Raw genomic sequence first — 114,747 nt, forward strand, 5'->3', positions numbered from 1 at the left:
GCACCATATAGCCCGGCTGCCAGACCCAACGCCCCGACGACTGCCTTAGTGGAAGAGGTTTTCGCAGAAGATTTTTTCCCGCGTGCACTTGCATGTTCCGACGCAGCGACCCAAGTGCCTGTCGACTCGTTCCAGACGGAGCGATATGTCTTGTTCATTTTGAAACCCTGATTTAGTCAAAAATGTCGTCCACGCGTCCTTTATGGCGACGTGGTTGTGCGTTAGTGGGTCGACGTTGTCGCTTTTGCTCGGCGGAGACCCGATCAGAGAACTAGAGGTTGATGTGCTCGCCAATCCGAAATCTGTGACTTTTCGTCACTCGTTACCAGGTTCGAATTGGGCTCATCAAATTCATCGAGTTCCAATACCGAAATCTCTTGCAACTTCGCATCTCATTACACGTTCTCGACGCCTGAGAATTTACGAGAATGGTCTGCACCGCAGAATAGGAGCACTCCGAATCAAGACGGGAATACTCCAAAGTTTCGATTCCATGACTTAAGAAAATTCAATCCAGAAAATTCAGCAATCCAAAGCGGACGCATCCGACGAGTAACGGGACCATATTTCGTCTGCGCGAATCATTTTTAAGAACAGTCTCACTGACGGGTAGCCATCAGGGTGTTAGGACGGGCTGGACTGACAACGACTATCGCGGATGGCGTAAGAATTCTGGAAGAAAACCTGCCCACCTGGTCGGATTGTTCAGATGCGCGAAGAGCTTCGAAAGCCGCCGTCTCTTCGATGCCAAAGCACTAGCCGGATCGGTGCGCCGCGCCCGGCGGTGAAGAAACGGGTCTATGCGCGACGTCCCTGCAAAGGAATCAACTAGATACCGACGACGGGCATCCTTATGGCGGCGCAGGACAAACGTCCCTTGATCATTCAGACGCGGCAATTTGAAACCGTCGCGCTGACACCGATGCCAGCTTGAGCTCGTGGTCGTTGACGCTTCATAACAATGCACAGATCACGGCCAACTTGCCTATGCCGCGTCTCGATTGACGACGGGACGCTAGTTCCTCGCCACGTGTGCAATTGTATAAATCAGTGACATTGAGACTTATCTTATTAGTCATTCCAAAATACACATAAAGTATCTAAACGCTCCCAAATTCGCTTCGCTGTAAGCAGTGCAATAATGCGTAGGCCGGTTTTTACACGGCCGGCCCTCCGAACGCATTCGATTGTCCATTCCGCTCGGAACGGTTGCCTCCGCTCCAGAAGTCAGATGGCGGGCGCGCCGCACTATCGCGGCCGCCTCTTCGACGAATCACAAGTGGCTTTTAAATTTCCGTGGCTGTGAACCACGACTGAACGAACCCGGTTTCCCCGTGAGTGGCGATGCTGGTCAGCCTGGCGCGCAGCAGGCGACAACAGGACAGTACCAAGCCAGCTACTGCGTTTTTATCGGCGCAGTGATTGCGTATCACGCACGACTCACGTGATTCGTCAGTTCATCCATTTCATTTGAATCGCCGATAGGCAGGACGGCATCATGAAACACCTTAGCTTCCTGGCCGCGATCGGCCTCTCAACCTGCGGCCTGACCACCGTCCTGACCACTCGACTACAAGTCGAAACCAAACTCGCCTCAATGGAGCACGCATGGGTCGATGCCGCAATCCACGGTGACCGCGCGACGCTCGATCAATTGCTCGCCGACTCGTTCGTCGAGACGATGCCTAACAGTGCGCGTCGCACGAAGGCCGAGGTCCTGGTCGCACCAACGCTGCCGCCTGATTCCGCGCAAACGCTCAGGGAGTTGAAGGTGCGTATCTTTGGAAATATCGCAATGGTTTCTGGTGTCAATCACTACACACCGGCCGCCGGCATAAAAACAACCTCTTATGCTTTCACCGATTTGTACGTGCGACGTGGAGATACATGGCCTGCGGCATCGTCAGCTGCGACGCGCGCAAACAGCGCATAGATGTTCTCTAGCGCTTAGCCAAACCTAAGAGGCGCGGTCGTTTCGCGCCTCTGTTCATTTACCAGAGTGTGTCGACAGCCACTCTCAATGCGCGTTCGCAGCCGTGGCCGTATCCGTTTTACTCTCCGCCGATTTGCGCGTCGCTGTCACGCTCTGTCTAACGTCCGGCTTGTCCTTCTTCGCTTCGCGCCCCGCCTCCGCGAGCAGTTTCGCCGCAACACTCGCCGTAATCCGGCGATGAGCGATACCTCGCGCATCAAGCGCGATCACCTTATACAGCTCGCGGTCGCATTCCACTTCACGCTCGTATTCCTCGCACGTTTCCACGAGCAACTCAAGCAGCACTTGCCGGCTGCGTCGTTCGTGGGTCGTCAGTGCAGGATTCCTATATATCGAGGTCGCAAGCGTTGCCAAACGGTTGAGTTGAGTCAACTGCCGTTCACACGAACCGAATGCCGACAGTGCAAGCTTTTCGTACTGCAAGGCATCGACTGGCGGGCGTGAGGCGGGTTTGGTGTTCTTTCCGATTTTGCTCATGGTGCGATCTCCTGAAAACTTGACTGGATCGCCCGACCCTCGCTTGCAAGGAGGGTGAGCGGGCACGTAGCGGGTTAGCAGACCGGGCCAAAAACATACCGGCGAGCCTTTCGGCTCCCCACCACGGCCCGCCCATTGAAATTAGACGTGCAGAGGCAGACGCACGCCCGCCTGGGCGGGTGTGCGGTTTTTGGCACTGGCTGCTAAACCAGACCACCGGTTGGTGCCGGTGGTTCGGAAATTATAAATCAGCGCCCACGCACATTGGCCGTCCCAATATAGCCTCACAACGGCCCTGGCCGTTCAGCCTAAGACAACACGTCGCACATCAGCACCAACAATAAAAAAAGGCAGTCTGCCGAATCCGGCAAACCGCCCTTCTACGAATCCAAACCTGCAACCCAACCAACGCAGCAACCGCTCGCGCACGCGTGAGTTAAAACGGCTTGATCACCACCAACGCCACCGCCGCCAACATCCCCAGCACCGGCAACTCATTAAACATCCGATACCACTTATCCGACCGACGATTCTCACCGCGCTCAAAAGTCCGCAGCAGCACGCCGCAATACGCGTGATAACCGATCAGCAGCACCACCACGCCGACCTTCGCGTGAATCCACCCCTGCCCGCTGCCGATGCCAATCACGAGCCACAGCCACAGCCCGCACGCCAACGCCGGCACCGCGATAAACGTCATGAAGCGAAACAGCTTGCGCGCCATCGTCAACAGACGCGCCGTGGCCGCGGGTTCCGTTTCCATCGCCAGATTGACGAAGATGCGCGGCAGATAGAACAGGCCGGCGAACCACGAAGCAACGAGGACGATATGAAACGTTTTGACCCAAAGCATCGGCGATCCTTGTGCAGCGTATTGGCGTAAAAAGAAGCGCGCGTATCAGCGCGCCCCTGGGGAAGAACGAGCCCGCGAAGGCGCCCTTATTGACGGCCTTCGCCGTGCCCGAGCACGACGTATTTCAACGACGTCAGCCCTTCGAGTCCCACCGGCCCGCGCGCATGCAGCTTGTCGTTCGAGATGCCGATCTCCGCGCCCAGACCGAATTCGAAACCATCGGCAAAACGCGTCGACGCGTTGACCATCACGCTCGCCGAATCCACTTCGCGCAGGAAGCGCATCGCGCGATCGTGGTCTTCCGTGACGATCGCGTCGGTGTGCTGCGAGCTGTACTCGTTGATGTGCTCGATCGCCGCATCGAGATCGTCCACCACCTTGATCGCCAGCACCGGCGCGAGATATTCGGTGCGCCAGTCTTCCTCGGTCGCATCGCCGAGCGGTCCCACGCCCGCATCCGCCAGCACCGCGCGCGCCGCCGCATCCACCCGCAGTTCAACTTGCTTGTCGCGATACAGCTTGCCCAACGGCGGCAGCACTTCGGCTGCAATGCCGCGCGCAACCAGCAGCGTTTCCATCGTATTGCAGGTGCCGTAGCGGTGCGTCTTGGCGTTGTCGCAGACCGTCAGCGCCTTGGTCAGATCCGCGCGATCGTCCACGTACACGTGGCAGATGCCGTCGAGGTGCTTGATCATCGGCACGCGCGCTTCGTTCATCAGGCGCTCGATCAGGCTCTTGCCGCCGCGCGGCACGATCACGTCGACATATTCAGTCATGGTGATCAGCTTGCCGACCGCCGCGCGGTCCGAGGTGGCCACCACCTGCACGGCGTCCTGCGGCAAACCGGCGGCTTCCAGCCCTTCGCCGATCAGCTTCGCCAGCGCCGTATTGCATTCGAGCGCTTCGGAACCGCCGCGCAGAATGGTGGCGTTGCCCGACTTGAGGCAGAGCGCCGCGGCGTCGATCGTCACGTTCGGACGCGATTCGTAGATGATGCCGATCACGCCGAGCGGCACGCGCATCTGACCGACCTGAATGCCGCTCGGCCGGTACTTCAGATTGCTGATCTCGCCGATCGGATCGGCCAGCGCGGCGACTTGCCGCAGACCTTCCACCATCGTCTTCAGCGCTTTGTCCGACAGCGTCAAACGGTCGATGAACGCGGCGTCGTGGCCTTTCTCGCGAGCCTTGGCCACGTCACGCGCATTCGCTTCTTTCAGCGAGGCGGCGTCGCGCTCGATCGCCTCGGCGACGGCGGCGAGCGCGGCGTTCTTCGCCGCCGTCGACGCCCGCGCCATAGCCCGCGATGCCTGGCGGGCGCGACGGCCGAGGTCGGTCATGTACTGGTCGATATCCATTGAAATTCTCGTGGTGCCGCGCACGTCGAGGTGCGGCGGACGGACAGAATGAGCGAATGATTCAGCGATTGTAAGTCGGGCGAAGGCGCTTTGCTTGTCGGTAGGGCGGGTTGCGATTCGCGCCGGCGCACGGTGCACGTAGCAGGCTTGCCGGCTCGCTTGCGACACAGGAGCGCATCACGATGCAACTCAAGAGCGCCTTAAGACCGACCCACAAACGCCCTCACAAGGTGCCGGCTAGCCTGGCGTTGCCGTTCAGGCCGGCCTTCGTGCCGGTGCAGCAGTCCCGGCCCGAGGTCGCGGCGGTGGCACGGGCGACGTTTTCGGCGCCGCCACCGTCATGGCCAATTCGAACAGGCCATCCCACGGATCAGGCGGCGGATCGTTGCGATGATTGCCCGGCGTGCCGCCCGACAAACCCTTCACCTGCCGATCCAGCCGCGCCGCCAGCGCAAGCGCCTTTTCCAGCGTGCCTTCGCTGACCCGCGACAACGCCGGCCCGATCAACCGTTCGCGCGGACCCCACACGCGGTTCTCGCGCACCAGCATGGCAAGCGGCTTGCCGGCCGCGACGCCGCGTTTGATGCGCAGCAGCGTGCGGACTTCTTCCACCACCGCCCACAGCACCAGCACCGCGGCCTCGCCTTCGCCGCGCAAGCCGTCGAGCATGCGCGACAGGCGGCCGACATCGCCGGCCAGCATCGCTTCATTCAGCTTGAAAACGTCGTAACGGGCGACGTTGAGCACAGCGTCCTGAACCTGCTCGAAGCTCAGCGACCCGGCCGGATACAGCAGCCCGAGCTTCTGGATTTCCTGATGCGCGGCGAGCAGATTGCCCTCCACACGCTCGGCGATGAAGGCCAGCGCGCGCCGCCCTTCTTCACCGGCAGCCACGCGCTGACCCTGCGCGGCGAGCCGCTGGCCCACCCAATTGGGCAACTGCGCACGCTCGACCGGATCGATTTTCAACGCGACGCCGGCATCGGACAACGCCGTGAACCACGCCGACTTTTGCGTGGCCGCATCGAGCCGCGGCAGCGTGATCATGGTGAGCACATCGTCATTCACGGCGGCGGCCAGCGCTTTCAGCGCGTCCGCGCCTTCCTTGCCGGGCTTGCCCGACGGAATGCGCAACTCGACCAGTTGGCGGTCGCCGAACAGCGACATCGACTGGCTCGCGCCCAGCAGCGAACTCCAGTCGAAACCCCGCTCCACGGTGAACACCGAGCGATCGGTGAAGCCGGCCGCGCGCGCGGTGGCGCGAATCCGGTCGCACGCTTCCTGCGCGAGCAGGTGCTCGTCGCCGTACACGACGTACAGTCCGGCGAGTCCCTTGGCGAGATGCGCTTCGAGCGCGTCAAGTCGCAGTTGCATGGCTACCGATCGGCGAAGTTGAACAGGTGCGGCACATTGAACGAAACACGACGCTCACAGAGGCGGCGGCGGCAGCGGCGCACGCGGCACGATCGCCGGCACTTCCTGGCCCGGCGCCGGATGCATGGAGCGCACGACCGACAGACGGCGTGAGAGCTGGTCGATCGCGTCGTTTTCCATATCGGCGAAGAGAATGTCGCTCTCGGCGGCCTTCGCCTGCGAAAACTGATCGCTATAGGTCATCGCGCGGTTCAGCGCGATCACGCTCGACGGAATCAGCAGCGTGCCGTCTTTGGCCGTCAGCGAATAGGTCATCGAGAGATTCAGCCCATACTCTTCGACCGCGCCCAGCGAATTCAGCGTCAGCGTGTTGATGCCGCGGCCTTCGGTAATCTGCAACGTGGCGTCGGCATTCGCAACCGACGTGACCACGACCGTGTCGCTGCCGCCTTGCACGATACGCGTCAGGCGCGCGGCCGCCGCCGGCGAACCGCCGGCGATGAAGAGGCGTTTGAATGCGTAGTCCTGCTGACCGCGCAACTGGAAGCCGCAGGCGGACAACATCAACACGCTGCAAGCCAGCGTCAAAAACGATCTGCGAGTCACATTGGCTCCTGGTTCGCAGTAGATTCCGCAGCGGGACAGGAGCGCCGCCGCACGCGACGGCGCCCTGCCTGCTGTCATTTCTTCGTCGGTCCTCACACCACCACGTTCACGAGGCGCCCCGGCACCACGACGATCTTCTTCGGCGCCTTGCCTTCGCTGAACTTCGCGACCATCTCATGAGCGGCCGCGAGCTGTTCGATCGCTTCACGCGAGGCGTCTTTCGCCACCGTGATCGCGCCGCGCACCTTGCCGTTCACCTGCAGCACGAGTTCGATCTCGGACTGCTCCAGCGCCTTCTCGTCGACCTTCGGCCACGGCGCGTCGAGCAGCGAGCCGAGCTCGTCGGCGTAACCGAGTTCCTGCCACAACTGGAACGTGAGGTGCGGCACGACCGGATACAGCACGCGCAGCATCACGCTGCAGGTTTCGCGCAGCACGGCCGGGCGGGCGCCCTTCGCGCTGTCGAGCGCGTTGAGCATTTTCATCGCGGCCGACACCACCGTGTTGTATTGCAGGCGTTGATAGTCGAAGTCGGCCTGCTTCAGCACGCTGTAGATCTCGCGGCGCAAGACTTTCTCGACGTCGCTCAGTTGCGCGGCGTCGAACGTGCCGCCCTGGCGCAGAGCGGCTTCGTTCGCCTGGCTGAAGCTCCACACGCGGCGCAGGAAGCGGCTCGCGCCTTCCACGCCTGAACCGGACCATTCGAGCGACTGCTCCGGCGGTGCGGCGAACATCACGAACAGACGCGCGGTGTCCGCGCCGTGCTGATCGATCAGCAATTGCGGATCGACGCCGTTGTTCTTCGACTTCGACATCTTCTCGACGCCGCCGAGCACCACCGGCTGGCCGTCCTCGTTGAGGATCGCGCCGACCGGGCGGCCCTTGTCGTCGAACGAAACGGTCACCTCGGCCGGGTTGTACCAGGTCTTCTTGCCCGCTTCGTTTTCACGATAGTAGGTTTCGTTGAGCACCATGCCCTGCGTAAGCAGGTTTTTGGCCGGCTCGCCGAACCTGATCAGCCCGAGGTCGCGCATCACCTTCGCCCAGAAGCGCGAGTACAACAGATGCAGAATCGCGTGCTCGATGCCGCCGATGTACTGGTCCATGGGCGCCCAGTAGTCGGTGCGCTCGTCGACCATGGTCTTCGCACCCGGCGACGCATAGCGGTAGAAGTACCACGACGAATCGACGAAGGTGTCCATCGTGTCGGTTTCGCGTTTGGCCGCGCCGCCGCAGGTCGGGCAGGTGCAGTTCACGAACGCTTCGGACCTGGCGAGCGGATTGCCCGTGCCGTCCGGCACGAGGTCTTCCGGCAGCACCACCGGCAGATCTTTTTCCGGCACCGGCACGTCGCCGCACGTCGGGCAGTGGATGATCGGAATCGGCGTGCCCCAGTAACGCTGGCGCGACACGCCCCAGTCACGCAGACGCCACGTGATCTGCTTGTCGCCGAGGCCGAGTTCCTTCAGGTCGGCGGCGATGCGGTCCACTGCCTGTTCGTAGTTGAGGCCGTCGTACTTGCCGCTGTTGATCAGCGTGCCGGTCTTCTCGCCGTACCATTCCTGCCAGGCTTCGGTCGAGAATTCCTTGCCTTCGACCGCGACCACCTGCCTGACCGGCAGACCGTATTTCTTCACGAACGCGAAGTCGCGCTCGTCGTGCGCCGGCACGCCCATCACCGCGCCTTCGCCGTAGCTCATCAGCACGTAGTTGCCGATCCACACTTCGACCTGCTCCTGCGTCAGCGGATGCGTGACGGTGAAGCCGGTGGCCATGCCCTTCTTTTCCATGGTCGCGACGTCGGCTTCAGCCACGCCGCCGCGCTTGCATTCCTCGATGAAGGCTTGCAGTTCCGGCTTGTCTTTCGCCAGACGCGTAGCAAGCGGATGCTCGGCGGCGATCGCGCAGAAGGTGACGCCCATGATCGTGTCGGCGCGCGTGGTGAACACGCGCAGCAGCTTCTGTTCGCCGTCGATCTCGTACGGGAAGCCGAAGTTCACGCCGAAGCTCTTGCCGATCCAGTTCTGCTGCATGATCTTGACGCGCTCGGGCCAGCCGAGGCCTTCGAGGTCGTTCAGCAGTTCGTCCGCGTACTGCGTGATGCGCATGTAGTACATCGGGATTTCGCGCTTTTCGACCAGCGCACCCGAACGCCAGCCGCGGCCGTCGATCACCTGCTCGTTGGCGAGCACGGTCTGGTCGACCGGATCCCAGTTCACCGTGCCGGTTTTCTTGTACGCGATGCCCTTTTCGAGCATCTTCAGGAACAGCCACTGGTTCCACTTGTAGTAATCCGGGCTGCACGTGGCGACTTCGCGCGACCAGTCGATCGCGAGGCCCATCGACTGCATCTGCTTCTTCATGTAAGCGATGTTGTCGTAGGTCCACTTCGCGGGCGGCACGTTGTTGGCCATCGCGGCGTTTTCCGCCGGCATGCCGAACGCGTCCCAACCCATCGGCATCAGCACGTTGTAGCCGTTCATCCGCAGATAGCGGTACATCACGTCGTTGATCGTGTAATTGCGCACGTGACCCATGTGCAGCTTGCCCGACGGGTACGGCAGCATCGAGACGCAATAGAACTTGGGCTTGTCTGTGACTTCCGTCGTCTTGTACGCGTCGATGGCGCGCCATTGCCCTTGCGCGGCGGATTCGACGTCGGAGGGAACGTATTTTTCGTGCATGGTGTGATGGGATCGCTGGGTTCGGTGCTTTCGCACCGGGCCTGGTGCTCTGCTGGATGAAATGGCGTCGATTCCCCTTCTGCGGGGGAAAGGGCTGATTATACCGTCCGCGGACGGCTACGCCGCGCGGCGCGGCGTGCGACGCGGCGCGGCTACGGCTTCGCAGCCGGCGGCGGCGGGTCGGTCACGAAACCGATCCGCTCCAGACCCGCCTGCTGCGCCGCGCCCATGACCTGCGCGATCACTTCGTAGCGCGTGGAGCGCTCGGCGCTCAGATGGATCTCGGGTTGGTCGCTCTGCTTGCCCGCTTGCGTGAAGCGCGTGCGCATCTGGTCGAGCGTGATGACGGTGCCGTTCCAGTAGAGTTTGCCGGCGGCGTCGATGGAAAGGGAAATGGTTTGCGGCGTCTGGCGCGCGGGCGCGGCGGCGACTTTCGGCAGATCGAGCCGGATTGCGTGCGTGAATAAAGGCGCGGTAATGATAAAAATCACCAGCAGCACCAGCATCACGTCGATCAGCGGCGTCATGTTGATCTCGGCCATCGGCGCGGCCGTCTGCTTTTTCTCGAGTCCGCCGAATGCCATGTCGCCTCCTTCTGCCTGAGCGCGCGCTTAGTGGGTCGAGACCTGCTGGGCGCGCGCGGGCGCCGGAGTCTGTTCCGCCGGCGCGCACACGTAGGCGTGCAGATCGTGCGCGAAGCCGTCGAGTTCTTCCGACAACTGCAGCACCAGCCGGCCGAGCACGTTGTACGCCAGCACCGCCGGAATCGCCACCACGAGGCCGAAAGCGGTCATGATGAGCGCCTCGCCCACCGGTCCGGCGACGTTTTCGATCTGCGCCTGACCGCTCGCCGCAATGCTGCCGAGCGCGTGATAGATACCCCACACGGTACCGAGCAAGCCGACGAACGGCGCCGTGCTTCCCACCGAGGCCAGCAGCACCTGGCCGAATTCGAGCCGCCGCTGCGACGCATTGAGCGCCTGGCGCAACGCGCGCAGCACCCGCTCGCTACGCTCGACGCGGGCGAGCAGCGCGCCGGGAATATCCACCTCAGCCGCGTGGAGCGCCGCTTCTGCAAGCGGCGTGAAGACCCGCTCGCGGTCCGCGCGCCGCAACGCCGCGACGCCTTCGGAGAGCGTGGGCGCCTGCCAGAACTGGGCGATCGCGCGCGTGGCCTGACGTTTGGCGCGGGTGAGGATCCAGCTTTTGACGATCAGAAAGCACCAGCTCGCAATCGACATGGCCAGCAGCACATAAGCGACGCCATGCGTGATCGCGTCGCTGGTTTGCAGGTAATGGATGATGCCGCTGCTGCCTGCCATCTGACCTCGCCGTGGAGTAGTGATTGCACGGACGCGCCGGGAAACGCAATGCGCCCGAGATCCGCTCAGAATACGTTCAACTCAGCGTTCAACGCAGGCCAAGTACGTCCTGCATGTCGAAAAAGCCGGTTGCGTGGCCTTCGAGGAAACGTACAGCACGAAGCGCGCCTTGCGCGTACGACAGACGGCTCGCCGACTTGTGCGTAATCTCGATGCGCTCGCCGATGCCCGCAAACAGCACCGTATGGTCGCCGACGATATCGCCGCCGCGAATCGCCGAAAAACCGATCGTGGACGGGTCGCGTTCGCCGGTCACGCCTTCGCGGCTGTAGACCGCGCAGTCGTCGAGATTGCGGCCGAGCGCGTGGGCGATTACTTCACCCATTGTCAATGCGGTGCCGGACGGCGCGTCGACCTTATGGCGGTGATGCGCCTCGATGATCTCGATGTCGTAGCCGGTCGCGAAATGCTTCGCGGCATATTCGAGCAGCTTCAGCGTGACGTTCACGCCCACGCTCATGTTCGACGCGAACATGATGGCGATCCTGTCCGCCGCTGCGCGCAGTTGCGCCTTCTGCTCGTTGTCGAAGCCGGTTGTGCCGATCACCATTTTGACGTTGTGACGCTGCGCCGCTTCCAGATGCACCAGCGTGCCTTCCGGGCGCGTGAAGTCGATCAGGTAGTCGGATTCGGCGAACACGCGCTCGATGTCGTCGGTCAGCACGACGCCCGTCTGTTTGCCGAGAAATGCGCCGGCGTCCTGACCGAGCTGCGGGGAGCCCACGCGGTCGAGCGCGCCGGACAGCGTAGCGTCGGAATCATTGAGGACGGTTTCGATGAGCATGCGGCCCATACGGCCCGATGCGCCAGCAATGGCAATTTTCATGGCTACGAGGGTTCGAAAAGGCAAAACCCGGCAAAAGCGGGCGAAAGCGGCGGCGGGCAGCACCCGTGCGCCGCGCATGACTGAAACAGGCAGAGAACCGCACGGACGCCGCGCGCCGCGGTTGCCCGTGCGCAGCGTCCGTCTTGAGCATACGTCTTAAGCACGAGCATTAAGACAGGGACAGCGCGATTAGCCGCCCGTTCCCGAAGCCGGCGAAGAGGTCAACGGCGTGTTGTACGTCGGCCCGCCGTTGCTGCTTTGCGGGCCCGTCGGGCCAACCGGATTGCTGTTGTCCGTACCCGGATTCTGCGGCGGCGGCGGACGATGGAACTGGAATTGCGGTTGCCCATTGCCCGTGGGGCTTTGCTGCGGGATGCCGCCGCCGTTGGCGGTCGGCGCGGTGGGCACGGACGGACGCGCGGGCGTCAACTGCACAGCATTGGTCGCCCGATTGGCGGCTTGTGCGGCTTCTGCGTTGGCGTCCGTGGACGGCACCGCCGCGGCGGCTGCGCCGGCGACGGACGGCGAGCGCACCGTGTCAAGCGTGACCGGCGCCGCGGCGGCGGTCGCCTCGCTCGCGCCGCTGGCGCTGGTCGCCACGGCGGCAGCGGCCTTCTTCTTGCCCAGCTTGTCGCCGTCGATTTCAGCCAGCAATTCGAGGTTGGACGGCAGATCTTCGCCACCCGACCAGCTGGCGACGCGGTCGCCCGCGAAGAGAATCACGAAGTCGCGCTGCTGCACGACGTTAGTCGAGCCGCGCTTGAAATAGAACACGTAGTCCCAGCGGTCCGCGTGGAACATATCGGTCAGGAGCGGCGTGCCGAGCAATTGCTTGACCTGCGCGCGGGTCAGGCCGATCTGCATTTGCGCAGCCGCTTCTTTCGAGACGAAATTGCCTTGCACCACCGTAATACGGTACGGCGTGATGCTTTGGGCAATACGCTGTGTCAGGCTGTCGTAAGTGGAACATCCGGCAAGAACCGCGACAGTCGCAACAGCGATCAAGGTACCCCGCATGCGGCTCCCCCGGTAGATCAATTGAGATTTTGAAATCATTTCACTCACCGTGCGGGCCCGCTGACGAGCCGCGCGAGTTTCATTCCATCGAAGATGACCAGAACGCCAAAAACACATTACTATGAGAGCCCAGCATTGTACTCTAGGGATCCCTTGTCATGACCAATCCAACCGATCTCAAGAATATCGGGCTCAAGGCGACCCTTCCGCGCCTCAAAATCCTTGAGATTTTTCAGCACAGCCCGGTGCGCCACCTGACGGCCGAAGACGTGTATCGCAACCTGCTGCACGAAGAACTCGATATCGGACTTGCAACCGTGTATCGCGTGCTGACGCAATTCGAGCAGGCCGGCCTGCTCTCGCGCAGCAATTTCGAGTCGGGTAAGGCGGTGTTCGAACTGAATGAGGGGTCGCACCACGACCACCTCGTCTGTCTCGATTGCGGGCTCGTCGAAGAATTTTTCGATTCCGAAATCGAGGCCCGTCAGCAGTCCATCGCGAAGGAACGCGGCTTCAAGCTGCAGGAACACGCGTTGGCTTTGTACGGCGCCTGCACCAAGGAGAACTGCCCGCATCGCAAGCATTGACGTGAGGCCGGCCGCGCTGGGGTGCGCGGTCCGCGAGCAAAAAAGACCCGGCCGATGCGAATCGGCCGGGTCTTTTTGCATCTGTATGCGAGATCTTTTATGCGGGCGCTTACGCCGCTATTCCACCCTTTCGGCGCTAGCCTCGAACGTCAGCCGCCGCGGCTGCGCCAATGACAATTCGTCGCAATTGGGCTGCTCGCCGCCACGATCCACCACCACGAAATCGCTCACCCGATCGAGCGCGAGCAACGGGTGATGCCAGACGCCTTTCGCATAGTTCACGCCCTGCCACGCGTCGGTCCAGAAGGCGCGCATCTGCGTCGGATCGAACTCGCCAGCCGGCGCGACTACCACCAGATAACGCCCCGCCGTTAAGGGAATGAACGCCTGGCTGCCGAGCGGGTGCCGCTCCATCATCGTGATTTCGACCGGCAGCGCGCGCGGCTGCGCGCGAAACAGGTTGATCAGCGGCCGGCCGCCGTTCTCCGTCACGTCGACGCAGGCGAGGTCGTGATACCGCTCGGTCGTCCCGCCGTTGATGGCGAAATGACGCGCGCCCTCCAGCTCGATGACGTCGCCGAACGGCGCAAAAGCTGCGCGCGTGAGCCGTTCCATCTGCAATGTCTTCATCGACGCCGCCCCGTTATGCGATTTCGCCCCACAGGCGCAGGCGCGACACGCCGCCGTCCGGAAAGATATTGAAACGCACATGCGTGACCGGGCCCAGTGACGCGAGGTTATCCGCGAAGGTGTGGACGTGGTCCATCTGCAGTTTCTGCTCGCCGAGCAGCACCGGCCAGAACATCGCCTGCGTGACGAGCGAGTCGTCCGTCCCGCCCGTCACCGACGCGGCTTGCAGTGAACAGCGGTCCGGGAAGTTGCCCTTGAAGTGCGCCGTATCTACGTCGATCTTGCGGATCACGCCCGGCCGCGCCAGCGCGACGATCGCCCAATCGTTGCCCGGCTCGCGGCGGCGCCGGGTTTCCCACCCGTCGCCCATGTTGATGCCACGGCCGGGCATCAGCATCTGCGAGGCCGGCCCGAAATGCTGGTTGTTCGCCGCGACCAGATAGGCGCCGTTCTCGATGGCGGCCAGATCCAGCAGCGTGCCGCGCTCCACGCGCTCCCAATCGCGCTTCGGCTGGCCGTACGCGCGCAGGCGCGCGAGGCCGCCGTCCGGGTACAGATTCACGCGCAGATGGGTGAACGCGCGCGTGTCGTTCACATCGACATAGTGGTGCTGGTTGCCCTGCAGCGTGGTCGCAGGCACGAGGGTTTGCCAGTCGGCGTTGTCGGGCGGCACATCGCCTTCCACGTAGCAGGCGTCGATCGACGCGGCCGGCGGAAAGTTGCCGGTGAAGTGGCTCGTATCCAGATCCACGCCGTGCACGACGCCCGGGCGCGCGAGACGGATCACGCAGTAGTCGTGGCCGGTGGTGCGCTTGCGGCGGGTTTCCCAGCCGTCCATCCACTTGCCGTGGTCGTCGTATTTGCCGGGGATGAACACCGCCGGCTGCGGCTCGAGCATGCGTTCTTTCGGCGCGAAGAATTCGTCGCTCGCAAAAAGCGCCTGCGCGCCCAGACGCGGGTCGGCGAGGTTCATGTAGCGACGGGTGAAAGCGGGAGCGTTGGGGTCGAGGATCGGATTAGCCATAGTCTCTAGTCTCGGTCAGGCGGCGAAAAAGTGAAGGAGAGCCGGCGTTCCTGGGGATCTGCCGGCGCTGGAGGCGCGCTGCGTTGGCGCGCCGATCTGGATACGGTTTCTCAGGTTCAGACGGCCGGAGCGTGTTCGCCCGCGGCAGGCTCGGCGTCTTCACCGGCCGGCACGTAGCGCAACGCTTCGTCGCGATTCAGCACGCGATGCGCGCGCGCCCGGTCGATATCGTTTTCCCACACGGCGACCACCACCGTCGCCACGCAGTTGCCGATCAGGTTGGTCAGCGCACGCGCAATGCCGACGAACCAGTCGACCGGCAGGATCAGCACGAGACCCAGCACGGGAATCGCCGGAATCGCGGACAACGTCGCGGCCAGAATCACGATGGCCGAGCCGGGAATGCCGTGCGCGCCCTTCGACGTCACCAGCGAAACCAGCACCACCACGATCAGGTCATGCACGGACAGCGGCGTATTGGTGGCCTGCGCGATGAAAATCACCGCCAGCGTGAGATAGATGGAGAAGCCGTCGAGATTGAACGAGTAGCCGGTCGGAATGACGAGCCCGACGGTGGAGTCCTTGACGCCCATCCATTCGAGCTTGCGCATGATCTGCGGCAGCACGGCATCGGACGAGGCGGTGCCGAGCACGATCGACAGTTCTTCGCGCAGGTAGCGGATCAGCTTGAAGATGCTGAAGCCGGCGAGCCGCATCACGACGCCCAGCACCACAGCCACGAACACGAAGCAGCTCACGTAGAACACGAGCACCAGCATGCCGAGCTGCTTGAGCGACTCGACGCCATAGGTGCCGGTGGTGAAGGCAATCGCCCCGAGCACGCCGAGCGGCGCGAGCTTGATGATGAAGCCCATTACGCGGAAAAACACCTGCGACAGTTCGTCGATCAGGCTGCTCACACGCTGCGCCTTGCCGCCGAGCAGCGAGAGTGCCGAGCCGAACAGCACCGAAAACACCAGAATCTGCAGGATGTCGCCGGTAGCGAACGCGTTGATCGCCGTGTCGGGGATGATCTTCAGCAGGAAGCCTGCCGTGTCCTTCAGGCTCTTCGCGTTTTCGGTGTAAGTCGAGAGCGACGAAGGATCCAGCGAGCGCAGATCGATGTTCATGCCGACGCCGGGCTGCGTGACATACGCGAGTATTGCGCCGATCACGAGCGCGATCGTCGTCATCACCTCGAAGTAGATCACGGCCTTCAGGCCGACGCGCCCCACCTTGCGCAGGTCGCCGGCATGCGCCATGCCGCTCACCACGACGCAGAACACGATCGGGCCGATCACCATCTTGATCAGTTTGAGAAAGCCGTCGCCGAGCGGGCGCAGCGATTGGGCGAAATGCGGGTACACGGCGCCGATCACGATACCCGCCACCAGCGCTATGACGACCCGGCCAAACAGCGAATTGAAAAATTTCAACACGGCTTCCTCCTGGTTGCGATTCAGATCTGTTCAGACTGGTCCGACCAGTGCTGTTATGTCGAATAGTAGGAAGCCGATATACTGGCGTCAAGGGTTCATGGAACAGTGTTTACCCGCTGTTTTTACAGCGTTTTCAGACCGGATGCGTGGCGGTGAACGGTAAGCCGCACGAGCGTTCGAGCCGCGTATTACAATGCTGGTCAGACCGCACTTTCAAGTGAGCCCATCATGAAGAACGTCCCGCATACCGTTACCGATGCCGCGATCGCGACCATCCGCGAACGGATCGAAGCGGGCGTTTATCCCGTGGGCAGTCTGCTGCCGGCGCAGCGTCAGCTCTCCGAGGAACTCGCGATCAGCCGCGCTTCGTTGCGCGAAGCGCTGTCCACGCTCGAAGCGCTCGGCCTGCTGGTGATCCGGCCCGGCAAGGGCGTCTATGTGGAAAGTGCGCAGGCATCGGCCGCGCAATCGTGGCGCTTCGCGGAGCAGTCGTCGCTGCCGGATACCTATCAGATGCGCTTCGCGCTGGAAGGCTTTATCGCGCGCATGGCGGCGCTTGCGGTCAGCGATTCTGATCTCGCCTGGTTCGAAGACAACATCACGGCCATGCAATCGGCGCTCGCCTGCGACGAACTCGACGAAGCCGCGCGCCTCGACTACGACTTCCACATGCGGATCGTCGGCATTGCCGGCAACGCGGCGATCGAATCGATTCTGAGCAGCAGCGCGGAGATCATGAAGGAAAGCCAGCGCATGCCGTATTACCGGCGCGAACTGGTGCTGTCCACGTACAACGAACACCGCGTGATTCTGGACGCGCTCAAGGCGCGCGATTCCGCCGCGGCCGGCAAAGCCATCGAAACGCATATTTCGAACGCCGCGCAGCGCGCCGGCGTTTATTTCCCGACTCCGCAGGCCCAGCCGCAGGCGTAAAAAAAGCCACTCCGTAGAGCGGCTTTGCTTGCCCTGTGCCGCCGCCGGCTCAAAGCCGGCTTTGGCGGGCATAGCGCACGAAGCGCCGTGATTTACTTCGCGTGAGCGAGCGCCACAGCCGTGTCCAGCATGCGGTTCGAGAAGCCCCACTCGTTGTCGTACCAGCTCGACACCTTCACCAGACGGCCCGACACCTTGGTCAGCGTGGCGTCGAACGTCGACGAAGCCGGGTTGTGGTTGAAGTCGATCGACACCAGCGGTGCCTGGTTGTAGCCGAGAATGCCCTTCAGCGAGCCTTCCGACGCTTCCTTCATGATCGCGTTGACTTCTTCGACCGTCGTGTCGCGCGCGGCGATGAAGGACAGATCGACGATCGACACGTTGATCGTCGGCACGCGAATCGCGTAGCCGTCCAGCTTGCCGTTCAGTTCCGGCAGCACCAGGCCGACCGCCGAAGCCGCGCCGGTCTTGGTCGGGATCTGGCTGTGCGTGGCCGAGCGCGCGCGGCGCAGGTCTTCGTGGTACACGTCCGTCAGAACCTGGTCGTTCGTGTACGCGTGGATCGTGGTCATCAGACCGTTCACCAGACCGATCTTGTCGTTCAGCGGCTTGACGAGCGGCGCGAGGCAGTTCGTCGTGCACGATGCGTTCGAGATGACCGTGTCCGATGCCTTCAGCACATGGTGGTTCACGCCGTAGACGATCGTGGCGTCGACGTCTTTACCGCCCGGCGCCGAGATGATCACCTTCTTTGCGCCGCCCTTGATGTGCGCGCTGGCCTTTTCCTTGGTCGTGAAAAAGCCCGTGCATTCCATCACGACGTCCACGTTCAGCTCGCCCCACGGCAGTTCAGCCGGGTTGCGGTTGGCCAGCACGCGGATCTTGTCGCCGTTGACGACCAGGTAGTCGCCGTCCACCGACACTTCGCCCGGGAACTTGCCGTGCGCCGTGTCGTATTGCGTCAGGTGAGCGTTGGTCCTGGCATCGCCGAGGTCGTTGATGGCGACGATTTCGATATCGTGCTTCTTGCCGTTTTCATAGAAGGCGCGCAGCGTGTTGCGGCCAATACGGCCGTAGCCGTTGATTGCGACGCGAATCGTCATGGTCTATCTCCTGATGGCTAAAAAAATACGTCCAGGTTCGTCTGACTGACCGCGTTGCCGCGCGTTCGCACGCGAACGGCAACGCTTGTCCAGGATCAGCCGAGTGCGGCTTTTGCCGTCTCTACCACGTGTTCGACGGTGAAGCCGAAATGCTTGAACAGCACGCCAGCCGGGGCCGATTCGCCGAACGTGTCGATGCCGACCACGCCGCCTTCCAGACCCACGTACTTGCGCCAGAAATCCGTCACACCCGCTTCGATCGCGACGCGGCGCACGCCTTGCGGCAGCACGCGTTCACGGTACTCGGCGTCCTGCTTGTCGAACACGGTGGTTGACGGCATGGACACGACGCGCGCCGCGATACCTTCGCGCGCCAGCGGCTCGACCGCGTTCAGCGCCAGTTCGACTTCCGAACCGGTGGCGATCAGGATGATCTTGCGCGCGACGATCTCGTCGTTCCAGTCGCGCAGCACGTAACCGCCCTTCTCGATGTTGGCGATCTGCGCGTCCGTGCGCTCCGAGAACGGCAGGTTCTGACGGCTGAAGATCAGGCACGACGGGCCATGATGTTCGACCGCGTGGGTCCAGGCCACCGCCGTCTCGACGGTATCAGCCGGACGCCACACTTGCAGGTGCGGAATCAGACGCAGGCTCGCAACATGTTCGATCGACTGGTGGGTCGGGCCGTCTTCGCCCAGACCGATCGAGTCGTGCGTGAACACGAAGATCGACGGCGCTTTCATCAGCGCGGCGACGCGCAGCGCGTTGCGGCTGTAGTCCGAGAACGTCAGGAACGTGCCGCCGAACGCCTTGAAGCCACCGTGCAGCGCAACGCCGTTGATCGCGGCGCTCATGCCGAATTCACGCACGCCGTAGTTGACGTAGTTGCCGGCAGCCTTGCCTTCGGCGTTCACGCGTACCGGTTTGGCGGCCTTCCAGTTGGTCAGGTTCGAGCCGGTCAGGTCGGCGGAGCCGCCGAGCAGTTCCGGCAGCACGGCCGACAAAGCCTCGATAGCCTGTTGCGATGCCTTGCGCGTCGCTACGGTTTCCGCGCGCTCGTTCGCGCCGGCAATGATCGCCTTGGCCTTTTCCTTCCAGTCCGCCGGCAACTGCTTCGCGTTGCGGCGCTTGAATTCAGCGGCTTCCTGCGGATATTTGGCAGCGTACGCGGCGAATGCCTTGTCCCACTCGGATTCGTTGCGTGCGCCCGCTTCTGTTGCGTCCCAAGCTGCATAGACCTCTTGCGGGATCACGAACGGCTCCCACTTCCAGCCGATCTTTTCGCGCGTGGCCGCGACTTCCTTGTCGCCGAGCGCCGCGCCGTGCGAATCGTGGCTGCCGGCCTTGTTCGGCGAGCCTTCGCCGATCACCGTCTTGCAGCAGATCAGCGTGGGTTTGTCGGATTGCTTCGCCTGCTTGATGGCCGCGTCCACTGCTTCGACGTCGTGGCCGACCACGTTCGGGATCACGTTCCAGCCGTACGCCTCGAAGCGCTTGGGCGTGTCGTCGTGGAACCAGTGCACCACTTCGCCGTCGATCGAGATGCCGTTGTCGTCGTAGAACGCAATCAGCTTGTTCAGCTTCAGCACGCCCGCGAGCGAACAGGCTTCGTGCGAGATGCCTTCCATCAGGCAGCCGTCGCCGACGAACACGTACGTGTGGTGGTCGACGATCGTTGCGTCAGGCTTGTTGAATTCGGTGGCGAGCAGCGACTCGGCGAGCGCCATGCCGACCGCATTCGCCAGACCCTGGCCGAGCGGGCCGGTGGTCGTCTCGACGCCCGGCGTGATGCCGTATTCCGGGTGGCCCGGCGTCTTCGAATGCATCTGGCGGAAGTTCTTCAGCTCTTCGATCGGCAGATCGTAGCCGGTCAGGTGCAGCAGCGAGTACAGCAGCATCGAGCCGTGACCGTTCGACAGCACGAAACGGTCGCGATCGGCCCATTGCGGGTTCTTCGGGTTGTGGCGCAGATGACGCGACCACAACGCCACGCCGATTTCGGCCATGCCCATTGGCATGCCGGGGTGGCCGGAGTTCGCTTTTTGAACGGCGTCCATGGACAGCGCGCGGATTGCGTTGGCCATCAAGGAAGTGGGTGCGGGAGACGGGGTCGTCATGTCGAGTCCGGAGACAGAGTCAGAAAGCGGTGTGCGCTTGAGGCCCGGATGCTCGAATGCCAGCTCACTCGGGCGCACGGTGCGGCGCCAGGAGACGCGAAACGGGCAGAGCAAACGGACAAGGCTGAAAGCGTGACATTCTAACAGATCGTTGCCGGCCTCCCGCCCCGAAAGCCGCCTCGTCATGCGGCCGATGCATGCGCCGGGCCGCGCCGTGCTTCGCCCTTTACAATTGCACAACCTCAACCCACCGCGCTCCGCACGGAGCCCGCCCGCCGTGAGCGCTCCACTGCTGTTCCGACCGAGTCTCGATGCCGTCTACGGATTTCCGCACGCGAAGCGCGTGACGCAAGTCGTATCGCCTTACCAGCGGATCGAAGTCTGGGACACGCCGCAGCTCGGCCGGCTCTTCACGCTCGACGGCCGTCCCATGACGTCCACCGGCGACGAGTTCATCTATCACGAATGCATGGTGCATCCGGCCGCGCTGGCGCATCCGTCGCCGCAAGCGGCGCTCGTACTGGGCGGCGGCGACGGCGGCGCCGCGCGGCAATTGCTGCGGCATGCGGGCATCGAACGGATCGTGGTGGCGGAACTGGACGCCGAAGTGGTGCGCCTGACGCGCGAGCATTTGCCCGAAGTGCACGGCGGCGCGTTCGACGATCCGCGCGTCGAACTCGTGATCGGCGACGCCGCGCATTATGTCGCGCACGCCGCGCCGGCGCGGTTCGATCTCGTCGTGTTCGACCTGACGCCGCCCGACTCGCCCGCCGCCGGTCTTTACACGCCAACGTTCTATCAGCAGCTCAAGCGGGTCATGCGCCCGATCGCCGCGGTCTCCGTGCATCTCGGCTCGCCGTATTTCCACGCCGCGCGTATCGCGCGCCTGCTCGACGACTTGCGCGCGGCGTTCGCCGTGGTCCGCACCATGAACACGTTTATTCCGCTGTACGGCTCGCTCTGGATAATGGCAACGGCGAGCGACACGCTCGACCCTGCCGCCCTCGCCGCCGATACGCTCATCGAGCGCCTCGCCGCGCGGCGGATCGGCCCCCTGATGCATTACGACGCGGGCACGCACGCCGCACTGTTCTCGGCATCCCGCTCGGTGCGCGATAAACTAAGACGCTGTTGCGAAATTAAGTTTTGGGTCTGTTAACTTTTCCGGCTTGGTGTTAACTTTCTGTCTTGTTTTGCCTGACAGGAAGCGATGCCTAAAGAACTGATAGACGACGAATTGTGGTTACTCATCGAACCACTGCTGCCTGCGCGAGCACCACGCAATCGCCAGTTTGCGGGCCGCAAACCGAAACCCGACCGAGCGGTGCTGACCGGCATCGTGTTTGTGCTGCGCTCAGGCATTGCGTGGAACCTTCTGCCGCAAGAAATGGGATGTGGTTCAGGCACAGCTTGCTGGCGACGGCTCGTCGCGTGGCAAAAGGCAGGTGTCTGGCAACACATTCACGAAGCGTTGCTCGCCGAACTGCGTCGCCGTGGCGAAATCGATTTCTCGCGTGCGCTCGTCGACAGCTCATCGATTCGCGCCGTGCTGGCGGGAAAAAAACCGGCCCGAATCCCACGGACCGGCGCAAGCTCGGCAGCAAACACCACCTCATCGTCGACGCGCAAGGCATCCCGCTCGCGGTCATCCTGAGCGCGGCGAACCGGCACGACATTACCCAGCTTGATGCGCTGGTCGATGCCATTCCGCGCATCCGGGGCAAGCGGGGTCGTCCCTTGCACAAGCCGCGAATCGTTCAGGGCGACCGGGGCTACAGTTCCGAACCCCATCGGCAACGCTTGCGTGAGCGAGGCATCACGCCACTACTCGCAAAAGTCGGCGCGCCGCATGGCAGTGGGCTCGGCAAAACACGTTGGCCAGTCGAGCGTTCGATTGCGTGGCTTCACTCGTTTCGACGGCTCAAGATTCGTTACGAACGCTATGCGCATGTTCACGAAGCATTCCTGTCTTTGGCTTGCGCCTTAATTTGCTGGACGCGCCTAAAGCCTCTGTTTAACTAATTTCGCAACAGCTTCTAAGTCAATTCTTAAAGCCAGCAAGCTAACGCGTGGGCAAAATGCACGGTTCCGTCGGACTGCACTATCGGCACGCCGATACGCGACCATCCGCCCGGGCGCGCAGCCTGTGCCCCGCCAACCTCTTAGATCCGGAGAATCCCATGACCGCCTCCCGCCCTGCCGGTGTGCCCTGGTTGACCCCCTATCTGACGGTGCGCGATGCCCGTGCCGCGTCCGCGTTCTTCACGGCGGCGTTCGGCTTCGAAGTTCGCGACAGCGTTCAGGACGACGGTGTAGTGATGCATGTCGAGATGACCTATCAAGGCCAGTTGATCGTGATGTTCGCACCGGAAGGCGCGTTCGGCTCGGCGGCGAAAACACCCAAAAGCGCGGGCGCAATCGCACCGCAATCGTTCTATGTCTATGTCGACGATGTCGACGCGATTTACGCGCGGGCGCTGGCCGCCGGCGCAAAATCGCTGAGCGAGCCACAGGATCAGTTCTGGGGCGACCGCTTCGCCCAGGTCGAAGATCTGGACGGCTACCGCTGGGCGCTCGCTCGCCACCTTTCGTGAACCAATGAGTATTTTTCTGATGCCACGCTTCTTCGTCGGTACGCCCCTCCAGTCCGACGACATCATGCAGCTTCCCGATGACGTCGTTCGGCATGTGCTCGTGCTGCGGTTGCAGCCCGGCGACTCGATCGTGCTTTTCAACGGCGAAGGCGGCGAATACAGCGCCGAACTCGTCGAGGTCGAACGCCGCTCGGCCAAGGTAAGAATTCGCGAATTCCGCAACATCGAAGTGGAAGCGCCGTATCGGCTCACGCTTGCGCAGGGCATCGCCGGCGGCGACAAGATGGACTGGCTGATCGAAAAGGCCGTCGAACTCGGCGCGTCGGCCTTCGTGCCGCTCACCACCACGCGCAGCGTCGTGCGTCTGACTGGCGAGCGCGCGCAGCGGCGGCATGCGCACTGGCAAGGCATCGTGCGGGCGTCGTGCGAGCAGTGCGGGCGCAACCGGCTGCCGGAAGTCATGCCGGTGCGAGAAATCGCCACCTGGCTGGGCGCCATGCCGCGCACGCCTGAAGAAGGCGACTTGCGCATTCTGCTGTCGCCGCGCGCGAGCATCAGCTTTTCCGCGTTGCCCGCCGAGCCGCCGCAAGGACGCGTGACGGTGCTGGTCGGCCCGGAAGGCGGATTTTCCGCCGCTGAAGAAGCGGCCGCGACCGATCATGGCTTCACCGCCGTCGGTCTTGGCCCGCGCGTCATGCGCACTGAAACAGCCGGCATCGCGGTACTCTCGGCGCTCGCCGCGGGCTGGGGCGGCTGGTAAGGCGCCTGGCCTGCCGTCTTGATCCGATTGAAGGCGGCGAACTCATGCCGGCATTCGCGCCGCAGCAAAAGCAAAGGCCCGCCAACAACTGGCGGGCCTTTCTTATTTAGCCTGAACTGGCAACACCCAGGCTAAAGTTCGAACTAAAACCTCAGGCGAACGAGTAAAACACGCGGAACGCCACTTTGCGCTCAGCCCAGAATTCGGCGGCCTCGCGGAACACGTCCAGCAGCGTCTCGCGCCCTTCCTTGTCGAACTTCTGGGCGACCGGCAACTGTTCGAGCACGATCACGAAGCCCGGCTGCGCACCCGCCTTCTGAACCAGATCGGTCAAACAGTCGTACAGCGCGTCGTAATTCTTGCCGAAGTGTTTCGGAAACAGGAACGACGTTGCGATGGTTTCAAGCACTTCCTGTTTGGATTGGGCATTGGCGCAATACGCATACAGAAAATGCTGGCCGAGCTGGTGGGCCTCTTCGGCCAGATCCTGCACGCGGAACGCGCGGATCGACTGTACGATGTTCGGTCGTACGGTCTTGAAAAGACTCATGGGCTCCTCGTTCGATGAAACCACAGTGCCTGCTGCTTCGCTCTGGTTCTCGCGGCCCTGCTCGCCGGCTCGCATCTGCATGACGCGCTGGAACAGATTGCCGTCGCCGGCCGCGAAAAGATCCGTCGCGACTCCGGAGTCGTGCGCGTAGACGTTGTCGCTCATGCCGTTCATCCCGATGTCATTCAACAATACGATTAAAACTGGTGTAGTGGTCGTCCGAGTAGTAACAATTATCGGTTCGCTTCAGCGGACCTCCGCAGACGATGCGACGCGCCCCGCGATTACGTGAGCGAGGCGTGGGAACGGTGTATTCGTGGTAATAGCCGCGCCGATGGGCCGGCAGCAACCGTTCGCGATTGCCGAATACGATGCCGTCCTTCTCATACGGGTAAGGCCCGCCTGCGGCAATCAAGTTCAATGTATTGACCGCTTCGCGTGGCAACTGCGCCAGCGCGACCGTGCCCAGCAACTGTACGTTCGAGTCGGCGAGTGCCGTGGAGTCGCGCGCAAACGCGCCAGGCACGGGGCCGGATAAAGCGCACAGCGTAACAGCACCGATCAGCACGCCTTTCATGCGTTGCCACTTGCGTGCCATGTATCAGGGTTCCCCGCTGTTAGATCACGAGTTTGACGACCATGAAAGTCGTAAGGGTATCGCTAATGGTCCCCGGAATCAACGTTCGCCAAGCGGCCCCAAACTTCCAATCAGGCGAGAAAGCACCACCGGAGGGACTTTGACGACTTTTGACAGAATATTAATCCTGGTCAGGCTAAAATTAGCCCGACAACGCGAATCGAGGTGACGGCAGGCAGAGGGGGAGCGGATGGTGGCTGCTTCGTGTGCGTCTGCAGACATCGGGATGCGCTGTTGCAAAGGGTTTGCAGCCCTTGAACGCTTTGGCGATGGAATTTTTTGTCTGACTTGCCGTTTTTTAGGGTGAGGGATCCCCTGTTCACCCTGAGGCGTGCCCGTTGCGGGCGCGCTTTTTTTTGCATGGCGCGGTCGTTCCCGCGCCATGCTTCGTGTGGATCGCGGATTAACGCGCCGCGATCACATCCGCCACCAGCAACGCCGTCATATTGACGATCCGGCGCACCGTCGCCGAAGCCGTCAGCACGTGCACCGGCCTGGCTGCGCCCAGCAGTATCGGACCGATCGCGATGTTGTTGCCCGCGGCGGTCTTCAGCAGGTTGTACGAGATGTTCGCCGCGTCGATGTTCGGCAGCACCAGCAGGTTCGCATCGCCTTCGAGCGTCGAGTCGGGCATCACTTCGCGGCGCAGGTTCGCGTCGAGTGCGATGTCACCGTGCATTTCGCCGTCCACCTGCAGGTCCGGCGCGCGCTCGCGCAAAATCGCCAGCGTGTCGCGCATCTTCTGCGCGGTCGGCGCGTTGCTCGTGCCGAAGTTCGAATGCGACAGCAGCGCCACCTTCGGCTCGATCCCGAAACGGCGCACTTCTTCGGCCGCCATGATCGTGATTTCCGCCAGTTGCTCCGGCGTCGGATCCACGTTCACGTGCGTGTCCACCAGGAAGATCTGGCGGTTCGGCAACACCAGCGCGTTCATCGCCGCGTACACTTTCGCGCCCGCCTTCCTGCCGATCACCTGATCGATGAAGTGCAGATGCCGGTGCGTGGTCGACACCGTGCCGCAGATCATGCCGTCCGCCTCGCCCTTTTCCACCAGCATCGCGCCGATCAGCGTGGTGCGGCGGCGCATTTCGAGCTTCGCCATCTGCGCGCTGATGCCCTTGCGCGACATCATCCGGTGATACTCCTGCCAGAAGTCGCGGTAACGCTCGTCGTGGTCGGTGTTCACCACCGTGTAGTCCTGCCCCGCGACCAGCCGCAGACCGTAGCGCGCAATGCGCTGCTCGATCACCGCCGGGCGGCCGATCAGGATCGGTTTGGCCAGCTTCTCGTCGACGATGATCTGCATGGCGCGCAGCACGCGCTCCTCCTCGCCTTCCGCGAACACGATGCGCTTCTTCTCCGGCTCGACGCTGCGCGCCAGCTGGAAAATCGGCTTCATGGTCGTGCCGCTGTGATACACGAACTGCTGCAGATGCTGTTCGTACGCGTCCATGTCCTCGATCGGCCGCTCGGCGACGCCCGAATCCATCGCGGCCTGCGCCACCGCCGGCGCGACCTTGACGATCAGGCGCGGATCGAACGGCTTCGGAATCAGATACTCCGGGCCGAACGAGAGATCCTGAATGCCATACGCCGTCGCGACGATATCGCTCTGTTCCTGGCGCGCCAGTTCGGCGATCGCATTGACCGCCGCGATTTCCATTTCCCGCGTCACCGTGGTCGCGCCCGCGTCCAGCGCGCCGCGGAACAGGAACGGGAACACCAGCACGTTGTTCACCTGGTTCGGATAGTCGGTGCGGCCCGTGCACAGCACCGCATCCGGGCGCACTTCGAGCGCCAGTTCCGGCAGGATTTCCGGTGTCGGGTTGGCCAGCGCCAGAATCAGCGGCTTGTCCGCCATCTGTTTGACCATGTCCTGCTTGAGCACGCCGCCGGCGGAGAGGCCGAGAAAAACGTCCGCGCCGCCGATGGCTTCGGCAAGCGTGCGGGCGTCGGTTTCACGCGCGAAGCGCTCCTTGTCCGGGTCCATCAGTTCGACACGGCCCTTGTAGACCACGCCGGCCAGATCGGTGACGGTGATGTTCTCCAGCGGCAGGCCGATGTCGACCAGCAGGTCCAGACAGGCCAGCGCCGCCGCGCCCGCGCCGGAGGACACCAGCTTGACCTCCCTGATGTCCTTGCCGACCACCTTCAGACCATTGGTGATGGCCGCCGCGACGACGATCGCGGTGCCGTGCTGGTCGTCGTGGAAGACCGGAATCTTCATGCGCTTGCGGCATTCGCGCTCGACGATGAAACAGTCCGGCGCCTTGATGTCTTCGAGGTTGATGCCGCCGAAGGTCGGCTCCAGCGCCGCGATCACGTCGACCAGCTTGTGCGGGTCGGACTCGTTCAGCTCGATATCGAACACGTCGATGCCGGCGAACTTCTTGAACAGCACGGCCTTGCCTTCCATGACCGGCTTCGAGGCGAGCGGCCCGATGTTGCCCAGACCCAGCACCGCGGTGCCGTTGGTGACCACGCCGACCAGGTTGCTGCGCGCGGTGAAACGCGCGGCGTTCAGCGGGTTTTCGACGATTTCCTCGCACGCGAACGCCACGCCCGGCGAGTACGCCAGCGCCAGGTCGCGCTGGTTGATCATCTGCTTGGTCGGGGCGATCGCGATCTTCCCGGGGGTGGGGAACTCGTGGTAATCGAGGGCGGCTTCGCGGAGTTTGCTATTGACGGGAGTCGACATAAGGCGGGCTTCGAAGGGCAGATTAGAATAGACGTTCGACGGCATTGTAGCCCCAATTGCCAGCCCGATTCCTTCAATACGGGTACAACTGCCGCGACTTAAACATAGCGAAAGCTTGACGCGGCGCGCGTGGGACCGAACGCGGCTCAGATCGGAGTTGTCCGCTGATCGCGCGTTTACCCTACTGCTACTTCATACGATGCACGCCGTTAGCCGAACTTCGCTGCACTAATCCGTTCACTCATGGCCACCATGCTCTCAGAGTTTTCGCTGATCGACCGCTTCTTCGCCAGCCGCGCCGCTGCCCGGCCATCCGGCGCCGCGAGCGGCACGCTCGGCATCGGCGACGACTGCGCGCTGCTCGCGCCGCCCGCAGGCGAAATGCTGGCGATATCGACGGACATGCTGGTGGAAGGCCGCCACTTCTTCCCCGACATCGATCCCGAGGCGCTGGGTCACAAAGCGCTCGCGGTGAATCTGTCGGACCTCGCCGCGATGGGCGCGAAACCACTGGCGTTCACGCTGGCGTTCGCGTTACCGAAGGCGGACGAAGCCTGGCTCGCCGCGTTCAGCGAAGGGCTGTTCGCACTGGCCGAACGCCACGGTTGCGAGTTGATCGGCGGCGACACGACCGGCGGCCCGCTGAATCTGTGCATCACGGTATTCGGCAGCGTGCCGCCGCACGCAGCGCTGCGCCGCGACGCCGCGCAACCAGGCGACGATATCTGGATTTCCGGCACGCTCGGCGACGCGCGCGCCGGCCTCGGCATACAGCGCGGCGAATGGTCCGCCGATGCCAGCGACGCTGCGGCGTTTCGTCGCGCTCTGGAGCGCCCTGAGCCGCGCGTCGCGCTCGGTCTCGCGCTGCGCGGCATCGCCCATGCAGCGCTCGACCTCTCGGACGGCCTTGCCGGCGATCTCTTGCACATCCTCGAACGTTCGAACCTGCAGGCCACCGTCGACGTCGATGCCGTGCCGCGTTCCGCCGCGCTGCGCCGTCTGCCGCCCGAGATCCAGCGCCGCTGCACGCTCGCCGGCGGCGACGACTACGAACTGTGCTTCACCGCGCCGGCCACGGCGCGCGCCTCGGTGGAAGCTGCCGGCCACGAGGCGGATGTACCCGTCACCCGCATCGGTACAATAAGCGCTCTCCAGGCGGCCCGGCGCCCGGCGATCGGCTGGCGCGACGCCGCCGGCGCGCCGCTCACACTGACGTTGCAAGGCTTCGACCACTTTCATGCAGACTGATCCCCCGCTCGGCGCTGCCGGCAAACTCATCGGCGGCGAGCCGCCCCGTGCGCCGCAGGCGCCCGATCCGCGGCCGCCGGGCCGTCAGCCGCGCCGTGCCACCGCGCGCTTCATGCTGTCGCATCCGCTGCACCTCGTGTCGCTCGGGTTCGGCAGCGGCCTGTCGCCGGTCGCGCCGGGCACGATCGGCACGTTGTTCGCGTGGGCCTCGTTCGCTGTCCTGAGCCGCTATCTGACGGTGATCGAATGGGGCCTGCTGATCGTCGCCGGCTTTATCGGCGGCATTGCGATTTGCGGATTTACCGCGAAGAGACTTGGCATCGACGATCCGTCGCCGGTGGTGTGGGACGAGATCATCGCCTTCTGGCTGGTGCTGCTGATGGTCACGCCGGTCACGCTGACCGGCCAGTTCTGGGCGTTCATCGTGTTCCGCTTCTTCGACATGGTGAAACCGCCGCCCATCGGTTATTTCGATCGCCGTCTGAAAGGTGGCTTTGGCATCATGTTCGATGACCTGGTCGCCGCGTTTTTCACGCTGCTCGTGATTGCGCTCTGGCGCATGTCCGTTTAACCGCTGCCCCGCGGCCGCCGCGCCGCCGGGCATCTACCCGGCCCCTGCTTTCCGGATTGACGCCATGTCTACCGATTCCGTCGTTCATCAGCTCGCCATTCGCGTGGGCAACCGTCTGCGCGACGAGCGCCTCATGCTCGTCACCGCCGAGTCCTGCACGGGCGGCATGGTGGCGACCGCGATCACCGACATTTCCGGCAGCAGCGGCTGGTTCGAGCGCGGCTTCGTCACGTATTCGAATCAGGCGAAGAGCGAGATGATCGGCGTACCCGCCGATCTGATCGACAGGCACGGCGCGGTCAGCGAGCCAGTGGCGCGCGCTATGGCCGAAGGCGCGCTGCGCAACAGCCGCGCGCAGGTGTCGGTGTCGATTACCGGCGTCGCCGGGCCGGGCGGCGGCACCGAAACCAAGCCGGTCGGCATGGTGTCGTTCGGCTGGAGCAACCGGCTGCATACGTCGGTGGAAACGAAGATTTTCAAGGGCGATCGCGAAAAGATCCGCGTGCAGGCCGCCGCGCATGCATTGCGCGGGATACTCGCGTTGCTCGACGAGCGCGAGCATTGACCTCTGTCCAGAGCGGGAAGCCCATGCCTGATCCTGATTTGCACGCGGTCAAGGACGTCAAGGACGTCAAGGACGAACTGATCCGCCGCCTCGATCTCAAGCCGCATCCCGAAGGCGGATTTTTTAGCGAGACGTACCGCTCGGCGGAGCGCGTGATCCGCGACAAAGATGGCAGTGGCTCGGCGCAAACGCGCTCGGCGTCGACCGCGATCTATTACCTGCTTTGCGACGGCGCGCATTCGGCGTGGCATCGGATCAAGTCCGACGAAGTCTGGCATTTTTATGCCGGCGAACCGTTGCACGTCCACGTGCTCGACGAAACCGGCGCGCTGGTGACGCACAAGCTCGGCAACGCGCTGACGCATGCGGATGCGGTGTTTCAGGCTGTGGTGCCGGCAGGGTTGTGGTTCGCAGCGGAATGCGCCGATCCGGCGACATTCGCGCTGGTGGGCTGCACCGTGGCACCGGGTTTTGAGTTCAGCGAGTTCGAGCTGGCGGATGTCCACGTGTTGAAAGCGCGGCATCCGCGGCATGCGGCGTTGATCGAGCGGCTGCGGCCGGCCTGACGGATACCCACCTGCCCGTTCCTCTGAAGCTCTCTTCGGGAAGGACAGCCCGCGTTACCGGAACGTGTTGATCCGGTCACGCGTTTCCATCGCGGCCTTTGCCGCGGCTTCGGCGAAATCGTCGTCCTTGCCCGCGTAAATAATCGCTCGCGATGAGTTGATCAGCATGCCCGTGCCATTCGCGGTGCGGCCGGCGTTGACCGTGGCCTGCACGTCGCCGCCTTGCGCGCCGATGCCCGGAATCAGCAGCGGCATATCGCCGACAATCCCGCGCACCACTTCGATTTCCTTCGGGAACGTCGCGCCGACCACCAGACCCAGTTGACCGCTCGCGTTCCATTTGTCCGCCGCCAGTTGCGCGACGACCTGATAGAGCGGCCGGCCGCCGGTTTCCAGGAATTGCAGGTCGGAGCCGCCCGCGTTCGACGTGCGGCACAGCACGATCACGCCTTTGCCTTCGTGCTCCAGATACGGCTGGATCGAATCGAAACCCATGTACGGATTCACCGTCACCGCGTCGGCCTGATAGCGCTCGAATGCCTCGCGCGCATACTGCTCGGCTGTGCTGCCGATGTCGCCGCGCTTCGCGTCGAGAATCACCGGCAAGCCCGGATGGTTCGCATGAATGTGAGCGATCAACTGCTCGAGCTGGTCTTCCGCTCGATGCGCCGCGAAGTAGGCAATCTGCGGTTTGAACGACGACGCGTACGGCGCGGCCGCATCGACGATCGTGCGGCAGAAGTCGAAAATCGCCTCGGGACGGCCCGCGAGCGCGCCCGGGAATTTGCTGGGCTCGGGATCGAGGCCGACGCACAGCAGCGAGTTGGTGCGCTGCCAGGCGTCGTTGAGTGTCTGGATGAAATGGGACATGGTGGGTCTCGCGGCGAGCAGGAAAACGGAAGAGGCGCGTATTTTACCCGTCCTGCGCGGCGAGCCGCGCCGGGGGCGCACGCGTCCGCGCGGTCGCCCCACCCTCGCCCCACCCTCGCCGCTACTGCCGCCGCTTCGAGCCGCGCGCGCCCGGCATCGAACGCAAGCCCGTGCGCTCGACGGTAAAGCGGAACGTGCGGGTAAGGCGCTCGCCACGTCCCAGCAAGGTCATGCCGTTTTCGCTTGCGCCGCCGGCCAGGTTCATCGCGTTGATCGGATGATCGACGGGTTCGAAGCAGAAGAAATCTTCGCCAGGCGGCGTGTACAGCACGTAGTAATCGGTGTCGGCGGCGATGTTCAGCGACAGGCGGCGCTTCGGCCACACCACCGCGGCCTGCCCGCTCCAGCCGGTAAAGGCGTGATTGACGATGGTTTCCGGCAGCGGATACGCCACGCCGAATTGCCAGGCGGGCGGCGCCGGCACGTGCCGCACCGGCAGCCAGTCGTCGCCGGAGAGCCATAGGCCGCCGGCCGCGGCCGACAGCTCGGTGTCCGCGTCGCGCACGAAGAACGGATGCACGCCCAGCCCGAAAGGCAGCGCCTCACGGCCGGCGTTTTCGACTTCGAGCGTGACGACGAGCGTCGGGCCGTCCAGCGTATAAGTTTGCGTTGCACGGTAGGCGTATGGCTTGCCGTCGCGGCGGTCGAGCGTGAGGCGGACGTTCTCACGGTCCGACTCCGCGACCTGCCATGCCGACTGCCAACCATCGCCGTGAATCGGCAAAGGTTCGTCGGCACGATTGCGCGGCACGTCCACGCGCCGGCCCGCCACGTTGAAATGCCCGCCGCCGATGCGGTTCGAATACGGCAGCAGCGGATAACAGGCGAGCTCGTTCGGCTGCGTGTCGGCCGCGACGTGGCGGCAGCGCCGGAAGATCGGCGTAAGCGCGCCGTCGTCGCGCCAGTCGAAACGGGTGACGCCGCCGCCGAGCGTCGGCGCGACATCGAGACGCAAATGCGTATTGGCGAGCGTAATGCACGCGACATCGCCGCCAGTGGTTTCGCCGACGGCCACCGCCGACGTGCTGGGCCCCGCAAGCACCGGATTGGCCGCCGCGGCAAGTCGCGAGCGTCGGCTCTGAGAGGTCTGGGCGGAGGAGGAAACGAGATTCGCAACAGTCATATCTGGCTCCATCGAGAGGCTTGGGACGTTGCCGTCATTGCTGACGGATGCTGGAGGGCGATTTTTTGAACAGGTCGCCTCTGGGTCCGAACTGCATGCTGCCGATTTGCTGCCACTGGGATTGCAACATCAACCTGCGATTCACTTTCGGATTCACTGGCTTGCCGCGCTTCGTCGCTTTATCGCCGCCTCGAGACCGGGGCAGCGCCATTCTGCGCTAAGCGGGCGCGCCCTGGAACACCGGTTCAGGCAAACCGCGCCGTCCGGGCGTCGCGACGAACACGCCGCCCGCCCGTTTGTCGCCGGCGAGCGCCGCCGCATCGAGAGCGCAGCGCGCGCTCGTGATGTACAGCGTGCCGAGTTGCGGACCGCCCAGCGCGACGCAACTCGGCTGCGCGGTCGGCACGTCGACGCGTTCCGTCTCCACGCCGTCCGGCCCGTAACGCACCACCCGCCCGCCGCCCCACTGCGCGTTCCACAGGCCGCCGTCGCGATCGACGGTCGAGCCGTCGGGTTCGCCGGTGGCATCGGTCAGCCGCGTGAACAGCCGGTGGTTGGCAACGCTACCGTCCGCGCGATAGTCGCAGACGCGGATTTCGCGCATGGGCGAATCGCAGTAGTACATCGTCGCGCCGTCGGGACTGAACGCGATGCTGTTCGAGATCGCCGGCGCGGGCAGCGGCAAACGCTCCAGCGACAAATCGTGATTGAGCCGGTAGAACCCACCGACCGGCCGCAGCGGCGTGCCTTCGTCTTTGGTCCCGAACACGAAGCGGCCTTGACGATCGCAGCGGCCGTCGTTCACACGCGTGTTCAAACCGGGTTCGACGTCGACGATACGCCGTGTCTCGCCGGTGGCCAGATCGAAAAACGCGAGATGCGTCGCCAGCCCAAGCAACAGGTAATGCGGATCGGCGCACAGCGCGAACGTGGCGAGACGCTCGTGCATGCGCCAGAACGTGCTGCGGCCGTCGCTCGGGTCATGGCGCCAGAGGCGCGCGCCTTCGATATCCGTCCAGTAGAAGCGGCCGGTTTGCGCGCACCATGTCGCGCCTTCGCCGAGCATGCATTTCGTGTCGAGCAGCAGCGCGGCGCGCCTGGCCGCCGCGACTGGCGAACCATTCGCACTCACGCCCAGCCTCCGTCCACGATGAGGTCCTGCGCCGTGATCATCCTGCTGTCGTCGGCGGCGAGGAAGAGCGCCATGCGGGCGAGATCGGCCGGTTCCAGCTCGGCGTCGATACACTGCCCTTCCTTGATCGACCGGCGGCCGGCGTCGTCGAGCCACAAGCGCTTCTGCTTCCCGGTCATCACCCAGCCCGGCACCAGCGTATTGACGCGGATATTGAACTGGCCGAGGTCGCGCGCGAGACCACGCGTCAAACCCTGCACCGCCGCCTTCGACATCACGTACACCGGATAGCCGCCGTTCTTCAGCATCCAGCTGATCGAACCGAGGTTGATGATCGAGCCGCCGTTGGCCGCCTTCATGTCGTCCATCACCGCCTGCGCCGCGAAGAACTGGTGGCGGATATTCACCGCGATGCCCGCGTCGAACGACTCGCGCGTGACTTCGCCGATGGTGTGGCGCTTGTCGTTCGCGGCGTTGTTCACCAGCACCTGGATCGGACCGAGGGCGGCCTTCACGTCGGCGATTGCTTTTTGCAGCGCGTCGATGTCGGTCAGGTCACACGGCAGAAACAGCGGCTTGTGCTTCGAGTCGCCGAGTTCGTCGGCGAGCGCTTCACCGGCGCTCGTGTCAATGTCGAAGAACGCGACACGCGCGCCTTGCGCCGCGAAATGCTCGACGAACGACGCGCCGATGCCAGTCGCGCCGCCCGTGATCAACACCGTGCGGTCGACAAGACTCGGATAGCGGGCGAAGGCGCTCTCCGCGAGACGGGCGTTTGCATTGGCCGGAGACGACATCGTTCGATTCCTTTTAGAGCAAGTAAGCTGGTCGCGGATTTAATCTCGTGATCCGCGATTCTTCAACTGGTCGAGCAGCACGGCGGCGAGCAGGATCGCGCCACGCACCAGATACTGATAGAACGCGTCGATGTTCATCAGGTTCATCACGTTTTCGACCGTGCCCATGATCAGCACGCCGATCACCACGCCGGAAATCGTCGCACGTCCGCCGAGCAGCGAGACGCCGCCCAGCACGCACGCCGAGATCACGTTCAGCTCGAAGCCTTCCGCGGCATTCGGCTGACCCGATGTGATGCGCGAGGCCAGAATCACACCGGCCAGTGCAGTCACCGCGCCCTGAATCAGGAAGATGTAGACGCGCGTGCGCTCCACATTGATACCGGCCAGACGCGACGCTTCCGGATTGCCGCCGATCGCGAGCGTATTGCGGCCATACACGGTCTGGTTGAGCATCACGCCGAACACGATGAAGCACAGCAGCGTGACCCAGATCGGCAGCGACACGCCGAAGAAGCTCAAGCCGCCCAGCGCGATAAACGTATCCGACGACACGCCGACCGCCTGACCGTGCGAGACGATAAAGCCGAGACCACGGACGATTTCCATCGTGGCGAGCGTCGTGATCAGCGCGTTGATGCGCAGATACGCGATCACCGCGCCGTTGACGAAACCGATCACGGCGCCCGCCGCCACCGCCGCGACGATCGCGATAAACGTGTTGCCGGTGGCGTTGAGCACCATCGCGCACAGCACGCCGGCGAACGCGACCGTCGAACCCACCGAAAGGTCGAAATCGCGCGAGGCGAGGCAGAACATCATCGTGCACGCCACCATGCCGATCTGCGAGATCGACAGCGCGAGGCCGAGCATGTTCTCGATCGAGAAGAAGTGATCGACGGTCAGCGACATGGTGGCGAACATCACCACAAAGATCACGATCAGGCTGTACTCGGTGATCTGCTGCCACCATTTCGCCTTGTCGTTGGTCTGCGGAATCAGCGCTTCGGCTGCGCCCTTGGCGGCCTGTTGCGCGAGGTTTTCTCTGGCTTGCATGTTGAAGACTCCTCCCGTTCCCCACGGGTTGCCGGACTTTCGTCCGATGATGTTCAGGCCGCCTGTTGGGCGGCGGTTTCCGTTCCGGCGTCGGTGCCAGGTAAGGCGGTCGAGCTTTGCGGTAGCGCGAGACTCAACACCGACTGTTCCGTTGCATCCTGGCGCGCCAGCTCGCCGGAAATCCGGCCCTGACGCATCACGACAATGCGGTCGGACACGCCCAGCACTTCCGGCAACTCCGACGAAATCATCACGATCGCGCAGCCGCGTTCGGCAAGCTGATAGATCACGTTGTAGATTTCATGCTTCGCGCCGACGTCGATGCCGCGCGTCGGCTCATCGAGAATCACCACTTTCAGATCCGGCTCGGCCAGCCAGCGCGACAGGATCGCCTTCTGCTGATTGCCGCCCGAGAGAAAGCGGATCTTCTGGCGGCGGCTCGGCGTCTTGATCTTCAGCAGCTTGATGAAACGGTCCGCCGTTTCCGCCTCCTTCTTGCGATCGAGGAACATGCCCGCGCGCAGATAGTGGCGGCGGCAACTGATATTGATGTTCTCCGACACGCTCGCCATCGCGACGATGCCCTCTTCCTTGCGGTCTTCGGGACACAGCACGATGCCGTGCCGGATCGCTTCGCCCGCGCTGCGCACCTTGATCGGCTTGCCGTCGAGCGTCAGTTCGCCGCCCTTCTTGCGATCGGCGCCGTACACCAGATGCATCAGTTCGCTGCGGCCCGCGCCCACCAGACCGAAGAAGCCGACGATCTCGCCGCGCCGCACTTCGAAGCTGGCCGGCTGCGCGAGCGCGTGGCCTTCGATCGCTTTCGCCGCGAAGCGTACTTCGCCGAGCGGCCGCGCCGAATAGTTATAGATGTCCGAAATTTCCCGCCCCACCATCTCGCTGACGATGGTGTCGCGCGACACACCTTCGAGCGTCGGATGCGAGGCGATCTTGCGGCCATCCCGGAAGATCGTGCAGGCGTCGCACAGCTCGTAGATCTCATCCATGCGGTGCGAGATGTAGATCATCGCGCGGTTGTCGGCGCGCAAGTCGCGCACCAGCTTGAACAGCACTTCGGTCTCACGGTGGGACAGCGAACTGGTCGGCTCGTCCAGCGCGATCACGCGCGCGTTGCGCAGCAGCGCCTTGCAGATTTCCACCATCTGCCGTTGCGCGATCGAGAGCTTGCGCAGCTTCGCGTTCGGATCGAGCGCCACGCCCATCGCTTCGAGGCGTTCGCGCACGAAGCGTTTGGCTTCGCGTTTGTTGACCCAGCCGAGCGAGTTCGGCAGTTGCCCGAGCAGCAGGTTTTCCGCGACCGTCAGATCGGGCACGTATTGCAGTTCCTGGTGAATCACCGCGATGCCCGCCGCGATCGACGACGCCGCGCTCGTGAAGCGCACCTCGTTGCCGTCGATCATCACGCGGCCCGAGTCGGGCTGATATTCACCGCCGAGAATCTTCAGCAGGGTCGATTTCCCTGCGCCGTTTTCGCCCATCAGGCCGTGCACCTGGCCGACGTTGACGTCGAAGGACACACCGTCGAGCGCGCGCACGCCTGGAAAGACCTTGCCGATATTGTCAAAACGTAGCGTCGCTGACACTTCGCCTCCTGTTGCTTCGTGTGAACCGTCTGTCTCTACTGCTGATCTTTTAATACTGCTGCCGGCGCGCGCACTCTCTCCGCGAAAGAGAAACACGCGCCGGCAGTTCACTGCATGTCCCGCGTCCCAACCAAACCGCTTAGTTGGCCGCGAGGCCCATCTTCTGGCGCACATCCGCGACGTTGTCACGCGTGGCCAGCATGCCGGTGGTCAGGGTCAGCGGCGGCGGTGCCTTGCCTTGCGTGATCCAGTCGTACATCAGCGTGGAGGTTTCCTCGCCGTGGCGCTTCGGGCTGATGATCACCGTGCCGTAGAAGCCCGTCGGCGACGGCTTCTTGAACTCGTTGAGTGCCGAGTCCGAACCGCCGATGCCGATACCGATCATGTTGTCCGCCTTGAAGCCGCGCCCTTCCGCTGCGCGCACCGCGCCGAGCACGGCTTCGTCGTTCAGACCGTAGGCGACCCAGTGCTTGAAGTTCGGATTCTTCGTCAGCGCGATGTTGGCCGCGTTGAACGCGTTTTCCGTGTCGGTCTTCGCTTGCGGCGCGGCGATCACGTTCGCTTTCGGGAAGCCGGCGGCGACCAGTGCGTCGGTTGCGCCGCTGGTGCGGTCATGCGCGGTGGGCAACTGTTCGTAGGTCACGTCGATCGCGCCCACGTCCTTCATGTCCCAGCCGCGCTTCTTGATTTCGGCAGCCAGGCCGTCGCCGACCTGCTTGCCGATGTTGTACGCCGAGATGCCCATATGCGGCACCGACGCGATCGGCTTGCCCGCGCCGTCGACCAGACGGTCGTCCACCGTCATCATCTTCAGGCCGTCGGCTTTCGCTTTCGCGACGATGCCCGGTCCGAGCTTGACGTCAGGCGTGCAGATCACGAAGCCTTGCGCCTTCTGCGCCGCCAGGTTGTCGATGGCGCTCATCACCTTCTCGCCCGACGGCGCGCCGATCTTCACCAGCGTGAAGCCCTTCTCTTTGGCGGCGATCTCGGCGAACTTCCACTCGTCCTGGAACCACGGCTCTTCCGGCTGCTTCACGAGGAAACCGATCTTCACCGGATCAGCGGCCTGCGCGACCGGTGCGTTGAAGAGCACACCCGCCGCCGCTGCTGCCAGCGTGAGGAAAATTCTACGTTTCATAATGCGTGTCTCCTGACTAATTGATAACGAGAAGGTATCGGCCGCGTCTTCTTGTACCGGGTGTGACACACGCGGCCAGCGCGTCGTCCGGTGTACTCGTTGCGCCCCTGCGCAATCCGGGTACTGCAAAATCAGTCGTGATACAGCGCCGAGCGGCCGCCATCCACCGTGATGCAGGTGGCGTTGATGAACGGCGCTTCGTCCGAGGCGAGGAATACCGCCGTCATCGCCACTTCTTCCGGGCGGCCGATGCGCTTCATCGGCTGCAGATCCAGCGTCGCCTGCTGCGCGGCGGCCGGATCGGCCTGTTCGTTCCACCAGTCGTGCGTCAATTGCGTTTCGATGTAACCCGGCGCGATCGCGTTGACCCGCACATTGCGCGGCGCGTATTCGATGCCGAGCGCGCGCGTCAGGCCGATCACGCCGTGCTTGGCCACGGGGTACGGAAAGCAGCCCGGAATGATCTTGAACGAGTGCGTCGACGCGATATTCACGATGCTCCCCGCGCCGCGCTCCACCATGCGCGGCAACACCGCGCGGCAACCGTTCCAGACGCCGTCGAGATCGACCGCGAAGCAGCGGCGCCAGTCGTCGTCGGTCATGGTCAACGGGTCGCAGAACACGTTGATGCCGGCGTTGTTCACCAGCACGTCCAGCGCGCCGAATGCGCGTTCGGCCTCGCTCACCGCGTGTTGAACCGAGGCCGCCTGCGTCACGTCGGTGTGTACCGCGAGCACGCGCGCGCCGGTCTGCGACCTGATGTGCTCCGCTGTCTGCTGCGCGGTTTCGATATCCAGTTCCGCCAGCACCACCGCCGCACCCTCGCGCGCGAACGCGTACGCGATCGCCGCGCCGATGCCGCGTCCCGCTCCGGTGACAAGCGCGACTTTGCCGGCGAGCCGTTTCATTTCTTCGCCCCTGCTCTGGCGATACGCAAACCGTTGATGAACGCCTTCGCATGCGACGCGGTCACGGCCGCGCTCTGACCCGGCTTGTACAGCGCCGAGCCGAGACCGAAACCGTTCGCGCCCGCGCTCAGAAACGGCCCCATGTTGTCCGGCGTGATGCCGCCCACCGGTACCAGCGGCACTTCCACCGCGATCACCGCGCGCCAGGCCTTCACGACCTGGCAGCCGAGCTGTTCGGCGGGGAACATCTTCAGCACGTCCGCGCCGTTCTTCAGCGCGATGAACGCTTCCGTGGGCGTCGCGACGCCCGGCGCGCAGGCCATGCCTTGTGCTTTCGCGGCGCTGACCACTTCCGGGTCGCTATGCGGCATGACGATCAGTTCGCCGCCCGCCGACTTCACGTCGTTGACGAAACTCGGATGCAGCACCGTGCCCGCGCCGACGATCGCATCGGCCGGCAACGCCTTGCGGATCGCAGCGATGCTGTCGAACGGTTGCGGCGAATTCAGCGGCACTTCGACGATCCGGAAACCGGCTTCGTAAAGCGCCTGACCGTGAGCGGCGGCATCAGCAGGCGTCACGCCGCGCATGATCGCGATCAGCGGACACGCTTCGAACGCCGCGATCAAACCCGCGTGCGGCAGATACGGAGCGGGCAGATTGATATGAGGTTGCATGTCGGTTCCTTGTTTCGTGAGCGGCGGCGCTGCCGGTTAGCCCGCGCGCGCCGCTTGGGGCGCGGGTTTGACGAGCCCCGCCTGCGAGGCGACGCGCCACAGGCCGCGCTCGGTGGCGTGCTTCACCAGCTCCGCCTGGGTGCAGCCGAATTGCGCCAGCGCGAGGCGATAGCGCTCGCACAACGCTTCGTTGCCGATCAGGCGCAGGCTTTGCCCGGCGAGTGCGCTTTGCTGTTGCGCGAGCACGGCGTCGAGGCCGGCCAGTTCGTGCCCGATCAGCAATCCCGACAGATAGTCGGGCTGCTGTTCGCGCGAAAGTTGTCCGGTGAGGCCGAGCGTGCGCGCGCTGAATATGGTCGCGAGCACGCCCGCGTGGCCCTTTTCCCGGGCGATGTTCACGCCATGCAGGAACGCGCCCGTATCCGGACGGTCCGGCGTGTCCATCGTGCGGCCGAGGATCGTGTGGTCGCGCAGGGCCGCGAACACTTCGCCGGTCATGAAAGTGTGAAACCGTTCGATCCGGCCCGCCTGCACCACCGCCCATTTCGCGTGGGTGCCGGGCAGGCCGATCAGCGAGCGCTTGCCGCTGTCGGCCGCGTTCGCGGCGCCCGCTTCCTGGCCGAGCGCGCCGAAAATCTGCGTTTCTTCGCCACGCATCACGTTGGGCAGTTCGCCGCGTTGCAGGACGCCCGGCACGATATGCAGCGTGACGCCGCACGCCGCCTTGACGCGAACGATGCCGGCCACCAGCGCGTCGGCGCTCGCCGGTGTGTCCACGTACGGCGCTTCCAGCCAGCCTTGCGCGCTGCCGACCATGCCTGCCGCGATCACCGGCACGGCGGGCGCATGTTCGAGCCAGGCGCCGCAGGCCTCGTCGAAAGCCGCGTCAAAGCCGCCCTGGTCCGCGCTGCACGGCAGGTTCATGATGCCCGCCGCCGAGCCGCGCGTGGCCAGCACGTTGCCGGACGCGTCGTACAGATACGCGCGCAGCGACGTCGTGCCCCAGTCGAGCGCGATCAGCGCGGCATGCGCGTGGCTGGCGTCGACCGCGCCTGCCGCTGCGTGACTGGCTGTCGGCGTGGGGGAACCCGCTTGCTTCATCGCTTGATCCTGCGGGTGGCCGGTTGCGGGGCGCGCCAGCCGAGTTCTTCCGAGATCGCGCGCGCCTCGCGCTGCACGACCGGAATCAGTTCGTCCATGCGTTCGAGCGACATATACGGAATCGTGCTCGCCACCGAAAGCGCCGCCACCACCGCGCCCGACGCATCGCGCACGGGCGCCGCGACGCAGCGGATCGACGCTTCGTTTTCTTCGAGGTCGAAGGTGTAGCCGCCGGCGGCGTAGTTCGCCATGCGCTGCATGAAGGTCTGCGCGTCGGGGCGGTTATCCGGCTTGAAGCTGACGCCGGCGAGCGCGCGCCGCGATGCGTCGAAGAGCGCTTGCCACACGTCCGGCGTGAGGTCGAGCATCATGGCCTTGCCGATTCCCGTCGATGCCAGCGGCATGCGGTGGCCGACGCGCGAGCGCATTTCGAGGCCGCGGGTGCCGGGGATCTTGTCGATGTACAGGACGTCGTCGCCGTCGCGCACGCCGAGGTGGATGGTGTCGAGGGTTTGCTCCGCGAGCGATTCGAGATGCTGACGGGCGACTGCGGTGAGCGGCATCTGTTCGAGCGCGATGGTGCCGAGTTCGATCAGCTTCGGGCCGAGCAGATAGCCGCCTTGCACCTGGCGCAGATAGCGCGCTTGCACGAGGCTGCTCACCAGTCGATGCGTGGTGCTGCGGGTCGTGCCGAGCGCGGCGCCGAAGGTGCGCAGGTCGCGTACGCCAGCGGCGGCGGCTTCCAGGATCGCGAGGCCGCGCAGCAGCGTTTGTGTGCCGGCTTGTTGCGGTGTGACGTCGAGCAGCGTGCTGGGTAAGGCGATTCCGTCGACCGGAGGCGGTTGGATACCTGCGGCGGCGCGGGGCACTTTGGCGGCGGGCGCGTTAGCGGCGGGCGCGGAACGCGGGGCGGCGTTGGGCGCCTGATCGGCGGATGGCGCCAGATCGGCTTCGGACGCGGTCGCGGCGTGAGTGGGCATCGCTTTGTTCATGGCGATTCGCTTTTCGGTGGTTTTCTTTGCGCTTACAGCGCGGGGCCGGAGAGAGGGCCTGGGGTGCTCGCCGTGTGGCGGGCGTGCTGCCTTTGAGGTTTAGGCATGGTTGGGCTTTTGTCTCCGGTTTTTTTGCTCTGCTTTTTTGGCTTTTTGGCGCTTTGGCGGCGGGAGAGGTGCTTGCCGGTGCGGCGCTTTGGGCGTTGGGTTGGATTGTAGGGCGGTTTTTGAGAAAGCTCCAATATGTGAGTGCTGGATTCATATAATGGGATTTTTTGTTTTGTTGTGTGTTCTGTATGGGATTTTTTGGTTTTTGGCCTTTTCTTTTCTTTGTGGTTTATTAGGGTTGCCCCTGTGCGGGGCGGCACTCACTTTCTTTGCGGCCGTGTATGGACCGGAGACATGGGTAACAGGTGTGCGGAGACATGGGTAACACTCTGGGCGAGCGAATCGCCTGGAGCCGGTTATGCCCTGGAACCCGAGAGACACCATGAATTTGCGTCTGGAATTCGTTCAACTGGCCTCGCAGGAAGGCGCCAACCGTCGTGAGTTGTGTCGGCGTTTTGGCATCAGCCCGAAGACCGGCTACAAGTGGCTCGATCGCCACGCAAAGGGTGGCGACACCGCGCTGACGGATCATTCGCGACGGCCCCAGCAGAGCCCGGCACGCACGCCACCGTCGGTCGAGCAGCGGGTGGTCGAACTGCGGCGGGCGCATCCGGCCTGGGGTGGACGCAAGATCAGCCGACGTCTGTGCGATCTGGGTCAAACGGATGTGCCCGCGCCCAGCACCGTGACCGATATCCTGCATCGACACGGGCTGATCGAGCCGGCCGCTTCCGCCGCCGCCACGGCCTGGCAGCGCTTCGAGCACGCGCAGCCCAACGATCTCTGGCAGATGGATTTCAAGGGCTGGTTCGACCTGCAGGACGGACGGCACTGTTCGCCACTGACCATGCTGGACGATCATTCGCGCTACAACGTGACCCTCGATGCCTGCATCAGCACCGACACCCGGATCGTGCAGCATCATCTGGAGCGCACGTTCCGCCGCTACGGGCTGCCGCTGCGCATCAACGCGGACAATGGTTCGCCGTGGGGCAGCCCCAGCCAGCCGGGCCAGTTGACCGAACTGGCCATCTGGCTCATCCGGCTGGGCGTGCGACTGTCGCACAGCCGCGTGGCGCATCCGCAGACCAATGGCAAGGAGGAGCGGTTTCATCGCACGCTGAAGGCCGAGGTGATCGCCGGGCGCCATTTCAGGGACCTGCGCAGCGCCCAGCAGGCGTTCGATGAGTGGCGCTCGGTCTACAACCACCAGCGCCCGCATCAGGCGCTGGACATGGCGACCCCGGTTACGCGCTATCGACCGAGCCCGCGTGCCTACCCCGAGAGCCTGCCGCCGATCGAGTACGGCGCAAACGACCACGTGCAGTACGTGAAGTGGAATGGTGAACTACGCTTCAGGAAGCAGCGCTTCAAGGTATCGAGCGCATTGCATAACCTGCCCGTGGCCATCCGGGAGCGCGTCGGTGAAGAGAACTGCTACGACCTGTTTTTTGCGCATCACCGTTTCGGAACCATCAACCTGAGTCCGCAGGAGTGAGCGGAGCATGTGTTACCCATGTCTCCGCACACCTGTTACCCATGTCTCCGGTCCATACACGGCCGCAAAGAAAGTGAGTGCCGCCCCGCACAGGGGCAACCCTAATAAACCACAAAGAACTCAAGGAAAGGCCAAAACCCCCAAAAAACACAGCCGCCAAAAAAAACCGCCGCACAGACAAAAAAAACATCTAATCCGGCAACTCCGCCGCCCCCATCCTCCGAGCAATCACCCGCGAGCGCTGAGCCAAATACGGCGACCCTCTATGCTCATCAAAATACTTAGGCTGCGGCAACATAACAGCCAACCGAGCCGACTGCGCAGCAGTCAACTTACTGGCCGAGGTCTTGAAATAGTAATGAGCCGCCGCCTCAGCCCCATAAACCCCATTCCCCCACTCAACGGAGTTGAGATAAATCTCAAAAATGCGTTCCTTATCCATCAAGGTCTCAAGCATCCAGGTAATGATAAGCTCCTGCCCCTTCCGGATATAACTCTTCTCCCGCGACAAAAACAGATTCCGCGCCAACTGCTGGGTAATCGTCGACCCACCACGAACAATCTTGCCCTTGGCCTTATTCCGCTCCCAGGCCTGCAAGATAGCGTCCGTCTCATACCCATTGTTATTGACGAAATTCGCATCCTCGGAAGCAATGATCGCGCGCTTCAGATTGCGCGAAATCTGGTCATACGGCACCCACGTATGCTGCACGGAAAGATCCGGCCGATCCTGCGACAACCGCCATGCGTCCGACCGCATAAACGAGGTGGTCCGCGGATTCACGTAATTCCACACCGCGATCTGCGCGAAGTAAAACGCCTGCGTCGCCAGCCACGCAATCGCCACTACCGCGCCCAGATAAAACATCCATCGCACCGGACCTGGCCGGCTCACGCGCCGCGTTGCTGTCATCGTGCTCGAGATCCTCGTGTCGGTGAATGCGGCAAGGTGATGCGCAACTTTATGCGTGCGACGGCGCCGTCAACAGCGCCCGCAATTCGGCCAGCACCGGCGCGCCGTCAGGCCGCACGCCGCGCCACACATAAAACGATTCGGCGGCCTGCTCGACCAGCATGCCGAGTCCATCTGCACCGCGCGCGCCCAGTTTCCGCGCGTGTTCCATGAACACCGTGGGATGCGCGCCATACATCATGTCGTAAGCGAGTGTGCCGCTGCCGAACGCTCGGTCGTCGCACTCGGGCAACGACGCGTCCAGGCTCCCCGCCGTGGCGTTCACGATCACGTCATACGCGCCCGCTTCGATCGCCCGCGCGCTGCCGCCGCCCAGCCGGCACGCGGCGTCGCGCGCGGCCTGCGCGAACTGATCGACCAGCGCTTCGGCCTTCTGCGCGGTGCGATTGATGATGGTCAGCGTATGCGGCGCCCGCTCCAATATCGGCAGAACCACGCCGCGCGCGGCGCCGCCCGCACCCAGCAACAGAATGCGCGCGCCCTTCAGGGACACGCCGAGATTCACCTCGATATCGCGCACGAGACCAAAGCCATCGGTGTTGTCGCCGTAAATACCGTTCGCATCGACGCGCAACGTGTTCACCGCGCCCGCGGCGGCCGCGCGCGGCGACAACGTGTCGGCGAACGTACACGCTTCGAGCTTGAACGGCACGGTCACGTTCAGGCCGCGCCCGCCTGCTTCGATGAAAGCCCGCACGGTGGGCACGAACGCATCCACCGGCGCGAGCAGGCGGCCATACTCGATAGCCTCGCCGGTCTGCTCGGCAAAGCGGCCGTGAATGAACGGTGACTTGCTGTGGCCGACCGGATTGCCGATAACCGCGTACCGGTCGAGTGAATCGCCGGCGCTCATCGTCCCGGCTCCGCGACGTGCCGATGCGTGGCGGCATCGCTCGCGCTTTCGCCCTCGCCTTCGCCATTTGCGGCGTCGTTCGGCGCGGCCGCCGCCTCGCTGCCGTCGAGTTCGGCTTCGGCCTGAGCCTCGGCTTCGCCTTCGGCGCTCTCGTCGGGCGCGTCGATGATTTCTTCTTCGCTCTCGTCCGCTTCTTCGGCCTCGCTGCCGCTCGTCACGGTCGGCGCGTCGAGTACGTGCAGGAGACGCACGGACGCTTCGACCGTCAATTCATCGATCGACATCACTTCCATCTGCAAACGCGTGCCGCGTGCGTGCACGCCGAGGCCCGGCACGTGGAGCAGCAGAGGAATCTCTTCGAGGCGCACCAGATCGCCCTTCACCACCGACGCCACCACCTGCTTCCGGTTCTCCTGCTTCAGCCAGCGCAGACACCAGAAGTACTCCATGCGGCGTTGATGATCGGCATACGCGGTGTACGTATCGTCGAACCCTTGCACGACGGCGAACAGGTCGGCGTCTTTCGGCTTGAACGGCGCGGCCAGTTTCGCGGTCACGCCATGCTGCACGCAGGCGATCAGTTGCCACTGGTTCACCAGGTCGACATAACGGCGCAGCGGCGACGTGCTCCAAGCGTACTGGGTGACGCCGAGGCCTTCGTGCGGCGCGGCGTTGGTCTGCATGCGCGTGCGCTTGGGGCCGGTCGGCGCGCCGAATGCGCGCTGCGTGCGATAGATGCCCGGCACGCCGTGGTCGTGCAGGAACGCGCCCCACGACGAGTTCGCGAGAATCGCCAGCTCGGCGACGATCGTATCGAGCGGCGAACCACGCCGGCGCGGCGTGATCGTGACGTGCTCGCCTTCCACGTAGAAGTTGAAGTCGGTATTGCGCTGCACTTCGCGGCGCAGCCCATAGCTGGCGCGCGCGGCCTGGCGCTTTTCGAACAGCGCCTGCGCGAACGGCCACAGCACGGCAAGGTCTTCCTTGTGCGGATAGTCGCCGGTGCCGGCGGCCAGCGCCTCTTCGGTCACCAGTTCATCGAGCGTGTTGTGGCGCAGATTGTTTTTCACGAACACGCGCTCGGCGCGCGTTTCGCTCGCGACGATTTCCTGGGTCTCGCGATTGACGATCACATACAGCGAAAGCGCCGGGCGCAAGCCGCCTTCGGCCAGCGTGAACGCTTCAACCACGCTGTCGGGCAGCATGGTGATCTTGTCGCCCGGCATATACACGGTGGAGAGGCGCGTGCGCGCGATCGCGTCGACCTCGTCGCCGCGCTGAATGCCGAGCGCCGGCGCGGCGATATGCACGCCGATCCGCACGCGGCCATCCGCCAGATGCTCGACGGAGAACGCATCGTCGATTTCGGTGGTGGTGATGTCGTCGATCGAGAACGCCTGCACGTCCGCTTCCGGGAGATCTTCCGGTACGCTGCCAACAGTGACCGGCGGAAAGCCGGTGCCGTGCGGGAAAAACTCGGAGAGAAATTTCGCTTCGTGCAACGCGCGCGCCGACGGAATGGCGCCGCATTCGAGCATCAGGCGCGCTTGCGAAATGCCGCGCGCCGCCGCGGCGCCTTCGAGCGCCTTGTATTCGATCGTGTTCTTGTCGGGCCTGGTCAACAGCGCCAGCGCCTTGCTGCCGGTAAAGGCGCCCGGCAGCCGGCCGGCCTTCAGCTCTTCTTCATAACCGGCCTGCACCAGCGCCTGCTGACGCTTGCGCTCCAGCCCGGCAAGCGCCATTTTCAGTTGCTCCTGCGGCGCGCGCTGATACATGCCGCGGCCCTTGCGGCGGAAATACACCGGCGACCCATGCAGGCGCAGCACCAGCGCGGCGCGCTCGATCGCGCCGAAGCGTTCGCCAAAGTACTCGGCGCCGAGCGTGGCGAACGGGAATTCGTCGTCAGGCGCGCATTCCCACAGGAAGTCGAGATCGATCTCCTGCGCGGCGGCGTCGGCCTGCTGCATGAGCTCGGCCGCGCTCGGCTTGTCGAATTCGATCAGCACATCTTTCGCGCGCACCTTGGTGCGGCGGCCGCCCGGCAACTCGACCTGAAAAGCGTCGCCCTGGCGCGACAGCACGCTGCCGGCCTTGAAACTGCCCGATTCCTCGAAGAAAACGTTCACTCAATACTCTCGTTCTGACTTGCATCTGCCGGCGCGCCCGATCTTGCTCAGCGATCGGTCACTGCGTGCGCGGCACGGCAACGTGTTCGTGGTAGTGGATCCGCGGCGCGATACGCGCGCGCCGGCGGCATGGATCTGATGCGCGGCTAATGCCTCGCTGCCGCAATGCCCGGCCTCAGGCGGCTTCGCGCGGCGCCGGCGGCTCGACGTCTTCCGCGTCGCAAAAAGCCAGCACTTCGTCGACGTATTGCGCGAACTCGCTGATCGCGTGGTCACTCCCTTCGATCAGCGTAGTGCGCGCGCCGGGATAGTGCGCGAGCATTTCGCGGTAGTCGAGCACTTCGTCGCCGGTGGCGGCCATCAAATAATAGCGTTCGGGCCGCGTGATCGACGCGACGCCGAGCTCGCGCAGCTCATCCAGATGATGCGGCTCGACGACGATGCTGCCGCCGCCGTGCCACAACGGCTGCTCGCCGAGATAGGCGCTCAGATCGCGCTGCGGCACGACCGCCGGGTTCAGCAGCACCGCCGGCCAGCCGTGTTTCTCGGCCAGATAGGTGGCGAAGTAGCCGCCCAGCGAACTGCCAATCAGCGTGACGTTTTTCGGCTTCGCGGCGGCCACCAGCGATTCGGCGAGCGCCACCGTCTCGAACGGCGAAACCGGCAGCATGGGGCAGCACCATTCGTCGCTGCGGCCGAGTTCGACAAGCCGTGCCGCCAGCACGCGCGCCTTGAACGAATTGGGTGACGAGCGGAAACCGTGCAGATAAAGGATCACGAAGTGCCTCGCGCGGAAAGAGCATCGAGCAGTTTCTGATGCACGCCGCCGAAGCCGCCGTTGCTCATCACCAGAATCTGGTCGCCGGGGCGCGCTGTGTGAACTACCGCTTTGACCAGCGCGTCGAGATTGTCGAAAGCCTGCGCCTTGCCGCCGAGCGGCGCGAGCGCTTCGCCGAGATTCCAGCCGAGCGCGTCGCGGCCGGTCGGCGCGCCGTAGCCGAAGACGAGATCGGCGTCGGCAAGGCTGGCCGGCAACTGCGCTTTCATCACACCAAGCTTCATGGTATTGGAGCGCGGTTCCAGTACGGCGAGAATGCGCGTGTTGTCGCGGCCCACGCGGGCGCGCAGCCCGGCCAGGGTGGTCTCGATGGCGGTGGGATGATGGGCGAAGTCGTCATAGACGGTGACGCCGTCGACGCTGCCGCGCACCTCCATGCGGCGCTTGACGTTGCGAAAGCTCGCCAGCGACCGGGCGGCTTGCGCCGGCGGCACGCCGACATGGCGCGCGGCGGCGATCGCGGCCAGCGCGTTCATGCGGTTGTGCTCGCCTTGCACTTGCCACTCGACCGCGCCGACGCGCTCACTGTTGTGATAGACGGCGAAACGCTCGTCGACCGGCACGCCGTCTTCGGCCGGCAGTGTTTCCCAGCCGCCCTGCACGCCGAAGCGCTCCACTTCGCTCCAGCAACCGCGCGTCAGCACGCGCTCGAGCGCGTCTTCACGGCCGTTCGTCACGATCCGGCCAATGCCCGGCACGGTGCGGATCAGGTGGTGGAACTGAGTTTCGATCGCGGCCAGATCGGGGAAAATATCCGCGTGATCGAATTCGAGGTTGTTCAGCACGGCGGTTTTGGGCCGGTAGTGGACGAACTTCGAGCGCTTATCGAAAAAGGCCGTGTCGTATTCGTCGGCTTCGATCACGAAGAAGCTGGAATCGGTCAGCCGGGCCGACACGCCGAAATTCAGCGGCACACCGCCGATCAGGAAGCCCGGATTGAGGCCGGCGTCTTCGAGCAGCCATGTCAGCATGGAGCTGGTGGTCGTCTTGCCGTGCGTGCCGGCCACCGCCAGCACCCATTTGCCGTTCAGCACATGCTCGCCGAGCCATTGCGGACCGGAGGTATACGGCAGGCCGCGGTCGAGAATGGCCTCCATCAGCGGGTTGCCGCGTGAGACCACGTTGCCGATCACGAACAGATCCGCGTTCAGACCGTTCAGCTGGTCCGCGTCGTAACCTTCGATCAGACCAATGCCTTGCGCCTCCAGCTGCGTGCTCATGGGCGGATAGACGCCGGCGTCGCAACCCGTCACGGTGTGGCCCGCGCCGCGCGCGAGGACCGCGAGACCGCCCATGAACGTGCCGCAAATACCGAGGATGTGGATGTGCATAAGCCTGTCGTGCCGCGCGGGCGTTTTTCCTGGAAGGGCCCCCTAACCTGCCGCTTCGCGCCAGGCCCCCGAGGGGGCAAGAAAACCTGGGGCGGCCCGGCGTTTTCCTGAGAGGGATGGGAGCGCAGAAGAGCGGCCGAAACGACCGTCTGCAAAGGACGCTATTGTAACCGACGCCTCCGGATCGCCCTACGAACGCCTGGTCCGCGCGATCCTTGGCCCGACGCGCGCTGCGACCCGCCAGGAAAGGCCGCCATCATTCTCTAGTATGATCGGGGGATGGTTCGCAAATCACACTTCGATCCGCAGCGCGTGCGTGAGGAAATCGCCATCGCGGCTGCGCGCATGATCGCCGAAGACGGTCTGGATTACGCCACGGCGAAGCGCAAAGCGGCCCGGCAGGTTGTCGGCGAGAGCCGGGTTGCCGGCGAATGGCTGCCGGATAACGACCAGATCGAAGAAGAAATCCGGGAATATCAGTCGCTGTTTCAGGGCGACAGCCAGCCTGCGCTGTTACGCCGGCTGCGCTGTATCGCCGTCGACTGGATGGAGCGGCTCGCGCCGTTCAACCCCTATCTGACCGGCGCGGTGCTCGGCGGCACCGCCGGCGAACACTCGGACATTCACCTTCAGGTGTTCTGCGACAATCCGAAAGAAGTCGCAATCTACTTTCTGAACGCGAACATCCAGTACGACGTCTCGGAAACGCGGCATTTTGCCGGCCGCGGCTACGTCGAAACGCTCAGCTTCCTGTGGCGCCCCACTAACGAAGGGCGCGACGCGGAGCCGGTCGGCGTGCACGTCGCGCTCTACGAAACGGATGACCTGCGCGGCGCGGTACGCGCCGACACGCGCGGCCGCACGGCGCGCGCGAACCTGCAGGCCGTTCAGACGCTGCTCGATAGCAGCGGCGTCGCTCCCTCAACCAACTAGACTGACCAGGATGAATATGAGACGGATTCTGGCGGGTGCGCTTATCGCCATCGTCGCTGCGGGCGGCGGGGTGCTGGCGAACCACTGGCTGAACGGCGGCGCCGAAGTGGCGCATGCATCGCAACCGGCCTCGGCCGAAAGCGCGGTCGCCCAACTGTGGACCGAGCCGGTGACCACGGTGGACGGCAAGCCGCAGACGCTAAGTTTGCTTAAAGGACACCCAATCGTCGTCAACTTCTGGGCCTCGTGGTGCGGGCCCTGCGTGGAAGAAATGCCCGCGCTGTCGCAGCTTCAGCGCGATTACGCGAAAAAAGGCATCCAGTTCGTCGGACTTGGCGTCGATTCGGATAAAAACGTGCAGGCGTTCCTGCAAAAAGTGAAAGTAGCGTACCCGGTCTATGTGACCGGCTTCGGCGGCGCCGACCTCGCGCGTGCGTTCGGCAATACAGCGGGCGGCCTGCCCTTCACCGTGGTAATCGACGCAAAAGGCAACATTCGCTCGACAAAATTAGGACAAATCGACCCGCAAGCGCTGAAACAGACGCTCGACGCGCTTTAAATTTCACATTCTTTTGACACTCACTTACCTGCCGAACGCGGAAAAATGCGCGCAAATCGCGCGGATTTGAGAGAAGATGAGCGCCCACGGCGGCGGCAAAACGGTGCCGCAACCGATCCGTACGCGCGGGAAACTAGACAAGTTTCTCTAATCAGCGCTAAAGTGCGCCCAATTCCACGGAAAAAGAAGCGACCATGACGCGACTGCTGGTACTGCACGGACCCAACCTCAACCTTCTCGGCACCCGGGAACCCGAGGTCTACGGTCGCGTGACCTTGCCGCAGATCGATCAGGCGCTGGCGGACCGCGCAGCGGACGCAGGTGTCGAACTCGCGTCGTTCCAGAGCAATCATGAAGGCGCTCTGGTGGATCGCATCCAATCCGCGCGGACTGAAAACACCGATTTCATATTGATCAATCCCGCCGCGTACACGCACACCAGCGTGGCCATTCGGGACGCACTGGCGGGGGTCGGCATCCCGTTCGTCGAGATTCATCTGTCGAACGTGCATCGTCGCGAACCGTTCCGGCATCATTCGTATTTCTCCGACCAGGCGGAGGGCGTGATCTGCGGCCTCGGCTGGAAGGGCTATCTGTACGCGCTCGAATTCGCGCTCGACCGGCTCTGCGCCGGCTCGTCGCGCGGCTGATTCCAAACACGTCTAATTTGCGCCGGCCGCGCACGCGCCGGCACTTTACGCATTGAAAGGGGCTTCCTGATGGATCTACGTAAACTGAAAACTCTGATCGACCTCGTCTCGGAGTCCGGTATTTCCGAACTCGAAGTGACCGAGGGCGAAGGCAAGGTTCGCATCGTCAAGAATGCGCCGCCGGTTTACGTGCAACCGTCCGCCTCGTATGCACCGCAATACGCGCAGCCGCTGCCGGCCGCCGGCGGCGAAGCGCCGGCCGCTGCCGCAGCCGCACCGGCTACGCCGGCCGCCGCCGCGCCGCAAGGCCATGTGGTGACTTCGCCGATGGTCGGCACCTTCTACCGCGCGCCGTCGCCGGGCGCCGAGCCGTTCGTCCAGGTGGGCGACACGGTCAAGGAAGGCCAGACGATCTGCATCATCGAAGCCATGAAGCTGCTCAACGAAATCGAGTCGGACAAGTCCGGCGTGGTGAAGGAAATCCTCGTCGAAAACGGCCAGGCGGTCGAGTACGGCCAACCGCTGTTCGTGGTCGGCTGACGCGGCACGCCCAGCGCTCAGTTCTGCGCATGCCGCCCGCGCGCCCGCTATCCAGGGCGCGCGACCGATCCTCTGAGGCAGCCGGCGTTGTGATCAACCCGGCGCCCATTGATGAGTCGAAAACCCGCTATGTTTGAAAAAATCCTCATTGCCAATCGTGGCGAGATCGCGCTTCGTATCCAGCGCGCCTGCCGCGAGCTTGGCGTCAAGACCGTCGTCGTCTATTCGGAAGCCGACAAGGAAGCCAAATACGTGAAGCTCGCCGACGAGGCGGTCTGTATCGGCCCGGCGCCTTCGAACCTGAGCTACCTGAACATGCCCGCGCTGATCAGCGCGGCGGAAGTGACCGACGCCGAAGCGATCCACCCCGGCTACGGCTTCCTCTCGGAAAACGCCGACTTCGCCGAACGTGTCGAACAGTCCGGCTTCACCTTCATCGGCCCGCGCCCGGAAACCATCCGGATGATGGGCGACAAGGTCACGGCCAAGCAGACCATGATCAAGACCGGCGTGCCGTGCGTGCCGGGCTCGGAAGGCGCGTTGCCGGAAGATCCGAAAGAGATCGTGAAGATTGCCCGCCAGGTCGGCTATCCGGTCATCATCAAGGCCGCGGGCGGCGGCGGCGGCCGCGGCATGCGCGTGGTTCACACGGAAGCCGCGCTCGTCAACGCAGTCAACATGACGCGCGAAGAAGCCGGCCGCGCGTTCGGCAACCCGCAGGTCTACATGGAGAAATTCTTGGAGAACCCGCGGCACATCGAAATTCAGGTGCTGGCCGACTCGTTCAAGAACGCAGTCTGGCTGGGCGAGCGTGACTGCTCGATGCAGCGCCGTCACCAGAAAGTGATCGAAGAAGCGCCGGCGCCGGGTATCGCGCGCCGCCTGATCGACCGCATCGGCGATCGTTGCGCGGACGCCTGCAAGAAGATGGGCTATCTCGGCGCGGGCACGTTCGAGTTCCTGTATGAGAACGGCGAGTTCTACTTCATCGAGATGAACACGCGCGTGCAGGTCGAGCACCCGGTGACCGAACTGATCACGGGCGTCGACATCGTGCAGGAACAGATCCGCATCGCGGCCGGCGAAAAACTCGCCTTCCGTCAGCGCGATATCGTGTTCAAGGGTCACGCGATCGAATGCCGGATCAACGCGGAAGATCCGTTCAAGTTCATTCCGTCGCCGGGACGCCTGACGTCGTGGCATATGCCGGGCGGCCCCGGCATCCGCGTCGACTCGCATGCCTACAATGGCTACTTCGTGCCGCCGAACTACGATTCGATGATCGGCAAGCTGATCGCCTACGGCGCGACGCGCGAGCAGGCGATCAAGCGCATGCGCATCGCGCTGTCGGAAATGGTGGTGGAAGGCATTCAGACCAACATCCCGTTGCACCGCGAGCTGATGCTGGACGCGAAGTTCGTCGAAGGCGGCACCAGCATTCACTACCTCGAAAACCGGTTGGCCGCGAAGCAGCAGGCCGCGCCGGAAGAAGCGTAACTCATGAGCTACCGGGAACTGATCGCCGAACTGGCACGCGAGCACGCGGAGGAGTTCTCCGACGCGCTGCTCGAGTTGGGCGCGTTGTCCGTATCGGTCGAAGACGCGGACGCCGACACGCCCGACGAGCAGCCGTTGTTCGGCGAGCCCGGTCTCACGCCGGATCGCACGGCATGGCAGCGTTCGCGCGTGATCGCGCTGCTCGCGCCGGAGCACGAGCCGGCGGTATTGCTGACCGCCGCGGCCAATGAAATCGGCCTGGAAGCAGCGCCTTCGTTCACCGTGCGTGAAGTCGAAGAGCAGGACTGGGTGCGGCTCACGCAGTCGCAGTTCGATCCGATCAAGATCGGCGAGCGCATCTGGGTCGTGCCGTCGTGGCACGATGCGCCGGACCCGGAAGCACTCGTGCTGGAACTCGATCCGGGACTCGCTTTCGGCACCGGCAGCCATCCCACCACGCGGCTTTGCATGGAATGGCTGGAGCAATCGGTGCAGCCCGGGCAGTCCGTGCTCGATTACGGCTGCGGCTCCGGCATTCTCGCGATCCTCGCGAAGAAGTGCGGCGCCGATCCGGTGTACGGCATCGACATCGACCCGCAAGCGGTGGAGTCGGCGCGTCATAACAGCGAGCGCAATCGCGCGGAAGTCACGTACGGTTTGCCCGACGCATGTCCCACCGGCGAGTTCGATATCGTAGTCGCCAATATCCTGTCCAATCCGCTCAAGCTGATGGCGTCGATGCTCTCGTCGAAGGTCAAGCCGGGTGGCCGGATCGCGCTGTCGGGCATTCTGGCGCGGCAGGCGGACGAAGTCGCACAGGTCTACGCACGATGGATCGACATCAGCGTCTGGCGCGAACACGAAGGTTGGGTATGTCTGTCGGGAACGCGTCGCGAAAGCCATTAGAATAAGGCGTATTGTCCAACCAACGGCCTTTCGGCTCATCGGCTCAATATGCTCCTGGCAACGCGTTGCCCCTTCTGTGAAACCGTCTTCCGCCTGCAAACGGAACAGCTCGCGCTACGTCGCGGCCTCGTGCGCTGCGGGCATTGCCAGGAAGTGTTCGACGCGTCGAGCAGCCTGTTCGAGATTACTGAAGGCGGCGACTTCTCCACCGCCAAACCGGTCGCCGCTGCCGCGGCGATCGAAGCGCTCTCGGGCGTACGCCCGCAAGGCCCGGACTTCAGCGCCGGAGCCTGGGACCCGTGGGCGCCGTCACCCGACGCCGCCATCGACAACCGTCTGCGCCACAACGCCGGCAATGTGCCGCTCGCGCCGGTCTCCACCGGCGCTGGCATTGCGGTCACGCCGCGCCACGCTACGGAACCCGAATTGCCGGCCGGCGCATTCACCGCGCCCATTACGCCCGACCACGAACCGATACTCGCGGACGCGCCGCTCGACCCCTTCGCCTACCCCGTCGAGCCGCCCGTGGAAGAAGCGCCGCGCGTCTGGCACAAGACCGAGCGGGCTTCTGAATCGCCGCTGGAGGAGCCGGTTCTGGATCGATCGGCTACCTTGCACGGCATTCCCGACAATGAGCCGCGTTTCGGTGCCGCCGGCGTAGCTGCGGCCGGTGTAGGTGCGGCCGGCGTAAGCGCGGCGGCGGGTGCGGGCACGGCCGCCTTCGGTGCTGCCAACCCCGCCGCTGCCGCCGGCGCGGCGCCCGCCAGCAGCGCCCCGCTCGCCGCCAGCGGCGAGCCCTTCTCCGTCCAGCCGGTCAACGACGGCGCCGATCCCTTCCCGGTTGTGCGCGAAACGCGCCCGGCCGAACCGCGGCGCATGGGCTGGATCATCGTCGGCTCGGTGGTGGCGGGGCTGTTGATCATCGCGCTGCTTGCGCAACTCGCGTGGTGGCAGCGCGAAACGGTGATGGTGTATTTGCCGCGCTCGCAGACGCTCTACGCAAAGGCCTGCTCGGCGCTGGGCTGTCTCGTCACCCCGCCGCACGACATCGACGGCTTGCAGGTCGAACCTTCCGATCTGCGGCAGATCGACGGTCCGCACAAGCTCGAACTAAAGATGCCGCTGCGCAACCGCTTCAATATTGCGCTCGCCTATCCGGCCATCGAACTCACGCTGCTCGACGACCAGAACAATGTCGCGGTACGCCGCGTGCTGTGGCCGCAAGACTATGTTCCGCCCGGCACGCCGATCGCGGCCGGCCTGCCCGCGCACACGACCCAGACCATGATCGTGCATCTCGATACGGGCAATGCGGTCGCTTCCAATTTCCGCGTGCAGATTTTTTATCCGTAACGCATTCTTGCGCGCCCGGCACCGACCGGGCGCGTCCACCGTTATTACTGACGAATTTTCGGAGCACAACAACATGAGTCAAGTCACGCTGGGTGGCAACCCGATTGAAGTAGCCGGCACGTTCCCGTCCGTGGGCCAGGCCGCTCCCGCTTTCTCGCTGGTCGGCAAGGATCTGAAGCCGGTTTCGCTGGCCGATTTCGCCGGCAAGCGCAAAGTGCTGAACATCGTTCCGAGCCTCGACACACCGACCTGCGCCACGTCGACCCGCAAGTTCAACGAAGCCGCCGCCAAACTGACCAACACGGCCGTGATCGTCGTGTCGGGCGATCTGCCGTTCGCCGCATCACGCTTCTGCACGACCGAAGGCATCGAGAACGTCGTCACCGCATCCACCTTCCGCGGCCATGAATTCGCGCAAGCCTATGGCGTGGACGTGACGAGCGGCCCGCTGACCGGCCTGACGGCACGCGCCGTGGTGGTGATCGACGAGAACGACAAGGTCGTTCATGCCGAACTGGTCGGCGAAATCAAGAACGAGCCGAATTACGACGCCGCACTCGCCGCGTTGAAGTAACACCGTCGCGTACGGACTCCGGCGCCGCGCTCCATGCGCGGCGCTGTCACATGGTCGTACCCATTCCCTTTATCGTTTTTACAGGACGCTCGCCTTGGCTACGCTGATTTGCGGCTCGCTCGCCTACGACAACATCATGACCTTCGAAGGCCGCTTCCGGGAGCACATCCTGCCGGAGCAGGTCCACATCCTGAACGTGAGCTTTCTCGTGCCGACCATGCGCCGCGAGTTCGGCGGCTGCGCGGGCAACATCGCCTACTCGCTGCATCTGCTGGGGGGCGACGCGCGCATCATGGGCGCGCTCGGCTCGGTCGACGCGCAACTGTACATGGACCGGTTCAGGCAACTCGGTCTGTCGACGGAAAGCGTGCTGGTAGTGCCCGACGCCTATTCGGCCCAGGCGATGATCACCACGGATCTGGAAAACAATCAGATCACCGCGTTCCACCCGGGCGCGATGATGCAGTCGCATCTGAACCGCGCCGACCAGGCCAGGGGCATTACGCTCGGCATCGTCGCACCCGACGGCTACGACGGCATGATCCAGCATTCCGAGCACCTCGCGGCCGCGGGCGTGCCGTTCATCTTCGATCCGGGCCAGGGGTTGCCGCTCTTCGACGGTGCGTCGCTGCGGCGCATGATTGAACTCGCTACCTATGTGGCTGTCAATGATTACGAAGCCAAACTGGTGAGCAACAAAACGGGCTGGTCGATCGAAGAAATCGCCGGCAAGGTCGAAGCGCTGATCGTCACGCTCGGCGAACAAGGCGCGCAGATCCATCACGCGGGCGGGGTCGAAGACATTCCGGCGGTCAAGGCACAGCAAGTGCTCGATCCCACAGGCTGCGGCGACGCATTCCGCGGCGGCCTGCTGTACGGCATCGGGAACAAGCTCGGCTGGGCCACCACCGGCCGGCTCGCGAGCCTGATGGGCGCGCTGAAGATCGAACACCAGGGCCCGCAAAACTACGCGCCCAGCCGGGCCGAGATCAACGAGCGGTTCAAGCAGGCGTTCGGATACGACCTGCCGTAATACCGAGAGCTATTGGAGTTTAGGGAATGAGAACAACGAGTCGCCTGATAGTGGCCGCCTTGATCGCCGGTTCGCTGGCCATGTCGGGGTGTGCGTACAACAGCAGCTCTGCGGACGTGTACACGGCGTCGCAGGCACAGCGGGAAGAAACGGTCCGCATGGGCACGGTGGATAGCGTGCGCGCGGTGAAGATCAGTTCGAACAACGGCCAGCCGAGCGGTCTGGGCGCGATCGGCGGCGGCGCGCTCGGCGCGGTTGCCGGCAGCGCGATCGGCGGCGGGCGCGGCTCGATCGTCACGGGCATCATCGGCGGTCTGGCGGGTGCAGTGGCAGGCAATGCGGTTGAGAACGGCGTCGCGGTGCACGACGGTCTGGAGATCACCGTGCGGCTCGACAACGGCGACATGCGTGCCATCACCCAGAGCGCCACCGGCGAGATCTTCCGCGCCGGCGAGCGCGTGCGTCTGCTTTCCAGCGGAGGCGTCACGCGCGTCACGCACTAGGTTTCCCCTCTCGCGCGGCGAGGCTTTACGCCGCCGCGACGACCTCACACGCATGCCCTCCCCTGTGCATGCGTTTTTTTTCGCCTGCGGGTTTTGAAGCGTGTCTTAACGAAGGCGCCTGCGCCGAAGCAAAAAAAATCCCGTCGCCAGAAACCCGGCAACGGGACCCTGACCGAGTAGCGCTCGGTCATGCTGCTACTTAAGCGCTACTCGATCATCGACACAGAGTACGACGTGCCGAAGTACTTCTACCGCTGACGCGCCAGCTTACGGACGGCTGCCCGTCGGGAACGGCCATGCCGCTGCCGGGTTCAGCGCGGTCTTCACCGTCGCCGCCGGTGCGCTCGAGACAGAAGTCGCTGCGGGTGCAGGAGCCGCCTTCTTGGCGACAGCCTTCTTCGCAGGGGCAGCCTTCTTGGCAGGAGCAGCGGCCTTCTTCGCGGCAGCCTTCTTGGCAGGCGCAGCCTTTTTAGCGGCAGCCTTTTTCGCGGGCGCAGCCTTTTTAGCAGCAGCCTTTTTCGCAGGCGCAGCCTTCTTGGCAGCAGCCTTCTTAGCCGGTGCAGCCTTCTTCGCTGCAGCCTTCTTGGCCGGTGCTGCCTTCTTAGCTGCAACCTTCTTCACTGCGGCTTTCTTGGCCGGTGCTGCCTTCTTCGCCGCAACCTTCTTCACCGCGACTTTCTTGGCTGCAACCTTCTTGGCCGGAGCAGCTTTCTTCGCTGCAACCTTCTTCGCCGGTGCTGCCTTCTTCGCTGCAACCTTCTTCACTGCGACTTTCTTGGCAGCGACTTTCTTCGCCGGAGCAGCCTTCTTGGCCGGAGCAGCTTTCTTAGCTGCAACCTTCTTTGCTGCGGGTTTCTTTGCGGCGGCTTTTTTTGCAGTTGCCATCATTTTCTCCTTCAGGTTTTCAGATGAGAGTCAGTTCAAACTACACCCTTCGTCAAAACCCGCTTCCCGCGGACGCTTCTCAGGGCGCGCGCTACGAAGCGGGCTATTCATCGGCGTACGCAGGTGCTGCGCGCTTACGCTAATGAATGCGGTAAGGCGCGCCGTGCCACAAGGCACCGCGCGCCAGATCTGATCGGCGTTGAAGCTCAACGCCGGCAATTGCTTGATCGAGCCGCCGGCGATCGCGCCAGCGGCTTTTTCCGGGGGGAAGTTTGCCCATCCCACTGAAGGGTTCGCAAAGTGCCTGTCATAGTTGTGGGCCGCGAAGGCACGCGGCGCACCGGGCATGCTTTGCATCAGGCGATTCTGCTCCTAGCCAAAATTGCCGCGGCCCAAGCCAGCGGCATCCCCATCGATGAATGCATCTGCAGCACGAACCCGGATCACTCCCAGGTCAGCGCGCCGCCAGTCTGATATTCGATCACTCGCGTCTCGAAGAAGTTTCGTTCCTTCTTCAGGTCGATCATCTCGCTCATCCACGGGAACGGGTTTTCCTCGTTCGGGTACAGCGGATCGAGACCGATCTGCTGGCAACGGCGGTTGCAGATGAAGCGCAGATAGCTCTTGAACATCGACGCATTGAGGCCGAGCACCCCGCGCGGCATCGTGTCTTCTGCGTAACGATATTCGAGTTCGACCGCCTGCTGGAAGATCTCGCGGATTTCCGCGCGGAACTCAGCCGTCCAGAGTTGCGGGTTTTCGAGTTTGATCTGGTTGATCAGGTCGATGCCGAAGTTACAGTGCATCGACTCGTCGCGCAGGATGTACTGGTACTGTTCCGCCGCGCCCGTCATCTTGTTCTGGCGACCCAGCGCCAGGATCTGGGTAAAGCCGACGTAGAAGAACAGCCCTTCCATCACACAGGCGAACACGATCAGCGAGCGCAGGAGCGTCTGGTCTGCTTCGAGCGTGCCGGTCTTGAAGGCCGGATCGGTCAGCACGTGGATGTACGGAATCAGGAATTCGTCTTTCGCGCGGATCGAGGAGACCTCGTGATACGCGTTGAAGATTTCGCCTTCGTCGAGGCCCAGCGATTCGACGATGTACTGGTAGGCGTGCGTGTGGATCGCCTCTTCGAACGCCTGGCGCAGCAGGAACTGGCGGCATTCGGGCGCCGTGATGTGGCGGTAGGTGCCCAGCACGATATTGTTGGCGGCGAGGGAATCGGCCGTCACGAAGAAGCCCAGGTTGCGCTTGACGATGCGGCGCTCGTCTTCGGTCAGACCGTTCGGGTCTTTCCAGAGGGCGATGTCACGCGACATGTTCACTTCTTGCGGCATCCAGTGGTTGGCACAACCAGCCAGATACTTTTCCCACGCCCACTTGTATTTGAACGGCACCAACTGATTGACGTCGGTCTGGCCGTTGATGATGCGCTTGTCGGCGACGTTGACCCGCGCTTCCGAAACGGCAGCCGTTCCAGCCGCAGCGTGGGTCACATGAGCGACGGGAGCGACAGCAATGTCGTTCGCGAAGACGTCTTGAGCCGAGGGAGCATGAGGAGCGGAACGCGTTCCGACTTGCGAACCGACAGCCGGTCCCGCAGCGTTGCGCAACACATTCTGTTGCGTAGCGCTCGAGGGAGTTACGGCAGTGATCTCGTCATCCCAGTTGAGCATAAATGTCACCATCAATTTAGAACGGTTTGTACCATCTTTTCACGAGCGATAAAAGAGTTCGCTGATGAAAAATCCTGTTTTCGATTCGCGTTGCTACGTTCATACAACACTTTGTTCAACAGAATGTGTGCATCACCTCGTGTGAAGCGTGTTGAACATGTGTCGTCGAGGTGCTTCGCGAGCTCGAAGAGCAACGTGTCGAAGTATCGTTTCGCTGCTCTATCTATCTGTATTGCGGAGCGTGCTCGTAGCGTCTTGCGACTGCTTGCCGCTATCCGGCCGGCGTGTCGATCGACCATCGATCGAAGCGTGTAGTGCGCGCACTGTGTCGCGCGCTTCGTCTGGTGCTGCCGACTGCTGACTGCTGATTGACCGTCACGGTCATCGGGTCACGATGACCGCTTCGCTACTTCGGCGAACTGTGCTGCTTCGCTACCGGTGCGATGAGCGGCGCGCTTCGTACTTCACTCGCCGCGCCGCTCATCGACTCCACTTCCATTCACTTCTATCTGTCTTCTATCTGGTTCGCTGCTCGCTGCATGCGGGTCATTACCTACAACCCGTCAGCAAGCAGCGATCCCGCTGCCGGCTTCGTGCTTGCCTGCCTGTTACTGGCAAGCCTCGCACTCGTCGAAGCCCGGGTCGCCCGGACGCATCATGCACACCGGACCATCCGCTTCCGGCGCTGCTTCAACCGCGACTGCTGGCGCGGCCGCTGCAGCCTGAAAGCCACCCGCGGCACCACCAGCCGCGCCGTTGTTCGCACCGAACCCGCCGGCCGCGCCACCTGCGGCACCGCCCGAACCTTCGCCGCCACCCGAGCTCACCGCGTTCAGCGCGCCGTGCGCCACCGTCGATTTCTCGACGTGGGTCGCCGCCATCGTGCGGAGGTAGTAGGTCGTCTTCAGGCCACGCACCCAGGCGAGCTTGTAGATCTCGTCGAGCTTCTTACCCGACGCGCCGCCCATATAGATATTCAGCGACTGCGCCTGGTCGATCCACTTCTGACGACGCGAGGCCGCTTCGACCAGCCACTTCGGATCGACTTCGAACGCGGTGGCGTAGATCGCGCGCAGGTCGGCCGGGATGCGGTCGATGCGCGAGAGCGTGCCGTCGAAGTACTTCAGGTCGGCGACCATCACTTCGTCCCACAGGCCGCGTGCCTTCAGGTCGCGCACCAGGTAGTCGTTGACCACCGTGAATTCGCCCGACAGATTCGACTTCACGTACAGGTTCTGGAAGGTCGGTTCGATACAGGCCGACACGCCGATGATGTTCGAGATCGTCGCCGTCGGCGCGATCGCGACGCAGTTCGAATTGCGCATGCCGTACTGGGCGATGCGCGAACGCAGTTCGGTCCAGTCCATCGATTCGCTCGAATCGACTTCCACGTAACCGCCGCGCGCTTCGGCGAGCAGCTTCACCGAGTCTTGCGGGAGGATGCCGCGATCCCACAGCGAGCCGCGGTAGCTGGAGTAGCGGCCGCGCTCCTGCGCCAGTTCCGTCGACGCGTAGTAAGCGTAGTAGCAGACCGCTTCCATCGACGTGTCGGCGAACCTGACCGCCTCTTCCGACGCGTACGGCGTGCGCAGCAGATGCAGGCAGTCCTGGAAGCCCATGATGCCCATGCCGACCGGACGGTGCTTCAGGTTCGAGTTACGCGCCTTGGCGACCGCGTAGTAGTTGATGTCGATCACGTTGTCGAGCATGCGCATCGCCACGCTGACGGTGCGCTTCAACTTGTCGTGGTCGAGCACGAGCGTGCCGTCGGCCTGTTCCTTCAGGTGGGCGACGAGGTTCACGGAGCCCAGGTTGCAGACGGCGATTTCGGCGTCGCTGGTGTTCAGCGTGATTTCCGTGCACAGGTTCGACGAATGGACGACGCCGACGTGCTGTTGCGGCGAGCGCACATTGCACGGATCCTTGAACGTGATCCACGGGTGGCCGGTTTCGAACAGCATGCCCAGCATCTTGCGCCACAGTTGCGCCGCCGGGATCTTCTTGAACAGCTTGATCTCGCCGCGCGCAACCTTGTCTTCGTAAGCCGTGTAAGCCGTTTCGAACTCGGCGCCGAACTTGTCATGCAGGTCCGGGCAGGTGGACGGCGAGAACAGCGTCCAGTCGCCGCCTTCCATCACGCGCTTCATGAACAGGTCGGGAATCCAGTTCGCCGTGTTCATGTCGTGGGTACGGCGGCGGTCGTCGCCGGTGTTCTTGCGCAGTTCGAGGAATTCCTCGATGTCCAGGTGCCACGTTTCCAGGTACGCGCACACCGCGCCCTTGCGCTTGCCGCCCTGGTTCACGGCGACCGCCGTGTCGTTCACCACCTTCAGGAACGGCACCACGCCTTGCGACTTGCCGTTAGTGCCCTTGATGTGCGAACCGAGCGCACGCACGCGCGTCCAGTCGTTGCCCAGACCGCCGGCGAACTTCGACAGCAGCGCGTTTTCCTTCAGCGCTTCGTAGATGCCGTCGAGGTCGTCGTCGACCGTGGTCAGGTAGCACGACGACAGTTGCGAACGGCGGGTGCCCGAGTTGAACAAAGTGGGCGTGGACGACATGAAGTCGAAGGTCGACAGCACGTTGTAAAACTCGATCGCGCGCGCTTCGCGGTCGATCTCGTTCAGCGACAGACCCATTGCGACACGCATAAAGAATGCCTGCGGCATTTCGATGCGCACGCCGTCGTGATGCAGGAAGTAGCGGTCGTACAACGTTTGCAGGCCGAGGTAGCCGAATTGCAGGTCGCGGTTGTTGTCGAGCGCGGCGCCGAGGCGCTTCAGGTCGAACTGCAGCAGCTTGTCGTCGAGCAGTTCGGCTTGCACGCCGCGCTTGATGAACTGCGGGAAGTATTCGGCGTAGCGCTCGCCCATTTCCGTTTGCGTGACTTCCTCTTCGAGGATCTCGCGGCGGATGGTGTGCAGCAGGATGCGCGCGGTGACCTGGCTATAAGCCGGGTCCTTTTCGATCATCGTGCGGGCCGCCAGAATCGCCGAGTCGTAGACCTGGCTCATCGGCACGCCGTCGTACAGGTTCTTCACCGTTTCCGCGATGATCGGATCGGCGCTCACTGCATCGCCCAGATTCGAGCAGGCCAGTTCGATGATGCCGCGCAGCGCAGCCATGTCCAGCGGACGCGTGACGCCGTTGTCGGTCACGTTCAGACCCGGCGTGTTCGCCACGATCTGATCGTCATGACCGCGCGCCTGCGTGCGCTTCTCGCGATACAGCACGTATGCACGCGCGACGTTGTGCTCGCCGCCGCGCATCAGCGCGAGTTCGACCTGATCCTGAATGTCTTCGATATGGAACGTGCCGCCGTTCGGGCGGCTGCGCACGAGTGCGCGCACCACGTTCTGCGTGAGTTGCTCGACCAGTTCGCGCACGCGCGCCGACGCGGCGCCTTGACCACCGTTGACGGCCAGAAATGCCTTCGTCACGGCGATGGCGATTTTCGACGGTTCGAACGACACGACACTGCCATTACGACGGATCACCTTGTAGTCGGCGAAGGTCGCTTGCGGCGCGAGCGCTTGTGCGCCTTGTGCCTGGCCAAAGGCCTGGCCAGTCGGTGAGCCCTCATACCGGGTCGTCACGTTGTCGGTGGTTTGCATGTGCAAAGCTCCTGGTCCTGGAAATGTTGCGGGAAGATCCGCGGATTAAAACGAACGCTGCGCCGCCGCGTGCGCAAGCGAAGGGGTGCAGGAAAAAGGCCGGCTAAGCCGGGTGGCGGGATGCGACAGCGATGAAGCCTGATTCGAATTGATAACGGTCTTCACGGTGTGTGTCGCGATCACTGGCTAAGCCCTTTTCCTGAAGGTTTTCTGGATGCCGCCGGTGGTCGTGCCGGCCGCGCCACAGGAATTTTTTCTCTGCCTGGAATGCTTGCGGCGCCGTGCCCGGAAGCGGGGCGCCGCTGACTTATACACTCGGTTATGCACTTGGTTATTCACACGGTTATGCACAGCTGAACACAAGATGTAGTGCAGAACCGAATTTCTGGCACCAAGTATAGTGGAGATTCGAGACAGGTCAAATCGTTTTATTTGCTTTCGAAGTCTTGACTTTTGCCTGGTGCGGCGCAAACACGGCGCGAAGCCGACTCCCCGGAGAACAAGGCAGCGCCTTGTTCTCCTCGCATCACGCGAAGTCGCACGAAGGGCCGTTACGGCGTTTTGGAAAACTTGAGATAGGGGAAATACTGAGCGTCGAGCGACGCGTCGCGCTGCAGGCGCGACCACTCGAAATGCGGCCCTGGATCGGTCTTGCGACCGGGGGCGATGTCCGAGTGACCGGCAAGCGCCGTGACCGGATAGCGCGCCTTGAGCGCGCTCACGAGGGCGCCGAGCGTGCGGTATTGCGCCGCTTCGAAAGGCGTGGTGTCGCTGCCCTCCAGCTCGATGCCGATCGAGAAATCATTGCAACGCTCGCGGCCGAAAAAATTCGACGGCCCGGCGTGCCACGCACGCTCGTTGCACGACACGAACTGCTCGAGCGCGCCGTCGCGATGAATCACGAAATGCGCCGACACCCGCACGCCGCGCAGATGCGAGTCGTAATACGGGTGAGCGTTGCAGTCGAGCGTATTGAGGAACAGTTCGGCGATTGCGGTGCCGCCGAATTCGTTGGGCGGCAGGCTGATGTTGTGGACGACGATCAGCGTCGGCTCGGCTCCTTCAGGCCGCGCCTCGAAATTCGGCGATGGCAGTTTGCGTGCGGCGGCGACCCAACCGTCGGCGTCGACGGTGAACTCGACGCTCATCGAGCGTCGCGGCCGGTGGGTCGCGCGCCGTGACGCTGCGCGTGCGCGGCGCAGCAGAACGGCTGCCCGGCCACCACCACGGAATCGCTCTTCGGCGCGTGCACGCCGCATTCGACACAACGGATCATCGGCTCGGCGAGTTGCGCCGGCGCGGAAGCGGAAGCGCGCGCGCCGCCATTCTGGCCATTCGGGCCTTTCGCACCCGCGGCGCCATTGGCGCCGGTACCGTTGCGCTGGGACGCCTGCGCGTCATGACGACGCAGCGCCTTCACCAGCCACTGGCCGACGATGAACAACAGGATCAGCAGAAATATTTGTCGCATGGGACACGCTCACACTACAGCACGGTGCAACAGCACCTCGAAAACAAAACGGCTGCCGACGTACGCCAGCAACAGCGCGACGAACGACGCCAGCACCCAGCGCAATGCCGCACGGCCACGCCAGCCGGAAACCTTGCGCGCGGTCAGCAGCGCGCCGAACATCACCCACGAAAGAATCGCGAACACGGTCTTGTGATCGAGCTGCAACGCACGATCGACCAGTTGCTCGCTGAACAGGATGCCCGACACCAGCGTGAGCGTGAGCAGGACAAAACCCGCGCCGATCAGACGGAACAGCAGCTTCTCCAGCGTGAGGAGCGGCGGCAGCGTATCGAGCCAGCTCGACAGCCAGCCGTTGCCCGCCGCGGCCGCATGCCGCTGCGCGACGCCGCCGCGCATGGCGTGCAAACGCCGCTCGACCAGCAGCATCAGAACCGCATGCAGCGCCGCAATCGCGAACAGACCATACGCGATGTTGGCGATCAGGAAGTGCAGCTTGAACATCGGCGCGGCGGAATACGGCAGCACGCGCACGCCGTTGAACGCAAGCGGCAACAGCGAGGCGACGCACGCGAGCGGCAGAACCAGCAGGCGCAGACCGTCGAGCGGAAAGAAAAAACTCTCGATCCAGTAGATGCCCGCGCCCAGCCAGAACATGGCCGACAGCGCGAACGCGAAGCCGAACACCATCGCGTTCTGGGGAAAGATGGTGGTATGCAGCAGCACGCCGTGCGCGAGCAGCGCCACGAACAGCAGCGCGCGGCCCGACGTGCTCATGCCCGAAGCGGCCGAACCGCCCGCGGCGGCCGGCACCGGCGGCACGCTTTCGAGCATGGGGCACACGGCGGCGTGCCGGTGCGAGCGCCAGCCGGCCACGGCTAATCCGCCGTAGAGGAGCGCAGTGAGGGCATACAGTACAATATCCATATTCGAAGTTTACACTAGGCCCCTGCTCCGCGACGTCTCCTGCATCGCGCCCTGCTCCGGCCGCACTGTTCATCGCTCCCCATGCTCGACAATCTGACTCAACGGATGGCGCGCGTCGTCAAGACGCTGCGCGGCGAAGCCCGGCTTACCGAGGCGAACACCCAGGAAATGCTGCGCGAAGTGCGTCTCGCACTGCTCGAGGCCGACGTGGCGCTGCCCGTCGTGCGCGAGTTCATCGCCAAGGTCAAGGAAAAGGCGCTCGGCGAGGAAGTCATCAGCAGCCTCTCGCCGGGCCAGGCGCTGGTCGGCGTGGTGCAGCGCGAGCTGACCGCGATCATCGGCGGCGACTACGAAGGCAAGGCGGTCGAACTCAACCTCGCCGTCACGCCGCCGGCCGTCATCCTGATGGCGGGCCTGCAGGGCGCGGGTAAAACGACCACGGTCGGCAAGCTCGCCAAGCTGCTGCGTGAGAAGTACAAGAAGAAAGTACTGACCGTGTCGTGCGACGTCTACCGCCCCGCCGCTATCGCGCAGTTGAAGACGGTGACCGAGCAGGTCGGTGCGGATTTCTTCCCGTCGGAACCGGACCAGAAGCCGGTGGACATCGCGCGCGCCGCCGTGGATTGGGCCAGGCGCCACTATCACGACGTGCTGCTGGTCGACACGGCCGGCCGTCTCGGTATCGACGAAGCGATGATGAAGGAAATCACCGCGCTGCACGCCGAGCTGAAACCGGCGGAAACGCTGTTCGTGGTCGACGCGATGCTCGGCCAGGACGCGGTGAACACCGCCAAGGCCTTTAGCGACGCGCTGCCGCTCACCGGCGTGGTCCTCACCAAGCTCGACGGCGACTCGCGCGGCGGTGCGGCGCTCTCCGTGCGCCATGTCACGGGCAAGCCGATCAAGTTCGTCGGCGTCGCGGAAAAGCTCGACGGCCTCGAAGTCTTCCACCCGGATCGCATGGCGAACCGGATTCTCGGCATGGGCGACATTCTTGCCCTCGTCGAAGAAGCGCAACGCGGTGTGGACGTTCAGGCTGCGCAGAAGCTCGCCGACAAGGTCAAGAAAGGCGGCGACTTCGATCTGAACGATTTCCGCGCCCAGCTGACGCAAATGAAGGGCATGGGCGGCCTGTCGTCGCTGATGGACAAATTGCCCGCGCAATTTCAGCAGGCCGCCGCCGGCGCCGACATGGGCCAGGCCGAAAAGCAGATGCGCCGCATGGAAGGCATCATCAATTCCATGACGCCGCTGGAACGCGCCAAGCCCGACCTGATCAAGGCCACGCGCAAGCGCCGCATCGCCGCGGGTGCGGGCGTGCAGGTCCAGGAAGTCAACCGCATGCTGAATCAGTACGACCAGATGCGCACCATGATGAAAAAGCTCAAGGGCGGCAACCTGCAGAAGATGATGCGCGGCATGAAGGGCATGTTGCCCGGCATGCGCTAAGCTTTAGCAAGACAGCGGCGCGCGTTCCGCGCATGGACCACGGAACGCGACCCTGACTCCGCGCGGCTGACTTCAGCTTTGTGCGGGTTTATTCTGTACCGCACGCCGCCGTCCTCACCCACACTATGTATACAGTCACCGCCCGTCAGACGTCATGAACCGCGAAGAAGCTCTCCACATTTTTAGCCACTCCGAAGAAATCGTTTCGGCCGACGACGTCAATGCGTCGATCAGCGGCATGGCGGCCGCCATCCGCGACGAGATGAGCGAGGACTTCCCGCTCGTGCTGTCGGTCATGGGCGGGGCGGCGGTCTTCACCGGCATGCTGTTGCCGCACCTCGATTTCCCGCTCGAGTTCGACTACATCCATCTGACCCGCTACCGCAACACCACCAAAGGCGGCAACGAGATGCAATGGCGCGTGGCGCCGGCGGAATCGGTGAAGGATCGCGTCGTGCTGGTGCTCGACGATATTCTCGACGAAGGCGAGACGATGGCCGCGATCCGCGACCGCATTCTCGCGATGGGCGCGAAGCGCTTCCTGAGCGCGGTGCTGTGCGAGAAGATCATTCCGAAAGCCAAGCCGCTGCGCCCGGATTACTGCGGGTTCGAAGTGCCGGACCGTTATGTGTTCGGCTGCGGCATGGATGCGAAGGGTTACTGGCGTAACCTGCCCACGATTCGCGCGCTGACCGAAGGCGCTTGAGGCTTCTTTGAGGCGACCGCCAGCGGGCGGTGAATCGACATGGAAAAAGCGGCCCACGACGGGCCGCTTTTCTTTGCGCTGCACTTTGCGGGGCTCAGCGCCCCGGCGGCTGCCGCATCACAGTTGATGCACGAACGACCGGATACCGCCGAGCATCATCTCCACCGAAATTGCCACCAGCACGAGACCCATCAACCGTTCGAAGGCCATCATGGCGCGCTCGCCGAGCCACGCCTGAATGCGCTCCGCCAGCATCAGCACGACCGCACAGACGATCATGGTGACGGTTAGCGCGGCGATCCACTCGAACATCTTGCCGGGCGCCTGCGACGTCAGCAGCATCACGGTGGCCAGCGCGGACGGTCCTGCCAGGGCCGGAATGGCGAGCGGCACGATCAACGGTTCGCCGCCGCGCGTGTCGCCGCCGAATGGACCGTCCGGGTGCGGAAACACCATCCTGAGCGCAATGAGAAACAGCACGATCCCGCCGCCGATGCGCAGCGACTGATCGGTCAGGCTCATCATGCGCAGAAAGCCGTCGCCGGCCACCATGAAGACCAGCAGGATCGCGAAGGCGATTGCCACCTCGCGGAGAATGACGATCGTGCGCCGCTTCGGCGACACACCGCGCAAACAGCTGATGAAGAGCGGAATGTTGCCGAGCGGGTCGGTGATCAGAATCAGCAGGATGGTCGCGGACAGGAAGGTGTACTCCACCGTCCGCTCCGCTTAGCGCGCCAACGCTGCGCGAACCTTCGCGATCACCGTTTGCGCGGCGTCTTCAACCGGCAGCAGCGTCGCCTCGGCGTCGCGGCGGCCCTGATATTCGAGCTTGCCGTCCTTGAGACCACGGTCGCCGATCACGAGGCGATGCGGCACGCCGATCAGTTCCCAGTCGGCGAACATCACGCCGGGGCGTTCGCCGCGGTCGTCGAGGATCACGTCGATGCCCGCTTCGAGCAGCGTTGCGTACAGCTTGTCGGCGGCTTCGCGTACGGCTTCGCTGCGGTCGTAACCCATCGGGCACAGCACGACTTCGAACGGCGCGATCGATTCCGGCCAGATGATGCCTCTATCGTCGAAATTCTGTTCGATCGCGGCGCCGAGGATACGCGTGACGCCGATCCCGTAGCAGCCCATTTCCATCGGCCGCGGCTTGCCGGTTTCGTCGAGGCAGGTTGCGTTCATTGCCTCGGAATACTTGGTGCCGAGCTGGAACACGTGGCCCACTTCGATACCGCGGCAGATGTCGATCACACCCTTGCCGTCCGGCGACGGATCGCCCTTCTTCACGTTGCGAATGTCGGCGACGACCGGTTCCGGCAGGTCGCGGCCCCAGTTCACGCCGGTGGTGTGGTAATCCACCTCGTTCGAGCCCACCACGAAGTCGCTCATGTTCGCGACCGTGCGATCCGCGACGACCTTGACCGGCTTCTTCGTGTTGAGCGGGCCGAGGTAGCCCGGCGGCGTGCCGAAGGTTTCGATGATTTCAGCCTCGGTCGCCATGCGGAAGTCGGCCAGACCCGGCAGCTTGCTCGCCTTGATCTCGTTCAGATCGTGGTCGCCGCGCAGCATCAGCAGCCAGATGGTCGGCTCGGCGCCTTCGTTCTCGGTTGCGAGAATGATCGACTTGATGGTGCGTTCGAGCGGAATGTTCAGCAACTCGGCCACGGCTTCGCACTTCGCCTTGCCCGGCGTTGCGGTCTTCTTCATTTCCTCGGCGGGCGCCGCGCGTTCCGCGTGGAGCGGCAGCGCTTCAGCCGCCTCGACGTTGGCCGCGAAATCCGAGGTCGGGCAATAGGCGATCGCGTCCTCACCGGTCTCGGCAATCACGTGGAATTCGTGCGAGCCGCTGCCGCCGATCGAACCGTTGTCCGCCGCCACCGCGCGGAAGTCCAGACCGAGGCGCGTGAAGATGCGCACGTACGCGTCGTACATCTTGCGATACGACTCGCGCAGACCGTCCATGTCCTTGTCGAACGAGTACGCGTCTTTCATGATGAATTCGCGCCCGCGCATCACGCCGAAACGCGGACGGATCTCGTCGCGGAACTTTGTCTGGACCTGATAGAAGTTCACCGGCAACTGGCGGTAGCTCTTGATCTGATTACGCGCAATATCCGTGACCACTTCTTCGTGGGTCGGTCCGATCACGAAATCGGACTGCTTGCGGTCCTTGAAGCGCAGCAGCTCGGGGCCGTACTTTTCCCAGCGGCCCGATTCCTGCCACAACTCGGCCGGCTGCACGGCCGGCATCAACAACTCGATCGCGCCTGCCCGGTTCATTTCTTCGCGCACGATGGCTTCCACCTTGCGGATCGAGCGCAAGCCGATCGGCAGGTAGTTATAGATACCGCCGGCAACGCGCCGGATCATGCCGGCGCGCACCATGAGCTTGTGGCTGACGATCTCTGCGTCGGCGGGAGCTTCTTTGAGGGTACCGATAAAGAAACGGGAAGCTTTCATTCAGATTATCCAAAAGCGGCGGCTCCGGAGGGACCGCCCGAAAGGTGAAAACGGTGGGAAATCGACACAGATCCGGCTCTGAGCCGGCACGGCTCACCTGACAATGACACTGACACCCGGGGCACAGCGCTGGCCGCCCGCGGCGCCCAGGCCGCCGCGCAACGCCTTTGCACAAGGGATGAGGCACGGAAAGACTGACAGGCTACCGCAAACACGGGGCCTTTTGCGGCGAATCGTTCCAATCTGGTGCGAATCGGTGCGTCAGGTCCGTTATCTGTTTATAATCAAAGCAATTTTAAAGGATTCGAAGGTGGTTGTATGCTGGATCGTGAAGGCTTTCGCCCGAACGTCGGCATCATCCTCTTGAACGCGCACAACGAGGTGTTTTGGGGCAAACGGCTCCGTGAACATTCCTGGCAGTTTCCGCAAGGGGGCATCAAGTACGGAGAGACCCCCGTGCAAGCGATGTATCGGGAGTTACACGAAGAAACCGGGCTGCTTCCTGAGCACGTCAAGGTGATTGGTCGCACGCGCGACTGGTTGCGTTACGAGGTGCCTGACAAGTTCATCAAGCGCGAAGTACGCGGTCACTACCGCGGCCAGAAACAAATCTGGTTTTTGCTCCGGATGGTTGGACGCGACTGCGACATCTGCTTGCGCGCCACCGACCACCCTGAGTTCGATGCGTGGCGCTGGAACGAGTACTGGGTGCCGCTCGACTGTGTGATCGAGTTCAAGCGGGATGTGTATCAGTTGGCGCTGACGGAGCTGTCCCGTTTCATGCGCCGGGCTGCGCCGCGTGCGGAAAAACCTGGCGGGCATCATGGGCCGCGTTATCCCCGGATAGCGTCGTCAATGGAAAGTCCGCCGGATTCCACGGTAATGACGGTGACCACCGTAACATCGGTGACCACCGTCAGCATCGAAACATCGGTTCACGCCACGATCGCGTCCGATTGCGGTCCGGGCTCCGGGTCAGCGGCCGAGGTAGGCGCCGCGCCGGAACACGAAGACGAATCGGCGCGCGAAACGGCCGGCTCGCTGTTCCGCCCGGGCGTGCGCAATTAACAACTCTGTGCGGCTGTCCACGCCGCCTCTCTCTGGCGCGGCTCGTCGAGCCGCGCCAGTGTTTCGAGGAAATCATATTGAAAGCACTTGCTCTCGTCGTGGCGTGCGTCGCCACCGGCGCCCTGCTGGCTGGCTGTTCGAGCGCCGGCAAACCTACCAATAAAGACGACAGCGCGTTTACGTATTTGCTGGACCGGCAGAGCAACTGGGTTGAGAACAAGGTGGACACGCTGCCGCCGCTGCCGCAAGACTCGAATCTGCTGCCCTTCGAAGTTTCCGGCAATACGCCGCTGCAGTTCGCGGTCGATCGCAACTCGCTCACCGTCGGCACCGACGGCGTGGTCCGCTACACAGTAGTCGTAACGAGCGCGAGCGGCGCTCGCAATGTGAACTACGAAGGGATCCGCTGCGACACATACGAATGGCGCCTGTATGCCGGCCTCAATGCGGATCACGACGGGTGGGACACAACGGTCGCCAACGATTTCACGCGCATCGAGAACGGCACACTGAACGCTTACCATGCGGCGCTGTATCAGGATTATCTGTGCGCGAACAAGATGCCGATGGGGAATGCGAAGACGATTCTGGAGAACATCCGCTACAAGCGCACCGCGAGTTCGTTGATCCACTGAGGCGCTTTGCTGAGCGCGCTTTGAATTTGAGCACGTTTGACTCGCAGACAAGAAAAAAAGCCGTTCCAGCTTCCTGCTGGAACGGCTTTTTATTTGCCGTGCTCGTATGCGCGCGCCCCGCCGGTTAGTGACTCAGACCAGCACCAGGTTGTCGCGGTGAATCAACTCAGGCTCCAGCATGTAGCCAAGCACCGATTCGATTTCGCCACTCGGCCGCCGCTGGATCAGCTTGGTTTCAGCGCTGCTGTAGTTGGTCAGTCCGCGCGCCACTTCTCGCCCCGCGGCGCTCAGACAGGCAATCACCTCACCGCGCGCAAACGCGCCCTGAACGCCGACGATACCAATGGGCAGCAGGCTCTTGCCGCCTTCGGTGAGTTTTTCGACTGCGCCGTCGTCGATCACCACGTGACCACGCACCTGCAGATGATCCGCCATCCATTGCTTGCGCGCCGCCATCCGTGCCGTGCGTGCGATCAACTGCGTGCCGATCGCCTCGCCCGAAGCGAGCCGCGACAGCACGTCCACTTCGCGCCCGCTCGCGATCACCGTATTCGCGCCGCTGTGAGCCGCACGCTTGGCGGCCAGAATCTTGGTCAGCATGCCCCCGCGCCCGAGGCTCGAACCCGCGCCGCCCGCCATTGCTTCCAGTTCCGGCGCGCCGGCATCGGCCTGCTGGACGAGGGTGGCGGCCGGATCCTTGCGCGGGTCGGCGGTAAAGAGCCCTTGCTGATCGGTGAGGATGACGAGTGCGTCCCCCTCGATCAGGTTCGCGACGAGTGCGCCCAACGTGTCGTTGTCGCCGAATTTGATTTCGTCGGTAACGACCGTGTCGTTCTCGTTGATGATCGGCACCACGCCCAGGCGCAACAGCGTGAGCAGCGTGGAGCGCGCATTCAGATAGCGTTCGCGGTCGGCAAGGTCGGCGTGAGTCAGCAGAATCTGCGCGGTCTGAATGGAATGCTCGGCAAAGCGGCTTTCGTAGACCTGTGCGAGACCCATCTGGCCAACGGCCGCGGCCGCCTGCAGTTCGTCGATTTCGCGAGGCCGCCTGGTCCAGCCGAGCCGTTGCATCCCTTCGGCGATGGCGCCCGAACTCACGAGCACCACCTCCTTGCCTTGCGCGCGCAGCGCGGCAATCTGTCCGGCCCAGCGGCCGATAGCGGCATGATCGAGGCCGCGCCCGTCATTCGTGACGAGGCTCGAACCCACTTTCACTACCAATCGCCGTGAATCTGCGATGACGGAACGCATTATGCGCAGTCTCCCAAGATGACGCGTGATGCAAACCGGCAGCCCGCTCGGGTGCCGGTGCTCGAGCTTTCTTATTGCTGCGGGTCGACGCCGGAGTCGTCCGCTGCGACCGGATCTGCCGGCTTCGCGCGGAAACGCACGTCGGCGGCGAGATCTTCGGCCTCGGCCGCGCGCTGTGCGTCCGAATGCGCGGCGATGTAGTCGAACACCGCGTAGCAAAGGTTTTCACAGCCCTGGCCAGTCAGCGCCGAGATTTCGAACACCGGACCGTCCCAGCCAAAGCCCTCGATAAATGCCGAGACACGCGCTTCGCGCTCGTCTTCCGGCACCATATCCAGCTTGTTCAACACCAGCCAGCGCGGCTTTTCATACAGCAGTTCGTCGTACTTGCGCAGTTCGTTGACGATCGCCTTGGCTTCCGCGACCGGATCGACCGATTCGTCGAACGGCGCGAGGTCGACGATGTGCAGCAACAAACCCGTGCGCTGCAGATGGCGCAGGAACTGATGACCGAGGCCCGCGCCTTCCGCCGCGCCCTCGATCAGGCCGGGAATGTCCGCAATCACGAAGCTGCGGCTCGGCCCGACACGCACCACGCCGAGATTCGGCGCGAGCGTGGTGAACGGGTAATCGGCGATCTTCGGCCTTGCGTTCGACACCGACGAGATGAAGGTCGACTTGCCCGCGTTCGGCATGCCGAGCAGACCGACGTCCGCCAACACCTTCAACTCGAGGCGCACCATGCGGCGCTCGCCCGGCTTGCCGTCCGTCTTCTGACGCGGCGCGCGGTTCGTGCTGGATTTGAAATGCAGGTTACCGAGACCGCCCGCGCCGCCCTGAGCGATCTGCACGCTCTGGTTGTGCTCGGTCAGATCGGCGATCAGCTCGCCGGTCTCCATGTCGGTGATGGTGGTGCCCACCGGCATGCGCAGCGTGATGTCGTCGCCGCCCTTGCCGTAGCAGTCCGCACCGCGGCCGTTTTCGCCGTTGCGCGCCAGGTGTTTCTTCGCGTAGCGATAGTCGATCAGCGTGTTGATGTTGCGGTCCGCGACCGCGATCACGCTGCCGCCCCGGCCGCCGTCGCCGCCATCCGGGCCGCCGAACGGAACGAATTTCTCGCGGCGCATCGACGCGCTGCCATCCCCTCCGTCGCCGGCGATGACTTCAATCCTCGCTTCGTCAATGAACTTCATGCGTAACTCCGTTCCGTGGTGTGCTGCCAGATAGTGCTGCCAGATTGGGTTGCTACTGGATGATGCTATTTTGCCGCGCCCGCCGCGTGCTGATCAATCGACCGAACAGCATAGGCGCGCGGCGTGAGCGCATGCACTCACGCTCGTTCATCCGGAAAAAACCGCCGCAATAAAAAAAGCCCCGCTAACTTCGCGGGGCCTTTTTTCCGGTCCTGAAGCCCGTGCCTGAGTAAGCTCAGACTGCTGCCGGGACGACGTTGACCATGTGCTTCTTCGCTGCGCCCTTCGTCGAGAAATTGACGTGGCCGTCCGTCAGCGCGAACAAGGTGTGATCCTTGCCCATACCGACGTTTTCGCCCGGGTGCATACGCGTGCCGCGTTGGCGAACGATGATGCCGCCAGCGTTGATAGCCTGACCGCCGTAAACCTTCACGCCGAGACGCTTCGATTCGGAGTCGCGGCCGTTCCGGGACGATCCGCCTGCCTTTTTGTGTGCCATTTGATTTGCTCCTTAACCGGTGCGCTTACGCGTTGATCGCGTCGATGCGCAGTTCGGTATAGTTCTGGCGGTGGCCGCCATGCTTCTGGTAGTGCTTCCGGCGACGCATCTTGAAGATGGTCACTTTTGCGTGACGACCTTGCGACACGACGGTAGCCTTGACGGAAGCCCCACTGACCAGCGGCGTACCGAACTTAATCGATTCGCCTTCGCCCACTGCGAGAACCTGGTCGAGCGTGATTTCAGCGTCAATGTCTGCCGGTATCTGTTCTACTTTAAGTTTTTCGCCGACGGCAACTTTATACTGCTTGCCACCGGTTTTTATGACCGCGTACATTGAGAACCTCACTCTGTGTTCATTTTTCCCACGCACCGCGCGCGGAAACCCGTGATTATACATAGAGTTAGCTGCTCGGTCAAAACTCGTTGAGAGCCGCCGCGCGTCGCGCCCGGCGCCTTGCCGCAAAGCTGCGGCGCGCGGCTCTGCCGCAGCCCGGAACGCGCCGCGCGGCAGCCTGCGACCCGGAACTGCCGCGATTCGCCTTATAATTCGCGGCACTACCCAACTCAGCCATCATGTCGTCGACTGCCACTCCCTCCTCCAACGCCGCCAGCCTGCTCGCTCCGATCGCCGAAGACATGCAGCAGGTCAATCGCGTCATACGGCACCGCCTTGCGTCCGACGTGATGCTGATCAACCAGATTTCGGAGTACATCATCAGCGCCGGCGGCAAACGCCTGCGGCCCGCGCTGCTGTTGCTGGTGGCCGGCGCGCTGGGTGAAACCACGGGGCACCGGCACGAACTGGCGGCGGTCGTCGAATTCATCCATACGGCCACGCTGCTGCACGACGACGTGGTCGACGAATCCGACCTGCGGCGCGGCCGGCAGACGGCCAATGCGCTGTTCGGCAACGCCGCGAGCGTGCTGGTGGGCGACTTCCTGTACTCGCGCTCGTTCCAGATGATGGTCGGCGTGGGCAAGATGCGCGTCATGGAAATTCTGTCGGAGGCGACCAACATCATCTCCGAAGGCGAAGTGCTGCAACTCCTCAACATGCACGACGCCGACGTGGACGAAGCCCGCTACATGCAGGTGATTCGCTACAAGACCGCCAAGCTGTTCGAGGCCGCGGCCCAACTCGGCGCGGTGCTGGCCGGTTCGGACGCGAAAACCGAAGCGGCGGCGGCGGAATTCGGCCGGCGCATCGGCACCGCTTTCCAGATCATGGACGACTGGCTCGACTACACGGGCACGGCCGAGTCGATGGGAAAAAATGCCGGCGACGACCTTCGCGAAGGCAAGCCAACGCTCCCGCTGATCTATCTGATCGAACGCGGCACGCCGGAGCAATCGGCGCTGGCGCGCGAAGCGATCGAGCAAGGCGGCACGGATCGTTTCGACACCATTTTCGAGGCAATCACGCGTTCCGGCGCGCTGGATCACACGCTCGAATGCGCGAAACAGGAAGCCCAGGCGGCCGCGGCAGCAATTTCTTCGTTTCCGGATTCCATTTTCAAAGATAGCCTGCTAGAATTATGTTCTTACTCGACGGCAAGACAGTCTTGAACGGGACTGAAAGGCCGGCTTAGTCTGAATCGAGTCCGCAGTACAAATCGGGGTGTAGCTTAGCCTGGTAGAGCGCTACGTTCGGGACGTAGAGGCCGGAGGTTCGAATCCTCTCACCCCGACCAGATATTCGCCTTGTTAGCCCAAGGCTCAAAAAACCGCCCAGCTTGCTCGGCGGTTTTTTGTTCTGGATCACGCAAATTGCACGTTTCACGCGCAACGCCCTGCGCCGTTGCCGCCCGCCCTGTCTTTCGCCGCCAGCCGCGAAGGCTCCGGCAAACCCCTCTGCTATATTCTCTCCATCCTTTCCCCTATCCTTCACGACGCGTGGAACAACTTCCCTTATGGGCGCAGATCGGCGCCGTCTTTCTGCTGCTTATCTGCTCGAGTTTTTTTTCGAGCTCCGAAACGGCAATGATGGCGATCAACCGCCATCGCCTGAAACATCTCGCCAACCAGAACGCGCTCGGCGCGAAAACCACTCAGGGTCTGCTGGCGCACACCGATCAACTGCTGAGCGTCGTGCTGATCGGCAACAACCTGTTCAATACGATCATTCCGGTGCTCACCACCTCGATCGCGCTGCACACGTTCGGCCGCAACAACCTGGTGCTGTCGATCGCGACCGGGATCGTCGCGTTTCTGATCATCGTGTTCGCGGAGATCACGCCGAAGATCGTCGGCGCAACGTTCCCGGAAAAGATCGCGCTACCGGCCAGCCTGCTGATCGCGCCGATGATGCGTGTCGCCAAACCGCTCATCTGGTTCGTCAATCTGTTTGCGAACGGCATCCTGCGCGTGCTGCACATCAATACGAAAGGCGCGCGCGATCAGCGCCTCTCTACCGAAGAGTTGCGTACCATCGTGCTCGAGTCCGGCAGCTTCATGCCGACCAAGCACCGCAGCATTCTGCTGAACCTGTTCGACCTCGAAAACATTTCCGTCGACGACGTAATGATCCCGCGCCGCCGCATCGAGGCGCTCGACTTCGACGCGCCGTTCGAACAGATCCTGCATCAGCTGGAAACCTGCTATCACAACAAGCTGATCGTCTATCAAGGCGACATCGACCGGGTGCTCGGCGTGCTGCACGTACGCAAGACCCTGGCCGCCCTGCACAACCAGGAACTGGAGCGCGAAACGCTGCGCGAGCTGCTGGCCGAGCCGTACTTCGTGCCAAGCGGCACGCCCGTGTTCCAGCAACTGCAATTCTTCCAGGAGAGCCGTCACCGCACGGCGCTGGTCGTCAACGAATACGGCGAGTTGCAGGGCCTCGTCACGCCGGAAGACATCATTGAAGAACTGATCGGCGAATTCACCACTTCGATTCCGCGTAGCGCCAATTCGCGCGGCGGCTGGAACGAGAGCGGCGAATGCATCGTGGCAGGCAGCATGCCGCTGCGCGAATTGAACCGCTGGCTGCAACTCACGCTCCCCACCGACGGGCCGAAAACGCTCAATGGCCTGATCCTCGAAATTCTCGAAGATATTCCCGACGGCGACGTGTGCGTGCAGATCGGCGAAGTCAAACTGGAAGTGATGCGTAGCGACGATCAGGCGATTCGCACCGTCAAGCTGTTCAGGCCGCCGGTGCGCGCGAAAGCCACTAAGGTCTTGCGCAGCTAGGCGCGACACGGCACAGCATCGCATAGGCGCACGGCGCGCGCCATTAGCCAAATGGCTGAATGGCGGCGCCCACCGCCGTACCGGAAGATGAAGCCGTCGTGTTCTACAGGCGGCTCATCACCGGTCTCTCATGCAAGCTTCTTTTCAACCCGCGGCGGCATTGCCGCGTCCCATCGCAACCTCCCACGAGAGCGCGGTCCGGGCGAAGCCGCGGCCATTCGCACGCGAGTCCGGCGCGGCAAGTCTCGCCGATCCGGACGACGCCCCCGCCGTGCGTCTGCTCACCGACACATTGCAGGAAGCGACCCGCCGCAACGCATCGGATCTTCACATCGAACCGGCGGAACACGGCTGGCGCGTGCGCCTGCGAATCGACGGCGTACTGCACGAGATCCCGCCGCCGCCCGCGCATCTGCGCGATGCATTCGTTACGCGTGTGAAGGTGCTCGCTCGCATGGATATCGCCGAGCGGCGCATACCGCAGGACGGCCGGCTGCGTATTTCCACGTCGCCGGGGCGCGTTGAAGACTATCGCGTCAATTCGCTGCCTACGCTGTTCGGCGAAAAACTCGTGCTGCGCCGACTCGACGCGCTGCCCGCCGATCTTTCACTCGACTCGCTCGGCCTCGATCCGCACCAACGCGAAACTGTCGATGCCGCGATTCGCGTGCCGCACGGCCTCGTGCTCGTCACCGGGCCCACTGGGAGCGGCAAGACGCTGTCGCTGTACTGCTTCCTGAATCTGCTCAACGGCGAGGCGCGTAATCTGTGTTCGGTGGAAGATCCCGCTGAGATCCAGTTGGCCGGTATCAATCAGGTCAGCGTGCGCGAAAAAGCCGGGCTGACCTTCGCGGTGGCGTTGCGCGCCTTTCTCCGCCAGGATCCCGACGTCATCATGGTCGGCGAAATCCGCGACGAAGAAACCGCCGACGTCGCCGTGAAAGCCGCGCAAACCGGCCACCTCGTGCTGTCGACCCTGCATACGAACGACGCGCCCGCCGCGGTCGCACGCCTGATCGATATCGGTGTCGAGCCGTACAACCTTGCGGCCGCGTTGCGCATGGTGACCGCGCAACGGCTGGTGCGGCGCCTCTGCACAGCCTGTCGGATGCCCGCGCCGCAATCGGTGGCGGCGCTTCGGGCCGCGGGTTTCAGCGAGCATCAACTCGACGGCTGGCAGCCGTACGCCGCCCGCGGCTGCGCGGCGTGCCACGGCATCGGCTATCGCGGCCGCGTCGGCGTTCACCAGGTGATGCCCGTGTCCGATGCGATGCGCGAGCTGATCGTGGCAAGCGCGGGCACGCACGAACTGGCGCGGCTCGCGCAAACCGAGCAGGTGGCCACTTTGCGTGACGCAGCGCTGGCGCGCGTGCGCGACGGCACCACCAGTCTCGCCGAAGCGCTCGCCGCGACCGAGGTCGCATGAATACGGTCACGACTCATCGGCCTCCGGCCGCCGATATGCGTTTCAAATGGCGCGGCGTCGACGCCGACGGCGTACGGAAAAACGGCGCCCTCATCGCACCCGACGCGGCCGCCGCACGCACGCTGCTCAAACGCGACAACCTGTTCGTCATCGAACTGACCGCGCAGGGTCCGGCACCGCGCCCGAGCGCCCGCGCCGCGGACATCACGCTGTTCACCCGGCAGCTCGCCAGCCTGCTGCGCGCCGGCCTGCCGCTCGCGCCCGCGCTGGACCTGCTCGCGCAAGCGCAGGCTTCGCGCCGCCAAGGCATGCCGAGGATCGTCGGCGCTCTGGCGCGCGACATCACCGGCGGGCTGCGTTTCTCGGCGGCATTGCAGCGGCACCCAGCGCAATTCAACGCGCTGTACTGCCAGCTCGTCGAAGTCGGCGAGGCGGCCGGCGCGCTGGCGGCCGTCCTCGCCCGCATCGCCGAGGACCGCGAACGCGCCGCCGCGCAGCGTGCGAAAGTGCGCGCGGCACTTACCTATCCCGTCGCGATACTCGTGCTGGCCCTGGCGATTACCGCGGCTTTGCTCGTGTGGGTCGTGCCGACGTTCCAGCAGATCTTCGACGGCTTCGGCGCGAGACTGCCCGCGCCGACGCAGTTCGTGCTGGCGTTGTCGTCCGGCTTGGCGCGATGGTGCGTACCGGCGTTCGCCATGATCCTTGCAGCGAGCTGGGCGGCGACATTTCTGCTGCGACGTTCAGAAGCCGCGCGCATCCGCTTTGCGCGCGCATCGCTGACAATACCGGTCGCCGGTCCGCTGCTGCGCACGCTGTGCGCGGCGCGCTGGAGCCGCGCGCTCGGCACGTTGCTATCAGCCGGCACGCCGCTCGCCGACGCTTTCGGTTCACTGACTCACGCCACCGGCAACGCCTTCTTCGACCGTGCCACCGTGGAAATCGCCGCGCGGCTTCGGCGCGGCGAACGGCTTGCCGCCGCCATGCGCGAAGCGCGCTGCTTCCCGCCCGAGGTCGTACAGCCGATCGCGGTTGCCGAGGAGTCCGGAGCACTCGACACCATGCTGATCGATGTAGCGTCGCTCGCCGATCGTCAGGTAGACGAAAAGATCGGCACGCTCTCGAGCCTGTGCGAGCCGCTCGTCATCATCGTGCTGGGCGCGCTGGTCGGCGGCCTCGTGATCGCGATGTATCTTCCCATTATTCAACTCGGCAACGTGGTGTAGGATCGCAGCCGAATCCATCGTTTATCCATGCGGGCAACAACTTTTCTCGTGCCAGACACTTCTTCCAGCCTGCTGTCGGGCTTACTGCCCGGCCGCATCGATCACTTCGCAACCGGGCTCGGTTTCGCGTTCGGCAGCTTGCCCACCGGTCTGCAGATGACGTTCGCCGTCGTGTTCGGCCTCGTGATCGGCAGCTTCCTGAACGTGGTCGTGCATCGGCTGCCGATCATGCTCGAACGTGCATGGCAAGCGGAATTCAACGAGGCCGCCGGTGAACCGCCGCAACCGGAACAAGATGGCCTGCCGGCGCGCTACAACCTGTGGGTGCCGCGCAGCGCGTGTCCCCATTGCGGCCACGTGTTGAGCGCGTGGGAGAATCTGCCGGTGCTCAGTTATGTGTTGTTGCGCGGGCGTTGTTCCGCATGCAAGGCTCATGTGAGCCTGCGTTATCCGCTGCTCGAAATCGCCAGTGCCGCGCTCGCGGCCGGCTCGCTTGCGCTGTTCGGCCCGACTCTCACGGCGCTCGCCGCCTTCGGACTGTGCGCCGCGTTGCTCGCAATGAGCGCGATCGACATCGACACCCACCTGCTGCCCGACTCGCTGACATTGCCGTTGCTGTGGGCGGGCATCATCGTCAACTTCAACGGCATGTTTGCGAATCTGCACGACGCGGTGCTCGGGGCGATCTTCGGCTATCTGGTGCTGTGGGTCGTGCATTGGCTGTTTCGCCTCGTACGCGGCGTCGAAGGCATGGGTTACGGCGATTTCAAACTGCTCGCGGCGCTCGGCGCGTGGCTCGGCTGGGCAGCGCTGCCGCAGATCGTGCTGATCGCGGCGGTGGCGGGCGCTGTCATCGGCCTGCTGGCAACATGGCGCGGCCGCATGCGTTTCGAAGAGCCATTGCCGTTCGGGCCGTTTCTCGCGGCAGGCGGCGCACTCACACTGTTTCTCGGCACACCGCTTTATCTGGCTCTGGGGGGCTGAAGCATGTTTGCTGTGGGATTGACCGGCGGCATAGGCAGCGGCAAATCGACTGTGGCCGACCTGTTTGCCGCGCACGGCGTGCCGCTCGTCGACACCGACCTGATCGCGCACCGCATCACCGCGCCGCACGGCATGGCAATGCCGCAGATCGCCGCCGAGTTCGGCGATGCGTTCGTCGCCGCCGACGGTTCGCTCGACCGCGCCCGCATGCGAACGCTCGTTTTCAGCGACGACAGCGCGCTCAAACGCCTCGAAGGCATCACGCATCCGTTGATTCGTGCGGAGACCGAACGCGAACAGCGCGAGGCCCACGGTCCCTACGTGATCGTCGTAGTGCCGCTGCTGGTCGAATCCGGCACGTGGAAAAACCGCGTGAACCGCGTGCTGACGGTCGACTGCAGCGTGGAAACGCAGATCTCGCGCGTGATGAGCCGCAACAATTTCAGCCGAGCACAGGTGCTGGCGATCATCGCCCGCCAGGCCACGCGCGAAGCGCGCCTCGCCGCGGCCGACGACGTAATCGACAACGACAACGTATCGCTCGAAGCGCTCAGGGCGCAAGTCGACGCGCAGCATCGCGTGTATCTGTCGCTCGCCGGCGCATGAGGCCGACGCGTCGTTCAGCAAACCCCGATTGAACTTCACGGCCATGCGCCTGCCAAAAGCGCGTTGAAAACCGCCCGCAACAAGTGAAAAAAGTTGCGAATGCGCGCTGAAAAAGTGCGTGATTGCTAGGGTAGTCTCACGGCATTAGAATGTTCTGCATTCCCGTCACCGACCACGCCCGAGGCGAGCCCGCTTGATCCTTTACGAGTATCCCTTCAACGAGCGAATCCGGACGCTATTGCGCCTCGAAGACCTGTTCGAGCGCTTCACGTTCTTTCTGACCCAGGAAGACGCCAGGGAACATCACGTCGCACTGACCACGCTGTTCGAAATCTCAGAGGTTGCGGGTCGCGCGGATCTGAAGTCGGATCTGATGAAAGAGCTCGAACGCCAGCGGCAAACACTGGCGCCGTTTCGCGGCAATCCGGGAATCGAGCAGAACGCGCTTGAGGCCGTACTCGGCGAGATCGAGCAGACCCTGTCGGGGCTTTCGCAGATGCAGGGCAAGACCGGCCAGCATCTTGCGGACAACGAGTGGCTCGCCAGCATCCGCAGCCGCGCAATCATTCCGGGCGGCACCTGCAAGTTCGATTTGCCGTCCTACTACGCGTGGCAGCAGCTTCATCCCGATCAGCGCCGCCAGGACATTGCCAAGTGGGTGACCCCGCTGCTGCCGTTGCGCGACGCGGCCACCATCGTGCTGCGGCTCGCGCGCGAATCCGGCCAGGCGTCCAAGGTCATGGCCATGCAGGGCAGCTATCAGCAAATGCTGTCCGGCCGTTCGTATCAATTGATGCAGGTAAGGGTGGCACCGGAATTGCGCGTGATCCCCGAGGCCAGCGCCAACAAGTACATGCTGTGGGTGCGCTTCACGGTCCAGGACGGCGATCTGCGTCCGCGCGCGGTGGATGTCGACGTACCTTTCCAGCTTACGCTCTGCAGCCTGTAATCGCGCTCGCAAGCGCCTGTCACGCTTAACCCGCTTGAACCTGGCCTTGCCTGGCCGATCCGAACCGAAGGGGCGCGCCTTTAAAGCGGCGAAAAATGCCCCTATATTCGTTACTTGTTCCGTTTGCGATTAACTGCCTGACCGTATGCCTACTGTCGTCAAATGCCCTACTTGCGGAAAGGACGTCCGCTGGACACCTGAAAACCGCTTCCGTCCCTTCTGCTCCGACCGCTGCAAGCAGATCGATCTCGGCGCCTGGGCCACTGAGAAGTATAAGATCGGTGGATCCGAGCAGGAAGCGTCGTCGGACGAGACGCCTGGCGGGGATTACACGCCGCACTGAGCGCGGCCCGCTGTCCGGGTCGCGCGGGCTGGTGCTGCTAACGCAGCGCCCGTTGCCGCGCGCCCGTCTTCTTTCGTTTCAGTTCTTCTTCTCGGCCGCGAGCCATTCCAGCACTGGAATGGTCGCCGGCAACAGCGGCTCGACATTCGCGGGCAGCGTCTGCCAGACAAAAGCCTGACCTTCGCGGCCGTGCGGCTCGCCGGACCACTGCGTCACCTTGCAGAAAAAAAGCCGCACATAGGCGTGCGGGTAGTCGTGTTCGAGCGTATGCCAGAGGTGGCTCACCTTAACGTCGATACCCAGTTCCTCGTGCAGTTCACGAGCGAGCGCGGCCTCGACCGACTCGCCCGCTTCCAGCTTGCCGCCCGGAAACTCCCAGTACCCTTCGTACGGCTTGCCGGAGGGGCGCTGCGCGAGCAGATAGCGCCCATCGGGCTGAACCAGCACGCCGACGGCAACTTCCGTCACCTTGCGGCCGGCGGCGTTCTTCTGCGTGTCGTCGCTCATGCCGAGGCTCACGCTGAGGTCTTGCGGCCGGACCAGTCGCGCGCGAACTGCCACGCGACACGTCCTGAACGCGAGCCGCGCTCCAGCGCCCACACCAGCGCGTCGCCGCGCGCCGCTTCCACTTCGGCGTCGTCGCAACCGAAATGCCGCAGCCAGTGGCCGATGATCGACAAGTAGTCGTCCTGTTTGAACGGATAGAAGCTGACCCACAGCCCGAAACGCTCGGACAGCGAGATTTTCTCTTCCACCAGTTCGCCGGGGTGAATCTCGCCGTCCGACGTGTGCTTGTACGTCTCGTTGTCGCTCATATACTCGGGCAACAGATGGCGGCGGTTCGACGTCGCGTAAATCAGCACGTTGTCCGACTGCGCGGCGATCGAGCCGTCGAGCGCGACCTTCAGCGCCTTGTAGCCCGACTCGCCGTCTTCGAACGACAGGTCGTCGCAAAACACCACGAAGCGCTCCGGCCGCTGCGCGATCAGGTCGACGATATCGCCGAGGTCGTGCAGATCGTCCTTGTCCACTTCGATCAGACGTAGGCCGTCTTTCGCATACGCGTTCAGGCAGGCCTTGATCAGCGACGATTTGCCGGTGCCGCGCGCGCCCGTCAGCAGCACGTTGTTGGCCGGCTGCTTATGCACGAATTGACGCGTGTTCTGCTCGATCAGGCCTTTCTGGCGATCGATGTTCTGCAGATCGTCGAGCGTGATCGCCGAGATGGCCGGCACCGGCTGCAGGTAGCCGCGACCCTGGCGCTTACGCCAGCGAAACGCGACCGCGGCCGACCAGTCGATCTGCGGCGCGGCGGGCGGAAGCATGGCCTCCAGGCGGACGAGCACGGCTTCGGCTCGGGTCAGAAACTGTTCGAGTTTGTCCATGACTATGAGGTAAGCGGCCAGCAGGCCGCGTTAAAACCCTGATGAGGAACCTGGTTACGAACGATAGTCGGCGTTGATACTCACGTAGTCGTGCGACAGGTCGCAAGTCCAGATCGTGGCTTGCGCATCGCCGCGCCCGAGTACGACACGAATGCCGATCTCGCTCTTTTTCATGACGCGCTGGCCGTCTTCTTCACGGTAGGCCGGATTGCGGCCGCCGGCAGTCGCAACCAGCACGTCGTCGAGATACAGATCGATCTTGCCGACGTCGAGATCGTCCACGCCGGCATAGCCGATGGCCGCCAGAATGCGGCCGAGATTCGGGTCCGATGCATAGAAAGCCGTCTTCACGAGCGGCGAGTGGCCGATCGCATACGCGATCTGGCGGCATTCGCCGACGCTCGACCCGCCTTCGACATGCACGGTCATGAATTTGGTCGCGCCTTCGCCGTCGCGCACGATCAGTTGTGCGAGGGTCTGGGCGACCTCGGTCACCGCGTCGCGCAGCGCTGCATAAGCGGGCGAGTCGGTGGACGTGATCGCCGGCAGGCTCGATTTGCCCGACGCGATCAGGATGAACGAATCATTGGTCGACGTATCGCCGTCGATCGTAATGCAGTTGAACGAGCGGTCTGCCACGTGCCTGACCAGCGCATCGAGCACCGGCTGGGCGACGGCGGCGTCGAACGCGAGAAAGCCGAGCATGGTCGCCATGTTCGGCCTGATCATGCCGGCGCCCTTGCTGATGCCGGTCAGCGTGACCGTGTGACCCTCGATCGTGACCTGGCGCGAGGTGGCCTTGGGCAGCGTGTCCGTGGTCATGATCGCCTGCGCGGCGTCGTACCAGTTCGCTTCCTTGCGATTCGCCAGCGCAGCCGGCAGCCCAGCCTTCAGACGATCGACCGGCAGCGGCTCCAGAATCACGCCCGTCGAAAACGGCAGCACCTGTTCCGGCGTGATGTCCGCCAGACGCGCGAGCTCCGCGCAGGTTTCGCGCGCCGCCACCAGGCCCGGTTCGCCCGTGCCCGCGTTCGCGTTGCCGGTATTGATCACCAGCGCGCGAATCGGCTTGCCGCCCGCGCGCACGCGGTCCAGATTCTCGCGGCACACGGTGACGGGCGCCGCGCAAAAACGGTTCTGCGTGAACACGCCGCCGACCGTGGCGCCTTCGCCCACGGAAATGACGAGCACGTCCTTGCGGTTCGGCTTGCGGATATTCGCCTCCGCCCAGCCGAGCGAAACGCCGGCGACGGGATGGAGTTGAGCGGGATCGATCGAGGGGAAATTGACAGCCATGGTCGCGACCTGTCGAAGAAAATGCCGGCAGGCGCCGGCATCGAGGGAAACGGAAACTGATGGCCCGGGCATGCTGCCGGACCACCGCGAAATCGGGACAAGCTACCGCGCAAAAACGACGCGGCGCGCCTCGCAGCGCGCCGCCTTCGGCATTACACGATCTTGCCGTGGCACTGCTTGTACTTCTTGCCGCTGCCGCACGGGCACGGGTCGTTACGGCCGACCTTCGGCACGTTGTCCGCGCTCATGTTCGCTGCGGCCGCCTGCGACGAGCCGTGGCTCATCGCGTCGCCGATCATGGCGGCGGTGGCCGCCTCCGCGGCGACCGGCGCCGCCGCAGCGGCTTCGGCGAATTCGGCGTGACGGAACTCGACGTTCTCCAGGTGGCTGCCCTGCTCTTCCAACTGTTCGGCGGCCTGTTCCAGCTGTTCCGGCGACTGGATCTGCACGTTCATCACCACGCGGGTGACTTCGAGCTTCACGGCGTCGAGCATCGCGGCGAACAGTTCGAACGCCTCGCGCTTGTATTCCTGCTTCGGGTTCTTCTGCGCATAGCCGCGCAGATGGATGCCCTGGCGCAGATGGTCGAGCGCGGCCAGATGTTCGCGCCAGCTACGGTCCAGCGTTTGCAGCATGATCGAGCGCTCGAACGCGCTGAACGACTCGCGGCCGACCAGTTCGACCTTCGCTTCGTACGCTTCGTCTGCCGCGGCTTCAACCGCTTCGAGAATCTCGTCGGCGCTGATCGAGTTCGACTCGTTGATCATTTCCTGGATCGCGAGGTCGAGCTGCCACTCGTTGCGCAGCACTTCCTCCAGCTCGGGCACGTCCCACTGCTCTTCAATGCTGCCGGCCGGCACGAACTGGTGGACGATATCGGCGATCACGCTCTGGCGCATCGCGCCGATCGTTTCGGTGATGTCGTTCGCTTCGAGCAATTCATTGCGCTGCTGGTAGATCACCTTGCGCTGATCGTTCGACACGTCGTCGTATTCGAGCAATTGCTTGCGAATGTCGAAGTTGCGCGCTTCGACCTTGCGCTGCGCCGACTCGATGGAGCGCGAGACGATGCCGGCCTCGATCGCTTCGCCTTCCGGCATCTTCAGGCGTTCCATGATCGCGCGCACGCGGTCGCCGGCGAAAATGCGCAGCAGCGGGTCTTCCAGCGACAGATAGAAGCGCGACGAACCCGGGTCGCCCTGACGGCCGGCACGGCCGCGCAACTGGTTGTCGATCCGGCGCGACTCGTGACGCTCGGTGCCGATGATGTGCAGGCCGCCCGCGGCCTTCACCTGATCGTGCAGCGCCTGCCATTCGTCGTGCAGCTTCTGGATACGGCGCCGCTTTTCGTCTTCCGGCAGCGTTTCGTCCAGTTCGAGGAACGACGCCTGCTTTTCCGCATTGCCGCCGAGCACGATGTCCGTACCGCGACCGGCCATGTTGGTGGCGATCGTAATGCGCTTCGGACGGCCGGCTTCGGCGACGATCTCGGCTTCACGCGCGTGCTGCTTGGCGTTCAGCACTTCGTGCGGCAAACCGGCCTGCTTCAGCAGATGCGACAGCAACTCGGAGTTTTCGATCGACGTAGTACCGACCAGCACCGGCTGACCGCGCTCATAGCAATCGCGAATGTCGCGGATCACCGCGTCGTAGCGTTCCTTGGCGGTCTTGTAGATCTGATCCTGCTTGTCGATCCGCTTGGGCGGACGGTTGGTCGGGATCACGACCGTTTCGAGCCCGTAGATCTCGTTGAATTCGTAGGCTTCGGTATCCGCCGTGCCGGTCATGCCGGACAGCTTCGCGTACATGCGGAAGTAGTTCTGGAACGTGATCGACGCGAGCGTCTGGTTCTCGCTCTGGATCTTGACGTGTTCCTTCGCCTCGACAGCCTGGTGCAGGCCGTCCGACCAACGGCGGCCCGACATCAGGCGGCCGGTGAATTCGTCGACGATCACCACCTCGCCGTTCTGCACGACGTAATGCTGGTCCTTGAAGAACAGCGTGTGCGCGCGCAGCGCGGCGTACACGTGGTGCATCAGCGTGATGTTCTGCGGCGCGTACAGGCTTTCGCCCTCGCCGATCAGACCCCACTCGGAGAGCAGGCGCTCGGCCTTTTCGTGGCCCGATTCCGTGAGGAACACCTGGCGGCCTTTTTCGTCCAGCGTGTAGTCGCCCGGCTTTTCTACGCCGGTGCCGTCCGCTTTCTCTTCGCCGATCTGGCGCTCCAGCAGCGGCGGCAGCGCGTTCATGCGCACGTAGAGCTCGGTGTGATCTTCGGCCTGGCCGGAGATGATCAGCGGCGTGCGGGCTTCGTCGATCAGGATCGAGTCGACCTCGTCGACCACCGCGAAATTCAGGGCTCGCTGCACGCGCGCGTCGGTCTCGTAGACCATGTTGTCGCGCAGGTAGTCGAAGCCGAATTCGTTGTTCGTGCCGTAGGTGATGTCCGCCGCGTAGGCTTCCTGCTTCGCGGCGTGATCCATCTGCGACAGATTGATACCGACCGACAGACCGAGGAAGTTGTACAGCCGCGCCATCCATTCGGCGTCGCGCTGGGCCAGGTAGTCGTTGACCGTGACGACGTGCACGCCGCGGCCCGACAACGCGTTCAGGTACACCGGCAGCGTGGCGACGAGCGTCTTGCCCTCGCCCGTGCGCATTTCGCCGATCTTGCCGTAGTGCAGAACCATGCCGCCGATCAGCTGCACGTCGAAGTGGCGCATTTTCAGCACCCGCTTGCTGGCTTCGCGGCACACCGCGAAGGCTTCGGGCAGGAGCTTGTCGAGCGACTCGCCGCTCGCGACGCGCTGGCGGAATTCACCCGTTTTGCCGCGCAGTTGGTCGTCCGTCAATTGCTCGATCTGCGGCTCGAGCGCATTGATCGCCGCGACGGTCTTTTGATATTGCTTGACTAGCCGCTGGTTGCGGCTGCCAAAAATCTTCTGTAGAAAACCGGTGGTCATCGGATCGGTGTCTGCGTCGCGGCTTCGGCTGGGTCGCGCCGTGCAATTCGTGCACGTGCGCTCCGGGGGTCAGAAGGGCCTCGGCGGCTTAGTCCAAGAGTGAATTCGAATCGCGCATTTTAGCACGCGCCCCCGCCCACGCCTGTGTCAGCAATGAGACGGCGGCAGGGCATCCGAAGCCCGCAGCAGCGCGCCCGGAGAGTGCGCATGAGGCGGGTCCGCGTGCATCCCGCGCGGTACAATCGCGGCGTGAACGCGCATAGGGTGCGAACACGCCGCTACCCATCGAAAATGAGCCGTTTTCCTTCCTTTTCAAGGCCGCCGCCCAAGCAGTTCAAGGCGCGCCGCCCGCAGCCGGTCGCCGAAGTGCTCAATCGCACGGATGCGTTCGCGGCCCTGCGCGCGGGCGTCGAGCAGATTGCGGCGCTGGAAAAGGACCTGCGCGCGCTGCTGCCCGACTATCTGGCAACGAGCGTCGAGCCCAGCTTTATCAAGGAAGGTGTGCTCGCCCTGTTTGCCGGCCATAACGCGCTGGCGGCACGGCTTCGGCATCTGGAGCCGCGGCTGTTGTCGGATCTGCAGCAGCGCGGCTGGCCCGTCAATGCACTGCGGATTCGGGTGCGGCCGCAACCGGTCAAGGAACCGCCGCCGGTCAAGCAGGCCCGCATGACGCCGGCCGGCGCGGATGCGCTCCACGCGCTGAGCGAATCGCTGGCGCCGTCGCCTTTGCAGGAAGCCCTGGCGAAAATGGCGGCCCGGCATCGGAGAAATCGCTAGGCAGAAAAAAAGCGGCCCGACTGGGCCGCTTGCTTTTCATCCGCTTGTTTCGGAAATTTCGCCGGAAGGCGTCAGGCGAAAGCCGTCTGCGTTTCGTAGGCAAAGCCGCGCGGTGCCTTCTGCGTGTCGTCGAAGGTGACGATTTCGTACGAATCTTCGTGCGCCAACAGCTCCCGCAGCAGCGCGTTGTTCAGGCCGTGGCCGGACTTGTACGCGGTGTACGACGCCAGCAACGGATGCCCGACCACATACAGATCGCCGATCGCGTCGAGCATCTTGTGTTTCACGAACTCGTCGTCGTAGCGCAAGCCGTCGTTGTTCAGAATGCGGTACTCATCCAGCACGATTGCGTTGTCCATGCTGCCGCCGCGCGCAAGACCCAGTTCGCGCATCATTTCCACTTCATGCGCAAAACCGAACGTGCGGGCACGCGCGATCTCGCGCACATACGACGTATTGGCAAAATCCACTTCCAGCGCCTGGCCGGTTTTATCCACAGCCGGGTGACGGAAATCGATCGTGAATTTGAGCTTGAAACCGAAATACGGATCGAGACGCGCGAATTTATCGCCGTCGCGAATCTCCACCGGCTTGGTGACCTTGATGAATTTCTTCGCCGCGTTCTGCTCTTCAATACCTGCAGATTGAATCAGAAACACGAACGAACCGGCACTGCCGTCCATGATGGGAATTTCTTCGGCGGTGACGTCGACATACAGGTTGTCGATGCCAAGACCGGCGCAGGCGGACATCAGATGCTCGATGGTCGAGACGCGCGCGCCGTCTTTCTGCAAGACAGAAGCCAGACGCGTATCGCCAATCGCCATCGCCGACGCGGGAATGTCGACCGGCGTGGCCAGATCCACGCGCGAAAACACGATGCCCGTATCCGGCCCCGCCGGACGGAGCGTCAGTTCGACTTTACGGCCCGAGTGCAGACCAATGCCGACTGTCTTGACGATTTGTTTGATAGTGCGCTGCTTCAACATGGTGATCTTCTATTCGATTGAAAATCCCAATCGGGACTTTTTATTCCATAGCGCGGAGTATACTCCAATACCCTAAAGAGCGTCTTTGCGCGGAACGTATCAATCTGTTTCGCTGCGTTACCCTTGGGCGCCCGTCAGGGGAAGCGTGACGGGCCGATGTCCCGGAACGGAGGCGTTTCCGGTCATCGGCCCGCGTAACGGCCTGTCACAAAAGCGTCTTATCGGCCGTTGCCCTGGCACAACGCGCAAAGCGTATGCCCAAGGTGAAGGCCGCGACGCCAACGTGCCTAGCTCAACGTGGCGAGAATACTCCCTGCATCGCTGACTTCGAATTTGCCGGCAGCCTCGACGTTCAACGTCTTGACCACGCCGTCGTCGACCACCATCGCGTAGCGCTGGGAACGGATTCCCATGCCGCGCGCCGACAAATCCTGCTCGAGACCGAGCGCTCGCGTGAAAGCCGCACTGCCGTCCGCCATCATGCGCACCTTGCCCGAGGCGTGCTGATCGCGTCCCCACGCGCCCATTACGAACGCGTCGTTGACGGACACGCACCAGATTTCGTCGATGCCGAGAGCGCGCAACTGCCCGGCATGCTCGACATAACCCGGTACATGTTTGGCTGAACAGGTCGGCGTGAACGCGCCCGGCAATCCGAAGATCACCACACGCTTGCCCGCCGTCTGCTCGCGCACGTCGAAGCTGTTAGGCCCGATCGTGCAGCCCGCCCGCTCGTCTTCGATCAACTCGAAGAGCGTTGCGTCGGGCAGCTTGTCACCTGTCTGAATCATGCTCAGTCCTTTGCATCGATGCGAAGCACGCTCGCACGTCGTCGTGTCGCAGTGAAAAACCGGCATGAACCCCACTACACGTTCCGCCGCCCGGCGACAGTCGCCCACTCCGCTTCGCGAATCCGAAGAGGGCAGTTGTCCTTGTCGCGAATCCTCAAAGATACGCGACTTGTTCGCCGTTCACCCGCCACGCTCGTGCACTCGTCCGCCAGCGCCAGAATCGGCGCGGCAACGAAAGCCTGCCCGTGCGCTCAGTCCGCCTGCTTGCGCAGGAATGCCGGAATGTCGTACGTGTCGACGCCCTTTTCCTGGAGCGCCTGCACATGCGAAGCGGCCGTATCGCGCGACGTGCGCCACACTGCCGGCGTATCCAGCGCACCGTAATCGGCGGTGCTGGCGTGCGCCGACTGCGGTGCGTACGCAGCGTGCGCGTTGACCGGCTGGTTGTCGGTGCCGGTGCGCAGCAGCGTCATCGGTGCCGATTGCTGCTTCTTCGCCGCACGGCCCAGACCCGTTGCCACGACCGTCACGCGCAGCGCGTCGCCCATTGCATCGTCGTACACCGCGCCGAAAATCACGGTGGCATCTTCCGCAGCATAGCTCTTGATGGTGTTCATCACTTCGCGCGTTTCCGACAGACGCAGCGAACGGCTCGACGTGATGTTGACCAGCACGCCACGCGCACCCGACAGATCCACCCCTTCCAGCAGCGGGCTGGCGACAGCCTGCTCGGCGGCCAGACGCGCGCGATCGACGCCGGCAACCGTCGCCGTGCCCATCATTGCCTTGCCCTGCTCGCCCATCACCGTCTTCACGTCTTCGAAGTCGACGTTCACCAGACCGTCGACGTTGATGATTTCCGCGATGCCGGCAACTGCGTTGTTCAGAACGTCGTCTGCGCACTGGAAGCACTTGTCCATCTCGGCGTCATCGCCCATCACCTCGAACAGCTTGTCGTTCAGAACGACGATCAGCGAGTCGACGTGATCCTCCAGTTGCTGCGAACCGGCTTCCGCGACGCGCATCCGCTTGCCGCCTTCGAATTCGAACGGCTTGCTGACCACGCCAACGGTCAAGATACCCATTTCCTTGGCGATCTGCGCGACCACGGGTGCTGCGCCCGTGCCCGTGCCGCCGCCCATGCCGGCCGTGATGAAGACCATGTGCGCGCCGCGCAGTGCGTCGGCGATGCGCTCACGGGCTTCTTCCGCTGCGGCGCGGCCCATTTCCGGCTTCGCGCCGGCGCCCAGACCCGTGTTGCCGAGCTGGATCACCGCGGAGGCGCGCGAACGCGACAGCGCCTGCGCGTCCGTGTTCATCACGATGAAGTCGACGCCTTGCACGCCTTTGTTGATCATGTGCTGAACGGCATTGCCGCCAGCGCCACCTACTCCGATCACCTTGATGATGGTGCCGTTCGTTTCGGTTTCCAGCATTTGGAAATCCATGATGCCTCCGTCAAGATAAAAAATTACAGCCACTCGGCCGTTATTCGGCGGGAGATCGGGCAACCTCCTGTCGCGCGCTGGCCGCCGGCACCAGCGCGTATTCCTAAAACCCGTTCGAAACCTGTTCTGTGCAGCGATACAGCGAATGCTTTAGAAGTTGCCGAGGAACCAGTCCTTCATGCGCGTGAACACCTGGCCCATCGAGCCCGACTGCACGGCGACCTTGCGGCCGCGCATGCGTTGCGAGCGCCCTTCGACGAGCAGGCCCATCGCCGTCGAGTAGCGCGGATTGCGCACCACGTCGGCGAGACCGCCCGCGTATTCCGGCACGCCGATCCGCACCGGCTTCAGGAAAATGTCCTCACCGAGCTCGACCATGCCGAGCATCATCGACGCGCCGCCGGTCAGCACCACGCCGGAGCTCAGCAGTTCCTCGTAACCCGACTCGCGCACCACCTGCTGCACGAGCGAAAACAGTTCTTCGACACGCGGCTCGACCACCGCCGCCAGCGCCTGGCGCGACAGCGTGCGCGGGCCGCGCTCGCCGAGTCCCGGCACTTCGATCATTTCGTCCGGATCGGCCAGCGCCTGCTTGGCGATGCCGTAATCCACCTTGATGTCTTCCGCGTCCGGCGTGGGCGTGCGCAGCGCCATCGCGATGTCGCTCGTGATCTGGTCGCCGGCGATCGGAATCACCGCCGTATGCCGGATCGCGCCTTCGCTGAAAATCGCGATGTCCGTCGTGCCGCCGCCGATATCCACCAGCACCACGCCGAGTTCTTTTTCGTCTTCCGTCAGCACCGCGAGCGACGAAGCGAGCGGCTGCAGGATCAGATCGTTCACTTCGAGCCCGCAGCGGCGCACGCACTTCACGATGTTCTGCGCCGCGCTCACCGCGCCGGTGACGATATGCACCTTCACTTCGAGGCGAATGCCGCTCATGCCGATCGGCTCGCGCACATCTTCCTGCCCGTCGATGATGAATTCCTGCGTCAGGATATGCAGCACCTGCTGATCGGTCGGGATGTTGATCGCCTTCGCCGTTTCGATCACGCGCGCCACGTCCGTCTGCGTGACTTCCTTCTCCTTGATCGCGACCATGCCGCTGGAATTGAAGCTGCGGATATGGCTGCCGGCAATCCCGGTAAATACGTTCGTGATCTTGCAGTCGGCCATCAGCTCGGCTTCTTCGAGCGCGCGCTGAATGGACTGCACGGTGGCCTCGATATTCACCACCACGCCTTTCTTGAGCCCCTTCGATTCGCTCTGGCCGAGGCCGATCACCTCGTAGTGACCTTCGCCCTTCAACTCGGCGACGATGGCCACGACCTTCGACGTCCCGATGTCGAGGGCGACCAGCAGATCTTTATAGTCTTTACTCATAGCGTGCTCATTGCGTGTGATGTCCGTTTACTTCTTGCCCTTGTCGGGTTCGGTGATAAAGCGCATCCCTGCCGCGCGAATCGCGAAACCGTTCGGATAGCGCAAGTCCGCATACTCGATATCCTTTCCCCAACGTTGCGTCACCGCGTTCCACGCCGCAGTCAGCCGGCGGCTCCGATCGAGTAGCGTGTCCTGATTGCGCTCGCGCCCAAGTTCCACCTGCGTGCCGTTCGAGAGCTTCACCGTCCACGCGTAGCGCGGCGACAGCGTCACTTCTTCAGGCGTCGCGCCCAACGGCGCAAACCATTTCTGGAAGTCGTGATACCGCGCGACCACCTCTTTTGCCGTGCCGTCCGGACCGTCGAACGCGGGCAGATCCTCTTCGAGCTCGCCCTGATTCGCGGTGAACAACTCGCCGTCGACGCTCACCAGCTGATCGCTGCCCCACGTCCCCAGCGGTTTGTACTCTTCGAGCGTGACAGCCAGCGCATTCGGCCAGACGCGCCGCACGCTCGCATGACGCACCCACGGCATCTGCTCGAACGCCTGACGCGCCACGTCGAGATCCACCGTAAAAAAGTTGCCCTTCAAACGCCCCACGACACCCGCGCGCACCGTCGGCGAATTGATGTGCTCGGTGTCGCCGTCGATCTGGATTTGGCGCAGCGCGAAATTCGGACGCTGGATCAGCCAGTAACCGCCTGCCGCCAGCAGCACAAGCACCAGCAACACATGCAATGCGTTGGAGGCGAAATTGAGCTGGCGAACGTTGTTCCACATGGTGTTGCTTTTGGGTCGCCCCGGTTAGTCCTTGAGCGTCAGCGCCAACACGGCGACAACGAGTTCCTGATAACTGATGCCCACCGCTCTCGCCGCTTTCGGCGGCAGCGAGTGATCGGTCATGCCGGGCGCCGTGTTCACTTCGAGGAAATACGGGTTGCCGTCGGCGTCGAGCATGAAATCCGCGCGGCCCCAGTCGGTGCAGCCGAGCACGTCGAAGGCACGGCGCGCCAGCACTTTCAGACGCGCCTCCTCGTCCGCCGTCAGACCGCACGGAATCAGATACTGCGTGTCGTTCGCGATGTACTTCGCGTGGTAATCGTAAAACTCGCCGGCCGGCACGATGCGGATCACCGGCAAATCCAGATTGCCGGCGATGCACGCGGTGTATTCGCCGCCGCCTTCAATACTCTTTTCGACCACCACGATCCTGTCGAACTTCACTGCTTCGATCAACGCGGCGGGCAGCGCGTCTGCGCTTTTCACCTTGATTACCGCGACGCTCGAACCTTCGCTCGCCGGCTTCACGAAAAGCGGCAAACCGAGCTTCGCGACGATCTCCTTGGCGCGCGCTTCGTAGTCGTCGCCGCGCAGCACGGCTTCGAACGGCGGCGTCGGAATACCGAGTTGCTGCCACACGAGCTTGGTGCGGAACTTGTCCAGACCGAGCGCCGAGCCGAGCACGCCGCTGCCCGTGTAGCGGATGCCGTAAAAATCGAGCGCGCCCTGGATCTGGCCGTTCTCGCCGTAGCCGCCGTGCAGCGCGTTGAACGCGCGCACGAAGCCCTCTTCCTTCAATGCGGCGAGCGGACGCTCGGCCGGATCGAACGGATGCGCGTCGATGCCGGCGTCGCGCAGACCTTGAAGCACGAGACGCCCGGAATTGAGCGACACCTCGCGCTCGGCGGAATTACCGCCGAGCAGCACTGCCACCTTGCCGAACTGTTTGGGGTCGATACTGCTCATCTCACTCACACCTTTGTTTCCTGCGCGAGGCGAGCCGGCACACCGCCGATCGAACCTGCGCCCATCGTGATCACCACATCGCCGTCGCGCACTATCGCCGAGAGCGCGTCCGGCACTTCATCCACCGTATCGACAAACACCGGTTCGACCTTGCCTGCCACCCGCAGCGCACGCGCGAGAGCGCGGCCGTCCGCGGCGACGATCGGCGACTCGCCGGCCGAATAGACTTCGGTCAGCACCAACGCGTCGACGGTCGACAGCACTTTCACAAAATCTTCGAAGCAGTCACGCGTACGCGTGAAGCGGTGCGGCTGGAATGCCAGCACCAGACGCCGGCCCGGAAATGCGCCGCGCGCCGCCGCCACCGTGGCCGCCATTTCGACCGGGTGATGACCGTAGTCGTCGACCAGTGTGTACGCGCCGTTCGTGCTGCCTTCGCTGAACACCGGCACCTCGCCGTAGCGCTGGAAGCGTCGGCCCACGCCGTTGAAATCCGCCAGCGCTCGCTGGATATCGGCATCTTTCACTTCAAGTTCAGTCGCAATGGCAATGGCGGCCAAAGCGTTCTGCACGTTGTGCTCGCCCGGCAGGTTCAGCACGATGTCGAGCGGCGCCGCGTCTTCGCGCATCGCCGTAAAATGCATCTTGCCGTCGCGTGCCTGTACGTTCACCGCGCGCACCTGCGCGTCCGGCGCGAAGCCGTAGCGGATGATCGGCTTCGACACGAACGGCAGGATTTCCTTCACGTTCGGATCGTCGACGCACAGCACCGCGATGCCGTAGAACGGCAGACGGTGCGTGAATTCGATGAACGCCTGCTTGAGCCGCGCGAAGTCGTGGCCGTAGGTGTCCATGTGATCGGCGTCGATGTTCGTGATGACTTCGATCACCGGGAACAGATTCAGGAACGACGCGTCCGACTCGTCGGCTTCCGCGACGATGAAGTCGCCCGTACCGAGCCGCGCATTCGCGCCCGCGCTGATCAGCCGGCCGCCGATCACGAAGGTCGGGTCGAGTCCACCGGCGGCGAGCACGCTCGCCACCAGCGAGGTGGTCGTGGTCTTGCCGTGCGTGCCGGCAATTGCAATGCCCTGCTTCAGGCGCATCAGTTCCGCGAGCATCACCGCACGCGGCACGATCGGAATGCGGCGATGGCGCGCGGCCAGCACTTCCGGATTGTCACTACGCACCGCGGTAGAAACGACTACCGCGTTCGCGCCTTCAATGTTCTCCGCAGCGTGACCGATCGCGATGCGCGCGCCGAGTGCGGCGAGGCGATCGGTAATCGCGTTGCTCGTCAGATCCGAGCCGCTCACCTGATAGCCGAGGTTGACCAGCACCTCCGCGATGCCGCTCATGCCGACACCGCCGATGCCGACAAAGTGAATGTGTTTGACGATGTGTTTCATTGCTTTCCTTCTGGGCTCGCGCCCGAAATCGAACCCGCCACGGTCGCGCAAATCTGCGCGACCTGTTCCGTGGCGTCGGGTTTCGCGAGCGAGCGCGAACGCTCCGCCATCTCCGCGAGGGTCTCCCGCGTCTGGCTGCGCAACCAGTCAGCGAGGGTTTCCGCCGACAGGTCGCGTTGCTGCACGACCAGCGCCGCGCCGTTGTCGGCGAGGAACGCTGCATTAGTGGTTTGATGATCGTCTACTGCATACGGGAACGGCACGAAAAGCGCCGCCACGCCCACTGCCGAAATCTCGGACACCGTCATCGCGCCGGACCGGCAGATCACCAGGTCCGCGTTCGCGTAGGCGCTCGTCATGTCGTCGATGAACGGCACGAGTTCGACGTCGGCGCCCGCTTGCAAACCCGCTGCCGCGTAGTTCTCGCGCAGCGCTTCAATGTGCTTCGCGCCCGCCTGATGCACGATGCGCGGCCGTTCGTTCGGCGCCAGCAAAGCCACCGCGCGCGGCACGACTTCATTCAATGCCGCCGCGCCCAGACTGCCGCCCACCACCAGCACATTCAACGGACCGCTGCGCTGCGCGTAGCGTGCTTTGGGTGCAATTGCGCCCGCAAGTTCCGCACGAATCGGATTTCCTGTCCATTCGCCGTGCGGCAGTGCATTCGGGAATGCAACCAGCACGCGTTTAGCGACTTTCGCGAGCACCTTGTTCGCCAGACCGGCAATCGAATTCTGTTCATGCAGCACCAGCGGACGGCCGCTCAACGCGGTCATCAAACCGGCCGGAAACGTGATGTAGCCGCCCATGCCGAGCACCACATCCGGCTTCACGCGGCGCAGCACGCTGAGGCTTTGCGTGCAGGCACGCAGCAGATTCAGCGGCAGCATCAGCTTGGTTTTCAGGCCCTTGCCGCGCAGGCCGCCAAAGCGCACGTATTCCATCGGGATGCCGTGCTTCGGCACCAGCGTCGCTTCCATGCCCGCGGGATTGCCGAGCCATACGACCTTCCAGCCCCACGCCTGCATCAGATGAGCGACCGCGAGCCCCGGGAACACGTGTCCCCCGGTGCCACCGGCCATCACCATCAGCGTGCGTTGCGGCAGAGCGGTCATACTTTCCCTCCGCGCATGAGCACCCGGTTCTCATAGTCGACGCGCATCAGCACAGCCACCGCGACGCAGTTCAGCAAAATGCCCGAGCCGCCGTAACTGACGAGCGGCAACGTAAGACCTTTGGTCGGCAGCAAACCGAGGTTCACGCCCATGTTGATGAAGGTCTGCGCGCCGAACCAGATGCCGACGCCCTTCGCGACCAGACCCGCGAACGTGCGGTCGAGTGCGAGCGCCTGGCGGCCGATCTCGAACGAGCGGCGCACGATCCAGTAGAACATCAGGATCACGACCAGCACGCCGACAAAACCCAGCTCCTCGCCGATCACCGCGAGGATGAAGTCGGTATGCGCTTCCGGCAGATAGTTGAGCTTCTCGACGCTGCCGCCGAGTCCCACGCCGAACCACTCGCCGCGGCCGAACGCGATCAGCGAGTGCGTCAATTGATAGGCCTTGCCCTGGGCGTAACGGTCGTCCCACGGATCGAGGTACGCGAAAATCCGCTCGCGACGCCACGGCGACGCCCACACCAGCAAACTGAACGTGCCGACCGCGGTGGCGACGAGGCCGCCGAACAGCTTGCCGTTCACGCCGCCGAGAAACAGCACGCCCATTGCGATCGCCGCGATCACCATGAACGCGCCCATGTCCGGTTCGAGCAGCAGCAACGCGCCGACGAGCCCCACGGCGACTGCCATCGGCAAAAAGCCTTTGGCGAAGCTGTGCATGTATTCCTGCTTGCGCACCGTGTAGTTCGCGGCGTAAATCGTTACCGCGAGCTTCATGATTTCCGACGGCTGCATGTTCGTGATGCCGAGCGGAATCCAGCGGCGCGCGCCGTTCACGCCCTTGCCGACGTGCGGGATCAGCACGATCACCAGCGCGGCCAGCGAAATCAGAAACAGCTTTGGCGCGTACTTGTCCCACGTGGCGATCGGAATGCGGAACGACACGACGCCGATTACCGAGCCCATCACCACGAAAATGATCTGGCGCACGAGGAAGGCGTAGTCGCGATACGACGCGTATTTCGGCGAATCGGGCATCGCGATCGACGCCGAATACACCATCACCACGCCGAGTCCGAGCAGCGCGACCACTACCCACAGCAGCGAGTGATCGTAGTCCAGCATGCGCGAGCGCAGCGGACGCACGCCGTTGACGGCGCTCGCGAGACCGCTGCCGCCGCCCGTGCGGCCGCCGACCCGGCCCGCGCCGCCCAAACCGCCTGCGTCGCTGGCTGCAGCCTGACGCGAACCGAAACGTTCCGACCAGCTCATATCATCGTCCCCCGTTCGGCTGCGATCTCTTCCACCGTGCCGCGGAACACCGCGGCGCGGTGCGCGTAACCCTTGAACATGTCGAAGCTCGCGCAGGCCGGCGACAGCAGTACGGCGTCGCCCGGCTGGGCCAGCGCGGCCGCGGCGCGCGTTGCTTCTTCGAGCGTGGCGTGGTCCGTCATCGCGATACCGGTGTCTTCCAGCGCGGCGCGAATCTGCGGCGCGTCACGGCCGATCAGCATCACAGCGCGGCACCAGCGCATGACGGGCGCCGCGAGCGGTTCGAAATCCTGGCCCTTGCCGTCACCGCCGGCGATCAGCACCACACGCTGCGCGAGTCCGTCGAGCGCGGCGACCGTCGCGCCGACATTGGTGCCCTTGCTGTCGTCCACATAGTCGATACCGTCGATCGACGCGATCAATTCCACGCGATGCGGCTCGCCGCGATATTCGCGCAGACCGTGCAGCAGCGACGCGCCCGGCAGGCCGATCGCGCGTGCGAGCGCGTAGGCGGCGAGCGCATTGGCGGCGTTGTGCAAACCCCGAATGCGCAAGGCGTCTGCCGGCATCAGGCGCTTCAGTGCGATGTTCGGCGGCGTCGCCACTTCGTTCTTGCGGCGGCGCTTCGGCGCGGGTTCGTCGCTCGCGTCGCGATCGTGCGCCTCGACCAGCCAGATCATGCCGTTGTCGCGCAGCAAGCCGTAGTCGCCCTCGTTCTTCGGCTCGGTGACGCCGAACGTGACCATCCCGGCTTCGCTGTCTTCGGAAGGCGCGAGCTTCATCACGCGCGAGTCGTCGCGATTCAGCACGCGCACCGTTTGTGTACCAAAGATGCGGCCCTTCGCGGCAGCGTACGCGTCCAGTCCGCCGTGCCAGTCGAGGTGATCCTGGGTGATGTTCAGCACGACCGCCGCGTCAGGCGAAAACGTGTGCGCGGTTTCGAGCTGGAAGCTCGATAGCTCCAGCACCCACACGTCCGGCAACGCGGTGTTGTCGATCGCTTCCGAGAGCTTGTCGAGCAGCGCCGGGCTGATATTGCCCGCCACCGCGACCTTCCTGCCGGCGCGCTCGCACAGCAGGCCGGTCAGGCTCGTAGTCGTGGTCTTGCCGTTCGTGCCGGTGATCGCGATCACTTTCGGCGCATAGCCGCTTTCGCCGAGCGTCTTCAGCGCTTGCGAGAAAAATTCGAGTTCGCCCCACACGGGGATGCCCTGCTCGCGCGCCGCCGCGATCAGCGGCAACAGATCCGCGGCAAGCGGCGACAAACCCGGACTGATGGCGACGAGTTCCACGCCTTCGAGCAGCACCGGCGAAAACGGGCCGCCGACGAATTGTGCGTCGACGCCGTGTGCTTCGAGCGCGGACAGGTTCGGCGGCACTTCGCGCGTATCGGCCGCACGCAGCCGACAGCCGTGCCGCGCGCACCAGCGCGCCATAGCGAGACCGGATTCACCCAGTCCCAGCACGAGCACCATCGGCTTTTGCCGATCCCGAAACTTCTCGCCGAACATCGCCTGCTTCCCCTAATACCTGCTGCTTAACGCAGTTTGAGCGTGGACAAACCAAAGAGACACAACATCAACGTGATGATCCAGAAACGCACGACCACCTGCGTTTCCTTCCAACCGGACAACTCGAAGTGGTGATGCAGCGGCGCCATCTTGAAGAGACGCCGCCCTTCGCCGAACCGGCGTTTGGTGAATTTGAACCAGGTGACCTGCAACATCACGGAGAGCGTCTCCGCGACGAAAATGCCGCCCATGATGAAGAGCACGATTTCCTGGCGCACGATCACCGCGACCGTGCCGAGCGCGCCGCCGAGCGCGAGCGCGCCGACGTCGCCCATGAACATCTGCGCCGGGTGCGTGTTGAACCAGAGGAACGCGAGCCCTGCCCCGCCCATTGCCGAGCAGAAAATCAGCAGTTCGCCCGCCCCGGCGATATGCGGAAACAGCAGGTATTTCGAATAGACCGAGCTACCCATCACGTAGGCGAACACACCGAGCGACGCGCCGACCAGCACCACCGGCATGATCACGAGACCATCGAGACCGTCGGTGAGGTTGACCGCGTTGCTCGCACCGACGATCACCAGATACGTCAGCACGATGAAGCCCCACACGCCGAGCGGATAGCTGATCGATTTGACGAACGGCAGCATCAGGTCGGCATGGGGAGGCAGGCCCATCGAGAGGCCGCTGCGCACCCACGCCATGAACAGGTCATACACGCGCACATTGCTCGCCTCGGACACACTGAACGCGAGGTACACGGCGGCGAACAGGCCGATCACCGACTGCCAGAAGTACTTTTCGCGCGACGACATGCCGCGCGGATCCTTGTAGACCACCTTGCGGTAATCATCGACCCAGCCGATCACGCCGAAACCAAAGGTGACGAGCATTACGATCCAGATGAAGCGATTCGTCAGATCGGCCCACAGCAACGTAGCCACGGCGATGCCGAGCAGAATCAGCACGCCGCCCATAGTCGGCGTGCCGGATTTGACGAGGTGTGTCTGCGGGCCGTCTTTACGGACGGCCTGACCGACTTTCATGGCGGTCAGCTTGCGAATCACCGCCGGGCCGCAGACGAGCCCGATCAGCAGCGCGGTGATGGTAGCCATCACCGCACGGAAAGTCAGATAACTGAACACGCGCAAGAAGCTTGCGTCATTCTGCAGCCATTGCGCCAGCGCCAGTAGCATGCTTCGGTCCTTCTATTTCAATGTGCGGCGGGCGTGCTGCCCGCTGCGTTGGGTTGTGGACTCGTAACGGCGTCCACCACGCGCTCCATCTGCATGAAGCGCGAGCCTTTCACGAGAAGCGTTGCGGCAGGTCCGAAACCGGCCTGCTGCAATTGCGCGACCAGCGTGCCGATGTCGGCGACGTGGTGCGCGTTCGCGCCATACGCGGTGCAGGCGTCGCGCGAGGCGTCACCCATTGCGTATAGCGCGTCGATACCGCGGTCCCTGGCGTATGCGCCGATTTCGCGGTGGAACGCCGGACCGTTGTCGCCGACTTCGCCCATGTCGCCCATCACCAGCACGCGGGGTGCGGGGCGCGAGGCGAGCACGTCGATTGCGGCGCGCATCGAATCGGGATTGGCGTTGTAGGTGTCGTCGATCACGGTTGCACCGGCGAGCGAGCCGAGGACGCCTTGCTTCACCTGCAAGCGGCCCTTTACGGCGCCGAACGATTCGAGACCGCGCCTGATCGCGTCGAGCGAAACGCCCGCGGCCAAAGCGGCGGACGTTGCGGCCAGTGCGTTGTGCGCGTTGTGGTCGCCGAGCACCTGCAGCGTGACTTCGAGCCGGCCTGCCGGCGTGTCGATGCTCAGGACGTTGCCAGCGAACGTGCCTTTTACTGCAGCTTCAGTGGTGCGCTCCGCGGAGTTCAGCGCGAAGTCCATGATGCGGTTGCCGGTTGCGGCCACGCGCCAGATGCTCGCGTAAGCGTCGTCGGCGGGGAACACCGCGACGCCTTCGGGCGACAGCGCATGAATCACGCTCGCGTGTTCCAGCGCGACAGCCTCGACCGTCGCCATGAATTCCTGGTGCTCACGCTGTGCGTTGTTCACGACGGCAACCGTCGGCTCGGCGATTTTCGCGAGCTCGGAGGTTTCGCCCGGATGGTTCATGCCGAGTTCGACCACCGCCAGTTGGTGCGCCGCGTGCAGCCGGAACAACGTGAGCGGCAAGCCGATGTCGTTGTTGAAGTTGCCCGCAGTGGCGAGACGTGCGTCGGCGCCGACCGCAGCCGCGAAGATCGACGCGATCATTTCCTTGACCGTGGTCTTGCCGTTGCTGCCCGTCACGGCGACGAGCGGCATGCTGAACCGGCGGCGCCAGCCGCGTGCGAGCGCACCCAGGCCGACGCGCGTGTCGGCGACTTTGAGCGCCGGTACGTTCCAGTCTTGCGGCGTGCGCGTAACCAGAACAGCGCTCACGTTGCGCACGGCCACGTCCGGCAGAAAGTCGTGCGCGTCGAACCGGTCGCCCTTGATCGCGACAAACAGATCGCCCGGGCCGGCGCTGCGGCTGTCGGTCGAGATGCGTTCAATAGTGACGCTGTCGTCGCCGAGCACGGTTGCGCCCGGGATCAGCGCCGCGGCTTCACGCAGCGAGAACATGCTCATTCGCCACCTCCGCGTGCGTGCGTCGCGCGTGCGGCCAGCGCGAGGCGCGCGTGATCCTGATCGGAGAAAGCGCGTTTCTTACCCATGATTTCCTGTGTTGCTTCATGCCCCTTGCCGGCCAGCACGATGACGTCTTCGCGCGCGGCGCTGCGGATCGCCTGCAGGATCGCACTTGCGCGGTCCTCGATACGGCGCGCCTTCGACGCGTCTTTCATACCCGCCGCGATCTGCTCGATGATCGATTGCGGATCTTCGCTGCGCGGGTTGTCGCTGGTCACCACCACGCCGTCGGCGATCTTCTCGGCAATCGCGCCCATCAGCGGACGCTTGGTGGCGTCGCGGTCGCCGCCGCAGCCGAACATGCAGATCAGTTCGCCGCCGCGCGCGGTTACCATCGGGCGCAGCGCTTCGAGTGTTTTTTCCAGCGCATCCGGCGTGTGCGCGTAATCGATCACGACGAGCGGTTCGTCGTTCTGCAAGCGGCCGCCCAGACGCTGCATGCGGCCGTTCACCGGTTCGAGCTGCGCCAGTTCGGCCAGCGCGGCTTCGAACGGCACGTCGGCGGCGAGCAATGCCCCCAGCACGCCGAGCAGATTGCTCACGTTGAACGCGCCGAGCGTTTGCACTTCGACTTCGGCATCGCCCCAGTCCGAGGTGCTCAGATGGAACGCGGTACCGGTGGCCGTGGCGCGCACATTCGAGGCGAGCAGCAACGCGTCGGCTTGCGGTGCGTCCTGCAGCGCGCCTTGCCCGCTGTCGAGCCCGTACGCGATCGTGCGCGCGTGGCCTTGCGTGCTCGCGAGCAAACGGCGGCCGGCCGCATCGTCGCGATTGATCACCGCCGCACGCAGTTCCGGCCAGGCGAAGAGGCGCGCTTTGGCGGCTTCGTAGGCTTCGAATGTCTGGTGATAGTCGAGATGGTCCTGCGTGAGATTCGTGAATACGGCGATGTCGAACGCCGTGCCGTTCACGCGGCCCTGGTGCAGCGCATGCGACGACACTTCCATCGCTACCGCCTGCGCACCCGCGTCGCGCAATTGCGCAAGGCTGCGTTGCAGTTGCGGCGCGTCGGGGGTGGTGAAACCCGTGTGCACCAGGTGACCCGGCAAACCCGTGCCGAGCGTGCCGATGATCGCGCAACGCGTGCCGAGCGCCGTCAGCGCCGCCGAGATCCACTGGCTGCACGAAGTCTTGCCGTTCGTGCCGGTAATGCCGACCGTGAGCATGCTGTCGCTCGGGTCGTTGTACCAGCCGCTCGCGATCGAACCCGCGAGTTCGTTCAACGCCGGCACGGCGAGCATGTTCGACGGATTGATCGCGCCGCTGAAGCCCTCGGGCTGAACCAGCACGGCGGCGGCGCCACGCTCGATCGCACCCTCGATGAACGGGCGGTTGTCCGCGCCGTCCACCGCGTAGGCGAAAAACGCGTCGCCCGCCGCGAGCGAGCGCGTGTCGGCGTGCAGATGCGCACCTGGCTGCACGTGAGCGTGCAGCCAGGTGAGGGCGTCGGCGATCTGCCGCTGCGCGGGATGCTTCTGACGCAGCGCACTCATCGCACGACTCCCGGATGGCTTCTCGCGTTCGCGGCAATCGTCATCTTCTTCGCGCCGGCGCTGGTGGAGAGTTTCTTGACCGTGGCAGGCGTGGCGGGCGCGGTCGGCGCCGGCGGGGCCGAGTCGTCTGACACCACCATCTGCTTGACCGGCATGTCCGGCGGCACGTTCAGCGAGCGCAGCGTATCGCCGACGATGCTGGAGAACACCGGGCCCGACACCTGACCACCGAAGTGGCTGCCCGCGGTCGGTTCGTCGACCGAAACGGCCACGACGATGCGCGGATTCGGCATGGGCGCCATGCCGACGAACGACGCGCGATATTTGGAGTGGTCGTAGCCGTGCGCGCCGTGCTTGTACGCCGTGCCGCTCTTGCCGCCGACGCGATAGCCCGGCACCGCCGCATCCGGCGAGGTGCCGCCCGGCGCCGTGACGGTTTCGAGCATGGCGCGCACTTCGCGAGCGGTAGTGGGCGCGAAGATCTGCGGGCCGGTGGCCGGCTGATCGCCAGGCGTGCGGAAGATCGACACCGGCATGATCTCGCCGTCATGCGCGATCGCGGTGTAAGCGCGGCCCAACTGGAACAGCGACACCGACAGACCATAGCCGTACGACATGGTGGCCTGCTCGATGCGGCGCCAGCTCTTCCACGGACGCAGACGGCCAGCCGCCGCGCCCGGGAAGCCGACCTTCGGCGCCTGGCCGAGACCGATGCTGGTGTACATGTTCCACATCTCTTCGGGCTTGAGCTGCATGGCGATCTTCGTCGCGCCGATGTTGCTCGACTTCTGGATCACGCCGCCCACGGTCAGCACGCCGAACGCGCTGTCGTCGGTAATCGGCGCGCCGTCGAGCACGAAACGGCCGCCGCCTGTATCAACCAGTGTAGTCGGCGTGACACGGTGCAGATCGAGCGCGAGCGAGACCGTGAACGGCTTCATGATCGAGCCGGGTTCGAACGTGTCGGTCAGGATGCGGTTGCGCAACTGGTCGCCGGTCAGGTGAGTGCGGTCGTTCGGGTTGTACGTGGGGTAATTGACGAGCGCCAGTACTTCGCCGGTGCGCACGTCGATCACCATTGCCGCGCCGGCCTTCGCCTTGAATTTTTCGACGGCCGCCTTCAGGTTCGTATAAGCGATGTACTGAATCTTGCTGTCGATCGAGAGATCCACGTCCTGGCCGTTGTGCGGCACGACCTGCTCGTCCACGTCCTCGATGATGTGGCCCATGCGGTCCTTGATCACGCGGCGGCTGCCCGACACGCCGGCGAGCAGCTTCTGGTCGCCGAGTTCGACGCCTTCCTGGCCTTCGTCTTCCACGTTGGTAAAGCCGATCAGGTGGGCCGTGATCTCGCCTTCCGGATAGAAGCGCTTGTACTCGTCGCGCGAGTAAATGCCGGGAATCTCCAGCGCGGTGACTTTTTCCGCAATGTCCACCGGCACCTGGCGTTTCACGTAGACGAAGTTTTTGTCTTCCGACAACTTGGTGCGCAGTTCCTTGTTCGTCATGCCGAGCAGCTTGCCGAGCGAAGTCAGCTTGTCGGCGCCGAGGTCGTCCGGCACCGATTCGGGAATCGCCCAGATCGCGCGCACCGGCAGACTCGTGGCCAGCACGAGACCGTTGCGGTCGAGAATCTTGCCGCGCGTAGCCGGCAGTTCGAGGCGGCGCTGATAGCGGATTTCACCCTGCTTCTGATAGAACGCGTTGCCCGGGCCCTGAATCCAGAAGGCGCGCGCGGTGAGCGCGACGAACGCCATGAAAAGCATGAACACGACGAGCTTGGAGCGCCACATTGGCAGGCGCACCGACAGGATCGGGTTGGCCGAGAAAGCCACGCTCTTGCGAGCCGACGATTTTTTCATCGCACGCCTCCGCGACGGGTCGCCGCCGGCGCCGATGCGGGGCCGGAAGTCGGGATCGGCGCGTCTTCAGCTTTCACCGCGCCCGGATCGAGCGTGAGGTACTGGGTACGGCCGGTCGTAACCGATTGCATCTTCAGGGAATCAGTGGCGATCTGCTCGATGCGCGAGGTTTTCGACAACGCGCTCTGCTGATACTGAAGTTGCGAATAGTCCTGCTGCAACTGGCGCTCCTGCGATTGAGCGCGCTGCAACTGGATAAAGATCTGGCGCTGCTGATTGGTGGCGTTGACGACCGACAAGGCGCAGCCCATCACGATAATCAGCAGGAAGATATTGAGGCGGTTCATGGTGCGATCCGCTCCGCCACGCGCATCACGGCAGAACGGGCGCGCGGGTTCGCGGCGACTTCAGCGTCGCTCGCGAACACGCGGCCGATGATCTTGAGCGGAGGGCTCGGCAGATCGACTGCGCGAATCGGCAGACGGCGGTCCACCGCCGGCGTACTCGCGTGCGCCTGCATGAATCGCTTGACGATCCGGTCTTCGAGCGAATGAAAGCTGATGACCACCAGCCGCCCCCCTTGCTCCAACAGCGACAACGCCGCTTCTAAAACGACTTGCAGCTCCGCAAGCTCTTGATTGATGTGAATCCGTATAGCTTGAAAGGTGCGGGTTGCCGGATCCTTGCCCTTCTCACGGGTCTTGACGACGTTAGCCACGATTTGGGCAAGCTCGCCCGTGCTGACGAGAGGCCCAAGACGGTCGGACTCTGCCCGGCGAGCAACAAGCGCCTTTGCAATCTGAAAAGCAAACCGTTCTTCCCCATAATCTCGTATCACCTCCGTCAATTCCTGCACCGTGGCCCGCGCCAGCCAGTCAGCCGCCGATTCGCCGCGCGTCGGGTCCATCCGCATGTCGAGCGGGCCGTCGGCGCGAAAGCTGAAGCCCCGCTCCGGATCGTCGACTTGCGGCGACGATACGCCCAGATCCAATAAAACGCCCGACACCCGCCCTACGCCGCGCTCCGCCATTGCGGTGCGCAGTGAAGCAAAACTCTCGTGCACGATGCCAAAGCGCGGATCCGTGATTTGCTGAGCCGTGGCGATGGCGAGCGGGTCTTTGTCGAAAGCGATCAGACGCCCCGACTCACCCAACTTCTCCAACACCAGCCGGCTATGACCACCGCGCCCGAACGTGCCGTCCACATACACGCCGTCCGCGCGCGTGACCAGCGCCTGAACCGCTTCTTCCAGCAGCACCGTGCGATGCTGCAATTCATTTCCCATCGCAGGTGCCATATATGTAAACCGCGATCAGAACGTGAAATCTTTCAAGGCATCGGGCATGCCCTCTGCCATTGCCGCCTGTTCCTTCGCGGTGTATGTCTGTGCATCCCACAACTCGAAGTGACGGCCCATGCCGAGCAAGGTCACTTCTTTTGCCAGCCCGCCGGCCGTGCGCAATTCCGGCGACACGAGCACGCGCCCCGCGCCGTCCATATCCACGTCCATTGCGTTGCCGAGAAAAATGCGTTTCCACCAGGTCGCGTTCATGGGCAGCTTGTCGACCTTGTCGCGAAAGATTTCCCACTCCGGGCGCGGAAAGAGCAACAGGCAGCCGTCCGGGTGCCTGGTGATCGTCACCCGGCCCTCTGCCTGTGTTTGCAGCGCATCCCGATACCGAGAGGGAATAGACATCCGCCCTTTCGCATCGAGCGTCAGCGCCGACGCCCCTTGGAACACTTCGCTCTCCCCTGTGACGCGTTTGCGCCCGCTGCCCGATTCGTGAAAATCTACCCGAAACTGCCTGTGAGATCACACAAAAATACACTTTCTCACACTGTCTCCCACTTTAGAGGAACGCTAAACAGGGGTCAAGGGAGATGCGCGCTTTTGCGACGAATTTTGTTTGTTAGAACAAGGACTTAGCGCGACTCCTTCACGTCAGACATAAAACGGAAAACCGTTATAAATGAATGAGCTAGTGCAACTTGTGAAGGTGATACGTGAAAAGTGCAGGGGAAAGGCGCGGAATGAAAGAGATCGTCAAGCGGGATCGGGAGGTGTCGGCTGGCGTTTCCGGTACTTCAGGCGACGGCGCACGAGGCGCCGTCCCACTTTCGGCGGGTACGTGAGCGGAGCGCTCGAACTGATATCTCGAGCTTAAATGTAATAAGCGGTACGGGTCATGACTTTCGACACGGCGCGCATCAGTCCGCGCACGGGGAACGGCAATTCGATCCCGCCGGCTTCCATTGCGGCCTTGCCATGTTCCACCTCGTCCACCCGCATCTGCTCGACGATCGCGCGCGACTCGCGGTCGGCTTCCGGCAACTGCTCCAGATGACTATCCAGATGCTGCTCCACCTGGCGCTCGGTTTCAGCCATGAAGCCCAGGCTGACACGGTCGCCCATGCGCCCCGCTGCCAGGCCGATTGCCAGCGCGCCGGTGTACCAGAGCGGGTTCAACAGACTGGGACGCGAGTCGAGCGCTTCCAGACGCTTCGCAGTCCATGCGAGGTGATCTTCCTCCTCGATTGCCGCGTGATTGAACACGGCGCGCAACGAAGGCGACCTGGTCGCGAGTTTCTGAGCCTGGTAGAGCGCCTGGGCGCACACCTCGCCGACATGGTTCACGCGCATCAATCCAGCCGAATGCGCACGCTCCGCCGGTGAGAGTTCGGGCGCCGCTTCCGTCACCGCTGATTCTTGCGGCACCGGCAACGGACGGCTCATTCGCGACACGCCAGTCATTGAGCGTAAACCCCGATCAAACTCGCTAATCAACTCGTCCAGAAACATTCAACGCCCCCTTGTTCGCCCACCGCTTCATCGATCCGCCAGGTCCGTGCCATAAGGCTTTACGGCTGAATTCGGACTGTGCGGAAACCTTCGAACCGCGTGAATCAGGCGGCCAATTCCTGATTTTAGACCATGTTGCGTAAACGAAACAGGAGCCTTCCCGCCCCGCTCCTTTTTCTTTGTGCCATGTAGGCCTTTTGTTACATTACGTGCAACTTCTCGCGAAGTTGGACAAGCAAGGCCTCAACGCTAGATAAATATTCGCCTTGTACAAAAGATTCGTAATCCTTGGAGATCATTCGATGAAAAAGTCGCTTCTCGCTCTCGCAGCACTGGGCGCATTCGCAGGCGTCGCACATGCTCAGAGCAGCGTGACCCTGTACGGTATCATTGACGAAGGCTTCAACATCAACACCAACTCGGGTGGCAAGCACCTGTACAACCTGTCGAGCGGCGTTCTGCAAGGCTCGCGTTGGGGTCTGCGCGGCACGGAAGACCTGGGTGGCGGTTTGAAGGCCATCTTCGTGTTGGAAAACGGCTTTGACGTGAACAACGGCAAGCTCGGTCAAGGTGGCCTGATGTTCGGTCGTCAAGCCTACGTCGGCCTGTCGAGCCAGTTCGGTACGGTCACGCTGGGTCGTCAGTACGACTCCGTGGTTGACTACGTTGGTCCGCTGGAAGCCGGCGACCAGTGGGGCGGCTACATCGCTGCTCACCCGGGCGATATCGACAACTTCAACAACGCGTACCGCACCAACAACACGGTCAAGTTCACGAGCGCAAACTACGGCGGCCTGACGTTCGGCGGCACGTACAGCTTCGGCGGCATCGCGGGCAACGTCACGTCGAACCAGATCTGGTCGTTGGGCGCTGGCTACAACAACGGTCCCCTCGTTTTGGGCGTTGCTTACTTGAACGCACGCACCCCGGCAGCTTCGGGTGGCCTGTTCAACAACGGCGGTACGGCTACGACGGCAGCAGGTGCTGTGACGTCGCCGGTCTACGCTGGCTTCTCGTCGGCTAACACGTACCAGGTCATCGGTGCAGGCGGTGCATACACGTTCGGCGCAGCAACGGTCGGCGTGACGTACTCGAACATCCGCTTCGGCAACCTGGGCGCTTCGTTCGCGTCGCCGTTCAAGGGCCAGTCGGCTACGTTCAACAACGCCGAACTGAACTTCAAGTATCAGTTGACCCCGGCATTGCTGGTCGGCGCAGCGTATGACTACACGCGCGGCGCGGAAATCAACGGCAACTCGCGTGCTCAGTACCACCAGGGCGCAGTTGGCGTGGACTACTTCCTGTCCAAGCGCACGGACGTGTACGTGACGGGTGTGTACCAACACGCTCTGGGCGACACGGTCACGGCAGCGGGCAACGTGGTCGACGCAACGGCAGGCATCAACGGCCTGACGGGTTCGTCGAACCAGAATCAGTTCACGGCTCGCGTCGGTATCCGCCACAAGTTCTAATAAGTCGTAATAAAGCAGTTTGCCTCCAAGGCGCCTTCGGGCGCCTTTTTTTATGGCGCTGCGCTGCGTACTGCTGCGGACGGCATTCGCACGGCAACGGTGACGCAGAAGTGAAAAAAGCCCGGCAGATTTTCATCTGCCGGGCTTTTGCCGTTTACCGCTATACGCTACTTCATGCCCGCTTCGTGTGTGATCGGCACGCGATCCCGCCTACGCCCGCCCGTCACGCAACTCCCGGCGCAGTATCTTGCCGACGTTGCTCTTCGGCAGTTCCGTGCGGAATTCGACGATCTTCGGCCGCTTGTAACCGGTCAGTTGCTGCTTGCAGTACGCAAAGATGTCCGCATCGGTAAGAGCCTGATCCTTCTTCACGACGAACAGTTTCACCGCCTCGCCCGAATGCTGATCGGGCACGCCGACCGCGGCGACTTCGAACACGCCCGGCAGTTTGGCGACCACGTCTTCGATTTCGTTCGGATAGACATTGAAACCGGACACCAGAATCATGTCCTTCTTGCGGTCGACGATCTTGACGAAGCCGCGTTCGTTCATCAGGCCGACATCGCCCGATTTAAAGAAGCCATCCTCCGTCATCACTTTCGCCGTTTCGTCGGGCCGGTTCCAATAACCTGCCATGACCTGCGGGCCACGGATGCAGATTTCGCCCGGCTGGCCGAGTGGCACTTCGTTGCCTTCGTCGTCTCGAATCGAGATTTCCGTCGACGGCAGCGGCAAACCGATCGTCCCGCTGTATTCGGTGACGGTCACCGGATTGCAGGTCACGCACGGCGACGTTTCCGACAAGCCGTAGCCTTCAATGATCGGCGTGTGCGTCTGCTCGTACCAGCGCCTGGCCACAGCCTCCTGTACCGCCATACCGCCGCCGTTCGCAGCGATCAGCTTCGAAAAATCGAGCTTATGGAAATCGGGGCTATTCAACATCGCGTTGTAGAGCGTGTTGACGGCGGGAATGGTCGTGATCGCATACCCTTCGAGCGCCTTGATCATGCCCGGAATGTCGCGCGGATTCGGAATCAGCACGCCAAGGCCGCCGGTACGGATTGTCAGCAACCCGCAGACCGTCAACGCAAACACGTGATACAAAGGCAATGCAACCACGGTGATGAACTGATCGATATCAGTACGATTCGCGCGCACCGGATCGAGCCAGACTTCCGACTGCAGCACGTTGGCGATCAGGTTCCGATGCAGCAGCGTCGCGCCCTTGGCCACGCCCGTCGTGCCGCCCGTGTACTGGAGAAACGCGACATCGTTCGGACCTTGCTGGACCGGCTCGAAATTCTGGCGTCCACCTTGCGCGATCGCGGTATTGAACCTGACGTGACCTGGCAGGCTCCACGCCGGCACCATCTTCTTCACCTTGCGCACGACGAAGTTCACCAGCGTGCCCTTCAGCCCCATCAGATCGCCCATCGCGGCCACGACA

At 63.5% G+C, this 114,747-nt stretch carries 107 protein-coding genes and 1 tRNA gene (2 of these 108 running past the window's edge); 37 read left to right on the forward strand and 71 right to left on the reverse strand.

Annotated features, from left to right (window positions below):
* Positions 1-158: the 5' portion of an ESPR-type extended signal peptide-containing protein gene (locus BXE_RS18955; protein ID WP_011489828.1), read on the reverse strand. Its footprint begins 14,023 nt before the window's first position; 158 of the gene's 14,181 nt are visible here — the first part of the coding sequence; the start codon lies at positions 156-158; the stop codon falls past the left edge of the window.
* A gap of 1,340 nt (positions 159-1,498) precedes the next feature.
* On the opposite strand from BXE_RS18955, the gene BXE_RS18960 reads away from it, so the two are divergent.
* Positions 1,499-1,933: a nuclear transport factor 2 family protein gene (locus BXE_RS18960; RefSeq protein WP_011489832.1), complete on the forward strand. Its 435-nt coding sequence runs from the start codon at positions 1,499-1,501 to the stop codon at positions 1,931-1,933.
* A gap of 84 nt (positions 1,934-2,017) precedes the next feature.
* Here BXE_RS18960 and BXE_RS18965 read toward each other — a convergent pair whose 3' ends face one another.
* From BXE_RS18965 to BXE_RS19010, 10 genes are all read right to left on the reverse strand, one after another.
* Positions 2,018-2,470, reverse strand: coding sequence for a hypothetical protein (locus BXE_RS18965; protein ID WP_011489833.1), 453 nt, complete (start codon positions 2,468-2,470; stop codon positions 2,018-2,020).
* Between the two features lie 436 nt (positions 2,471-2,906).
* Positions 2,907-3,323, reverse strand: coding sequence for a CopD family protein (locus tag BXE_RS18970; protein ID WP_007180398.1), 417 nt, complete (start codon positions 3,321-3,323; stop codon positions 2,907-2,909).
* A gap of 86 nt (positions 3,324-3,409) precedes the next feature.
* Positions 3,410-4,681: a glutamate-5-semialdehyde dehydrogenase gene (locus tag BXE_RS18975; RefSeq protein ID WP_011489834.1), complete on the reverse strand. Its 1,272-nt coding sequence runs from the start codon at positions 4,679-4,681 to the stop codon at positions 3,410-3,412.
* Positions 4,682-4,936: 255 nt separating this feature from the next.
* Positions 4,937-6,055 (reverse strand): DNA polymerase III subunit delta, encoded by a 1,119-nt coding sequence (holA, locus tag BXE_RS18980; protein ID WP_011489835.1) that lies wholly within the window; start codon positions 6,053-6,055, stop codon positions 4,937-4,939.
* A 54-nt stretch (positions 6,056-6,109) separates the two neighbouring features.
* A complete protein-coding gene (gene lptE / locus BXE_RS18985; RefSeq protein WP_038457343.1) occupies positions 6,110-6,661 on the reverse strand; it encodes an LPS assembly lipoprotein LptE in 552 nt (183 codons plus the stop codon).
* Between the two features lie 92 nt (positions 6,662-6,753).
* Entirely contained in the window at positions 6,754-9,345 is a 2,592-nt protein-coding gene (leuS, locus tag BXE_RS18990) for a leucine--tRNA ligase (RefSeq protein WP_011489837.1), read from the reverse strand.
* Positions 9,346-9,497: 152 nt separating this feature from the next.
* A complete protein-coding gene (locus BXE_RS18995; RefSeq protein WP_011489838.1) occupies positions 9,498-9,929 on the reverse strand; it encodes an ExbD/TolR family protein in 432 nt (143 codons plus the stop codon).
* Positions 9,930-9,956: 27 nt separating this feature from the next.
* Positions 9,957-10,667 (reverse strand): MotA/TolQ/ExbB proton channel family protein, encoded by a 711-nt coding sequence (locus BXE_RS19000; RefSeq protein WP_011489839.1) that lies wholly within the window; start codon positions 10,665-10,667, stop codon positions 9,957-9,959.
* A gap of 88 nt (positions 10,668-10,755) precedes the next feature.
* A complete protein-coding gene (gene dapB, locus BXE_RS19005; RefSeq protein WP_011489840.1) occupies positions 10,756-11,553 on the reverse strand; it encodes a 4-hydroxy-tetrahydrodipicolinate reductase in 798 nt (265 codons plus the stop codon).
* Between the two features lie 189 nt (positions 11,554-11,742).
* Complete coding sequence (locus tag BXE_RS19010) at positions 11,743-12,570, reverse strand: outer membrane protein assembly factor BamE (RefSeq protein WP_038457340.1); 828 nt, start codon at positions 12,568-12,570, stop codon at positions 11,743-11,745.
* A gap of 158 nt (positions 12,571-12,728) precedes the next feature.
* On the opposite strand from BXE_RS19010, the gene fur reads away from it, so the two are divergent.
* Positions 12,729-13,157: a ferric iron uptake transcriptional regulator gene (gene fur / locus BXE_RS19015; RefSeq protein WP_007180389.1), complete on the forward strand. Its 429-nt coding sequence runs from the start codon at positions 12,729-12,731 to the stop codon at positions 13,155-13,157.
* A gap of 117 nt (positions 13,158-13,274) precedes the next feature.
* On the opposite strand, the gene BXE_RS19020 is transcribed toward fur, so the two are convergent.
* From BXE_RS19020 to BXE_RS19030, 3 genes are all read right to left on the reverse strand, one after another.
* Positions 13,275-13,787, reverse strand: a complete 513-nt coding sequence (locus tag BXE_RS19020) for an ureidoglycolate lyase (protein WP_011489842.1) — start codon at positions 13,785-13,787, stop codon at positions 13,275-13,277.
* 13 nt (positions 13,788-13,800) lie between these two features.
* The gene (gene alc / locus BXE_RS19025; RefSeq protein ID WP_011489843.1) at positions 13,801-14,811 is read right to left on the reverse strand and encodes an allantoicase; all 1,011 of its coding nucleotides are present in this window, start codon (positions 14,809-14,811) and stop codon (positions 13,801-13,803) included.
* 116 nt (positions 14,812-14,927) lie between these two features.
* Entirely contained in the window at positions 14,928-16,250 is a 1,323-nt protein-coding gene (locus tag BXE_RS19030; RefSeq protein WP_011489844.1) for a C4-dicarboxylate transporter DctA, read from the reverse strand.
* A 228-nt stretch (positions 16,251-16,478) separates the two neighbouring features.
* Between BXE_RS19030 and BXE_RS19035 the strand changes: the two genes are divergently transcribed.
* Complete coding sequence (locus BXE_RS19035) at positions 16,479-17,183, forward strand: FadR/GntR family transcriptional regulator (RefSeq protein WP_011489845.1); 705 nt, start codon at positions 16,479-16,481, stop codon at positions 17,181-17,183.
* 92 nt (positions 17,184-17,275) lie between these two features.
* On the opposite strand, the gene gap is transcribed toward BXE_RS19035, so the two are convergent.
* Together gap and tkt are read right to left on the reverse strand one after the other, a co-directional pair.
* Positions 17,276-18,286, reverse strand: coding sequence for a type I glyceraldehyde-3-phosphate dehydrogenase (gene gap, locus BXE_RS19040; RefSeq protein ID WP_011489846.1), 1,011 nt, complete (start codon positions 18,284-18,286; stop codon positions 17,276-17,278).
* Positions 18,287-18,381: 95 nt separating this feature from the next.
* Entirely contained in the window at positions 18,382-20,403 is a 2,022-nt protein-coding gene (gene tkt, locus BXE_RS19045; RefSeq protein WP_038457337.1) for a transketolase, read from the reverse strand.
* Positions 20,404-20,680: 277 nt separating this feature from the next.
* Here tkt and speE point away from each other — a divergent pair, with 277 nt between their 5' ends.
* From speE to BXE_RS19065, 4 genes are all read left to right on the forward strand, one after another.
* Positions 20,681-21,562 (forward strand): polyamine aminopropyltransferase, encoded by an 882-nt coding sequence (gene speE / locus BXE_RS19050; RefSeq protein ID WP_011489848.1) that lies wholly within the window; start codon positions 20,681-20,683, stop codon positions 21,560-21,562.
* A 51-nt stretch (positions 21,563-21,613) separates the two neighbouring features.
* Positions 21,614-22,425, forward strand: a protein-coding gene (locus BXE_RS44405; protein ID WP_407668610.1) for an IS5 family transposase whose coding sequence is annotated in 2 segments (ribosomal slippage) — positions 21,614-21,950 and positions 21,950-22,425 — 813 coding nt in all. Because the reading frame shifts where the segments join, the coding sequence is not laid out codon by codon here.
* A gap of 158 nt (positions 22,426-22,583) precedes the next feature.
* A complete protein-coding gene (locus tag BXE_RS19060) occupies positions 22,584-22,997 on the forward strand; it encodes a VOC family protein (protein ID WP_011489849.1) in 414 nt (137 codons plus the stop codon).
* Between the two features lie 19 nt (positions 22,998-23,016).
* Positions 23,017-23,757 carry a 16S rRNA (uracil(1498)-N(3))-methyltransferase gene (locus tag BXE_RS19065; RefSeq protein WP_038457335.1) on the forward strand — a complete coding sequence of 247 codons (741 nt, stop codon included), beginning with the start codon at positions 23,017-23,019 and terminating at the stop codon, positions 23,755-23,757.
* Between the two features lie 151 nt (positions 23,758-23,908).
* On the opposite strand, the gene BXE_RS19070 is transcribed toward BXE_RS19065, so the two are convergent.
* The 3 genes from BXE_RS19070 to BXE_RS19080 form a co-directional block, all read right to left on the reverse strand.
* On the reverse strand, positions 23,909-24,481 hold the full coding sequence (locus tag BXE_RS19070) for a barstar family protein (RefSeq protein WP_038457333.1): 573 nt from the start codon (positions 24,479-24,481) through the stop codon (positions 23,909-23,911).
* Between the two features lie 7 nt (positions 24,482-24,488).
* The gene (locus BXE_RS19075; RefSeq protein WP_011489852.1) at positions 24,489-24,905 is read right to left on the reverse strand and encodes a ribonuclease; all 417 of its coding nucleotides are present in this window, start codon (positions 24,903-24,905) and stop codon (positions 24,489-24,491) included.
* 442 nt (positions 24,906-25,347) lie between these two features.
* The gene (locus BXE_RS19080) at positions 25,348-27,687 is read right to left on the reverse strand and encodes an NADP-dependent malic enzyme (RefSeq protein ID WP_011489854.1); all 2,340 of its coding nucleotides are present in this window, start codon (positions 27,685-27,687) and stop codon (positions 25,348-25,350) included.
* 207 nt (positions 27,688-27,894) lie between these two features.
* Between BXE_RS19080 and thiL the strand changes: the two genes are divergently transcribed.
* The 4 genes from thiL to BXE_RS19100 all read left to right on the forward strand — a co-directional run bounded on the left by thiL (position 27,895) and on the right by BXE_RS19100 (position 30,592).
* On the forward strand, positions 27,895-28,890 hold the full coding sequence (gene thiL / locus BXE_RS19085) for a thiamine-phosphate kinase (RefSeq protein ID WP_038458519.1): 996 nt from the start codon (positions 27,895-27,897) through the stop codon (positions 28,888-28,890).
* Complete coding sequence (locus BXE_RS19090; RefSeq protein ID WP_011489856.1) at positions 28,880-29,461, forward strand: phosphatidylglycerophosphatase A family protein; 582 nt, start codon at positions 28,880-28,882, stop codon at positions 29,459-29,461. The genes thiL and BXE_RS19090 overlap by 11 nt, the downstream gene beginning before the upstream one ends.
* 64 nt (positions 29,462-29,525) lie before the next feature.
* Entirely contained in the window at positions 29,526-30,026 is a 501-nt protein-coding gene (locus BXE_RS19095) for a CinA family protein (RefSeq protein ID WP_011489857.1), read from the forward strand.
* A 23-nt stretch (positions 30,027-30,049) separates the two neighbouring features.
* On the forward strand, positions 30,050-30,592 hold the full coding sequence (locus BXE_RS19100; RefSeq protein WP_011489858.1) for a cupin domain-containing protein: 543 nt from the start codon (positions 30,050-30,052) through the stop codon (positions 30,590-30,592).
* A 54-nt stretch (positions 30,593-30,646) separates the two neighbouring features.
* Here the strand turns inward: BXE_RS19100 and pyrF are convergent, their stop codons facing one another.
* The 11 genes from pyrF to BXE_RS19155 all read right to left on the reverse strand — a co-directional run bounded on the left by pyrF (position 30,647) and on the right by BXE_RS19155 (position 42,050).
* A complete protein-coding gene (gene pyrF, locus BXE_RS19105; RefSeq protein WP_011489859.1) occupies positions 30,647-31,462 on the reverse strand; it encodes an orotidine-5'-phosphate decarboxylase in 816 nt (271 codons plus the stop codon).
* A gap of 121 nt (positions 31,463-31,583) precedes the next feature.
* Positions 31,584-32,645 (reverse strand): aldose 1-epimerase, encoded by a 1,062-nt coding sequence (locus BXE_RS19110; protein ID WP_038457330.1) that lies wholly within the window; start codon positions 32,643-32,645, stop codon positions 31,584-31,586.
* A 217-nt stretch (positions 32,646-32,862) separates the two neighbouring features.
* Positions 32,863-33,777, reverse strand: a complete 915-nt coding sequence (locus tag BXE_RS19115) for an SMP-30/gluconolactonase/LRE family protein (RefSeq protein ID WP_011489861.1) — start codon at positions 33,775-33,777, stop codon at positions 32,863-32,865.
* Positions 33,774-34,574, reverse strand: coding sequence for an SDR family NAD(P)-dependent oxidoreductase (locus BXE_RS19120; protein WP_011489862.1), 801 nt, complete (start codon positions 34,572-34,574; stop codon positions 33,774-33,776). The genes BXE_RS19115 and BXE_RS19120 overlap by 4 nt, the downstream gene beginning before the upstream one ends.
* Before the next feature lie 39 nt (positions 34,575-34,613).
* Complete coding sequence (gene araH, locus BXE_RS19125; protein ID WP_011489863.1) at positions 34,614-35,630, reverse strand: L-arabinose ABC transporter permease AraH; 1,017 nt, start codon at positions 35,628-35,630, stop codon at positions 34,614-34,616.
* 53 nt (positions 35,631-35,683) lie between these two features.
* Positions 35,684-37,234 carry an L-arabinose ABC transporter ATP-binding protein AraG gene (gene araG / locus BXE_RS19130; RefSeq protein ID WP_011489864.1) on the reverse strand — a complete coding sequence of 517 codons (1,551 nt, stop codon included), beginning with the start codon at positions 37,232-37,234 and terminating at the stop codon, positions 35,684-35,686.
* 139 nt (positions 37,235-37,373) lie between these two features.
* Positions 37,374-38,372 carry an arabinose ABC transporter substrate-binding protein gene (locus tag BXE_RS19135; protein ID WP_011489865.1) on the reverse strand — a complete coding sequence of 333 codons (999 nt, stop codon included), beginning with the start codon at positions 38,370-38,372 and terminating at the stop codon, positions 37,374-37,376.
* A 131-nt stretch (positions 38,373-38,503) separates the two neighbouring features.
* On the reverse strand, positions 38,504-39,280 hold the full coding sequence (locus BXE_RS19140; protein WP_011489866.1) for an SDR family oxidoreductase: 777 nt from the start codon (positions 39,278-39,280) through the stop codon (positions 38,504-38,506).
* The gene (locus BXE_RS19145; protein ID WP_011489867.1) at positions 39,277-39,957 is read right to left on the reverse strand and encodes a 2-dehydro-3-deoxy-6-phosphogalactonate aldolase; all 681 of its coding nucleotides are present in this window, start codon (positions 39,955-39,957) and stop codon (positions 39,277-39,279) included. The genes BXE_RS19140 and BXE_RS19145 overlap by 4 nt, the downstream gene beginning before the upstream one ends.
* 36 nt (positions 39,958-39,993) lie before the next feature.
* On the reverse strand, positions 39,994-41,058 hold the full coding sequence (locus tag BXE_RS19150) for a 2-dehydro-3-deoxygalactonokinase (protein ID WP_011489868.1): 1,065 nt from the start codon (positions 41,056-41,058) through the stop codon (positions 39,994-39,996).
* Positions 41,055-42,050: an IclR family transcriptional regulator gene (locus BXE_RS19155; protein ID WP_038457326.1), complete on the reverse strand. Its 996-nt coding sequence runs from the start codon at positions 42,048-42,050 to the stop codon at positions 41,055-41,057. Before BXE_RS19155 ends, BXE_RS19150 begins: the two co-directional genes overlap by 4 nt.
* A 466-nt stretch (positions 42,051-42,516) precedes the next feature.
* Between BXE_RS19155 and BXE_RS19160 the strand changes: the two genes are divergently transcribed.
* Positions 42,517-43,656, forward strand: a complete 1,140-nt coding sequence (locus BXE_RS19160; RefSeq protein ID WP_011486500.1) for an IS481-like element ISBxe3 family transposase — start codon at positions 42,517-42,519, stop codon at positions 43,654-43,656.
* Positions 43,657-43,846: 190 nt separating this feature from the next.
* On the opposite strand, the gene mtgA is transcribed toward BXE_RS19160, so the two are convergent.
* The 5 genes from mtgA to mpl all read right to left on the reverse strand — a co-directional run bounded on the left by mtgA (position 43,847) and on the right by mpl (position 49,777).
* Entirely contained in the window at positions 43,847-44,569 is a 723-nt protein-coding gene (gene mtgA / locus BXE_RS19165) for a monofunctional biosynthetic peptidoglycan transglycosylase (protein WP_011489870.1), read from the reverse strand.
* A 49-nt stretch (positions 44,570-44,618) separates the two neighbouring features.
* On the reverse strand, positions 44,619-45,482 hold the full coding sequence (aroE, locus tag BXE_RS19170) for a shikimate dehydrogenase (protein WP_011489871.1): 864 nt from the start codon (positions 45,480-45,482) through the stop codon (positions 44,619-44,621).
* The gene (locus tag BXE_RS19175; RefSeq protein ID WP_011489872.1) at positions 45,479-47,608 is read right to left on the reverse strand and encodes a ribonuclease catalytic domain-containing protein; all 2,130 of its coding nucleotides are present in this window, start codon (positions 47,606-47,608) and stop codon (positions 45,479-45,481) included. The genes aroE and BXE_RS19175 overlap by 4 nt, the downstream gene beginning before the upstream one ends.
* Positions 47,609-47,783: 175 nt before the next feature.
* Positions 47,784-48,386 carry a YqiA/YcfP family alpha/beta fold hydrolase gene (locus BXE_RS19180; RefSeq protein WP_011489873.1) on the reverse strand — a complete coding sequence of 201 codons (603 nt, stop codon included), beginning with the start codon at positions 48,384-48,386 and terminating at the stop codon, positions 47,784-47,786.
* Positions 48,383-49,777 carry a UDP-N-acetylmuramate:L-alanyl-gamma-D-glutamyl-meso-diaminopimelate ligase gene (gene mpl, locus BXE_RS19185; protein ID WP_011489874.1) on the reverse strand — a complete coding sequence of 465 codons (1,395 nt, stop codon included), beginning with the start codon at positions 49,775-49,777 and terminating at the stop codon, positions 48,383-48,385. Before mpl ends, BXE_RS19180 begins: the two co-directional genes overlap by 4 nt.
* Positions 49,778-50,056: 279 nt before the next feature.
* Between mpl and BXE_RS19190 the strand changes: the two genes are divergently transcribed.
* The 10 genes from BXE_RS19190 (at position 50,057) to BXE_RS19235 (ending at position 58,325) form a co-directional block, all read left to right on the forward strand.
* A complete protein-coding gene (locus tag BXE_RS19190; RefSeq protein WP_007180355.1) occupies positions 50,057-50,710 on the forward strand; it encodes a hypothetical protein in 654 nt (217 codons plus the stop codon).
* Between the two features lie 10 nt (positions 50,711-50,720).
* Positions 50,721-51,269, forward strand: coding sequence for a TlpA family protein disulfide reductase (locus BXE_RS19195; protein WP_038457323.1), 549 nt, complete (start codon positions 50,721-50,723; stop codon positions 51,267-51,269).
* A gap of 194 nt (positions 51,270-51,463) precedes the next feature.
* Positions 51,464-51,919, forward strand: a complete 456-nt coding sequence (aroQ, locus tag BXE_RS19200; RefSeq protein WP_011489876.1) for a type II 3-dehydroquinate dehydratase — start codon at positions 51,464-51,466, stop codon at positions 51,917-51,919.
* A 69-nt stretch (positions 51,920-51,988) separates the two neighbouring features.
* On the forward strand, positions 51,989-52,459 hold the full coding sequence (gene accB, locus BXE_RS19205; protein WP_011489877.1) for an acetyl-CoA carboxylase biotin carboxyl carrier protein: 471 nt from the start codon (positions 51,989-51,991) through the stop codon (positions 52,457-52,459).
* A 129-nt stretch (positions 52,460-52,588) separates the two neighbouring features.
* Positions 52,589-53,956, forward strand: a complete 1,368-nt coding sequence (gene accC, locus BXE_RS19210) for an acetyl-CoA carboxylase biotin carboxylase subunit (RefSeq protein ID WP_007180351.1) — start codon at positions 52,589-52,591, stop codon at positions 53,954-53,956.
* A gap of 3 nt (positions 53,957-53,959) precedes the next feature.
* On the forward strand, positions 53,960-54,862 hold the full coding sequence (gene prmA / locus BXE_RS19215) for a 50S ribosomal protein L11 methyltransferase (protein WP_011489878.1): 903 nt from the start codon (positions 53,960-53,962) through the stop codon (positions 54,860-54,862).
* A 48-nt stretch (positions 54,863-54,910) separates the two neighbouring features.
* Complete coding sequence (locus tag BXE_RS19220) at positions 54,911-56,215, forward strand: zinc-ribbon and DUF3426 domain-containing protein (protein WP_011489879.1); 1,305 nt, start codon at positions 54,911-54,913, stop codon at positions 56,213-56,215.
* A gap of 73 nt (positions 56,216-56,288) precedes the next feature.
* Entirely contained in the window at positions 56,289-56,789 is a 501-nt protein-coding gene (gene tpx / locus BXE_RS19225) for a thiol peroxidase (RefSeq protein WP_011489880.1), read from the forward strand.
* A 94-nt stretch (positions 56,790-56,883) separates the two neighbouring features.
* The gene (locus tag BXE_RS19230) at positions 56,884-57,822 is read left to right on the forward strand and encodes a carbohydrate kinase family protein (RefSeq protein WP_011489881.1); all 939 of its coding nucleotides are present in this window, start codon (positions 56,884-56,886) and stop codon (positions 57,820-57,822) included.
* Between the two features lie 26 nt (positions 57,823-57,848).
* Entirely contained in the window at positions 57,849-58,325 is a 477-nt protein-coding gene (locus BXE_RS19235; RefSeq protein WP_011489882.1) for a glycine zipper 2TM domain-containing protein, read from the forward strand.
* 267 nt (positions 58,326-58,592) lie between these two features.
* Here the strand turns inward: BXE_RS19235 and BXE_RS19240 are convergent, their stop codons facing one another.
* The 7 genes from BXE_RS19240 to BXE_RS19270 form a co-directional block, all read right to left on the reverse strand.
* The gene (locus BXE_RS19240) at positions 58,593-59,210 is read right to left on the reverse strand and encodes a histone H1-like DNA-binding protein (protein WP_011489883.1); all 618 of its coding nucleotides are present in this window, start codon (positions 59,208-59,210) and stop codon (positions 58,593-58,595) included.
* Positions 59,211-59,240: 30 nt separating this feature from the next.
* The gene (locus BXE_RS19245; protein WP_038457319.1) at positions 59,241-59,567 is read right to left on the reverse strand and encodes a hypothetical protein; all 327 of its coding nucleotides are present in this window, start codon (positions 59,565-59,567) and stop codon (positions 59,241-59,243) included.
* A gap of 86 nt (positions 59,568-59,653) precedes the next feature.
* A complete protein-coding gene (locus BXE_RS19250) occupies positions 59,654-60,889 on the reverse strand; it encodes a ribonucleotide-diphosphate reductase subunit beta (RefSeq protein WP_011489885.1) in 1,236 nt (411 codons plus the stop codon).
* 608 nt (positions 60,890-61,497) lie between these two features.
* Positions 61,498-64,503 (reverse strand): ribonucleoside-diphosphate reductase subunit alpha, encoded by a 3,006-nt coding sequence (locus BXE_RS19255; protein ID WP_011489887.1) that lies wholly within the window; start codon positions 64,501-64,503, stop codon positions 61,498-61,500.
* Positions 64,504-65,054: 551 nt separating this feature from the next.
* Complete coding sequence (gene ampD, locus BXE_RS19260; protein WP_011489889.1) at positions 65,055-65,651, reverse strand: 1,6-anhydro-N-acetylmuramyl-L-alanine amidase AmpD; 597 nt, start codon at positions 65,649-65,651, stop codon at positions 65,055-65,057.
* Positions 65,648-65,974 (reverse strand): PP0621 family protein, encoded by a 327-nt coding sequence (locus BXE_RS19265; protein WP_011489890.1) that lies wholly within the window; start codon positions 65,972-65,974, stop codon positions 65,648-65,650. The genes ampD and BXE_RS19265 overlap by 4 nt, the downstream gene beginning before the upstream one ends.
* Before the next feature lie 9 nt (positions 65,975-65,983).
* Positions 65,984-66,901, reverse strand: coding sequence for a cytochrome C assembly family protein (locus BXE_RS19270; protein WP_011489891.1), 918 nt, complete (start codon positions 66,899-66,901; stop codon positions 65,984-65,986).
* A gap of 81 nt (positions 66,902-66,982) precedes the next feature.
* Between BXE_RS19270 and ffh the strand changes: the two genes are divergently transcribed.
* Both ffh and BXE_RS19280 read left to right on the forward strand, forming a co-directional pair.
* Complete coding sequence (ffh, locus tag BXE_RS19275; protein ID WP_011489892.1) at positions 66,983-68,350, forward strand: signal recognition particle protein; 1,368 nt, start codon at positions 66,983-66,985, stop codon at positions 68,348-68,350.
* A gap of 154 nt (positions 68,351-68,504) precedes the next feature.
* Complete coding sequence (locus BXE_RS19280) at positions 68,505-69,056, forward strand: hypoxanthine-guanine phosphoribosyltransferase (protein ID WP_007180337.1); 552 nt, start codon at positions 68,505-68,507, stop codon at positions 69,054-69,056.
* A gap of 117 nt (positions 69,057-69,173) precedes the next feature.
* Here the strand turns inward: BXE_RS19280 and BXE_RS19285 are convergent, their stop codons facing one another.
* The gene (locus BXE_RS19285; protein ID WP_011489893.1) at positions 69,174-69,773 is read right to left on the reverse strand and encodes a MarC family protein; all 600 of its coding nucleotides are present in this window, start codon (positions 69,771-69,773) and stop codon (positions 69,174-69,176) included.
* Positions 69,774-69,785: 12 nt separating this feature from the next.
* A complete protein-coding gene (locus BXE_RS19290) occupies positions 69,786-71,522 on the reverse strand; it encodes a proline--tRNA ligase (RefSeq protein ID WP_011489894.1) in 1,737 nt (578 codons plus the stop codon).
* Between the two features lie 318 nt (positions 71,523-71,840).
* On the opposite strand from BXE_RS19290, the gene BXE_RS19295 reads away from it, so the two are divergent.
* Together BXE_RS19295 and BXE_RS19300 are read left to right on the forward strand one after the other, a co-directional pair.
* On the forward strand, positions 71,841-72,590 hold the full coding sequence (locus tag BXE_RS19295) for an RNA pyrophosphohydrolase (RefSeq protein ID WP_011489895.1): 750 nt from the start codon (positions 71,841-71,843) through the stop codon (positions 72,588-72,590).
* A 77-nt stretch (positions 72,591-72,667) separates the two neighbouring features.
* Positions 72,668-73,225: a CNP1-like family protein gene (locus tag BXE_RS19300; RefSeq protein ID WP_011489896.1), complete on the forward strand. Its 558-nt coding sequence runs from the start codon at positions 72,668-72,670 to the stop codon at positions 73,223-73,225.
* Between the two features lie 132 nt (positions 73,226-73,357).
* Here the strand turns inward: BXE_RS19300 and proB are convergent, their stop codons facing one another.
* The 4 genes from proB to rplU form a co-directional block, all read right to left on the reverse strand.
* Entirely contained in the window at positions 73,358-74,476 is a 1,119-nt protein-coding gene (gene proB, locus BXE_RS19305; RefSeq protein ID WP_011489897.1) for a glutamate 5-kinase, read from the reverse strand.
* A 71-nt stretch (positions 74,477-74,547) separates the two neighbouring features.
* Positions 74,548-75,669, reverse strand: coding sequence for an Obg family GTPase CgtA (gene cgtA, locus BXE_RS19310; RefSeq protein WP_011489898.1), 1,122 nt, complete (start codon positions 75,667-75,669; stop codon positions 74,548-74,550).
* Positions 75,670-75,904: 235 nt separating this feature from the next.
* The gene (gene rpmA, locus BXE_RS19315) at positions 75,905-76,168 is read right to left on the reverse strand and encodes a 50S ribosomal protein L27 (protein WP_011489899.1); all 264 of its coding nucleotides are present in this window, start codon (positions 76,166-76,168) and stop codon (positions 75,905-75,907) included.
* Positions 76,169-76,193: 25 nt separating this feature from the next.
* On the reverse strand, positions 76,194-76,505 hold the full coding sequence (gene rplU, locus BXE_RS19320) for a 50S ribosomal protein L21 (RefSeq protein ID WP_007180329.1): 312 nt from the start codon (positions 76,503-76,505) through the stop codon (positions 76,194-76,196).
* A gap of 239 nt (positions 76,506-76,744) precedes the next feature.
* Here rplU and BXE_RS19325 point away from each other — a divergent pair, with 239 nt between their 5' ends.
* The 9 genes from BXE_RS19325 to yacG all read left to right on the forward strand — a co-directional run bounded on the left by BXE_RS19325 (position 76,745) and on the right by yacG (position 84,897).
* Complete coding sequence (locus BXE_RS19325) at positions 76,745-77,737, forward strand: polyprenyl synthetase family protein (protein WP_011489900.1); 993 nt, start codon at positions 76,745-76,747, stop codon at positions 77,735-77,737.
* Between the two features lie 48 nt (positions 77,738-77,785).
* Positions 77,786-77,862 (forward strand) — tRNA-Pro (locus tag BXE_RS19330).
* Positions 77,863-78,064: 202 nt separating this feature from the next.
* Entirely contained in the window at positions 78,065-79,363 is a 1,299-nt protein-coding gene (locus BXE_RS19335) for an HlyC/CorC family transporter (RefSeq protein ID WP_038457316.1), read from the forward strand.
* Between the two features lie 130 nt (positions 79,364-79,493).
* Positions 79,494-80,789 (forward strand): GspE/PulE family protein, encoded by a 1,296-nt coding sequence (locus BXE_RS19340; RefSeq protein WP_011489902.1) that lies wholly within the window; start codon positions 79,494-79,496, stop codon positions 80,787-80,789.
* The gene (locus tag BXE_RS19345; RefSeq protein ID WP_011489903.1) at positions 80,786-82,015 is read left to right on the forward strand and encodes a type II secretion system F family protein; all 1,230 of its coding nucleotides are present in this window, start codon (positions 80,786-80,788) and stop codon (positions 82,013-82,015) included. Before BXE_RS19340 ends, BXE_RS19345 begins: the two co-directional genes overlap by 4 nt.
* Before the next feature lie 27 nt (positions 82,016-82,042).
* Entirely contained in the window at positions 82,043-82,999 is a 957-nt protein-coding gene (locus BXE_RS19350; RefSeq protein ID WP_011489904.1) for a prepilin peptidase, read from the forward strand.
* 3 nt (positions 83,000-83,002) lie between these two features.
* The gene (coaE, locus tag BXE_RS19355) at positions 83,003-83,605 is read left to right on the forward strand and encodes a dephospho-CoA kinase (protein WP_011489905.1); all 603 of its coding nucleotides are present in this window, start codon (positions 83,003-83,005) and stop codon (positions 83,603-83,605) included.
* A gap of 193 nt (positions 83,606-83,798) precedes the next feature.
* Positions 83,799-84,554: a cell division protein ZapD gene (zapD, locus tag BXE_RS19360; RefSeq protein WP_007180322.1), complete on the forward strand. Its 756-nt coding sequence runs from the start codon at positions 83,799-83,801 to the stop codon at positions 84,552-84,554.
* Between the two features lie 145 nt (positions 84,555-84,699).
* Positions 84,700-84,897 carry a DNA gyrase inhibitor YacG gene (gene yacG / locus BXE_RS44415; RefSeq protein WP_038457312.1) on the forward strand — a complete coding sequence of 66 codons (198 nt, stop codon included), beginning with the start codon at positions 84,700-84,702 and terminating at the stop codon, positions 84,895-84,897.
* Positions 84,898-84,975: 78 nt separating this feature from the next.
* Here the strand turns inward: yacG and BXE_RS19370 are convergent, their stop codons facing one another.
* The 4 genes from BXE_RS19370 to secA all read right to left on the reverse strand — a co-directional run bounded on the left by BXE_RS19370 (position 84,976) and on the right by secA (position 90,541).
* Positions 84,976-85,404, reverse strand: coding sequence for an NUDIX domain-containing protein (locus BXE_RS19370; protein WP_011489907.1), 429 nt, complete (start codon positions 85,402-85,404; stop codon positions 84,976-84,978).
* Positions 85,405-85,412: 8 nt separating this feature from the next.
* Positions 85,413-86,282, reverse strand: coding sequence for an ATP-binding protein (locus BXE_RS19375; RefSeq protein WP_011489908.1), 870 nt, complete (start codon positions 86,280-86,282; stop codon positions 85,413-85,415).
* A gap of 54 nt (positions 86,283-86,336) precedes the next feature.
* Positions 86,337-87,578, reverse strand: coding sequence for a bifunctional glutamate N-acetyltransferase/amino-acid acetyltransferase ArgJ (argJ, locus tag BXE_RS19380; RefSeq protein WP_038457309.1), 1,242 nt, complete (start codon positions 87,576-87,578; stop codon positions 86,337-86,339).
* 152 nt (positions 87,579-87,730) lie between these two features.
* On the reverse strand, positions 87,731-90,541 hold the full coding sequence (secA, locus tag BXE_RS19385) for a preprotein translocase subunit SecA (RefSeq protein ID WP_011489910.1): 2,811 nt from the start codon (positions 90,539-90,541) through the stop codon (positions 87,731-87,733).
* A 291-nt stretch (positions 90,542-90,832) separates the two neighbouring features.
* Here secA and BXE_RS19390 point away from each other — a divergent pair, with 291 nt between their 5' ends.
* The gene (locus BXE_RS19390; protein WP_011489911.1) at positions 90,833-91,318 is read left to right on the forward strand and encodes a DciA family protein; all 486 of its coding nucleotides are present in this window, start codon (positions 90,833-90,835) and stop codon (positions 91,316-91,318) included.
* Positions 91,319-91,389: 71 nt separating this feature from the next.
* On the opposite strand, the gene lpxC is transcribed toward BXE_RS19390, so the two are convergent.
* The 18 genes from lpxC to coq7 all read right to left on the reverse strand — a co-directional run bounded on the left by lpxC (position 91,390) and on the right by coq7 (position 111,828).
* Positions 91,390-92,307, reverse strand: a complete 918-nt coding sequence (gene lpxC, locus BXE_RS19395) for a UDP-3-O-acyl-N-acetylglucosamine deacetylase (RefSeq protein WP_007180314.1) — start codon at positions 92,305-92,307, stop codon at positions 91,390-91,392.
* Positions 92,308-92,594: 287 nt separating this feature from the next.
* Positions 92,595-93,098 carry a peroxiredoxin gene (locus BXE_RS19400; protein ID WP_011489912.1) on the reverse strand — a complete coding sequence of 168 codons (504 nt, stop codon included), beginning with the start codon at positions 93,096-93,098 and terminating at the stop codon, positions 92,595-92,597.
* A gap of 251 nt (positions 93,099-93,349) precedes the next feature.
* On the reverse strand, positions 93,350-94,546 hold the full coding sequence (ftsZ, locus tag BXE_RS19405; protein ID WP_011489913.1) for a cell division protein FtsZ: 1,197 nt from the start codon (positions 94,544-94,546) through the stop codon (positions 93,350-93,352).
* 150 nt (positions 94,547-94,696) lie between these two features.
* Positions 94,697-95,929 (reverse strand): cell division protein FtsA, encoded by a 1,233-nt coding sequence (ftsA, locus tag BXE_RS19410; protein WP_007180311.1) that lies wholly within the window; start codon positions 95,927-95,929, stop codon positions 94,697-94,699.
* 27 nt (positions 95,930-95,956) lie between these two features.
* Positions 95,957-96,709, reverse strand: a complete 753-nt coding sequence (locus tag BXE_RS19415; protein WP_011489914.1) for a cell division protein FtsQ/DivIB — start codon at positions 96,707-96,709, stop codon at positions 95,957-95,959.
* A 24-nt stretch (positions 96,710-96,733) separates the two neighbouring features.
* Entirely contained in the window at positions 96,734-97,675 is a 942-nt protein-coding gene (locus tag BXE_RS19420) for a D-alanine--D-alanine ligase (RefSeq protein ID WP_011489915.1), read from the reverse strand.
* Between the two features lie 5 nt (positions 97,676-97,680).
* Complete coding sequence (gene murC, locus BXE_RS19425; RefSeq protein WP_011489916.1) at positions 97,681-99,084, reverse strand: UDP-N-acetylmuramate--L-alanine ligase; 1,404 nt, start codon at positions 99,082-99,084, stop codon at positions 97,681-97,683.
* The gene (murG, locus tag BXE_RS19430; protein WP_011489917.1) at positions 99,081-100,199 is read right to left on the reverse strand and encodes an undecaprenyldiphospho-muramoylpentapeptide beta-N-acetylglucosaminyltransferase; all 1,119 of its coding nucleotides are present in this window, start codon (positions 100,197-100,199) and stop codon (positions 99,081-99,083) included. The genes murC and murG overlap by 4 nt, the downstream gene beginning before the upstream one ends.
* The gene (ftsW, locus tag BXE_RS19435; RefSeq protein WP_011489918.1) at positions 100,196-101,476 is read right to left on the reverse strand and encodes a putative lipid II flippase FtsW; all 1,281 of its coding nucleotides are present in this window, start codon (positions 101,474-101,476) and stop codon (positions 100,196-100,198) included. Before ftsW ends, murG begins: the two co-directional genes overlap by 4 nt.
* The gene (gene murD, locus BXE_RS19440) at positions 101,473-102,987 is read right to left on the reverse strand and encodes a UDP-N-acetylmuramoyl-L-alanine--D-glutamate ligase (RefSeq protein ID WP_011489919.1); all 1,515 of its coding nucleotides are present in this window, start codon (positions 102,985-102,987) and stop codon (positions 101,473-101,475) included. Before murD ends, ftsW begins: the two co-directional genes overlap by 4 nt.
* A gap of 26 nt (positions 102,988-103,013) precedes the next feature.
* Positions 103,014-104,183: a phospho-N-acetylmuramoyl-pentapeptide-transferase gene (gene mraY, locus BXE_RS19445; protein WP_007180303.1), complete on the reverse strand. Its 1,170-nt coding sequence runs from the start codon at positions 104,181-104,183 to the stop codon at positions 103,014-103,016.
* A gap of 17 nt (positions 104,184-104,200) precedes the next feature.
* Complete coding sequence (gene murF / locus BXE_RS19450) at positions 104,201-105,613, reverse strand: UDP-N-acetylmuramoyl-tripeptide--D-alanyl-D-alanine ligase (RefSeq protein ID WP_011489920.1); 1,413 nt, start codon at positions 105,611-105,613, stop codon at positions 104,201-104,203.
* Positions 105,610-107,166 carry a UDP-N-acetylmuramoyl-L-alanyl-D-glutamate--2,6-diaminopimelate ligase gene (locus BXE_RS19455; RefSeq protein ID WP_011489921.1) on the reverse strand — a complete coding sequence of 519 codons (1,557 nt, stop codon included), beginning with the start codon at positions 107,164-107,166 and terminating at the stop codon, positions 105,610-105,612. Before BXE_RS19455 ends, murF begins: the two co-directional genes overlap by 4 nt.
* On the reverse strand, positions 107,163-109,028 hold the full coding sequence (locus BXE_RS19460; RefSeq protein ID WP_011489922.1) for a peptidoglycan D,D-transpeptidase FtsI family protein: 1,866 nt from the start codon (positions 109,026-109,028) through the stop codon (positions 107,163-107,165). The genes BXE_RS19455 and BXE_RS19460 overlap by 4 nt, the downstream gene beginning before the upstream one ends.
* The gene (gene ftsL, locus BXE_RS19465) at positions 109,025-109,375 is read right to left on the reverse strand and encodes a cell division protein FtsL (protein ID WP_011489923.1); all 351 of its coding nucleotides are present in this window, start codon (positions 109,373-109,375) and stop codon (positions 109,025-109,027) included. The genes BXE_RS19460 and ftsL overlap by 4 nt, the downstream gene beginning before the upstream one ends.
* Complete coding sequence (gene rsmH / locus BXE_RS19470; protein ID WP_011489924.1) at positions 109,372-110,325, reverse strand: 16S rRNA (cytosine(1402)-N(4))-methyltransferase RsmH; 954 nt, start codon at positions 110,323-110,325, stop codon at positions 109,372-109,374. Before rsmH ends, ftsL begins: the two co-directional genes overlap by 4 nt.
* Positions 110,326-110,340: 15 nt before the next feature.
* Complete coding sequence (mraZ, locus tag BXE_RS19475; RefSeq protein WP_011489925.1) at positions 110,341-110,769, reverse strand: division/cell wall cluster transcriptional repressor MraZ; 429 nt, start codon at positions 110,767-110,769, stop codon at positions 110,341-110,343.
* A gap of 420 nt (positions 110,770-111,189) precedes the next feature.
* Complete coding sequence (gene coq7, locus BXE_RS19480; RefSeq protein WP_011489926.1) at positions 111,190-111,828, reverse strand: 2-polyprenyl-3-methyl-6-methoxy-1,4-benzoquinone monooxygenase; 639 nt, start codon at positions 111,826-111,828, stop codon at positions 111,190-111,192.
* Between the two features lie 302 nt (positions 111,829-112,130).
* Here coq7 and BXE_RS19485 point away from each other — a divergent pair, with 302 nt between their 5' ends.
* Positions 112,131-113,300, forward strand: coding sequence for a porin (locus tag BXE_RS19485; RefSeq protein WP_011489927.1), 1,170 nt, complete (start codon positions 112,131-112,133; stop codon positions 113,298-113,300).
* 210 nt (positions 113,301-113,510) lie between these two features.
* Here the strand turns inward: BXE_RS19485 and BXE_RS19490 are convergent, their stop codons facing one another.
* Positions 113,511-114,747: the 3' portion of a long-chain fatty acid--CoA ligase gene (locus tag BXE_RS19490; protein ID WP_011489928.1), read on the reverse strand. It continues 437 nt past the right edge of the window; 1,237 of the gene's 1,674 nt are visible here — the last part of the coding sequence; its start codon lies beyond the right edge, outside the window; its stop codon occupies positions 113,511-113,513.

This window comes from Paraburkholderia xenovorans LB400, assembly GCF_000013645.1.
GTDB classification, from domain to species: domain Bacteria; phylum Pseudomonadota; class Gammaproteobacteria; order Burkholderiales; family Burkholderiaceae; genus Paraburkholderia; species Paraburkholderia xenovorans.

Bases quoted from the DNA above. Each gene is read 5' to 3' on its own strand.
- BXE_RS18960 (WP_011489832.1), top strand. From the start codon at position 1,499: ATGAAACACCTTAGCTTCCTGGCCGCGATCGGCCTCTCAACCTGCGGC.
- BXE_RS18965 (WP_011489833.1), bottom strand. From the start codon at position 2,470: ATGAGCAAAATCGGAAAGAACACCAAACCCGCCTCACGCCCGCCAGTC.
- BXE_RS18970 (WP_007180398.1), bottom strand. From the start codon at position 3,323: ATGCTTTGGGTCAAAACGTTTCATATCGTCCTCGTTGCTTCGTGGTTC.
- BXE_RS18975 (WP_011489834.1), bottom strand. From the start codon at position 4,681: ATGGATATCGACCAGTACATGACCGACCTCGGCCGTCGCGCCCGCCAG.
- holA (WP_011489835.1), bottom strand. From the start codon at position 6,055: ATGCAACTGCGACTTGACGCGCTCGAAGCGCATCTCGCCAAGGGACTC.
- leuS (WP_011489837.1), bottom strand. From the start codon at position 9,345: ATGCACGAAAAATACGTTCCCTCCGACGTCGAATCCGCCGCGCAAGGG.
- BXE_RS18995 (WP_011489838.1), bottom strand. From the start codon at position 9,929: ATGGCATTCGGCGGACTCGAGAAAAAGCAGACGGCCGCGCCGATGGCC.
- BXE_RS19000 (WP_011489839.1), bottom strand. From the start codon at position 10,667: ATGGCAGGCAGCAGCGGCATCATCCATTACCTGCAAACCAGCGACGCG.
- dapB (WP_011489840.1), bottom strand. From the start codon at position 11,553: ATGAAAATTGCCATTGCTGGCGCATCGGGCCGTATGGGCCGCATGCTC.
- BXE_RS19010 (WP_038457340.1), bottom strand. From the start codon at position 12,570: ATGCGGGGTACCTTGATCGCTGTTGCGACTGTCGCGGTTCTTGCCGGA.
- fur (WP_007180389.1), top strand. From the start codon at position 12,729: ATGACCAATCCAACCGATCTCAAGAATATCGGGCTCAAGGCGACCCTT.
- BXE_RS19020 (WP_011489842.1), bottom strand. From the start codon at position 13,787: ATGAAGACATTGCAGATGGAACGGCTCACGCGCGCAGCTTTTGCGCCG.
- alc (WP_011489843.1), bottom strand. From the start codon at position 14,811: ATGGCTAATCCGATCCTCGACCCCAACGCTCCCGCTTTCACCCGTCGC.
- BXE_RS19035 (WP_011489845.1), top strand. From the start codon at position 16,479: ATGAAGAACGTCCCGCATACCGTTACCGATGCCGCGATCGCGACCATC.
- gap (WP_011489846.1), bottom strand. From the start codon at position 18,286: ATGACGATTCGCGTCGCAATCAACGGCTACGGCCGTATTGGCCGCAAC.
- tkt (WP_038457337.1), bottom strand. From the start codon at position 20,403: ATGACGACCCCGTCTCCCGCACCCACTTCCTTGATGGCCAACGCAATC.
- BXE_RS19060 (WP_011489849.1), top strand. From the start codon at position 22,584: ATGACCGCCTCCCGCCCTGCCGGTGTGCCCTGGTTGACCCCCTATCTG.
- BXE_RS19065 (WP_038457335.1), top strand. From the start codon at position 23,017: ATGCCACGCTTCTTCGTCGGTACGCCCCTCCAGTCCGACGACATCATG.
- BXE_RS19070 (WP_038457333.1), bottom strand. From the start codon at position 24,481: ATGAACGGCATGAGCGACAACGTCTACGCGCACGACTCCGGAGTCGCG.
- BXE_RS19075 (WP_011489852.1), bottom strand. From the start codon at position 24,905: ATGGCACGCAAGTGGCAACGCATGAAAGGCGTGCTGATCGGTGCTGTT.
- BXE_RS19080 (WP_011489854.1), bottom strand. From the start codon at position 27,687: ATGCCGTCGAACGTCTATTCTAATCTGCCCTTCGAAGCCCGCCTTATG.
- thiL (WP_038458519.1), top strand. From the start codon at position 27,895: ATGCTCTCAGAGTTTTCGCTGATCGACCGCTTCTTCGCCAGCCGCGCC.
- BXE_RS19090 (WP_011489856.1), top strand. From the start codon at position 28,880: ATGCAGACTGATCCCCCGCTCGGCGCTGCCGGCAAACTCATCGGCGGC.
- BXE_RS19095 (WP_011489857.1), top strand. From the start codon at position 29,526: ATGTCTACCGATTCCGTCGTTCATCAGCTCGCCATTCGCGTGGGCAAC.
- BXE_RS19100 (WP_011489858.1), top strand. From the start codon at position 30,050: ATGCCTGATCCTGATTTGCACGCGGTCAAGGACGTCAAGGACGTCAAG.
- pyrF (WP_011489859.1), bottom strand. From the start codon at position 31,462: ATGTCCCATTTCATCCAGACACTCAACGACGCCTGGCAGCGCACCAAC.
- BXE_RS19110 (WP_038457330.1), bottom strand. From the start codon at position 32,645: ATGACTGTTGCGAATCTCGTTTCCTCCTCCGCCCAGACCTCTCAGAGC.
- BXE_RS19120 (WP_011489862.1), bottom strand. From the start codon at position 34,574: ATGTCGTCTCCGGCCAATGCAAACGCCCGTCTCGCGGAGAGCGCCTTC.
- araH (WP_011489863.1), bottom strand. From the start codon at position 35,630: ATGCAAGCCAGAGAAAACCTCGCGCAACAGGCCGCCAAGGGCGCAGCC.
- BXE_RS19135 (WP_011489865.1), bottom strand. From the start codon at position 38,372: ATGAAACGTAGAATTTTCCTCACGCTGGCAGCAGCGGCGGCGGGTGTG.
- BXE_RS19140 (WP_011489866.1), bottom strand. From the start codon at position 39,280: ATGAAACGGCTCGCCGGCAAAGTCGCGCTTGTCACCGGAGCGGGACGC.
- BXE_RS19145 (WP_011489867.1), bottom strand. From the start codon at position 39,957: ATGCAACCTCATATCAATCTGCCCGCTCCGTATCTGCCGCACGCGGGT.
- BXE_RS19150 (WP_011489868.1), bottom strand. From the start codon at position 41,058: ATGAAGCAAGCGGGTTCCCCCACGCCGACAGCCAGTCACGCAGCGGCA.
- BXE_RS19155 (WP_038457326.1), bottom strand. From the start codon at position 42,050: ATGAACAAAGCGATGCCCACTCACGCCGCGACCGCGTCCGAAGCCGAT.
- BXE_RS19160 (WP_011486500.1), top strand. From the start codon at position 42,517: ATGCCCTGGAACCCGAGAGACACCATGAATTTGCGTCTGGAATTCGTT.
- mtgA (WP_011489870.1), bottom strand. From the start codon at position 44,569: ATGACAGCAACGCGGCGCGTGAGCCGGCCAGGTCCGGTGCGATGGATG.
- aroE (WP_011489871.1), bottom strand. From the start codon at position 45,482: ATGAGCGCCGGCGATTCACTCGACCGGTACGCGGTTATCGGCAATCCG.
- mpl (WP_011489874.1), bottom strand. From the start codon at position 49,777: ATGCACATCCACATCCTCGGTATTTGCGGCACGTTCATGGGCGGTCTC.
- BXE_RS19190 (WP_007180355.1), top strand. From the start codon at position 50,057: ATGGTTCGCAAATCACACTTCGATCCGCAGCGCGTGCGTGAGGAAATC.
- BXE_RS19195 (WP_038457323.1), top strand. From the start codon at position 50,721: ATGAATATGAGACGGATTCTGGCGGGTGCGCTTATCGCCATCGTCGCT.
- aroQ (WP_011489876.1), top strand. From the start codon at position 51,464: ATGACGCGACTGCTGGTACTGCACGGACCCAACCTCAACCTTCTCGGC.
- accB (WP_011489877.1), top strand. From the start codon at position 51,989: ATGGATCTACGTAAACTGAAAACTCTGATCGACCTCGTCTCGGAGTCC.
- accC (WP_007180351.1), top strand. From the start codon at position 52,589: ATGTTTGAAAAAATCCTCATTGCCAATCGTGGCGAGATCGCGCTTCGT.
- prmA (WP_011489878.1), top strand. From the start codon at position 53,960: ATGAGCTACCGGGAACTGATCGCCGAACTGGCACGCGAGCACGCGGAG.
- BXE_RS19220 (WP_011489879.1), top strand. From the start codon at position 54,911: ATGCTCCTGGCAACGCGTTGCCCCTTCTGTGAAACCGTCTTCCGCCTG.
- tpx (WP_011489880.1), top strand. From the start codon at position 56,289: ATGAGTCAAGTCACGCTGGGTGGCAACCCGATTGAAGTAGCCGGCACG.
- BXE_RS19235 (WP_011489882.1), top strand. From the start codon at position 57,849: ATGAGAACAACGAGTCGCCTGATAGTGGCCGCCTTGATCGCCGGTTCG.
- BXE_RS19240 (WP_011489883.1), bottom strand. From the start codon at position 59,210: ATGGCAACTGCAAAAAAAGCCGCCGCAAAGAAACCCGCAGCAAAGAAG.
- BXE_RS19245 (WP_038457319.1), bottom strand. From the start codon at position 59,567: ATGCAAAGCATGCCCGGTGCGCCGCGTGCCTTCGCGGCCCACAACTAT.
- BXE_RS19250 (WP_011489885.1), bottom strand. From the start codon at position 60,889: ATGCTCAACTGGGATGACGAGATCACTGCCGTAACTCCCTCGAGCGCT.
- BXE_RS19255 (WP_011489887.1), bottom strand. From the start codon at position 64,503: ATGCAAACCACCGACAACGTGACGACCCGGTATGAGGGCTCACCGACT.
- ampD (WP_011489889.1), bottom strand. From the start codon at position 65,651: ATGAGCGTCGAGTTCACCGTCGACGCCGACGGTTGGGTCGCCGCCGCA.
- BXE_RS19265 (WP_011489890.1), bottom strand. From the start codon at position 65,974: ATGCGACAAATATTTCTGCTGATCCTGTTGTTCATCGTCGGCCAGTGG.
- BXE_RS19270 (WP_011489891.1), bottom strand. From the start codon at position 66,901: ATGGATATTGTACTGTATGCCCTCACTGCGCTCCTCTACGGCGGATTA.
- ffh (WP_011489892.1), top strand. From the start codon at position 66,983: ATGCTCGACAATCTGACTCAACGGATGGCGCGCGTCGTCAAGACGCTG.
- BXE_RS19280 (WP_007180337.1), top strand. From the start codon at position 68,505: ATGAACCGCGAAGAAGCTCTCCACATTTTTAGCCACTCCGAAGAAATC.
- BXE_RS19290 (WP_011489894.1), bottom strand. From the start codon at position 71,522: ATGAAAGCTTCCCGTTTCTTTATCGGTACCCTCAAAGAAGCTCCCGCC.
- BXE_RS19295 (WP_011489895.1), top strand. From the start codon at position 71,841: ATGCTGGATCGTGAAGGCTTTCGCCCGAACGTCGGCATCATCCTCTTG.
- proB (WP_011489897.1), bottom strand. From the start codon at position 74,476: ATGCGTTCCGTCATCGCAGATTCACGGCGATTGGTAGTGAAAGTGGGT.
- cgtA (WP_011489898.1), bottom strand. From the start codon at position 75,669: ATGAAGTTCATTGACGAAGCGAGGATTGAAGTCATCGCCGGCGACGGA.
- rpmA (WP_011489899.1), bottom strand. From the start codon at position 76,168: ATGGCACACAAAAAGGCAGGCGGATCGTCCCGGAACGGCCGCGACTCC.
- rplU (WP_007180329.1), bottom strand. From the start codon at position 76,505: ATGTACGCGGTCATAAAAACCGGTGGCAAGCAGTATAAAGTTGCCGTC.
- BXE_RS19325 (WP_011489900.1), top strand. From the start codon at position 76,745: ATGTCGTCGACTGCCACTCCCTCCTCCAACGCCGCCAGCCTGCTCGCT.
- BXE_RS19340 (WP_011489902.1), top strand. From the start codon at position 79,494: ATGCAAGCTTCTTTTCAACCCGCGGCGGCATTGCCGCGTCCCATCGCA.
- BXE_RS19345 (WP_011489903.1), top strand. From the start codon at position 80,786: ATGAATACGGTCACGACTCATCGGCCTCCGGCCGCCGATATGCGTTTC.
- BXE_RS19350 (WP_011489904.1), top strand. From the start codon at position 82,043: ATGCGGGCAACAACTTTTCTCGTGCCAGACACTTCTTCCAGCCTGCTG.
- coaE (WP_011489905.1), top strand. From the start codon at position 83,003: ATGTTTGCTGTGGGATTGACCGGCGGCATAGGCAGCGGCAAATCGACT.
- yacG (WP_038457312.1), top strand. From the start codon at position 84,700: ATGCCTACTGTCGTCAAATGCCCTACTTGCGGAAAGGACGTCCGCTGG.
- BXE_RS19370 (WP_011489907.1), bottom strand. From the start codon at position 85,404: ATGAGCGACGACACGCAGAAGAACGCCGCCGGCCGCAAGGTGACGGAA.
- BXE_RS19375 (WP_011489908.1), bottom strand. From the start codon at position 86,282: ATGGACAAACTCGAACAGTTTCTGACCCGAGCCGAAGCCGTGCTCGTC.
- argJ (WP_038457309.1), bottom strand. From the start codon at position 87,578: ATGGCTGTCAATTTCCCCTCGATCGATCCCGCTCAACTCCATCCCGTC.
- secA (WP_011489910.1), bottom strand. From the start codon at position 90,541: ATGACCACCGGTTTTCTACAGAAGATTTTTGGCAGCCGCAACCAGCGG.
- BXE_RS19390 (WP_011489911.1), top strand. From the start codon at position 90,833: ATGAGCCGTTTTCCTTCCTTTTCAAGGCCGCCGCCCAAGCAGTTCAAG.
- lpxC (WP_007180314.1), bottom strand. From the start codon at position 92,307: ATGTTGAAGCAGCGCACTATCAAACAAATCGTCAAGACAGTCGGCATT.
- BXE_RS19400 (WP_011489912.1), bottom strand. From the start codon at position 93,098: ATGATTCAGACAGGTGACAAGCTGCCCGACGCAACGCTCTTCGAGTTG.
- ftsZ (WP_011489913.1), bottom strand. From the start codon at position 94,546: ATGGATTTCCAAATGCTGGAAACCGAAACGAACGGCACCATCATCAAG.
- ftsA (WP_007180311.1), bottom strand. From the start codon at position 95,929: ATGAGTAAAGACTATAAAGATCTGCTGGTCGCCCTCGACATCGGGACG.
- BXE_RS19415 (WP_011489914.1), bottom strand. From the start codon at position 96,709: ATGTGGAACAACGTTCGCCAGCTCAATTTCGCCTCCAACGCATTGCAT.
- BXE_RS19420 (WP_011489915.1), bottom strand. From the start codon at position 97,675: ATGAGCAGTATCGACCCCAAACAGTTCGGCAAGGTGGCAGTGCTGCTC.
- murC (WP_011489916.1), bottom strand. From the start codon at position 99,084: ATGAAACACATCGTCAAACACATTCACTTTGTCGGCATCGGCGGTGTC.
- murG (WP_011489917.1), bottom strand. From the start codon at position 100,199: ATGACCGCTCTGCCGCAACGCACGCTGATGGTGATGGCCGGTGGCACC.
- ftsW (WP_011489918.1), bottom strand. From the start codon at position 101,476: ATGAGCTGGTCGGAACGTTTCGGTTCGCGTCAGGCTGCAGCCAGCGAC.
- murD (WP_011489919.1), bottom strand. From the start codon at position 102,987: ATGTTCGGCGAGAAGTTTCGGGATCGGCAAAAGCCGATGGTGCTCGTG.
- mraY (WP_007180303.1), bottom strand. From the start codon at position 104,183: ATGCTACTGGCGCTGGCGCAATGGCTGCAGAATGACGCAAGCTTCTTG.
- murF (WP_011489920.1), bottom strand. From the start codon at position 105,613: ATGAGCATGTTCTCGCTGCGTGAAGCCGCGGCGCTGATCCCGGGCGCA.
- BXE_RS19455 (WP_011489921.1), bottom strand. From the start codon at position 107,166: ATGAGTGCGCTGCGTCAGAAGCATCCCGCGCAGCGGCAGATCGCCGAC.
- BXE_RS19460 (WP_011489922.1), bottom strand. From the start codon at position 109,028: ATGAAAAAATCGTCGGCTCGCAAGAGCGTGGCTTTCTCGGCCAACCCG.
- ftsL (WP_011489923.1), bottom strand. From the start codon at position 109,375: ATGAACCGCCTCAATATCTTCCTGCTGATTATCGTGATGGGCTGCGCC.
- rsmH (WP_011489924.1), bottom strand. From the start codon at position 110,325: ATGGCACCTGCGATGGGAAATGAATTGCAGCATCGCACGGTGCTGCTG.
- coq7 (WP_011489926.1), bottom strand. From the start codon at position 111,828: ATGTTTCTGGACGAGTTGATTAGCGAGTTTGATCGGGGTTTACGCTCA.
- BXE_RS19485 (WP_011489927.1), top strand. From the start codon at position 112,131: ATGAAAAAGTCGCTTCTCGCTCTCGCAGCACTGGGCGCATTCGCAGGC.